Here is a 115,343-nt window from a genome sequence, read left to right as displayed (position 1 = left end):
CACCGAGGACGGCTGCGAGGGCGGGGAAGCGGTACGGGCGGCCAAGCTGGCCCTGTACGGCTGCGACCCGAACGAGGAGAACCTGCCCGCGATCACGGCCGCACTGGCGACGATCGTCCGGCACGACGACCCCGCACAGGCCGCGTTCTGGTGCGAACGCTTCGCCGAAGGAACGGGCGGACGGCACGTCTGCCGCGAGGCACGACTGCGGGTGGTACGCGCCGAGATCGCCCTGCGCGGCGGCGAACCCAAGGAAGCCGCAGCGGAGGTGGAGAAGGCACTTGACCTGTTTCCCGCCCGCCTGTGGGGCATCCGCATGGCGGAACCGCTCGCCTGCTCGGTCCTGGCCCACGTAGCGGCAGGCAACCCCGCATCCGCAGCCGCCCTGCTCCCGCACAAGGTGCCCGACTGCCTCTTCGACACCCGCTACGGCCTCGACTACCTCTACGCCCGGGGCCTCTACCGCCTCGCGGTCGGCGAATCCCTGGCCGGTCTTGCCGACTTCCTCAGATGCGGCGGCCTGATGGCCGACTGGGGAATCGACCGGCACCGCCTCATCCCGTGGCGCCTGGGAGTGGCCGCCGCGTACGTCACGATGAACGAGTACGGGAAGGCCGTCGACCGCATCGACGAAACCTTCGATCTGGCGGGCGCGGCCACTCCCGTGGGCGCGGCAGTGAGCACCGGCGCGGGCGCGGACGGAAATCGGCCCGGTGCCCCCAGGACCCGCGCCAAGTTCCGGGAATCCGTCTTCGAAAAACTCCGGGAAACGGCCGCCACCCCGGACCTCTTCCGCACGCTGGAGGGATTCCGCAAGGGCCACCTGGAGAAGGAACAGCAGCCGGAAATCCGCCGCTACAAAATCTACGACCGGCACTCCACCTACCTGGAAAAGCTGAGCCCTTCCGAGCAGAAGGTCGCCGTCCTCGCGGCACAGGGAAGCAGCAACCAGCAGATCGCCCACGACCTTTCCGTCACGGTCAGCACGGTGGAGCAGCACCTCACCCGCATCTACCGCAAACTCCAGCTCGCCGGACGCAGCGAACTGCGGGCCAGGCTGGGATGACCGAGCCGACGGAAAAAGACGGAAGGGCGGAAAGAGTGGCAGAGGAAGGCGGGCGGATGGCGGCGCAGGAGAACAGCGAATCCCCGGCCCGCGGCCCGGTGGCCCTCGTCACCGGCGGGGCGAGCGGCATCGGCGCCGCGGTCGCAGGGCGTCTCGTGGCCCGCGGATACCGCGTCGTCATAGCGGACATCGACGCACCGCGAGGCGAAGCGGTCGCCGCGCGGACGGGCGCTGTGTTCGTGCGGACCGACGTGGCCGGCCTCCAGGACAACGAGGCGGCGGTCGCGACGGCGGTGGCCACGTACGGGCGCCTCGACGTCGTCCACCTCAACGCGGGCATCACCGGCGGGACTTCCCTCGGGCCCGGCTTCGACCCCGACGGCTACCGGAAGATCGTCGGCATCAACCTCGATTCCGTGGTCTTCGGCATTCAGGCAGCCCTGCCGCAGGTGCGCCGCAACGGCGGGCACATCGTCGTCACGGCCAGCGCGGCGGCACTGCGCCCCTCGATCGAGGTCGTGTACTCCGCGACCAAGAGCGCGGTGGTCGCCCTCGTCCGCTCCCTCGCCCCCGTGCTGCGACCCGACGGAGTCTCGCTCAACGCGCTCTGCCCCGGCCTGGTGGACACCCCGCTGATCGCCGGACGCCGGCCGGCCATCGCCGAAGCGGGGCTCCCGGTGGCGAGCGCGGAGCACGTGGCCGACGCATTCGAGACGGTGCTCGCCGACGGGCGGACCGGACAGGCATGGCTTGTCATGGCGGACCGGCCGGTGGCACCATTCCCGTTTCCCGACCTTCCCGTACCCGGCGCCGAAAAATTGATCACCGATGCCGTTCACGGCGGTGACATGGGTACTTCATGAAACCGCACGGAGCTTAGGGGTTGTTTAGGGGGTTGGTCGGAACCACCCCTTGTTAGCCTGAATCGCGAATTTGCATGATGCAGAGGATTCACTGGAATCCGCTTCTTGCTGACGGGGTCGGGCTATGAATAACACGGCTGTTGTGGGGCACAGTGATTCCTCGCGGGCCGAGGAAGCGATAGCGATTGTCGGCGTATCCTGCCGATTCCCGCACGCTTCATCGGCCCGGCAGTTCTGGGATCTGCTGCGCGGTGGCCGCCATTCGGTCACCGAGGTCCCCGAAGAGCGCTGGAACGCCGAGGAGTTCTACGACCCCGACGCATCCGCCCCCGGCCGTATGAACTCCACATTCGGTTCGTTCCTGGACGGCGTCGACCTGTTCGACGCCGACTTCTTCCGCCTCTCACCCCGCGAGGCCACCTTCATGGACCCCCAGCAGCGGATCATGCTGGAACTCGGGTGGGAGGCGCTGGAGGACGCCGGCGTCCTGGCGGACACGGTGGCGGGAAGCCGGCTCGGCGTCTTCGTGGGCGCGATCTGGGACGACTACGCACGGCTGGTCAGGGGCGCGGCGACCGCGGACGGACACGGGAACGGTGCCCTGGGCGGCGGCGCCCAGCACGCCATGACCGGCATCCACCGCGGCGTCATCGCCAACCGCCTGTCCTACTTCCTCAGGGCACAAGGCCCCAGCCTGACGGTCGACACCGGCCAGTCGTCCTCCCTCGTCGCCGTCCACCTCGCCTGCGAGAGCCTGCGCAAGGGAGAGTCCGACCAGGCCATCGCCGGCGGCATCAACCTCACCCTCCTCGCCGAGAGTTCCGTCATCTCCGCCAAATGGGGCGGCCTCTCGCCCCACGGCCGCTGCTTCACCTTCGACGCCCGCGCCGACGGCTACGTCAGGGGCGAAGGCGGCGGAGCCGTGCTCCTCAAGCCGCTGTCACGCGCGCTGGCCGACGGCGACCGCATCTACTGCGTGATCCGTGGCAGCGCCGTCAACAACGGCGCGGGCAGCAGCATGACCACACCCAGCCCGCAGGCCCAGGAATCCGTGCTGCGCGCCGCCTACGAATATGCCGGCGTGGCACCGTCGGCCGTCCAGTACGTGGAACTGCACGGCACCGGCACCAAGGTGGGCGACCCCGTGGAGGCCGAGGCCCTGGGAGCGGCACTCGGCGCCGTTCCGGGGCGGCGCGACCCGCTGCGGGTCGGCTCGGTGAAGACCAACCTGGGCCACCTGGAAGGCGCCGCGGGAATCACCGGCCTGCTCAAGACCGTACTCAGCCTGACCCACCGCGAACTACCGGCCAGCCTCAACTACGAGACCCCGAACCCGCGCATCCCGCTCGACGAGCTGAACCTGACCGTGCAACGGGAGTCAGGACCTTGGCCGCACGGCGACGAGCCCCTGATCGCCGGTGTCAGCTCATTCGGCATGGGCGGCACCAACTGCCACGTCGTTCTGGCGGAGGCGCCTGCGGCGGGGCGCACCGTCGCAGGGGAAAGGGGCGGGGAGTCCAGCGGTGAGGTTGTCGCTCCGGTGGTGACGCCGTGGGTGGTGTCGGGCCGGTCGGCCGATGCCTTGCGGGGGCAGGCGGCGCGGCTCCGGGAGTTCGTCGCCGACGGTGACGTGAACGCTGGTGAGGTGAGCGCCATCGACGTGGGGTGGTCGTTGGCGTCGTCGCGGTCGGCGTTCGAGCATCGGGCGGTGGTGGTTGCGGAGGGGCGCGGCCAACTGCTCGACGGGCTGGATGTTCTGGCTTCGGGTGGCGTCGCCGTGGGGCCTGGTGTGCCAGGCGCTTCTGGTGGTCCTGGTGTGGTGTCGGGGGCGGTGGTGCCTGGCCGGCTGGGTGTCGTCTTCACCGGTCAGGGTGCGCAGCGGGCGGGGATGGGCCGGGAGTTGTACGGGTCCTTCCCGGTGTTCGCATCGGCTTTCGATGAGGTGTGTGCGCATGTCGACCCGTTGTTGGGCGGGTCGTTGCGTGAGGTGGTGTGGTCGGGTGAGGGGCTGGATGGGACGGGGCTGACGCAGCCGGCCTTGTTCGCGCTGGAGGTGGCGCTGTTCCGGTTGGTGGAGTCGTGGGGTGTCCGGCCGAGTGTGGTGGGCGGGCATTCGGTGGGGGAGATCGCTGCCGCGCATGTGGCGGGGGTGTTCTCGCTCGCGGATGTTGCACAACTGGTGGTGGCTCGGGGTCGGTTGATGCAGGCGTTGCCGTCGGGTGGCGCGATGTTGTCGGTGCTGGCTGCTGAGGATGAGGTAGTGCCGCTGTTGTCCGGTCGTGAGGACCGGGTGAGTGTGGCCGCGGTGAACGGGCCGCGTTCCGTGGTGATTTCGGGTGCGGGTGAGGCCGTCGCGGAGATCGGTGCGCTGCTCCGGGAACAGGGCCGTAAGGTCAAGAAGCTGTCCGTCAGCCATGCGTTCCACTCGCCGCTGATGGATCCGATGCTCGACGAATTCCGTGCCGTGGCGTCCGGAATCACCTTTGCGACGCCGACGATCCCCATGGTTTCCGAACGGGTCACTTCGCCGGAATTCTGGGTCGAACATGTACGGCGGCCGGTGCGTTTCGCGGATGCCGTGCGGGCGATGGAACGGGATGGCGTACGCACCTTCCTGGAAGTCGGCCCGGACGCCGTGCTCTCGGCGATGATTCCGGACTGCTTGAGCGACGCGGGCGAAGCCGCCGCGATACCGCTGCTGCGCCGGGACCGCGCCGAGCCGCTGTCCGCGGTCACCGCGCTGGCTCAGGCATATGTGCGGGGTGCGGATGCCGATTGGGGCGCCCTGTACCAGGGGTCGGGCGCCCGTCGCGTCGAATTGCCGACGTATGCCTTCCAGCGTGAGAGCTATTGGCTGACGGGGCCCGGCCACAGCCCTGTTGCGGCCAATCCGTCGAGCGGGGCGGCTGCTGCCGAAGAACCCAGCGCACGAAGGGGATGGGCGGGCCGGCTGACGGGTCTTCCGGCCGACGAGCGGAAACGGATGGTCACCGAAGAGGTCTCCTCACACATCTCCGCGGTACTCGGATACCCCGACACAAAGACAGTCGAGCTGCGGACGCCGTTCACCGACCTCGGATTCGACTCCATGGCCGCTGTCGAATTCCGGAACGCGCTGTCCGTGGCCACCGAACTCCGGCTGCCGAGTGGCTTGCTCTTCGACTACCCGACCCCACGGGAACTCGTCGAATACCTGCACGATGAAGTACTCGGCGAAGCGACGGAGGCTTCCGTACGGCCTGTTGCGGCTGCCCTCGACGAGCCGGTGGCGATCGTGGGAATGGCGTGCCGTTTCCCTGGCGGGGTGTCATCGCCGGAAGACCTCTGGCGGGTCGTGATACAGGGCGAGGACGTACTGTCGGAGTTCCCGACCGACCGCGGATGGGAACTCGATTCCCTGTACGACCCGGACCCCGATGGCTCCGGCAAGAGCTATGTCACTCGGGGCGGATTCCTTTCCTCAGCGGGCGAATTCGATGCGGGCTTCTTCGGCATCTCACCCCGTGAGGCGCTGGCGATGGACCCGCAGCAGCGGCTGCTGCTGGAGACGGCATGGGAGGCGTACGAGCGGGCCGGCCTCGATCCCGTAGACCACAGGGGCACGGAAACCGGTGTCTTCATCGGCGCCACCGCCCAGGACTACGGCCCGCGCATGCACCAGGCCCCGGACAGCGTCGGAGGGCACGTACTGACAGGCGGAACCGCCAGCATCATGTCCGGGCGGATCGCCTATCAGCTCGGGCTGACCGGCCCCGCGATGACGGTCGACACGGCCTGCTCGTCCTCGCTGGTCGCGCTGCACATGGCCACGCAGGCGCTGAGGTCGGGCGAGTGCTCGATGGCGCTCGCCGGTGGCGCCACGGTGATGTCCCACCCCGGCATGTTCGTGGAGTTCAGCCGGCAGCGCGGGCTGGCGCCTGACGGCCGGTGCAAGGCGTTTTCGGCCGACGCCGACGGGACCGGGTGGTCAGAGGGTGTGGGGATGCTGCTGGTGGAGCGGCTGTCGGACGCCCGGCGGAATGGGCACCGGGTGCTGGCGGTGGTGCGGGGTTCGGCGGTGAATCAGGACGGGGCGAGCAATGGTCTGACGGCGCCGAATGGTCCGTCGCAGCAGCGGGTGATTCGTCAGGCGTTGGCGAATGCGGGTGTGCCGGGTGCCGGTGTGGATGTGGTGGAGGCGCACGGTACGGGGACCAGGCTGGGCGATCCGATCGAGGCTGAGGCGCTGTTGGCGACGTACGGCCAGGATCGGGACGCCAACAGCCCTTTGTGGCTGGGGTCGTTGAAGTCGAACATCGGTCATGCGCAGGCGGCGGCCGGTGTGGGGGGCGTCATCAAGATGGTGATGGCGATGCGGGAGGGTGTGCTGCCGCGCACGGTGCACGCCGATGAGCCCTCGCCGTACATCGACTGGTCATCCGGCGCGATGAAGCTGCTTCGGGAAGAGCACGAGTGGCCCGGGAACGAACCTCGCCCCCGGCGTGCGGCCGTGTCGTCCTTCGGCATCAGTGGGACGAATGCGCATGTGGTGTTGGAGCAGGCGCTGGTGGCGGTGGAGCCGGATGAGGCCGGTGGTGACGCCGTTGTCCCGGTGGTGACGCCGTGGGTGGTGTCGGGCCGGTCGGCCGATGCCTTGCGGGGGCAGGCGGCGCGGCTTCGGGAGTTCGTCGCCGACGGTGACGCGTCGGCCGTGGACGTCGGGTGGTCGTTGGCGTCGTCGCGTTCGGTGTTCGAGCATCGGGCGGTGGTGGTCGGGGAGGGGCGCGGGCAACTCCTCGACGGACTGGGCGCGTTGCTGACCCAGGATGACGACGGCCCTGGTGTGGTGAGAGGGACGGAGGCACCCGGTCGGCTGGGCCTGCTCTTCACCGGTCAGGGTGCGCAGCGCGCGGGGATGGGCCGGGAGTCGTACGCGGCGTTCCCGGTGTTCGCCTCCGCCTTTGATGAGGTGTGTGCGCATATTGACCCGTTGTTGGGTGGGTCGTTGCGTGAGGTGGTGTGGTCGGGTGAGGGGCTGGATGGGACGGGGCTGACGCAGCCGGCCCTGTTCGCGGTCGAGGTGGCGCTTTACCGCTTGCTGGAGTCGTGGGGTGTGCGGCCTGATGTGCTGGCCGGGCATTCGGTGGGGGAGATCGCTGCTGCGCATGTGGCGGGGGTGTTCTCGCTCGCGGATGCCGCTCAACTGGTGGTGGCGCGTGGCAAGTTGATGCAGGCGCTGCCGTCCGGCGGGGCGATGTTGTCGGTACTGGCTGCCGAGGACGAAGTGCTTCCGCTGTTGTCCGGTCGTGAGGACCGGGTGAGTGTGGCCGCGGTGAACGGGCCTCGCTCGGTGGTGATTTCGGGTGCGGGTGAGGCCGTCGCGGAGATCGGTGCGTCGCTCCGTGAGCAGGGCCGTAAGGTCAAGAAGCTGTCCGTGAGCCATGCGTTCCACTCGCCGTTGATGGATCCGATGCTGGACGATTTCCGCTCGGCGATCAGCGGTCTGGAGTTCGCCGCCCCGGGCGTGGCGATGGTGTCCGCGGTGACTGGCGAGTCCGTCACCGACGAGATCGCTTCGGCGGACTATTGGGTCGCGCACGTACGCCGCCCGGTGCGGTTCGCCGATGCCGTACGCGAGATGGAGGGCGAGGGCGTACGGACGTTCCTCGAAGTCGGGCCGGACGGTGTCCTCTCGGCCCTTGTTCCCGACTGTGTCGGTGACTCTTCGGGTTCGGTGGCCTTCCCTGTTCTGCGTCGGGATCGCGCCGAGCCGCAGTCGGCGGTGATGGCTCTGGCTCAGGCTTGGGTGCGGGGCGCAGAGGCCGACTGGGGTGCCCTGTACGAGGGTTCGGGTGCCCGTCGCGTCGATCTTCCGACGTATGCCTTCCAGCGCGAGCGGTACTGGCTGTCGGCGTCGGAGGGCGGGGCGTCGGTGGATGTGGCGTCGGCGGGGCTGAGCGCGGCCGGGCATCCCTTGCTGGGTGCGGCTGTTGAGCTTGCGGACGGCGACGGTGTGATTCTCACGGGTCGTCTGTCGTTGCAGAGTCACCCGTGGCTCGCGGATCACGCCATCCTCGGCACGGTTCTGCTGCCCGGCACCGCCTTCGTCGAACTCGCCCTCCGTGCCGGTGATCAGGTCGGCTGTGACCGCATCGACGAGCTGACGCTCACCGCGCCGCTGATCCTGCCGGACCAGGGCGCCGTCCAGCTCCAGATCGCCGTCTCGGAGGCGGACGAAGAAGGGCGGCGGGAGCTGGGCATTCACTCGCGGCCCGCGAGCAGGGCGCCGGCGGCGGACGGGGGCTCGGACCCGTCCTGGGTTCGGCATGCGCACGGCACGCTGGTGGCGTCACGGACCGATCAGCTCGACAGCGGTGCGGCGGATCTGTCCGTGTGGCCTCCGGTGGACGCGGTGGAGGTGGACACCGACGGGGTGTACGACCGGCTCGCGGCGGACGGTTACGACTACGGTCCGGCGTTCCGGGGGTTGCAGCGGGTGTGGCGGCGCGGTGAGGAGCTGTTCGCCGAGGTCGTTCTGGCTGATGAGCAGCGGTCCGATGCCGGTGAGTACGTGCTCCATCCCGCGCTCCTCGATGCCGCGCTGCACCCGTTGCTGCCCGGCCCGCGCACCGTCGACGCGCACCGTACGACGGAAGAGGACGGTGCGCGGCCCGCCTCCCGGTCGCTGAGCCTGCCGTTCTCCTGGGCCGGGGTGAGCGTGTCCGCGGTCCTCGGCCCGGCCCTGCGCGTGCGGATCGCCCCCGTCGGCCAGGAGACCGTTGCGCTGACCGTTGCCGACGGCGCGGGCACGCAGGTCGCGGCCGTGGAGTCGTTGCTGTGGCGCGAGGTGCCCGCCGACGCGTTGCGTGACGCGGCTCGTGCAGAGGACGACACCTCGCTGTTCCGGGTGGAGTGGAGGAAGACCGCGCCGCAGGCGAGCGCGGCGCAGGGTACGCGGTACTTCCCGGACGTCGATTCCCTGACCGGCGCCATGCGCGGCGGTGGCGGAGAGTCCTGGCCCGAGACCGTCGCCGTGCAGCTTGCCGGGTCCTCCGTCGACGGCGGCGGGCACGATGCCGGTGTGGCGGCGCTCGCGTTGACGCGGCGGACTCTCGGACTGGTCCAGTCATGGCTGTCCGACGAGCGGTTCGCCGCCTCGCGGCTGGTGCTGCTCACGCGAGGCGCCGTTGACGTCGAGAGTGTCCAGAACGCCGAGGGCGCGGGGGCGAGCGGCACCGCCGTCGACCCCGCTCTGGCCGGTGTGTGGGGGCTGCTGCGGACGGCACAGACCGAGCACCCCGACCGGTTCGTACTGGTCGACGCGGACGCACCCGCGAGCGAGGCGCTGCCCGCCGCCCTGGCCGCGGGCGAGCCGCAGGTCGCGGTGCGCGGCGGCGATGTACACGTACCCCGCCTGGTCAGACTGCCGGCTGCCGCATCGGGCTCCGGGCCCGCTTTCGACCCCGACGGCACGGTGCTGATCACGGGCGCGTCGGGACGGCTGGGGGGACTGCTCGCCCACCACCTCGTCCGCGCGCACGGCGTACGTCATCTGCTGCTGCTCAGCCGCCGCGGGCCGGACGCGCCCGGAGCACGTGGCCTGCGCGAGGAGCTGACCGCCATCGGATGCCAGGTCACGCTGGCCGCGTGCGACGCCGCCGACCGTGACCAACTGGCCGCGACCCTGGCCGAGTTGCCCGCCGAGCACCCGCTGACCGCCGTCGTGCACGCAGCCGGGGTACTGGACGACGGGATCATCGGCGCCCTGATGCCGGAACGCCTCGAAAAGGTACTGCGGCCCAAGATCACAGCTGCCTGGAATCTGCACGAGCTGACCCGGCGCACGCGGCTCTCCGCCTTCGTCCTCTACTCGTCGATCTCCGGTCTCATAGGCGCCGCGGGCCAGGGCAACTACGCGGCTGCCAACGCCTTCCTCGACGCACTGGCCGCCCACCGCCGGGCCCAGGACCTGCCGGCGCTGTCCCTGGCCTGGGGGCTGTGGGAACAGAGCGGCGGAATGGCCGAAGGTCTCGGGCGCCAGGACATGGCGCGCATGGCCCGCACGGGCGTGGCGCCGCTCTCCGAACAGGACGGCATGGCACTGTTCGACGCCGCCATCGGCGCACGGACCGGCGAACGGGACACCGCCCTGCTGGTGCCCATGCGCCTCGACACCGAGGCCCTGCGGGCGCGGGCGGATGCGGATGACGTCCCGCCGTTCCTCCGGAGCCTCGCGCCCGGCACCCGACCTCGACGTACCCGGCGTGACCAGCGGAAACGCGAGGCTGCCGGCTCGTCCCTCGTCGAGCGCCTGGCAGCACTGACGGAACCGGAGCAGCGGCGCGCGCTGCGCGAACTGGTCCGCAACCAGGCGGTCGCCGTACTGGGACTCGGCGGAACGGCCGCGCTCCCCGCCGACCGCGCCTTCAAGGACGCCGGTTTCGACTCCCTCACGTCGGTCGAGCTGCGCAACCGGCTCAACTCCGCGACGGGACTGACCCTCCCGACGACGCTCCTCTTCGACTACCCGACCCCCGATGCCATCGTCGGTCTGCTCATGGACCAGTACGTGGACACGCGTGCCCAGGACACCCCGGCCACGACCGCCGCACCGGCATCCGCGAGCCGTGCCACGGCCGACGAGCCCCTCGCGATCGTCGGCATGGCCTGCCGCTACCCGGGCGGAGTGGCCTCCCCGGAAGACCTGTGGCGGCTGGTGGCGGACGGCACCGACGCGATCTCGGCCTTCCCGACCGGCCGCGGCTGGGCCGATGACCTCTACGATCCGGACCCCGACCGTCCGGGCAAGAGCTACGTACGGGAGGGCGGCTTCCTCCACGAGGCGGGCGCGTTCGACCCCGCCTTCTTCGGCATCTCGCCGCGCGAGGCACTGGCGATGGACCCCCAGCAGCGCCTGCTGCTGGAAACCGTCTGGGAGACCTTCGAGCAGGCCGGTATCGACCCGGCAACGGCCCAGGGCACCCGGACCGGAGTGTTCGCCGGCCTGATGTACCACGACTACGCCCCGCCCGTGCACCAGATGCCGGAGGAGCTGGAGGGCATTCTCCTCACGGGCAATACCGGAAGCGTCCTCTCCGGCCGCCTGGCGTACACCTTCGGCCTGGTGGGTCCTGCGGTGACGGTGGACACGGCCTGCTCGTCTTCGCTGGTCGCGCTGCATCTGGCGGCGCAGGCGCTGCGGTCGGGGGAGTGCTCGATGGCGCTCGCGGGCGGCGCGACGGTGATGTCCACGCCCGGCACGTTCGTGGAGTTCAGCCGGCAGCGCGGGCTGTCACCCGACGGCCGCTGCAAGTCCTTCTCCGCCGACGCCGACGGCACCGGCTGGGGCGAGGGTGTGGGCATGCTGCTCCTGGAGCGGCTGTCGGACGCCCGGCGGAACGGGCACCGGGTGCTGGCGCTGGTACGTGGCTCGGCGGTGAATCAGGACGGGGCGAGCAATGGTCTGACGGCGCCGAATGGTCCGTCGCAGCAGCGGGTGATTCGTCAGGCGTTGGCGAATGCGGGTGTGCCGGGTGCCGGTGTGGATGTGGTGGAGGCGCACGGTACGGGGACCAGGCTCGGTGACCCGATCGAGGCCGAGGCGCTGTTGGCGACCTACGGGCAGGAGCGGGACGTCGACAGTCCGCTGTGGCTGGGGTCGTTGAAGTCGAACATCGGTCACACGCAGGCGGCGGCCGGTGTGGGGGGCGTCATCAAGATGGTGATGGCGATGCGGGAGGGGATTCTGCCGCGGACGTTGCATGCGGATGAGCCGTCGCCGCATGTGGATTGGTCGTCGGGTGCGGTGGAGTTGTTGCGGGAGGCGCGTGGGTGGCCGGAGGTGGGGGATCGTCCGCGTCGGGCTGGTGTCTCGTCCTTCGGTATCAGTGGGACGAACGCGCATGTGGTGTTGGAGCAGGCCGCGCCGGAAGAGGCGGAGGCCGGCGACGTTGCTCCGACTCCGGCCGCGGCCGTGACGCCGTGGGTGGTGTCGGGCCGTTCGGCGGAGGCCCTGCGGGGGCAGGCGGCGCGGCTTCGGGCGTACGTGGAGGAGAACGGTTCGCTCTCGGCCGCCGATGTGGGCTGGTCGTTGGCGTCGTCGCGGTCGGTGTTCGAGCATCGTGCGGTGGTGCTGGGGGCGGGCCGCGACGAGCTGCTGTCGGGCCTGGAGGCGCTTGCCTCGGGTGCGGAGCAGGTGCCCGATGCGGTGGGCGGTGTGCGCTCCGGGGTGGTGTTCGTCTTCCCGGGGCAGGGGACGCAGTGGGTGGGCATGGCTGCCGAACTGCTGGCCGAGTCCTCGGTGTTCGCGGAGTGGATGGGCCGGTGTGAGGCGGCGCTGGCGCCGTATGTGGACTGGTCGTTGACGTCGGTCCTGCGGGAGGGTGCCGGGCTGGACCGGGTGGATGTGGTGCAGCCGGTCTCGTGGGCGGTGATGGTCTCGCTCGCGGAGTTGTGGCGTTCGTTGGGCGTGGTCGCGTCCGGTGTGGTGGGACATTCGCAGGGGGAGATCGCTGCGGCTGTGGTGGCGGGTGCGTTGTCGCTGGCGGACGGGGCGCGTGTGGTCGCGTTGCGTTCGCAGGTGATCGGGCGCGTGCTGGCGGGTCCGGGCGGTATGGCGTCCATCGCGTTGCCCGAGGCTCGGGTGCGTGAACGGATCGGCGCGGACGGTCAGGTCGGCGTCGCCGCCGTCAACGGACCGAATTCCACGGTGGTGTCGGGCGATGCGGATGCCATCACCTCCCTCGTCGCCGCCTATGAGGCCGAGGGTGTCAGGGCTCGTCTGATCCCCGTCGACTACGCCTCCCACTCCTTCCAAGTGGAGGGGATCGAGGGCGCGTTGATGGCTTCGCTGGAGTCGTTTGAGCCTCGTGCGTCCGATGTTCCCTTCCACTCGACGGTTGAGGGCCGTGCGATCGATACGTCCTCGATGGATGCGGGGTACTGGTTCCGTAATCTGCGGCAGGAGGTCAGGTTCGGCGAGGTGGTCGAGTCGCTCATCGGGCAGGGGCATGACGCGTTCATCGAGGTCAGTGCGCACCCGGTGCTGACGTACGGCATCGAGGAGACGGCCGAGGCGCTTGGCGCCGATGTGGTCGCGGTGCGGTCCCTGCGCCGGGGTCAAGGGGGCGCGGAGCAGTTCCTGTCGTCGGTGGCCGAGGCGTGGGTACGTGGTGTCGAGGTGGACTGGCAGCAGGTGTTCGCCGGGACCGGGGCCCGGCCGGTGGACCTGCCGACCTATGCCTTTCAGCGCGAGAACTTCTGGCTCGCCAGGGTCGCCGCCGCAGGCGATGTCAGCGCGGCCGGACTGCGCGCCGCTGACCACCCGTTGCTGGGCGCCGCGGTGGAGTTGGCCGACGGGTCCGGAGTGGTGCTGACGGGCCGGCTGTCGGTGGGCGCGTATCCGTGGCTGGCGGACCACGCGGTGCTGGGCAGTGTGGTGGTGCCGGGCACCGCGTTGGTCGAGTTGGCGGTGCGTGGCGGGGATCAGGTGGGCTGCGCGGTGCTGGAGGAGCTGACGCTGGCCGCGCCGCTGGTTCTGCCCGAGCGGGAAAGCGTCCGGTTGCAGGTCGTTGTCGGTGACGAGGACGCGTCCGGGCGTCGTGCGGTGAACATCCACTCCCGCCCCGACGCCGACTCCGGCACCGAGGGCGAACCTTCCTGGACGTGCCACGCCACCGGACTGCTCGCGGTGGACGACGCCCCTCAGCCGCCCGCCCCCTCGGCTGCCTGGCCGCCGCCCGGTGCCGAGGAGGTCGTGCTCGACGGCGCGTACGACCGGCTCGCCCGGCAGGGCTACGACTACGGCCCTGCCTTCCGGGGGCTGCGTCGCGTGTGGCGGAGCGCGGACGAGATCTTCGCCGAGGTCGAACTGCCGACGGAACTACGTTCTGACGCCAAGGCGTTCACCCTGCATCCCGCCCTCCTGGACGCCGCCCTGCACACGCTGCTGCCCGGCTTTTCCGACGAGGGCGAGCCGTCACGTACGGTCCTGCCCTTCGCCTGGGCCGGTGTGCGCCTGCATGCCTCCGGTGCGGCGTCGCTGCGGGTGCGGCTGTCCGTGTCCGCACCGGACAGCGGCGGTGGGGGTGCGGACGCTGCCGCCACCACCTCGGTGTCCCTCGTGGCCATGGACCAGGCGGGGGCGCTGGTGGCGACGGCGGATGAGCTGACCCTGCGGCCGATGGCGCAGGAGGGACGGCTCGCCGCGCGCACCGATGTCACGCACGACGCGCTGTACCACCTCGACTGGACGCCGCTTACCGGCGACGAGGCCGCTGATGGGGGCGCGGGGGATGAACCCTGGTCCGTACTGGGCGCCGACCCGCTGCACCTCGCCGAAGCGCTGACCCCGGCCGAGCCGCTCCCCGTTCACACGGACCTTGCCGCCTTGGCCCAGTCGATCGATTCCGGCGGCAGCTCTGTACCCGGCACGGTCCTGCTGACCGTCGTCACGACGCCCGCCGATGCCGACGCAGGCGCCGATTCCGGCCCTGACGTCCACCTCGCGCAAGGCACGCACGAGGTGGCCCAACAAGTCCTCGACACCGTCCAGTCCTGGCTTGCGGACGAGCGGTTCGGCTCCTCGCGGCTGGTCGTGGTGACGCGGAACGCCGTCGCCACATCGGCCGGTGGCGGCGCCGACGGCCCGGTCGACCTGCCGGCTTCCGCGGTCTGGGGTCTGGTGCGTACGGCGCAGACCGAGAACCCGGAGCGTTTCGCGCTCATCGACACCGACGGGCGGCCCGTCTCGACGGCAGCGCTGTCCGCGGCGATGACGACGGACGAGCAGCAGATCGCGATCCGGAACGGACAGCTCCTGATACCCAGGCTGTCACGGGGCGCGGCCGGACAGGTCCTCGTGCCGCCCCCAGGAGCCGCGCAGTGGCGGCTGGTCCTGGAAGGGAAGGGGACGCTGGAGAACCTCGAAGCCGTCCCCTGCCCGGAAGTGACGGAGCCGCTCGGCCCGGGGCAGGTACGCATCGCCGTCCGCGCCGCGGGCCTGAACTTCCGGGACGTGCTGATCGCCCTGGGCATGGTGCCCGAGCAGCACGCCCTGATGGGCGCGGAGGGCGCCGGCGTCGTGCTGGCGACCGGCCCCGGTGTCACAGGACTGGCGCCGGGGGACAAGGTCATGGGCTACTTCGACGGCGCCTTCGGGCCGGTGGCGGTGGCCGACCGCAGACTGCTCGCCAAGATCCCCGAGGGCTGGTCGTTCGCCCAGGCCGCCTCGGTGCCTGTGGTCTTCCTCACCGCCTACTACGGCCTCGTCGACCTGGGCAACGTACGCCCCGGCGACTCCGTACTCGTCCACGCGGCGGCCGGTGGCGTGGGCATCGCGGCGGTCCAACTGGCCCGCCATCTCGGGGCCGAGGTGTACGGGACGGCCAGCCCGGCCAAGTGGGACACGCTGCGCTCGCTCGGTCTCGACGACGACCACATCGCCCATTCCCGGACCCTGGACTTCCACGACGAGTTCCTGGCCGCCACCGGCGGCGAGGGCGTGGACGTGGTGCTCAACTCCCTGGCGGACGAGCACATCGACGCGTCCCTGCGACTGCTGTCCCCGGGCGGTCGCTTCCTGGAAATGGGCAAGACCGACATCCGCGATGCGGCGGAGGTCGAGGCGGCACACCCGGGGGTGAGCTACCAGGTCTACGACCTGACGGCGCTCGCCCGTACCGAACCGGACAGTGCGGGCGCGGTCCCCGAACGCCTCCAGGAAATCCTGACCGAGGTGCTCGGCCTGTTCGAGCGCGGGGTGCTGCAAGCGCTGCCCGTGACCACTTGGGATGTGCGCCGGGCACCCGAGGCGTTCCGTCACCTGTCCCAGGCCAAGGCCGTCGGGAAGCTCGTCCTGACCGTTCCCGCTCCCCTCGACCCCGAGGGCACGGTGCTCATCACCGGCGCGATGGGCGCCCTGGGAGCCCTCACCGCCCGGCATCTGGTGACGGAACACAAGGCGCGCAACCTCCTGCTCGTCAGCCGCAGCGGGCCCAAGGCCCCCGGCGCCGCCGCACTTGAGGCCGAGCTGCGGGACCTCGGTGCCCGGGTCACCGTCGCCGCCTGCGACGTCGCCGACCGCGACGCCCTGGCCGCCCTGCTGGCCGCCGTACCAGCCGAGCACCCGCTCACCGCGGTCGTCCACACCGCTGGCGTACTCGACGACGGCGTGGTGGCCGCCCTGACCCCGAAGCAGCTGGACACGGTCCTGCGGCCCAAGGTGGACGCCGCCTGGAACCTCCACGAACTGACCCGGGACCTCGACCTGTCGGCCTTCGTCCTCTACTCCTCCTTCGCCGGACTCCTCGGCACGCCGGGCCAGGCCAACTACGCCGCTGCCAATGCCTTCCTGGACGCCCTTGCCGCCCACCGCAGGGCACAGGGCCTGGCTGCCACCTCCCTCGCCTGGGGGCTGTGGGCCCAGGCCAGCGGCATGACGGGACACCTCACCGACGCCGACCACCAGCGGATGGCCAGGAGCGGACTGCTGGCACTGTCCTCGCAGGACGGCATGGCGCTCTACGACGCCGCACAGCGCACCGGCGCAGCCGTCGTCGCCCCCACCCGGCTCGACACCGCGGCACTGCGGGCCCAGGGCGACACCGCCCCCGCCCTGCTCCGCGGCCTGGTCCGCGGCACGGGCGGCGGCGGGGACCGCAGGACCCGGAGGGCGGCAGCCGCGGACACGAACGGGACCGGCGCTGCGCCGTCCCTCCAGCAGCGGCTACAGGGACTGCCGGAACGGGAACGGACACCGTTCCTCACGGACCTGGTCCTCGCCCAGGTGGCCACGGTCCTGGGGCACAGCGGCGCCGACAGCGTGGCAGGGGACCGCGCGTTCAAGGAACTCGGCTTCGACTCGCTCACCGCCGTCGAACTGCGCAACCGACTGGGCGCCGCCACCGGACTCCGGCTGCCGACCGCAGTCGTCTTCGACCATCCGACGGCCGGCGGACTGGCGCAGTACCTGCGCGAGCAGTTCGTACTCGACGAGGTGTCCGCGGCGGAGCCCGTGCTGGCCGACATCGAACGCCTGAAGAGCACGCTGCGCGCGGCGGTCGCCGAAGGCGACAGCGACGGCGACCGCGAACGGATGATCAACGGACTGCGGGAACTGCTGGCCATCTGCGGCACCACCCACGGCGCCCGCAGCACCGGAACGACGGGAATCGGCGCCAACTCCGGCGCCGCGCACTCCACTTCCCGTTCCGGCACCGACGCACCCGACATCGATTCCGCCAGCGACGACGAGCTGTTCGCGCTGATCGACGAACTCGGCTGACCGCAACAGGCAACGTCAACTGGCAACACAGGGGGAAGCACGTGGCTGACGAGGCGAAACTCCGCGACTATCTCAAACGAGCCGTCGCCGACGCGCACGAAGCACGCAGATTGCTGCGCGAAGCGGAGAACAAGGCATACGAGCCGATCGCGATTGTCGGGATGGCCTGCCGCTTTCCGGGCGGGGTGCGCTCGCCGGAGGGGCTCTGGCGGCTGGTGTCCGACGGCGTCGACGCGGTGTCGGGATTTCCGGCGGACCGCGGCTGGGACGTCGACGGCCTGTATGACCCGGATCCGGCGAGTTCGGGGACGTCGTATGCGCGTGAGGGCGGATTCCTTTACGAGGCGGGGGAGTTCGATGCCGGTTTCTTCGGTATTTCGCCGCGTGAGGCGCTGGCGATGGATCCGCAGCAGCGGCTGCTGCTGGAGACGTCCTGGGAGACCTTCGAACACGCGGGCATCGATCCGACGACCCTGCGGACCACCCCCACCGGCGTCTTCGTCGGAGCCACCGGCCAGGACTACGGCCCCCGCATGCACCACGCGCCGAAGAACGTCGAAGGGCTGATGCTCACCGGCGGCACCGCCAGCGTCATGTCCGGGCGGATCGCTTACCACATCGGACTGGCAGGCCCGGCCGTCACGCTCGACACGGCGTGCTCGTCGTCGCTGGTGGCCCTGCACCTCGCCGCGCAGTCCCTGCGGTCCGGCGACTGCACCATGGCGCTCGTCGGCGGAGTGATGGTGATGTCAACCCCCGGCACCTTCGTGGAGTTCAGCCGGCAGCGCGGCCTGTCCGCCGACGGCCGGTGCAGCTCTTTCGGCGCGGCAGCGGACGGCACCGGGTGGGGCGAAGGCATCGGCATGCTGCTCGTCGAGCGGCTGTCGGACGCCCACAGGAACGGGCACCGCGTACTGGCCGTGGTCCGGGGCTCCGCCGTGAACCAGGACGGCGCCAGCAACGGCCTGACCGCGCCGAACGGCCCCGCCCAGCAGCGGGTCATCCGCCAGGCCCTGGCGAACGCCGGGCTGACGGCCGCCGACGTGGACGCGGTCGAGGGACACGGCACGGGGACCAGGCTCGGCGACCCGATCGAGGCCGAGGCGCTGTTGGCGACGTATGGCCAAGGCCGGGACGCGGACCGGCCGTTGTGGCTGGGCTCGGTGAAGTCGAACCTGGCCCATACGCAGCACGCCGCCGGCATGGCGGGTGTGATCAAGATGGTGTTGGCGATGCGGGAGGGTGTGCTGCCGCGGACGTTGCACGCCGATGAGCCCTCGCCGCATGTGGACTGGTCGTCGGGCGCGGTCGAGTTGCTGCGGGAGGCGCGCGAGTGGCCGGAGGCGGCGGATCGTCCGCGTCGGGCCGGTGTCTCGTCCTTCGGCGTCAGCGGGACGAATGCGCATGTGGTGCTGGAGCAGGCGCCGGTGGCGGCGGAGCCGGATGAGGCCGATGGTGACGCCGTTGCTCCGGTGGTGGTGCCGTGGGTGGTGTCGGGGCGTTCGGCGGCGGCGTTGCGAGGGCAGGCGGCGCGGCTTCGGGAGTCCGTCGCCGGCGGTGACGCGTCGGCGTGCGACGTCGGGTGGTCGTTGGCGTCGTCACGGTCGGTGTTCGAGCACCGGGCGGTGCTGATCGGGAACTCGCGCGAGCAACTCATCAACGGTCTGGGCGCGTTGACGTCAGGCGACGGCGCCGCCCGTCCTGGTGTGGTGTCGGGGGCGGTGGTGCCCGGCCGGCTGGGTGTCGTCTTCACCGGTCAGGGTGCGCAGCGGGCGGGGATGGGCCGGGAGTTGTACGGGTCCTTCCCGGTGTTCGCGTCCGCCTTCGATGAGGTGTGTGGTCATCTCGACCCGTTGTTGGGCGGGTCGTTGCGTGAGGTGGTCTGGGCGGGAGAGGGGCTTGATGAGACCGGCCTGACGCAGCCCGCCCTGTTCGCGGTGGAAGTGGCGCTGTTCCGGTTGGTGGAGTCGTGGGGTGTCCGGCCGAGTGTGGTGGGCGGGCATTCGGTGGGGGAGATCGCTGCCGCGCATGTGGCGGGGGTGTTCTCACTCGCGGACGCCGCCCAACTGGTGGTGGCACGCGGCAAGTTGATGCAAGAGCTACCGTCCGGCGGGGCGATGCTGTCGGCGCTGGCTGCCGAGGACGAAATCCTGCCGCTGCTGTCCGGCCGTGAGAACCGGGTGAGCGTGGCCGCGGTGAATGGCCCTCGATCCGTCGTCGTCTCGGGTGACGGAGCGGCCGTCGGAGAGATCGAGTCCCTGCTCCAGGCGCAGGGGCACAAGACGAAGCGGCTCACGGTCAGTCATGCGTTCCATTCGCCGCTGATGGACCCGATGCTGGACGACTTCCGCGCGGCGATCAGCGGCCTGGAGTTCGCCGCCCCGGGCATGGCGATCGTGTCCGCGGTGACCGGCGAGTCCGTCACCGACGAGATCGCTTCGCCGGACTACTGGGTCGCGCACGTACGCCGCCCGGTGCGGTTCGCCGATGCCGTGCGGGCGATGGAGAGCAAGGGCGTACGGACGTTCCTCGAAGTCGGGCCCGACGGCGTCCTCTCGGCCCTCGTTCCTGAGTGCGTCGGCGAACCGGGCCTGTCCGCAGCCGTCCCCGTCCTGCGCCGGGACCGCCCCGAGCCGCAGTCCGCCGTAACCGCTCTGGCCCAGGTGTTCGTGCGCGGTGCGGACGCCGACTGGTCGTCGTTCTACGCCGGCTCCCGGGCCCGTCGCGTGGATCTTCCGACGTACGCCTTCCAGCGCGAGCGGTACTGGCTGCTGCCGTCCACAGCGGACGAACCGACCGCAGAGCCTTGGCAGTACCAGGTGGTGTGGAAGCCACTGGGCGGCAGCGGGGCAATCGCCGCGGCGAAAGCGAAGGCAACGTGGGTGGTGTGCGTTCCCGAAGGGGCCGAGGAGGGGGACGCGGCCTCCGGGATCGTCGAGGCTCTGGACGCGCACGGGGTCCGTGGTGTCGTTGTGGGCTTCGACGGCGGCCGTCTCGATGCGGATGCGCTCACCCGGCGCGTCCGGCAACTCGGGAGCCGGGCGGCGGCGGACGGCGAGCCACTCGGTGGTGTGCTGTCCCTGCTGCCCCTGCTCTCGCAGGAGACCGGCCCGTCCGGCCCGTCCGGCCCGATCGGCTCGATCGGCTCGTCCGGCGCGACCGCCGCTTTGACGCTCGTCGAGGCGGTTGAACGGGCCGAAGCGGCAGTCCCCGTGTGGTGCGTCACCACTGGAGCCGTACCGGCCCAGCCGGAGGACCCGGCGGACCGGCCCGCGCAGGCCGCCCTCTGGGGGCTGGCACGCGTGCTCGCCTGGGAACGGTCACGGAGCTGGGGCGGCGTCGTGGACATGCCCGCCGTACCGCGACCGGACGACTGGGCGCGACTGGCCGCCGTGGTCACGGCCCCGGACGGCGGAGACGACCAGGTGGCGGTGCGGCCGACCGGCACCTACGTACGCCGGCTGGCCCCGGTGAACCGTGCGCTGCCGCACGGCCGCGAGGACACCACCGCGAAGGGCTGGGACGTCCGGGGAACGGTCCTCGTCACCGGCGGCACCGGCACGACGGGGCAGGCGGTGGCACGGTGGCTGGCCGCCCAGGGCGCCCAGCACCTGCTCCTGACCGGCCGCGACGCCACCTCGGCGCCAGGCGTGTCGGAGCTGGTGAACGACCTCGGGGGCATCGGGGTCGGCGTCACGGTGGCGCCGTGCGAAGAGGCCGACCGGGAAGGACTCGCCGACGCCCTCGCCTCGGTGCCCGCGGCGCACCCGCTGACCGCCGTCGTCCACGCCGCAGGTCTTGACGACGGCGACGACGGGCACCGTGACCTCGCCCCCCTGGCGGCGCAGCAGTGCGGTCCGCTGCTCGATTCCCGCACGGCAGCGCTGTGGAACCTCCACGAACTCACCCGGAACACGGACCTCTCCGCCTTCGTCCTCTTCTCACCGGCAGAAACCCTGGTCGGAAGCCCGGGGCGGAGCGGCGCCGCGGCCGGACAGGCATGCGCCGACGCGCTGGCCCGGCACCGGCGAGCACAAGGGCTGGCGGCCACATCGGTCGCCTGGGGCCCATGGACGACCACCGACCGCACCGCCTCCACCGAGGCCCAGGATCCCGTCGGCAGAAGCGACGGCCCGCACTCCTGGCCGCAGAGCCTTGCGCCCATCCCCGCCGACGCGGCCCTGTCCCTGCTGAGCGACCTGGTACGGCAACACCGCGCCTGCGTCACCGTCGCGCGAGTCGACTGGGAACGGGTACTCGCCTCGGGCCTCCCCCCGCGCGTCCGGCGAACCGTGGAAGACCTTCCCGAATTCCGTGCGGCACTCGACGCCGACCGCCCGGACGACGAGCAACCGGCCGACCACGACGGCTCCGCCGCGCTGCGCGCCCACATCGAGGGCCTGAGCGCCGCCGAGCAGGAACGCCACCTGCGGGACCTCGTACGCACCGAAGTCGCCGCCGTACTCGGATACGCCGACCGGGAAGCGATCGACGGCCGGCAGGTCTTCAACGACCTGGGGCTCACCTCGCTCACCGCCGTCGAGGTACGCAATCGGCTCCACACGGCCACCGGGCTGCGCCTCCCGACATCCGCCGTCTTCGACTACCCGACCCCCGACGCCGTCGCCCGCCACCTGCGGGACGTACTCCTGAGCACGGAATCGTCGGTGGCCGCCACCGCAGGCGCGATCACCGACCCATCGGAACCGCTGGCGATCGTCGGTATGGCGTGCCGCTTCCCGGGCGGGGTGCGCTCGCCGGAGGGACTGTGGCGACTGGCCGTCGAAGGGGTCGACGCCGTGTCGGAGTTCCCGTCCGACCGCGGCTGGGACGTCGACGGTCTGTACGACCCGGATCCGGCGAGTTCGGGGACGTCGTATGCGCGTGAGGGCGGATTTCTTTACGAGGCGGGGGAGTTCGATGCCGGATTCTTCGGGATCTCGCCGCGTGAGGCGCTGGCGATGGATCCGCAGCAGCGGCTGCTGCTGGAGACCTCCTGGGAGACCTTCGAGCACGCCGGGATCGATCCGGAGACGGTACGCGGCACCCAGGTCGGCGTCTTCGCCGGAGGCAACGGCCAGGACTACGCCACGATGATGACCAGGGCGCCGAAGGACATCGACGGCTACCTCATGACCGGCAACGCCGCGAGCGTCGTCGCAGGCCGCATCGCCTACACCCTCGGCCTCGTCGGCCCCGCGATGACGGTGGACACGGCGTGCTCGTCTTCGCTGGTCGCGCTGCATCTGGCGGGGCAGTCGCTGCGCTCGGGCGAGTGCTCCATGGCCCTGGTCGGCGGAGTGACGGTGATGTCAACTCCCGGCACCTTCATCGAGTTCAGCCGCCAGCGCGGGCTGTCCCCTGACGGCCGGTGCAAGGCGTTTTCGGCCGACGCCGACGGGACCGGGTGGTCAGAGGGTGTGGGGATGCTGCTGGTGGAGCGGCTGTCGGACGCCCGGCGGAATGGGCACCGGGTGCTGGCGGTGGTGCGGGGTTCGGCGGTGAATCAGGACGGGGCGAGCAATGGTCTGACGGCGCCGAATGGCCCTTCGCAGCAGCGGGTCATCCGTCAGGCTCTGTCGGTTGCCGGGCTCTCCACCGCCGATGTGGACGTGGTGGAGGCGCACGGCACGGGCACCAGGCTCGGCGACCCGATCGAGGCCGAGGCGCTGCTGGCGACGTACGGCCAGGGCCGGGACGCGGACCGGCCGTTGTGGCTGGGCTCATTGAAGTCGAACATCGGACACACACAGGCGGCGGCCGGTGTCGCAGGCGTGATCAAGATGGTGATGGCGATGCGGGAGGGTGTCCTGCCGCGGACGTTGCATGCCGATGAGCCCTCGCCGTACATCGACTGGTCCGCCGGCGCGGTGGAGCTGTTGCGCGAGGCACGCGACTGGCCGCAGACGGAACGGATGCGCCGCGCAGCGGTGTCCTCCTTCGGTGCGAGCGGCACGAATGCGCATGTGGTGTTGGAGCAGGCGCCGGTGGCGGTGGAGCCGGATGAGGCCGGTGGTGACGCCGTTGTCCCGGTGGTGGTGCCGTGGGTGGTGTCGGGACGTTCGGCGGCGGCGTTGCGCGGGCAGGCGGCACGGCTTCGGGACTTCGCCGCCGACGGTGACGCGTCGGCCGTGGACGTCGGGTGGTCGTTGGCGTCGTCGCGTTCGGCGTTCGAGCACCGGGCGGTGGTGGTCGGGGAGACGGACGGCCAACTCCTGGATGGTTTGCGGGCGTTGGCGTCAGGCCATGGCGCCGGCGGCCCTGGTGTGGTGTCCGGGGCGGTGGCGCAGGGTCGGCTGGGTGTCGTCTTCACCGGTCAGGGTGCGCAGCGGACGGGGATGGGCCGGGAGCTGTACGAGTCCTTCCCGGTGTTCGCGTCGGCTTTCGACGAGGTGTGTGGTCATCTCGACCCATTGCTGGGCGGGCCGTTGCGCGAGGCGGTCTGGTCGGGCGAGGGGCTCGACGAGACGGGCCTGACGCAGCCGGCCCTGTTCGCGGTCGAGGTGGCGCTCTACCGCCTGCTGGAGTCGTGGGGTGTCCGGCCTGATGTGCTGGCTGGACATTCGGTGGGAGAGATCGCTGCCGCGCATGTGGCGGGGGTGTTCTCACTCGCCGGTGCCGCCCAACTAGTGGTGGCGCGCGGCAGGTTGATGCAGGCGCTGCCGTCCGGCGGGGCGATGGTGTCCGTCGAGGCGACCGAGGACGAAGTCCTTCCCCTGCTGTCCGGTAGCGAGGACCGGGTGAGCATCGCCGCGATCAACGGCCCCCGGTCCGTCGTCATCTCCGGGCAGGAGGCCACGGTCCTCGAACTCGCGCAGACCTTTGAGGCCAAGGGACGCAAGTCCAAGCGGCTCACGGTCAGCCATGCGTTCCACTCGCCGCTGATGGATCCGATGCTGGACGACTTCCGCTCGGCGATCAGCGACGTAACGTTCGCCGCTCCGAGCGTGGCGATGGTGTCCGCGGTGTCCGGCGAGTCCGTCACCGACGAGATCGCGTCCCTCGACTACTGGGTGGAGCATGTGCGGCGGCCCGTGCGGTTCGCCGATGCCGTACGGAAGATGGAGGGCGAGGGCGTACGGACGTTCCTCGAAGTCGGGCCGGACGGTGTCCTCTCGGCCCTTGTTCCCGACTGCGTCAGCGAGGCGGTCACGACAGCCGCCTTCCCCGTTCTGCGCCGGGATCGTCCCGAGCCGCAGTCGGCGGTGGCGGCTCTGGCTCAGGCTTGGGTGCGGGGCGCAGAGGCCGACTGGGGTGCCCTGTACGAGGGTTCGGGTGCCCGTCGCGTCGATCTTCCGACGTATGCCTTCCAGCGCGAGCGGTACTGGCTGTCGGCGTCGGAAGGCGGGGCGTCGGTGGATGTGGCGTCGGCGGGGCTGAGCGCGGCCGGTCACCCGCTGCTGGGCGCGGCTGTTGAGTTCGCGGACGGCGACGGCGTCATCCTCACCGGTCGTCTGTCCTTGCAGAGTCACCCGTGGCTGGCCGATCACGCCATCCTCGGCACGGTTCTGCTGCCCGGCACCGCCTTCGTCGAACTCGCCCTTCGCGCCGGTGATCAGGTCGGCTGTGACCGCATCGACGAGCTGACGCTCACCGCGCCGCTCATCCTGCCGGACCAGGGCGCCGTCCAGCTCCAAGTCACCGTCTCGGAGGCGGACGAGGAAGGACGGCGGGAGTTCGGTGTCCATGCGCGGTCGGACGGCGGGGACGATGCAGGATCCCCGTGGACCCGGCACGCCACGGGCACGCTCGTGAACGGTCCCCTTGCCGCCGGTCCGCAGAGCGTTCCGGTGTCCGAGTGGCCGCCTCCCGGCGCCGTCGAAACGGATCAGGGAACCACCGGCGTCTACGCATCGCTCGCCGAGCAGGGATACGCGTACGGCCCGGCGTTCCAGGGCCTGCGCCGGGTCTGGCGCCTCGGCGACGACGTCTTCGCCGAGGTGGTCCTGCCCGACGAGGGGAACGGCCGCTGGATGGGACGGACCGGCGAGGACGCGGGGTACGCCCTGCACCCGGCCCTTCTGGACGCGACCCTGCACGCTCCCATGCTGACCGCGCTGGAGGACGCCGCGGCTCCCGCCCTGCCGTTCTCCTGGAGCGGCGTACGGCTCCACGCGACGGGCGCCACCGCGCTCCGCGTCCGGTTCCACCGCACGGGGGCGGACACCGTGTCGGTGACGGCCTTCGACAGCGCGGGCGCGCCGGTGTTCACGGCGGATTCGCTGCGGTGGCGCGAGGTGTCGGCCGACGCCCTGCGCAGTGTACGCACCACGTATCACGACGCGCTGTTCCAGGTCGACTGGACGGCGTCGGCTCAACTGCCGGACAGCGCCGACGCCGCCGCCCTCACGGACGACCCGCAGGCGTGGGCTCTCCTGGGATCCGACGAACCGGGACCGGCCGAACGGTTCGGTGGCACGCCGTACTCGTACGCGGACGTCGGCGCGCTGCTGGCGGCGGTGGATGCCGGTGCACCGATGCCGGCCGTTGTTCTCGCACCGCTGCCCGCGGCTTCCGGAACGCCTGGGACGGGGCGGCGGGTGGTCGACGAGGTGCGTGCCCTGAGCCACCGCGCGTTGCGGCTCGCGCAGGAATGGCTCGCCGACGAGCGGCTCGACGCGACCCGCCTGGTCGTCATCACCCATGGCGGCGTCGGGCTCGGCGCCACCGACCCCGCCGACCTCGCCCTCTCATCCGCCCTGGCGCTCTTGCGGTCGGCCCAGACCGAGCACCCGGGCCGGATCGTCCTGGTGGACCTGGACGAGGAGGACGCGTCGTGGCAGGCGCTGCCCGCCGCGATGAGCGCGGGCGAGCCACAAGTGGCGCTGCGCGCAGGGGAGTTCCTTGTTCCCCGGCTGGCCCGTGTGGCGGTGGACGACGAGGCTCCGGCAGCCGCATTCCTGCCCGCACCCGCCTCCGAAGCCGCATCCCTGCCTGTTCACGCCGCAGGCACGGTTCTGATCACCGGTGCCACAGGCGTACTCGGCGGACTGCTGGCCCGGCATCTGGTGACGGCGCACGGCGTGCGGCGCCTGCTGCTCGTCAGCCGCCGGGGACCGAAGGCGACCGGAGCGGAGGAACTGCGGGCGGAGCTGACCGCGCTCGGCGCCGAGGTCGTGGTCGCCGCCTGCGACATCGGCGACCGTACGGCCGTCGCGGAGCTGCTGGCCTGCATCCCACCGCAGCATCCGCTGACCGCGGTCGTCCATGCCGCGGGGGTGGCCGATGACGGCGTCGTCGGCTCGCTGACACCGGAGCGGATCGACGGCGTACTGGGGCCCAAAGCGGCCGGCGCCTGGCATCTGCACGAGCTGACCCGGGACCACGACCTGTCGGCGTTCGTGCTGTTCTCCTCGGCCGCCGCCGTGTTCGGCGCCCCCGGCCAGGCGAACTACGCCGCCGCCAACGCCTTCCTGGACGAACTGGCCCACCACCGCCACGCTCAGGGGCTGCCGGTGACCACCCTCTCGTGGGGGCTCTGGGCGCAGAGCAGCGGCATCACAGGGCACCTCGCCCAGGCGGACCTCCAGCGCATGGCGCGCGCCGGTCTGGTGCCGCTGACCACGGGGGAAGGACTGTCGCTGTTCGACACCGCACTCGCGGCGGGGCGGCCCTGGACCCTGCCCGTACGCCTCGACCTCAAGGCGCTGCGCACACAGGGCGATGCGCTCCCGCCGGTACTGCGCGGCCTGGTGCGGACCACGGCCCGGCGTGGCGCCGCCTCAGGACCGACCGCGGATCCCGGCTCACTGACGCAACAGCTGACCGGGCTCACGGCGGAAGGACAGGAACGCGTCCTCACGGAGCTGGTGTGCGGCCAGGCGGCGACGGTACTCGGACACAGCGACCAGGGAGCCGTCGACCGCGACCGGGCCTTCAAGGAACTCGGCTTCGATTCGCTCACCGCCGTCGACTTCCGCAACCGCCTCACGACGGTCACCGGAATGCGGCTCCCGGCCAGCCTGATCTTCGACTATCCGACGCCGCAGGCACTCGCCGAGTACCTGAAGGAAGAACTCGTCGATTCGGGCGTATCACCGGAGAAATACGTCCTCGACCACATCGAGCAGCTGGAATCCGCACTGGCGGCGGTCCAGTTGGACGACATCGCCCGCGCGCAGACAAAGGTGCGTCTGAACGGCCTCCTGTCGCGGTGGGACGAGAAGAGCCAGGAAGCGGTGACGACACAGGTAGTGGACGTCACCGAAGGACTTCAGTCCGCATCGGCCGAGGAAATCTACGACTTTCTCGGCAAGGAATTCGGCATCGCCCTCGACTGACCGAGCGGCGGGTGGAACGCGGGCCTGCGGAATGACGAAGAGTAGGGGAAGCTGCGAGATGGCCAACGACGAAAAGCTGCTCGGATACCTCCAGCGGGTGACGGCGGATCTCTACGAGACCCGCCACCGCCTCCAGGAGTTGCAGGACCGCGACCAGGAGCCGATCGCGATCGTCGGCATGGCGTGCCGCTACCCCGGCGGGGTGACATCCCCCGAGGACCTCTGGCGCCTGGTGTCCGACGGCACCGACGCGATCACCCCGTTCCCGACCCGGCGCGGCTGGGACGAGGACCTGTACGACCCCGACCCGGAAACTCAGGGCCGTAGCTACACCCGCGAAGGCGGATTCCTGCACGACGCCGACGCATTTGACCCGGCGTTCTTCGACATGAGCCCGCGCGAGGCCCTGGGCACCGACGCACAGCAGCGACTGCTTCTCGAAATCGCCTGGGAAACGTTCGAACGCGCGGGAATCGACCCCGCCGTGGTCAAGGAAACCCCGGTCGGAGTCTTCACCGGCGTCATGTACGGCGACTACGGAATTCGGCTGCACAACATTCCCGACGGATTCGAGGGCTATCTGCTGACGGGCAGCGCGGGCAGCGTCGCCTCGGGGCGCGTCGCCTACAACCTGGGCCTGGTGGGCCCTGCGGTGACGGTGGACACGGCCTGCTCGTCTTCGCTGGTCGCGCTGCACCTGGCGGCGCAGGCGCTGCGCTCGGGCGAGTGCTCGATGGCGCTCGCCGGCGGAGTGACGGTGATGTCGACGCCGGGGACGTTCGTGGAGTTCAGCCGCCAGCGCGGGCTGTCACCCGACGGCCGGTGCAAATCCTTCTCCGCCGGGGCCGACGGGGTCGGCTGGGGCGAGGGCGTGGGGATGCTGCTGGTGGAGCGGCTGTCGGACGCCCGGCGCAAGGGACATCGGGTGCTCGCGGTGATGCGTGGCTCGGCCGTGAACCAGGACGGGGCGTCGAATGGCCTGACGGCGCCGAACGGTCCTTCGCAGCGGCGAGTGATCCGTCAGGCACTGGTGGCCGCCGGGCTCTCCACCGCCGATGTGGACGTGGTGGAGGCGCACGGCACGGGCACCAGGCTCGGCGACCCGATCGAAGCCGAGGCGCTGTTGGCGACGTACGGCCAGGAACGGGACGTCAACAGTCCGCTGTGGCTGGGCTCGGTGAAATCCAACATCGGTCACACACAGGCCGCCGCCGGCGTGGCGGGTGTGATCAAGATGGTGATGGCGATGCGGGAGGGTGTGCTGCCGCGGACGCTGCACGCGGACGAGCCCTCGCCGCACGTGGATTGGTCGTCGGGCGCGGTGGAGTTGTTGCGGGAGGCGCGTGCGTGGCCGGAGCCGGCGGATCATCCGCGCAGGGCCGGTGTCTCGTCGTTCGGTATCAGTGGGACGAACGCGCATGTGGTGTTGGAGCAGGCGCCGGTGGGGGAAGCGGATGAGGCCGCTGACGCCAGTGTTCCGGTGGTGACGCCGTGGGTGGTGTCGGGCCGGTCGGCGGCGGCGTTGCAAGGCCAGGCGGCGCGGCTTCGGGCGTATGCGGAGGAGAACGGTCCGCTCTCGGCCGCCGATGTGGGCTGGTCATTGGTGTCATCGCGGTCGGCCTTCGAGCACCGGGCGGTGGTACTGAGCGAGGGCGGCCGGAAGGGGCTGCTCGCCGGCCTCGATGCGTTGGCGCCGGACGGTGCCGGTGGTGCCGGTGTGGTGACGGGGTCGGTGGTACCGGGGCGGCTGGGTGTCGTCTTTTCCGGTCAGGGTGCTCAACGGGTGGGCATGGGGCGGGAGTTGTACGACACGTTCCCGGTGTTCGCCACCGCCTTTGATGAGGTGTGTGGTCATCTCGACCCGTTGCTGGGCGGGTCGTTGCGTGAGGCTGTGCGGTCGGGCGACGGGCTCGATGAGACGGGAGTGACACAGCCGGCTTTGTTCGCAGTGGAAGTGGCGCTCTACCGCCTGCTGGAGTCGTGGGGCGTCCGGCCGGAGGTCCTGGCCGGGCATTCGGTCGGTGAGATCGCTGCCGCGCATGTGGCGGGGGTCTTCTCGCTCGCGGACGCCGCCCAACTGGTGGCTGCACGCGGCAGGTTGATGCAGGCACTGCCGTCCGGCGGCGCGATGGTGTCCGTTCAGGCGACCGAGGACGAAGTGCTGCCGCTGCTGTCCGGTTGCGAGGACCGGGTGAGTATCGCCGCAATCAACGGCCCCCGGTCCGTCGTCGTCTCGGGTGACGGAGCGGCCGTCGGGGAGATCGAGTCCCTGCTCCAGGCACAGGGACACAAGACGAAGCGGCTCACGGTCAGTCATGCGTTCCACTCGCCGCTGATGGACCCGATGCTCGACGACTTCCGCTCGGCGATCAGCGGCCTGGAGTTCACCGCCCCGAGCACGACGATCGTGTCCGCGGTCACCGGCGAGTCCGTCACCGACGAGATCGCCTCCGCCGACTACTGGGTCGCGCACGTACGCCGCCCGGTGCGATTCGCCGATGCGGTCCGCGAGATGGCGGGTGCGGGCGTACGGACGTTCCTCGAAGTCGGGCCGGGCGGAGTGCTCTCAGCTTTCGTTCCCGACTGCGTCAGTGAGGACGCCAGGGCAGCGGCTTTCCCCCTTCTGCGCCGGGATCGTCCCGAGGCGCAGTCGGCGGTGGCGGCTCTGGCCCAGGCTTGGGTGCGGGGCGTCGGCGTCGCGTGGGAGACGTTCTACGAGGGTTCGGGCGCCCGTCGCGTCGACCTGCCGACGTACGCCTTCCAGCATGAGCGGTACTGGTTGTCGGCACCGGAAGGCGGCGGCGCGGCGGACGTGGCATCGGCGGGGCTGAGCGCCGCCGGCCATCCGCTGCTGGGGGCGGCCATCGAGCTTGCGGACGGCGACGGTGTGATCCTCACCGGGCGCCTGTCCCTGCAGAGCCACCCGTGGCTCGCCGATCACGCCATCCTCGACACCGTCCTGCTGCCCGGCACCGCCTTCGTCGAACTCGCCCTGCGCGCCGGCGATCACGTCGGCTGCGACCGCATCGACGAACTCACGCTGGCCGCGCCGTTGATCCTGCCGGACCAGGGCGCCGTGCGGCTGCAACTCTCCGTCGGCGCCGCCGACGACTCCGGACGCCGCGAGTTCGGCATCCACACACGGCCCGATGGTGACGACGGAGTGGAGCGCTCCTGGACCGAGCACGCCACCGGCGTCCTGGCCACCGGCAGCCGAACGGCGCCTTCGGAGACGCCGACGGCGAGCTGGCCGCCCGCCGACGCGGCGGAAGTCGCGCTCGACGGCGTCTACGACCGGCTCGCCGAACAGGGCCACGGCTACGGGCCCTCGTTCCGGGCGCTGCGGCGGGCCTGGCGGCGCGGCGACGAGATCTTCGCCGAGGTCGTCCTGCCCGATGAACAGCGCGCGGACGCCGGTAAGTACGTGCTCCATCCCGCCCTGCTCGACGCCGCCCTGCACCCGCTGCTGCGCGGAGTCGTGGACGAGGCACGGCAAGGCGGCCTGCCGTTCTCCTGGGCCGGGGTCAGCGCCTACTCGTCGGGCGCGACGATGCTGCGCGTACGGCTGGTCGTCAGCGGCCAGGACACCGTGTCCCTGACGGCCGTCGACAGCACCGGCGCGCCCGTGGTGAGCGTCGATTCCCTGCTGTCACGCGCGGTATCCCCCGACGCACTGCGCAGCGCGGGCACGACGTACCACGAATCCCTCTTCCGGCTCGGCTTCCAGCCAGTCCCGGCCGTCGGCGCGACGAACGCCGACCCGTCCACGTGGGCCAGGCTGGGCAGGGGCGGCCTGCCGGGCGGGCTCACCGGCACGCGCGCCTACGAGGACATCGCCGCACTGCGCCGGGATCTCGACGCGGGCAGCCCCGCTCCTGAGGTTGCCGTCTGGTCACCCGCAGACGGCACTGCGGCCGGCGGCGAAGTCGTGCCCGCAGCTCACGAACTGGCCGGCGCAACCCTCGACATGGTGCGCTCCTGGCTCGCGGACGACCGTCTCGCCGCCGCACAGCTCGTCGTCGTCACCCGCGGCGCCCTGGCCACCGGCACGGATGGGGACTCCGGCGGGGAAGCGGCCACTCCGCGACCGCCGGACCTCGCCGCCGCGACCGCCCTCGGTCTCCTGCGCAGCGCACAGACCGAGAACCCAGGCCGCTTCGTACTGGTGGACATGGACCACGGCACGGATGCGGGCGTGGGTGTGGCGACGGGCGCGGGCGCGGGCGCGAACGCCGAAGCTGACGATCCGGCAGCCGACGATCCCATCCGGCGGCTGCTGGTCACGGCCCTGGCCACCGGCGAACCCCAACTCGCCGTCCGCGACGGCGAGATCACCGCCCCCAGACTGGCCAGGACCCCGGACCGGAACACCCCATCGGACCGGAACCGCGATCTCCACGCCACCGAAGGCACCGTCCTCATCACCGGCGCCACCGGATCGCTCGGTGCGATGCTCGCCAGGCACCTCGTGGTCGAGTACGGCGCCCGGAACCTGTTGCTGACCAGCAGGCGCGGCCCGGCCGCCCCCGGCGCCGAGGAACTCACGGCGGAACTGGCCGAACTCGGCGCGCGGGCCCGGACCGTGGCGTGCGATGCGGCGGACCGGGACGCGCTCGCCGCGCTGCTGGCCTCGATTCCCGCGCAGCACCCGCTGACCGCCGTGATCCACACCGCAGGCGTCCTCGACGACGCGATCGCGGCGGCCCTCACCCATGAGCAGCTGGACCGGGTGCTCAGGCCGAAGGTCGACGCCGCCTGGAACCTGCACGAGCTGACCAAGGACCTGGACCTCTCCGCCTTCGTGCTCTACTCCTCGTCCGCCGGTACCTTCGGTGGCCCTGGTCAGGCCAACTACGCCGCCGCCAACGCCTTCCTCGACGCGCTGGCCGCTCACCGCCGCGCCTCGGGCCTTCCCGCCCTGTCGCTCGCCTGGGGCCTGTGGGCCGAATCGCAGGAAGCGGGCGGCATCACCGAAGGGCTGAGCGAGAACGACAGGACCCGCATCGCCCGCGCCGGCATGTTCCCGTTGCGGCGGGACGAGGGCCTTGCGCTGTTCGACGCGGCGCTCACGCAGGACGCGCCCTACGTGCTGCCCATGCGACTTGACCTCGCCACCCTGCGGACCCGCACGGACACACTCCCCGCCCTCCTGCGCGGACTCGTACGCCGGGCCCCTCGGCGCGGCGTGGCGGCCGGAACGGACAACGGTCCTTCACTGGCCGGGCGCCTGGCGGGACTGCCCGAGGCGGAGCAACTGCGCGAACTGGACCAGCTCGTGCGCTCACAGGTCGCCGCCGTCCTGGGATACGGCGACCGCAGCGCCATCGGTGCCGACCGGGCCTTCCAAGAGCTGGGCTTCGACTCGCTCACCGCCGTCGAGCTGCGCAACCAGCTCGGCACCGCCACCGGCCTCCGGCTGCCCGCGGCGCTGATCTTCGACCACCCGACCCCGGCGGACGTCACGGCCTATCTCCGCGCCGAACTCATCGACGCCGGGGAAACCCGGGAAGCCGCCGCCCTCGCCCTGCCGCCTTCGCCGGCGACAACCGCCGCCGACGACGACCCCATCGCCATCGTCGCCATGGCCTGCCGGCTCCCCGGAGGCGCCAACTCCCCTGAAGAACTATGGAAGTTGGTGGCCGACGGCACGGACGCCATCACCACGTTCCCCTCGGACCGGGGCTGGGACCTCGACGGACTGTACGACCCCGACCCCGACAGCCCCGGCAAGTCCTACACACGGGAAGGAGGGTTCGTGGACGGCGTCGACCGGTTCGACGCGGCGTTCTTCGGGATCTCCCCGCGTGAGGCGCTGGCCATGGACCCGCAGCAGCGGATGCTGCTCGAAACCGTATGGGAGACCGTGGAGCGCGCCGGGATCGACCCGCACACCCTGCGCGGGAGCCAGACGGGTGTCTTCGTCGGCGCCAGCGGGCAGGACCACGGCGGAATCCTCGCCCGTACCCCCGGATTCGACGGCTACCTGCTGACCGGCAGCGCGGGCAGCGTCGCGTCCGGCCGCATCGCCTACACCATGGGGCTCGTCGGCCCGGCCATGACGGTCGACACGGCCTGCTCGTCGTCGTTGGTGACGCTCCACCTCGCCGCGCAGGCCGTGCGGTCGGGCGAGTGCTCCATGGCACTCGCCGGCGGCGCGATCCTGTTGTCCACACCCACCCTGTTCGTCGAATTCAGCAGACAGCGCGCCGGAGCCCCGGACGGACGCTCCAAGGCGTTCTCGGCCTCGGCCGACGGCGCAGGCTGGTCCGAGGGCGTCGCCATGCTCCTCGTCGAGCGGCTGTCGGACGCCCGGAAGAACGGGCATCCGGTACTCGCGCTCCTCCGGGGCTCCGCGGTGAACCAGGACGGGGCGAGCAACGGCCTGACAGCGCCGAACGGCCCGTCGCAGCAGCGGGTGATCCGGCAGGCGCTGGCGTCGGCCCGCCTGTCGCCGACCGAGGTCGACGCCGTGGAAGCCCACGGCACCGGCACAAAACTCGGCGACCCCATCGAAGCCGAGGCATTGCTGGCCACCTACGCCCGCGACCGCTCGCCCGAGCAGCCCCTTTGGCTCGGCTCGGTGAAGTCCAACATCGGCCACACCCAGCACGCCGCGGGAGCCGCCGGTGTGATCAAGATGGTGATGGCGATGCGGGAGGGCGTTCTTCCGCCGACCCTGCACGCCGATGAGCCTTCGCCGTTCATCGACTGGTCGTCGGGTGCCGTGGAGTTGTTGCGCGAGGGGCGTGTGTGGCCGGAGGCGGGTCGGCCTCGGCGTGCGGCGGTGTCGTCGTTCGGCATCAGCGGGACGAACGCGCATGTGGTGTTGGAGCAGGCGCCGGTGGAGGTGGAGGCCGTTGACGCTGCTCCGGTTCCGGTTCTGGTTCCGGCAGTGGTGCCGTGGGTGGTGTCGGGTCGGTCTGCCGATGCGTTGCGTGGGCAGGCGGCGAGGCTGCGGGAGTTCGTCGCTGGTGACGACGTGAGTGCTGTTGATGTGGGCTGGTCGTTGGCGTCGTCGCGTTCGGTGTTCGAGCATCGTGCGGTGGTGTTGGGGTCGGGGCGTGACGAGTTGCTGTCGGGTCTGGGCTCGCTCGCGGCTGGTGCAGATCCGGCGCCCGGCGCGGTGGGGGGCGCGCGTGGGGAGGTGGTGTTCGTCTTCCCGGGGCAGGGGACGCAGTGGACGGGCATGGCTGCTGAACTGCTCGCTGAATCTCCGGTGTTCGCGGAGTGGATGGCCCGGTGTGAGGCGGCGCTGGCGCCGTACGTCGACTGGTCGCTGACATCAGTCCTGCGAGACGCCACCGCGCTGGACCGTGTGGATGTGGTGCAGCCGGTCTCGTGGGCGGTGATGGTGTCGCTCGCGGAGTTGTGGCGTTCGCTGGGCGTGGTCCCGTCCGGTGTGGTGGGCCACTCGCAGGGCGAGATCGCTGCCGCCGTAGTAGCGGGAGCGCTGTCACTGGAGGACGGTGCCCGTGTCGTCGCCTTGCGCTCGCAGATCATCGGGCGTGAGCTGGCCGGTCACGGCGGTATGGCGTCCATCGCGCTGCCGGAGGACCAGGTACGCGAAAGGATCGACGCGGACGACCAGGTGGGTATCGCCGCCGTCAACGGCCCCAGCTCCACGGTGATTTCAGGTGACGCGGAGGCGGTCGCCGCCCTCGTCGCCGCCTATGAGGCCGAGGGTGTCAGGGCTCGTCTGATCCCCGTCGACTACGCCTCCCACTCCTTCCAAGTGGAGCGGATCGAGGGCGCGTTGATGGCTTCGCTGGAGTCGCTTGAGCCTCGTGCGTCCGATGTTCCCTTCCACTCGACGGTTGAGGGCCGTGCGATCGATACGTCCTCGATGGATGCGGGGTACTGGTTCCGTAATCTGCGGCAGGAGGTCAGGTTCGGCGAGGTGGTCGAGTCGCTCATCGGGCAGGGGCATGACGCGTTCATCGAGGTCAGTGCGCACCCGGTGCTGACGTACGGCATCGAGGAGACGGCCGAGGCCCTCGGTGCTGATGCGGTGGTCGTGGGGTCGTTGCGCCGGGAGCAGGGCGGTCTGCACCGGTTCCTGGAGTCGGCGGCCGAGGCGTGGGTGCGTGGCGTCGGTGTGGACTGGAAGCGGGTGTTCGCGGAGTGCGGTGCGCGCCGGGTGGAGCTGCCGACGTACGCGTTCCAGCACGAGCGGTACTGGCTGGCGGCGCCCGATGACGGCGGCGATGTGACGGCGGTCGGCCTGCGCGCCGCCGGGCATCCGCTGCTGGGTGCCGCGGTGGAGCTGGCCGACGGCGCCGGTGCGGTACTGACCGGCCGGCTGTCCCTGCGCGCGTATCCGTGGCTCGCCGATCACGCGGTGATGGACACGGTGCTGCTGCCGGGCACGGCATTCGTGGAGCTGGCCGTGCGGGCGGGCGAGCAGGTCGGCTGTCACCACCTGGAAGACCTGACGCTGGCGGCGCCGCTCGTCCTGCCGGAGCACGGGGCCGTCCAGCTCCAGGTCGTCGTCGGTGGGGAGGACGAAGCGGGGCGGCGTCAGGTCGGCGTCCACTCGCGCCCCGACACCGGGAACGGGACCGACGCCGACAGCGGCAGCGAACCGGTGTGGACGCGCCATGCCACCGGGGTCCTGTCCACCGAGTCGGCGCCCGCCCCAGGCGGACTCACCGCCTGGCCGCCTGCGGGCGCAGCGGAGCTGGACACCGACACGCTGTACGAGATGCTCGCCGGGCAGGGGTACGGCTACGGTCCCGTCTTCCAGGGCCTGAAGCGGGCCTGGCACCGGGGGGACGAGATCTTCGCCGAGGTGGAGCTGCCGGAGGAACTGCGTCCTGACGCCGAGGCGTTCGCCCTGCACCCGGCCCTCCTGGACGCCGCCCTGCACTCCGCCGTGCTGAAGGCGCTCGACGAGGGCGCCGATCCCGGCCTGCCCTTCTCCTGGTCCGGGGTGCGGATCCACGCTCCCGGGGCTTCGGCCCTGCGGGTCAGGCTGTCGACGGACCTGGCATCCGACTCCGCGTCGCTCCTGATAGCCGACGGGACCGGTGCGCCCGTGGCCACCGTGGACTCGCTCGTGTGGCGCACGGTGTCGCGGGAAGCGCTGCGTGCCGCCGCTGCCGCCTCGCAGGGCACGATCGACGACCTCTACGAAATCGCGTGGCCCACCCGGCCCGCTCCCGCCGCCGCCCCCGCTTCCGCATCCCGGTCCGCCTGGGCCCTGCTGGGCGAGGACGCCGCCGCCTTCGCCGGTGCCCTCGCGGACGCCGCCGACGGTCACGAACTGCCCGTACTGTCCGGCCCGCCCGCGATCCACGCGGACCTGGCCGCCCTGACCCAGGCCCTGGACGAGGGCGCCACCCCGCCCGGGACCGTCCTGTACGTGCCGGGCCCTGCCGGTGGCGGGGGCGCTCCGGACGCGGCGACTCTGCCGTCGGCGGTACGGGCGACCACCCGCGCGATGCTGGACATCGTGCAGAGCTGGTCGGCCCACGAGGCCCTGGACGGCTCGCGGCTGGTCGTGCTGACGCGAGGGGCCGTCGCCACGTCCGCGCCGGAGACCGGCGAGGCGGCGGACCTCGGGCAGGCGGGGCTGTGGGGGCTGGTGCGCACGGCGCAGACCGAGAACCCGGGCCGCTTCGTGCTCGTCGACACGGACGGGCAGCCGGCCTCGCTCCGTGCCCTTCCCGCGGCACTGGCGGGAGCGGAACCGCAGTGCGCGATCCGTGACGGCGAGGTACGCGTACCGCGCCTGGCCAAGGCCGATGCGAAGGCGGACACCAACGCCGTTGCCATGTACGGCAGTTCGGTCGCCGCGCCCTGGATGCCGCAGGGCACCGTGCTGATCAGCGGCGCGACCGGCGCCCTCGGTGTCCTCGCCGCCCGGCACCTGGTCACCGAACACGGCGTCCGGCACCTGCTCCTCGTCAGCCGGCGGGGCGATCGGGCACCCGGGGCCGCCGAGCTGACGCGCGAACTCGGCGCACTCGGGGCGACGGTCACCATGGCGGCCTGCGACGTCGCCGACCGCACCGCCCTCGCCGGACTGCTCGCTTCCGTACCGCCTGCGCACCCGCTCACCGCGGTGGTGCACACGGCCGGTGTGCTGGACGACGGTGTGCTCGCCGCCATGACACACGAACAGCTCGACCGGGTGCTCCGCCCGAAGGTCGACGCCGCGTGGAACCTGCACGAGGCGACCAAGGACCTCGGCCTGTCGGCCTTCGTGCTCTACTCCTCCGTCTCCGGGCTGATCGGCCCGCCCGGACAGGGCAACTACGCCGCAGGCAACACCTTCCTCGACGCGCTCGCCCACCACAGGCGCGCGGCAGGACTGCCCGCGGTGTCCCTGGCCTGGGGGCTGTGGGGCGAGGCCGGAGGCATGACCGCCCACCTCGACGAGGCCGACCGGCGTCGGATGGCGCGCGGCGGCGTCGTCCCGCTGCCGTCCCAGGACGGCATGCGGCTGTTCGACACCGGCGTCGGGCTCGGCCCTGCCCTGCTGGCGCCGGTGCGGCTGAACACCGCGGCGCTGCGCGCGCAGGGCGACCGGATGCCCGCCGTGCTGCGCGGCGTCGTACCCGCCGTCAACCGGCGTCCGGCCGCCGCCGCCGCCGCTGCCGGCGGCGGCGGTCTCGTCCAGCGGCTGGCGACGATGAACGCGGCGGAACGGGACCGGGCCCTGCTGGAGCTGGTGCGCGCCGAGGTGGCCACCGTGCTGGGGCACTCAGGGCCCGAAGCCGTCGACCGTGGCCGCGCGTTCAAGGAGCTGGGCTTTGACTCGCTGGCCGCCGTCGAACTGCGCAACCGGCTGGGCGCCGTCACCGGCCTCAGGCTGCCCGCCACCCTCGTCTTCGACCACCCCACCCCCACGGCGCTGGCCGGGCACCTGGCCGCGGAACTCCCGCTCGGCGCAGCCGCGTCCGCGGACGGTTCCGTGCTGGAGACGCTGGAGCGGCTCGAAGCGGGCGTGCGTTCCGGGGCCATGGCCGGCGCGGATCACGCGGCGGTCGCGGACCGGCTGGAAAGCCTCTTGTCGAAGCTCCGCGCGACGGGAAGCGCGGTGCACGCGGACGGCGGCTCACTGGACGACGACGTCCACTCGGCTCCGGTGGACGAACTGCTGAGCATCATCGAAGGGGAGCTGGACGTGAGCTGATTCCGGCGGAATGCGGCGGGGCGTCCGTGCCTGCGGGCCCCGGGAAATAGGGGGTTGATAGGGGTGGCAGGCAGGTGTGAGCCAGTAATGATTTGGCTGAAAACCGAGAACCGGGGCCCGTACCGGCGGGAAGGCGCGGCAGCGAGCCGCTGACCACCACCGCGGCCCCGGGCAGGGTACACAGCAACGGGGGAGAACACATCATGGCCGATGGCTGGATGCTTGCTGATCTGGCGCTCATCGCTCCGGATCTGGCCTCGGACGCGGCACTCTCGGCCGCAGCCGCGCCCAGCTTCATGGAGACGCCTCACCGGGAGTCCGTCTCCATCACACCGAACGATCCCCGGTACCAGGACCTGCTCCTGCGGGGCTACAACCGCCGCTTCACCGGAAACCCGGACAACATCCGCGTCGTCACCAGCACCGAGCAGGTCATCGACGCCGTCAACGACGCGGTGCGCACGGGCAGGCAACTGGGCGTGCGCAGCGGCGGCCACAACCTCGACGGACTCGTGGACGATCCCCGGGTACGCAGCGTCATCGACCTGACCGGCATGCGCTCGGTGTCCTACGACCCCAGGATGCGGGCCTTCGCCATCGAGGCCGGCGCGACCCTGGGCGAGGTCTACCGCGCCCTCTACTACGGCTGGGGCGTCACGCTTCCCGGCGGCGCCTGCCCGCCCGTCGGCGTCGGCGGCCACATCACGGGAGGCGGCTACGGTGCCCTGTCGCGGCAGTACGGACTGGTCGCCGACCACCTGTATGCCGTCGAGGTCGTCGTGGTGCCCTCCCGGGGCAGCGCGCGGGCCGTGGTGGCCACCCGCGAGCCGAAGGACCCCAACCGCGACCTGTGGTGGGCCCACTGCGGTGGCGGCGGCGGCAACTTCGGCGTGGTCACCCGCTTCTGGCTGCGCTCTCCCGACGCGCGGACGAACGACGCGGGACGGATGCTGCCGAAGGCGCCCGGCGGGACGCTGATGTCACGCGCCGTGTGGAAGTGGGACGAACTGGACCGCAGCTCCTTCGTCCGGATCGCCCGCAACGTCGGTGCCTGGCACGAGCGGTACAGCGCACCGGGCATGCGGGAGAACGCCCTGTTCGGAGGGTTCATCGCGCCCCGCGTCGAATTCGGCTCGGTGACCGTCGCCGGACAGGTCGACCCCACCGTCGAAGGCAACGAGCGCATCCTCCACGACTTCATCACCGCCGCCTGCGAGAACGTGAACGTCAAACCGACGATCACCACATCCGCGCGACTGCCGTGGCTGACCACCGTGCTGTCCTACGTCGACACCGGCGTCGGCCTCGGAGCCAAGCCGCCCCTCCGGTCCAAGACCAAGGGCGCCTACCTCAAGAAGCGCTACACCGACGACCAGTTGGAGACCGTCCACCAGTACCTGACGGGCCCCGACTACCGCCACGCACCGGCGGCCTTCGCGCTCTCCTCGTACGGCGGGCAGATCAACGCCCCGGCCATGGACGCCACCGCCACATCCCACCGCCAGGCCGTCCTGCTGGCGTCCATCTACAACTACTGGGACAAGGCGGAGGACGACAACCACCACCTGACCTGGTCCAGGAACTTCTACCGCGACCTCCACCAGGACACCGGGGGAGCGCCCGTCCCCGGCGACCACTACGACGGCTGCTACATCGGCTGGCCCGACGTCGACCTCGCCGACCCGACGCTGAACACCTCGAAGACGCCGTGGCAGACCCTGTTCTACCGGGACAACTACCCCCGGCTGAAGCGCATCAAGGAGGCATGGGATCCGCGCAACGTCTTCCGCCACGGACTGTCCATCTGACCGTCCGAAGGGCCGGACGACCGGCGCTTCCCGTCTCCCGGGCCCCGGGCGCCCCCTCGCGGCAGCGCCCGGGAGCCCGTGACCCGTACCTCGACACGAGCGACGAAGACCGACGGGAGACCTACGTGCGAACCACCTCAGCGGCAGTCGTCCACGACAAGGGCGGCCCCTTCCGCATTCAGGAAGTGACGGTGGCAGAGCCCCGGCCGAACGAAGTGCTGGTGCGGCTCACCGCCACCGGCATCTGCCACACCGACCTCCTGGCGCGCGACGGGATACTGCCGCCGGCCGCGCCCGCCGTCCTCGGCCACGAGGGCAGCGGAGTGGTGGAGGCCACCGGCTCGGCCGTCACGTCCGTCACCGTCGGCGACAGGGTGGTGCTCGCCCCGGTGAACTGCGGCGGGTGCCGCCCGTGCCGCACCGGCCACCCCATGCACTGCGCGGTGTTCCTGCCGCTGAACTTCCGGGGCCGCCGGGCCGACGGCTCCACCGCTTACCACGGCGCCGACGGCACGGAACTGAACGCCCACTTCTTCGGCCAGTCCGCGTTCAGCCGCCACGTCGTGACCGACGCACGATCCGCCGTCGTGGTGGACGACCGCGCACCCCTGGAACTCCTCGGCCCCCTCGGCTGCGGATTCCAGACCGGCGCGGGCGCGGTCCTCAACGTGCTCAGGCCCGAACCCGGCAGCTCCATCGCCGTGTTCGGCGCCGGAGCCGTCGGACTGGCCGCGATCATGGCGGCGCGCATCGCCGGCTGCGACCGGATCATCGCCGTCGACCTCCACCCCCACCGCCTCCGAACCGCCCGCGAACTGGGCGCCACACACGCCTACGACGCGGCCGGGGGAGACGAAGTGGTCCGTCGCATCGTCGACCTCACCCACGGCGGAGCGGACGCCACGGTCGACGCGGTCGGCCACCCGCAGACCGTACGCAACGCCGTGGCCGCACTCGCCGTCGGCGGCACCGCTGCGGTGCTCGGCTCGGGCAGCGGCCCGGGGCAGGAGATCTCCCTCGGCCTCGGCCAGCTCTTCGGACGCACCGTGAAGGGCGTACTGGAAGGGGACAGCGTGCCCGCCCTGCTGATTCCGCGGCTGGCCGATTTCTTTGTCAACGGCCGATTCCCGATCGACAGAATCGTTCGCACCTATCCATTCGAAGAGATCAACAAGGCAGCCGAAGACGCCGCGGCCGGACGGACGATCAAACCCGTCCTCGTCCACTGACCGAACCCATTCCCTAGGGGGAACTTAGGGGGTGCCGGGTTACGGACGCTGGGTAGCATTGCGCATCAGTCGCGCACACCCGCCCTGCATATCAACCCACACGCCAACTCACGCATCAATCCTGCACATTACCCATTCGTTTACTGCGACAGGCTACCCGACGGGGGAAGTGGCACCGGTGCCGGAAGATGAGAAGGAAAAGCTCGTCGACTATCTGCGGCGGATGACCATCGATCTGCGCCGGGCCCGCCGACGAGTCCAGGAACTCGAATCCAAAGCCGAAGAACCCCTCGCCGTCATCGGCATGGCCTGCCGCTTTCCTGGCGGGGTGACATCTCCCGAGAGCCTCTGGAAATTGGTGAAGGACGAGGTCGACGCGGTAGGCGCCTTTCCGTCCGACCGCGGCTGGGAAGACAATCTCTACGACCCCGACCCGGACCGTTCGGGAAAGACCTATGCGCGAGAAGGCGGATTTCTGCACGAGGCGGGCGACTTCGACGCCGCGTTCTTCGGGATTTCCCCGCGCGAGGCCATGGCAATGGACCCGCAGCAGCGGCTGCTGCTCGAAACGGCATGGGAAACATTCGAGCGCGCCGGCATCGACCCCACCGGACTGCACGGCAGCAGGACCGGCGTCTTCGCGGGGCTCATGTACCAGAGCTATGTGCCGGACCACGCACAGACCCCCGGCGACCTGGAAGGCTACGTCGTCAGCGGAAACTCGGGCAGCATCGCCTCGGGGCGCATCGCCTACTCGCTGGGCCTGGTGGGCCCGGCGGTAACGGTGGACACCGCCTGTTCCTCGTCGCTGGTGGCCCTCCACCTGGCGGCACAGGCGCTCCGCTCCGGGGAGTGCTCACTCGCGCTGGCGGGCGGCGTGACCGTCATGAACACCCCCACCCTGTTCGTGGAGTTCAGCCGCCAGCGCGGGCTGTCACCCGACGGCCGCTGCAAGTCCTTCTCCGCCGACGCCGACGGAGCCGGGTGGGGCGAGGGTGTGGGGATGCTCCTTGTGGAGCGACTGTCGGACGCCCGGCGGAACGGGCACCGGGTGCTGGCGGTGGTACGCGGCTCGGCGGTCAATCAGGACGGGGCGAGCAACGGTCTGACGGCGCCGAACGGGCCTTCGCAGCAGCGGGTGATCCGTCAGGCTCTGGCGGCTGCCGGGCTCTCCACCGCCGATGTGGACGTGGTGGAGGCGCACGGCACGGGGACGCGTCTCGGCGATCCGATCGAGGCCGAGGCGCTGCTGGCGACGTACGGCCAGGGCCGGGACGCGGACCGGCCGTTGTGGCTGGGCTCGTTGAAGTCGAACATCGGACACACACAGGCCGCCGCCGGTGTCGCAGGCGTGATCAAGATGATCAAGGCTATGCAGGAAGGCGAGCTGCCGCGCACGCTCCACGTCGATCAGCCATCGGAAGCCGTGGACTGGTCGTCGGGCGCGGTGGAGTTGTTGCGTGAGGCGCGTGCGTGGCCGGAGGTGGGGGACCGTCCGCGTCGGGCCGGTGTCTCGTCCTTCGGCATCAGCGGGACCAATGCGCATGTGGTGTTGGAGCAGGCGCCGGTGGGGGAGGCGGATGAGGCCGCTGACGCCAGTGTTCCGGTGGTGACGCCGTGGGTGGTGTCGGGCCGGTCGGCGGATGCGTTGCGGGGGCAGGCGGCGCGGCTGCGGGAGTTCGTCGCCGATGGTGATGCGTCGGCGTGCGATGTGGGCTGGTCGTTGGCGTCGTCGCGTTCGGTGTTCGAGCATCGTGCGGTGGTGTTGGGGTCGGGCCGCGACGAACTGCTGTCGGGCCTGGGGACGCTCGCGGCGGGTGCAGATCCGGCATCCGGCGTGGTGGGTGGTGTGCGTTCGGAGGTGGTGTTCGTCTTCCCGGGGCAGGGGACGCAGTGGACGGGCATGGCTGCCGAACTGCTCGCTGAATCTCCGGTGTTCGCGGAGTGGATGGGCCGGTGTGAGGCGGCGCTGGCGCCGTATGTGGACTGGTCGTTGACGTCGGTCCTGCGGGAGGGTGCCGGGCTGGACCGGGTGGATGTGGTGCAGCCGGTGTCGTGGGCGGTGATGGTGTCGCTCGCGGAGTTGTGGCGTTCGTTGAACGTGGTCCCGTCCGGTGTGGTGGGGCATTCGCAGGGTGAGATCGCTGCGGCTGTAGTAGCGGGCGCGTTGTCGCTGGAGGACGGCGCCCGCGTTGTCGCTCTGCGCTCGCAGATCATCGGGCGTGAGCTGGCCGGTCACGGCGGTATGGCGTCCATCGCGCTGCCGGAGGACCAGGTACGCGAAAGGATCGACGCGGACGACCAGGTGGGTATCGCCGCCGTCAACGGCCCCAGCTCCACGGTGATTTCAGGTGACGCGGAGGCGGTCGCCGCCCTCGTCACCGCCTACGAGGCCGACGAGGTCCGGGCCCGCCTGATCCCCGTCGACTACGCCTCCCACTCCATCCAAGTGGAGCGGATCCAGGCCGAGTTGCGCGACGTTCTTGCCGCCGTGCGCCCTCGTCCATCCCGCATCCCGCTGTACTCCACCGTCGACGGCACGGCCATCGACACCACCGCCATGGACGCGGACTACTGGTTCCGCAACCTCCGGCGGACCGTGCGGTTCGAGGAGACCGTTGGGGCGCTCCTGCGCGACAGGCACGACGCGTTCATCGAGGTGAGCGCGCACCCGGTGCTGACGTACGGCATCGAGGAGGCCGCCGAAGCCGTTGGCGCTGATGCGGTGGTCGTGGGGTCGTTGCGCAGGGAGCAGGGCGGTCTGCGCCGGTTCCTGGAGTCGGCGGCCGAGGCATGGGTGCGTGGCGTCGACGTGGACTGGAAGCGGGTGTTCGCGGAGTGCGGGGCCCGGAGCGTGGAGCTGCCGACGTACGCGTTCCAGCACGAGCGGTACTGGCTCCAGGTGCAGCCGGAGCGGGGTGACGTGACCGCGGCCGGGCTGCGTGCCGCGGACCATCCGCTGCTGGGCGCCGCGGTGGAGCTGGCCGACGGGTCAGGGGTGGTGCTGACGGGCCGGCTGTCGGCGGGCGCGCATCCGTGGCTGGCGGATCACGCCGTGCTGGACAGGCTCCTGGTTCCCGGCGCGACCTGGGTGGAGTTGGCGGTACGCGCCGGGGATCAGGTGGGCTGCGCGGTGCTGGAGCGGCTGACGGCGACCGCGCCGCTCGTCCTGCCCGAGCACGCAAGCGTCCCGTTGCAGGTCGTCGTCGGAGGCGAGGACGAGTCCGGCCGCCGCGCGGTGACCATCTACTCCCGCCCCGACGCCGAGGGCGACCTTCCCTGGACGTGCCACGCCACCGGACTGCTCGCGCGGGCCGCCGCCCCTGCCCCTGCCCAGACCGCTGCCCCGGTCCCCGCCCCGCCGTGGGAATGGCCACCCCCGGCCGACGCCAGGGAGATCGAGGTCGACGGCGTCTACAAGTCCCTGTCCGCCGCAGGGTTCGGCTACGGCCCCGCGTTCCAGGGCCTGCGTCGCGTATGGCGGCGTGCGGACGAGATCTACGCCGAGGTCGAACTGCCGGAGGAACACCGCTCCGACGCCGAGTCCTTCACCCTCCACCCGGCGCTGCTCGACGCCGCCTCCCAGGCGATGCTGCCCGATGCCGCGGACGGCCATGACGGCCATGACGGCGGTGTCGTGCTGCCGTCCTCCTGGTCGGGTGTCCGTGTCCATGCCACCGGAGCCACCGCACTGCGCGTCCGGCTGTCGGGGATCGGCTCCGGCACGGTGTCGTTGACGGCCGCCGACGAAGCCGGACAGGCAGTGGTCTCCGCTGAATCGGTGACGGCGGTGGCGGTGCCTGCCGATCAGCTGCGCGGGCCTGAGCAGGGCGAACCGTACGCCTCGCTGTTCCGGGTCGAGTGGAAGAGCGTGCCGCTCGCCTCGGGTGCCGACGAGCCGGTCCCGGATTCCTGGGCGGTTCTCGGCGCCGACCGAGCCGCTGGTGCACGCACCTACGACGACCTCGGTGCCCTCGTCCGCGCCCTGGACGAAGGCGCGGATGTGCCCTCGGTCGTCGTGGCGTCCCTCGCCTCCGCACCGGACGCGGAGGACGAGGTCGTCGAGCATGCGCACGCCGCCACCGCTCGGGCGTTGGAACTCGTCAAGTCCTGGCTGTCCGACGAGCGTTTCGCCGCCTCCCGGCTTCTCGTCCTCACGCACCGGGCCGTCTGCCGCGCCGACGAGGAGGTACGCGACCTGGCGCACTCCGGAGTCTGGGGCCTGCTGCGCAGCGCCCAGACGGAGAACCCAGGCCGCTTCGTGCTCGCCGACACCGACGGGGGAGAAGTGGACTCCGGGCAGCTGGCCGCCGCGCTCGCCACCGGGGAGCCACAACTGCTCCTGCGCGGCCCCGCGGCCTTCGTGCCGCGCCTCGCCAAGGCCCCCGCAGTGGCCGTGAACCCCGCAGTCGCGGTCCCCTCCCCACTGGGCTCCGATGGCACAGTGCTGCTTACGGGCGCCACCGGTGCGCTGGGCGCCCGCCTCGCCCGCCACCTGGTGACCGGGCACGGCGTGCGGAATCTGCTGCTGGTGAGCCGCCGCGGCCAACAGGCCGAAGGAGCAACGGAGTTGGCGGCCGAGCTGCGGGCATCGGGCGCGCGGGTCACCGTCGCCGCCTGCGATGTCGCCGACCGGGCACAGCTGGCGAGGCTCATCGCCGGTATACCGAAGGAGAGCCCGCTCACCGCCGTCGTGCACGCGGCCGGGGCACTGGCGGACGGCATCGTCTCCGCCATGACGTCGGAGCAATTGGCCACGGTGCTGCGCCCCAAGGTGGACGCGGCATGGAACCTCCACGCGGAGACCAAGCACCTCGGCCTGTCCGCCTTTGTGCTCTACTCCTCCGCCGCCGGCCTGCTCGGCGGAGCCGGCCAGGCGAACTACGCCGCCGCGAACACCTTCATCGACGCGCTCGCCCACCACTGCCGAGGCCAGGGAATCCCTGCCGTCTCGCTGGCCTGGGGGCTGTGGGGGGAGGCCGGCGGCATGACGGACCACCTCGGTGCCGACGACCGCCGCCGCCTGGCACGCGGCGGCCTGGCGCCCCTGAGCGACGCGGAGGCTCTGACGCTTTTCGATGTCGCCCTCCGCCTCGACCAGGCCCTTCTCGCCCCGGTCCGCTGGGACACGGCGATGCTCCGCGAGCAGGGCGAGAACCTGCCGGTCCTCCTGCGGGACCTGGTCAGGGTGACCGTCCGGCGTGCCGTGGCGCACGGGACCGGAGCGGGCGGCGGCAGCGGGGACGGCGGTCCGTCCGGCCTCGTACGGCGGCTGGACGCACTGAGCGGAACGGAACGCCACCGGGCGCTGGTCGACCTGGTGCGAGGCGAGACCGCGGCGGTGCTCGGCCACCCGGACCAGCGGGGCATCGGGCAGGACCGGGCGTTCAAGGAACTGGGCTTCGACTCGCTCACCGCCGTCGAACTGCGCAACCGGCTCGGCGCCGCCACCGGCCTGCGCCTGCCCGCCGCCCTCGTCTTCGACCACCCGACCGCGGCGGCCGTCGCCGGATACCTGCGCTCGGCCCTCTTCCCAGAGGAGAGCGGGGCGGTGCCGGGCGGGACCGACGGCGAAGAAGCCGAAATCCGCCGCATTCTGACCACGATTCCGCTGAGCCGACTCCGGCAGGCCGGAGTCCTGGAAACGCTGCTGAACCTTGCCGCGGCCGACCACGAGGAGAAGACGGAACCGGTGGACGCGATCGACACGATGGATGCCGAGAGCCTGCTGCGGCTGGCCGCCGGAAACCTGTCCGACTGACCGACCGACGATCTGGCGGGGGTGAATATTGTGGCTCATTCCACGGAACAGCTGGTCGAGGCCCTGCGGTCCTCCCTGAAAGACAACGAGCGGCTACGTCAGCACCACCGCAAATTCGTCGCATCGGCGTCGGAACCCCTCGCGATCGTCGGTATGGCGTGCCGCTTCCCGGGCGGGGTGCGGACGCCGGAGGATTTGTGGCGGCTGGTTTCCGACGGCGTCGACGCCGTCTCGGAACTTCCGTCCGACCGCGGCTGGAACCTCGACGGTCTGTACGACCCGGATCCGGCGAGTTCGGGGACGTCGTATGCGCGTGAGGGCGGATTCCTTTACGACGCGGGGGAGTTCGACGCCGGATTCTTCGGGATCTCGCCGCGTGAGGCGCTGGCGATGGATCCGCAGCAGCGGCTGCTGCTGGAGACGTCCTGGGAGACCTTCGAGCACGCGGGCATCGATCCGGAGACGGTACGCGGCACCCAGGTCGGCGTCTTCACCGGAGGCAACGGCCAGGACTACCCGCTCCTGCTGATGCGGGCACCGCAGGAAACGGAGGGCTTCCTGCTGACGGGCAACGCCGCCAGCGTCGCCTCAGGGCGCATCGCCTACCAACTGGGGCTCGCGGGACCTGCGGTGTCCCTCGATACGGCCTGCTCGTCGTCCTTGGTGGCACTGCACATCGCCGGGCAGGCGCTGCGGTCGGGCGAGTGCTCGATGGCGCTCGCGGGCGGCATTTCGGTGATGTGCACCCCGACGAGCTTCGTGGAATTCAGCCGCCAGCGCGGACTCGCACCCGACGGCCGGTGCAAGCCCTTCGCCGCTGGAGCCGACGGGGTCGGCTGGGGCGAGGGTGTGGGCATGCTGCTGGTCGAGCGGCTGTCGGAGGCCCGGCGCAACGGTCATCGGGTGCTGGCGGTGGTGCGCGGCTCGGCCGTGAACCAGGACGGCGCGTCGAACGGCCTGACCGCACCCAACGGACCTGCCCAACAGCGGGTGATCCGGCAGGCGTTGGCGAACGCCGGGACCTCGGCCGCCGATGTGGACGCCGTGGAAGGGCACGGCACGGGAACCAGGCTGGGCGACCCGATCGAGGCGGACGCGCTGCTCGCCACGTACGGGCAGGAGCGCGCGGCCGGCCGTCCGCTGTGGCTGGGCTCGGTGAAGTCCAACATCGGTCACACACAGGCCGCGGCCGGTGTCGCCGGTGTGATCAAGATGGTGATGGCGATGCGGGACGGCGTGCTGCCGCGCACGCTGCACGCGGACGAGCCGTCACCGATCATCGACTGGACATCCGGCGCGGTGGAACTGCTGCGCGAAGCCCGGGAATGGCCGGAGACCGGACGCCCGCGCCGGAGCGCCGTCTCGTCCTTCGGGATCAGCGGGACCAATGCCCACGTGGTGCTCGAACAGGCACCGGACGACGACACCCGCGAAGAAGCCGACGCACGCGAAGGTGACGCTCCGCTCCCGGCCTTCACACCGTGGCTGGTGTCGGCCCGCTCGGAACCGGCCCTGCGGGCACAGGCCGAGCGGCTGCACACGTACGCCCGGACGCACGATGACGCGTCGGCCGCCGACATCGGCTGGTCGCTGGCCACCTCGCGTTCGGCCTTCGAGCACCGGGCAGTGGTGATCGGGGAAGACCGCCAACAACTCCTGGACGGCCTGGGCACGTTGGCGTCGGGCGACGGCGCGGGACCTGACGTGGTGACGGGGCCGGTGGCACCCGGCCGGCTGGCCGTCGTCTTCACCGGCCAAGGCGCACAGCGGGCGGGGATGGGCCGCGCACTGTACGGGACCTTTCCGGCGTTCGCGGCGGCGCTCGACGAGGCGTGCGCGCAGCTCGACCCGCTGCTGGGCAGGTCGTTGCGCGAGGCGATGTGGTCGGGTGACGGACTCGACGAGACGGGGCTGACGCAGCCGGCCCTGTTCGCGGTGGAAGTGGCGCTCTACCGCCTTATGGAGTCGTGGGGCGTGCGGCCTGATGTGCTGGCCGGGCATTCGGTCGGTGAGATCGCGGCTGCGCATGTGGCGGGGGTCTTCTCGCTCGCGGACGCCGCCCAACTGGTCGCGACGCGAGGGAAGTTGATGCAGGCGCTGCCGTCCGGCGGGGCGATGGTGTCCGTCGAGGCGACCGAGGACGAAGTCCTTCCCCTGCTGTCCGGTTGCGAGGACCGGGTGAGCATCGCCGCGATCAACGGCCCCCGGTCCGTCGTCATCGCCGGTGACGAGCCCACGGTGCAGCGCGTGCGGGAGCGGTTCGCGGGGCAGGGCCGCAAAACCAAGAAGCTGAAGGTGAGCCACGCATTCCACTCACCGCTGATGCACCCCGTTCTCGACGCCTTCCGCGCCGCCATCCGCACGCTCACCTATTCCGCCCCCGCCATCCCCCTCGTGTCCGCGACGACCGGCAAGCCGGTGACCGGCGAGATCGCCTCCGCGGACCACTGGGTCGACCATGTGACCAGGCCGGTGCGGTTCCTCGACGTCGTGCGCACCATGGAGGACGACGGCGTGCGGACGTTCATCGAACTCGGCCCGGACGGCGTCCTGTCGGCGCTCATTCCCGACTGCGCCGCCGATCCGTCGGCCGTGGCCGCCGTACCCGTGCTGCGCCGCGACCGGCCGGAGCCGCGGTCCGCCGTGACGGCGCTGGCCAGGGCCCAGGTCCGCGGCGCCCGGGTCGACTGGTCGTCGTTCTACGCCGGCACCGGAGCCCGCCGCGTCGACCTGCCGTCCTACGCCTTCCAGCGGAAGCGCTACTGGCCGGCCACGGCCTGGTCGCGCCCCGCCGGCGAACCGGCCGCGAGCCCACCGGACGACACCACGGCCGGGCGCGAACCCCTCGCCTCCTTGCCGGACCGGGACCGGGAGTCCGCGCTGCTCGCACTCGTCCGCGCCCGCACCGCCCGGACCCTCGGGTACCCCCTGGAAGAGATACCGCCCACACACTCCTTCACGGAGCTGGGCATCACGTCCCTGACCGCGGTGGAACTGCGCAACGAACTCGCCTCCGCCACCGGCATGCCGCTGGAGCCTTCGACGGTCTTCGACCACCCGACACCAGCGGCCCTCGCCGCCCACCTGGCCACCGGCCTCACCACCGCGAACGAGACCGCCCCCGCCGATCCGCCGCACGACACCTCGCTCGCCGCGCTCTTCCAACAGGCGTGCGCCCACGGCCGGACCGCCGATGGACTCGACCTGCTGGCCACGGCTTCACAAGCACTCGGCCTCGACCGCCCCACCGCCCGGGAACGGGCCGCGCACAAGGCCGTGCGGTTCGCGAAGGGGCCGGCCACGCCGACGCTGATCTGCCTGCCCAGCTTCGCCGCCCCGGCCAGCGAGTACCAGTACGCCCGATTCGCCGCCGCCTTCCGGGACGTACGCGACGTAGCGGTGATCGCCCCGCCCGGCTACCGGCACGACGAAGCGCTGCCCACGACCCTGGACCAGCTCATCGCCCGCCAGGCCACGGCGGTCGGGCAGTGCGCCGGAGGCGCTCCGTACGTACTGGTCGGCTACTCGTCCGGCGGGTGGCTCGCGCAGGCCCTGGCCGAGCGGCTGGCAGCCGGAGGCGAGGCCGCAGCGCCGTCCGGTGTCGTCCTGCTCGACTCCTCGCCTCCCGGAAGCTCTGAACTGGCCGCTCTCCAGGGCGATGTGTTCGGACGGCTCGCGGCGCGTGAGCTGGTCGCCGATCTCGTCGACGACAGGAAACTCATGGCGATGGGGTGGTACCTCAAGTTGTTCCGTCCGTGGTCACCCGGGGTGATCCGCTGCCCGGTCCTGCACGTCAGGGCCACCGACTCGCTGTCCGGGACCGAGGGTCCGCAGTGCGCCGTGTGGCCCGCGCCGCACACCCCGGTGGACGTCCCCGGCGACCACCTCAGCGTGATCGACACCTGTGCCGAAGGGACGGCCGAAGCCGTGGAGGACTGGCTGACCACGCAGACGCAGGAACGGAACGACCGACCGCAGGGACCTGACGAAGGAAAGATGCCGTGCTAGAGCAGCCGCCGCCTGGCCACCGGTCACTCCTGGCCCCCGAGTTCTTCCAGGACCCGCACGCCGTCTATCAGGAACTGCGGGGACAAGGCACCGTACACAGGCGCGTGGTCAAGACGTTCGCCGCAGAGATGGACGCCTGGGTGGTCACCGGCTACGAAGAAGCCAGGGCACTGCTCGCCGACCCCCGGCTGTCCAAGGACGCGCGGAGCCTGCCGCAGGTCATCGCCGCGAACTTCGTGCCCGACGAGACGGCGCCGGCCACGCAGCCCGGAGCCGCGCCGCCCGCCGCGCCGCCGAATCCGCGCAACATGCTCTTCAGCGACCCTCCCGACCACACCCGGTTGCGCCGGCTGATCGGCAAGGCATTCACCATGCGCCGGGTCGAGAAGATGCGGCCGTGGATCGAGAACGCCACCGACGAACTGCTGGACACCATCGTCGTCGGCCGCGCATTCGACCTGGTGGAAGAGGTGGCGCTGGCCCTGCCGATCTACGTCATCGGCAATCTCCTCGGGGTGGCGGATGACCGGTTCGCCGACATCAGGCGCTGGAACGCCGTCCTCACCAACGTCGACGGCAGCGCCGACGAGAAGCAGGCCGCCCTCGCGCAGATGTACGCCTACATGGGCGGACTCATCAAGAGCAAGCGCTCCCAGCCGGGCGATGACATGGTGACCGCCCTGCTCGAAGCCCAGGACGACGGGAGCGGGCTCGACGAGGGCGAACTGCTGTCAACGATCTTCCTGGTCATGAACGCGGGCTACGAGACCACGGCGAACATGATCAGCAGCGGTGTCCTGGCGCTGCTGCGCCACCCCGAGGTGCAAGAACGCCTGCGGCAGGCGCCCGAGTTGATCCCCGGGGCGATCGAGGAGTTCCTGCGCTTCGATGGGCCGCTGAATCTGGCGACGATCCGGTTCACGAAGGACCCGGTCCAGGTCGGCGACGTCCAGATCCCGCGGAACGCGATCGTCTTCGTGTCACTGCTCTCCGCGAACCGGGACGCCGGCAGATTCCCCGGTCCCGAGCGCTTCGACATCGACCGCCCGGCATCCGGCCACGTCGCCTTCGGACACGGCATCCATCACTGTCTCGGCGCGCCGCTCGCCCGGCTGGAAGGGGAGGTGGTCTTCCGCAAGTTGCTCGAACGCTTCGCCTCCTGGCAGCTCGCGGTGCCGGACGCGAGCCTGCGCTGGAGGTACAGCATGCAGTTCCGGGGCCTCGACAGGCTCCCGCTGCGGCTGAGTTGAGCCGCGACGGCTGTCACGAGGGCTGACGCGATCACGGAATCGACGCATCGACGCATCGACGAGAGTCGGGAAGAAGGGAGTCGGAACATGGCCGACAACGCAGTGAGCAGGTTCTTCGCGGCGGGCGAAGGGGACGATGTACCGGGGGCCGTCGCGTGCTTCACCGACGACGGCGTCTGGATCTCCTGGGACGGACCCGAGCCCGGCACCACCTACCGGCGGGACGAGATTCCCGCGCTGCTCTCCGGAATGATCGAGAAGCGCAAGGAGATGGAGAGCCAGGGAGTGCGGATCGTCTACGGGGAGCAGGTGGAGGCCGCGGACAAGGTGATCCTGGAGTACGCGGTGGAAGCCCCGAACGGCACCGTGGTCGATCGGGGAGTGGACATCTTCACGCTGCGCGACGGAAAAATCGCGGTGAAGGATGTCTTCCGCAAGGCGTGAGACGGCCTCAGCGCCAGACCACCGACTCGCCCAGGGCCGCCATCGCCTCGCGCACCGCGGCGGCGGCCATGGGCGGCTCCGGCAGGGGATGCGCCCGGTCGGCACGGAAGCCGTCGAGCGTCAGGGCGAGGTGACGGCGCCAGGCGTGGGGCGCCGAGGTGCGGGTCGCCTCGATGACGCGGGTGTGGGACCAGACCACCAGGACGAGGTCCTCGGCCGTGACGTCCGTCCGCAGCCTGCCGTCCTCGTGCGCCCGCGCGACGACCTTGGCGAACAGCGCCCGGATGCGTTCGTGGGCGTCGATCGTCCAGTCGCAGCTGAAGGTCATGGACAGCAGGTCGTTGAGGCCCCGGTCCTGGGCCTGGAGCTCGCAGAGCCGCTCCAGGAAGCCGGTGAACGCCTCCCAGGCGTCGGGCACGGTCAGCGCCCGCTCGCCCGCCTCGACGCAGCTTTCGAGCTTGCCGTCGAAGATCGCCTGCATCAGGTCGAGGCGGCGCGGGAAGTGCCGGTAGAGCGTGCCGATGGCGACGCCGGCCTGGCGGGCGATGCCCTCCAGGGACGTGTTGATGCCCTGCTCGGCGAAGGCGGTGCGGGCCACCGCGAGGATCGCGTCCCGATTGCGCTGGGCGTCGCGGCGCAAGGGGCGCCCGGTCTCCGTGGTCGCGGTCCGTTCGGCGGTCATGACGCCACTGTAGTCGACCATCGCCTATGTCGAGGGCCCCCTCGACTTGTGTTAGTGTCGGCATACATGAGGGGTGCCTCGACTTTCGCCAGGGTGCTTCACGCACCCGCCGCACGTCACGCGCACCACCTCGGAGGCACCGCACCAGGCGCCCTCGCCGGCGCCGTATCCACGTCAACGACAAGGAACCGCTATGCCCACCATCGCGATCGTCGGCGCCGGCCCGATCCTCGGTCTGTCCGCCGCGAAGATCTTCGGCAGCAAGGGCTTCAAGGTCGCTCTTGTCTCCCGCACCCAGGAGAACGTCGACAAGCTGGCCGCCGACCTCGCCGAACTGGGCGTCGAGGCCGCCGGCTTCGCCGGTGACGTCACCGACTCGGCGTCCCTCGCAGCCGCCTTCGCCCGCGTCCGCGCACGCTTCGGGGCCGTGGACGTCGTCTCGTTCGCCCCCGTGACCAAGACGCCCAACGTCGGCGTCGACATCGTCGGGCCCGAGGCCATGACGGTCGAGAACACCCAGGCGCAGCTGGACGTGCAACTGCACGGCGCGATCAGGACGGTCCGCGAGGTCCTGCCGGAGATGGTCGAGCGCGGCAGCGGCACCGTGCTGTTCACCACGGCGTATGCGGCGGTCGAACCCCTCGCCTTCGTGGCCAACTTCGGGATCGCAGGATCCACCGTGCGCTACTACGCGCGGACGCTGAACAGCGCCCTGGCGGAGAAGGGCGTGCACGTGGCCCACATCTCGGTCAACGCCTACATCAACACCGAGCCCGGCACCGAGGCCGACACCATCGCGGAGCTGTACTGGGACGCGTACACCAAGCGGGACCAGGCGGAGCTGATCTTCCAGGCAGCCTGACCCGGCGGTACCGGCGGGCACCTCGGGGGCCGGGAGACCGAAGACCTCTCCCGGCCCCGGGGTCCGCGCGGGACGAGCCGTCGCCGACCGGCAGACACAGAGGACGGTGCACCAAACCGATGTCGATCGACCGCAGAACCACCCTGCGCCTGGGAGCCGGAGCGGCGCTGGGCGCCACCCTGCTCACCACGACCGGAGCGGCCTCGGGAAGCAGCGGGCCGCCCTGGGAGACGCTGCGCCGCCACCTGAAGGGCACCCTCGTCCTCCCCGCCGACCAGGCGTACGGGCAGGCACGGCAGACGTACTTCAGCCAGTTCGACGCCACCGGCCCGCAGGGGATCGCCTACTGCGCATCGGTGCAGGACGTACGCACCTGCCTGCGATTCGCGCAGGACCACGACGTCCCGGCCCTCCCCCGCGGGGGAGGGCACAGCCAGGCCGGCTACTCCACGACTCCGGGTCTCGTCATCGACATGTCCCGGCTGCGGGCCGTCGACGTCCGGGCGGACACGGTCGCCGTGGGAGCAGGCGCCCAGCAGATCGACGTGCTCGCCGCGCTCTCCCCGCACGGCCTCGCCCTGGTGGGCGGCACCTGCCCCACCGTCGGCGTCGCCGGCTATCTGCTCGGCGGCGGCTACGGACTGCTGACCCGCAGCGAGGGCATGGCCTGCGACCACCTGGTGTCGGCCGAGATCGTGCTCGCCGACGGCCGCATCGTGACCTGCTCCCGCGACCACGAACCCGACCTGTTCTGGGCGCTGCGCGGCGGCGGAGGCGGCAACTTCGGCATCGTCACCCGCCTGGAGAGCGTCCCCGTGAAGATCTCACGGCTGGTCAACTTCACCCTCTCCTGGCCGTGGGAGCGTGCCGCCGGGGTCCTGGCGGGCTGGCAGGACTGGGTCACCGAAGGGCCCGCCGAGCTGGGCACCGTCCTGGGCATCGCACTGCCCGACGCGGCCCCGGGTAAGGTCCCCGTCGTCACCGTCACCGGCGCGTGGACGGGCTCGGCGCAGGCCCTGGAGCGGGCCATCGACGGCCTCGCCGCCCGCGTCGGCGCGCCCCCGGCCGGCCGGACGGTGGACACGCTGCCGTATCAGGAATCGATGATGCGCTGGTACGGCTGCGCCGACAAGAGCGTCGAACAGTGCCACCGCATCGGCTACACCCCCGAGGCGCTGCTGCGCCGGGGCGACTTCATCCGGCTGCGGAACCGCATGTTCAGCCGGCCGCTGCCGAGTGCGGGGAACGAAGCGCTGCTGACCGCCTTCGACGCCGCCCGCAGGGCGGGCCACGGCCGGTCCATCACCGGCGTCGCCCTCGGCGGCCGGGCCAACGACCCCGCACGGACCGACACCGCCTACGTCCACCGCGACACGAACTTCGCGCTCATCTTCGCCGACACCATGGCCGACGGCACCCCGGCGGAGGACGAGCGAGCCGCCGCCCAGACCTGGGTCACGGCACAGTTCCAGGCCGTCGACAACTACTCGAACGGCGAGACCTACCAGAACATGCCGGACCCCGCCCTGACCGACTGGCGGCAGGCGTACTACGGCGAGAACCACCGGAGGCTGACCGAGGTGCGCAAGCGCTACGACCCCGGCCGGTTCTTCCGCTTCCCACAGGCGATCAGCACAGCGGGGGTATGACGGATGACGATCGACCGCATCGCCGAGAACAAGGACGGAACGTCGAACGGCCTCCCCGAGTTCCCGCTGACAAGGGAATGCCCCTTCCAACAGCCCTCCGGATACGCCGAGTTGCGGGACCGGGGGCCGGTCACCGAGGTACGGCTGGCCGGCGGGCGCACCGCCTGGGCGGTGACCGGCCACGCCGAGGCCAGGAAACTGCTCGCCGACCCCGCCATGTCGTCCGACCACCACCGGCCGAACTTCCCCCTGGCCGAACCCGCCATGGCCGCCCTCAAGAACAAGGACATCGGCCTCCTGGTGGGCGCCCTCGTCAGGACCGACCCGCCCGAGCACACCGCCCAACGGCGCATGCTCATCCCCAGCTTCACCGTCCGCCGCTGCGCCGCGCTGCGCCCGAACATCCAGCGCATCGTCGACGCACGCCTGGCGGCGATGCTCGCCCAGGGCCCCCCGGCCGACCTCGTCTCCGCCTTCGCCCTCCCGGTGGCCTCCGGCACGATCTGCGAACTGCTCGGCGTGCCCTACGAAGACCACGACTTCTTCGAGGAACAGGCCCGGCGCAGGTTCGCCCCCGGGCAGGTCGTCGACGCCTTCACCGCCCTCGCCGACTACCTGGAGCGGCTGATCCAGGGCAAGGAGAAGTCCCCGGGCGACGGCCTGCTCGACGAACTGGTCGTCGAACAGGTCCTGCCCGGACGGCTGGCGAGGGCAGAACTGGTCCGCTACGCCATGTCGTTGCTCCTCGCGGGACACGACACCTCAGCGAACATGATCGCGCTGAGCGTCCTGGCCCTCCTGGAACACCCGGAACAACTCGCGGCGCTCCGCGAAGACCCCGCGCTGCTCCCCGGCGCGATCGAGGAGTTGCTGCGCTACCTGTCCATCATCGGCAGCCTCGCCCGGGTCGCCACCAAGGACATCGAGGTCGGCGGCCGACGCATCCGAGCGGGCGACGGCGTGCTCATCGCAGGCGGAGCCGTCAACCACGACCCCTCGCAGTTCCACCGCCCACAGGAGCTGAACGTCCACCGTTCGGCACGCAACCACGTCGCGTTCGGCTACGGCGTCCACCAATGCATAGGCCAGAACCTCGCACGCGTGGAGATGGAAACCGCCCTGCGCACGCTGTTCGCACGCATCCCCACGCTGCGACTGGCCGTCCCCGCGGACGAGGTGCCGATGAACCAGGGCCTCTTCTTCGGCATCGGGGAGCTTCGGGTGACCTGGTGACCAGACGAACCGGCAGGCGGGCGGGCCGGGGGAGAGGCGCGTTGGTCACCCTGGCGCGCCCCCGGCCCGGCCGTTCAACGGTTCCGCATGGCCCGCACCAGTCCGGCAACGAGACGCGCCCGCTCGGCCATGGCACCGACCAGCAGGAACTCGTGGTCGGCGTGGGCGCCGCCCCCGACCGCCCCGAGCCCGTCGAGCGTCGGCACCCCCAGCGCCGCCGTGAAGTTGCCGTCGCTCCCGCCGCCCACCGCCTTGCCTTCGAGGCCGGGAAGCAACCGCTGCGCCAGGGCGAACAGCTCGGCCGACGCCGACTCGGGCATCGGCGGCCGTCCGACGGATCCCTCAACGGCGATCTCCGCCTCGTCGAGATGCGGGGCCAGCGCCGCGAAGGCGGCTTCGACGCGGTCCTTCTCCTCGGCCGACTCGACCCGGACGTCAACGATCACGGTCGCCTCCGCCGGAACGACGTTGTCCAGGGTGCCGGCGGACGCGACGGTCGGGGTCACGGTCGTGCCGATCTCAGGACGGCCGAGCGCGGCGATGTCCAGTACCTGATGTGACGCTTCGACCAGGGCATTGACCCCGGCCGCCGGCTCAAGGCCGGCATGCGACGCCCGCCCGGCGACGGAGACCTGGAACGTGCCGCAGCCCTTACGGCCGGTCTTCAGGGCCCCGCCGTCAGCGGCACCCTCGAACACCAGCACCGCACCGCAGGCCAGGGCCCGTTCCTCGATGAGAGCACGGGAGGAACGGGAGCCGACCTCCTCGTCCGCGGTCACCAGGATCTCGACACCGGACCGGTCATCGAGCGCCGCCAGACCATGAATGGCCTGCACCAGACCGCCGAGCATGTCGAAGACCCCGGGGCCTGTCGCCTTTCCGTCTGCCACCAGGAACGGGCGGCGCTCCAGGGTGCCCAGCGGAAACACCGTGTCGTGGTGGCCGAGAACCAGCACCGCGGGATCGCCGCCGGCCGACCAGTGCACATGCGGCCCGGCTTCGCTCTCGATGAGGACGGCACGGCCGCCCAGACGGTCCTCGATGACCGCCGCGACAGCTTCGGCCGATGCCCGCAACGCGTCGACGTCGCGCGACGGAGACTCGATCTCGACGAGTGTCCTGAGGTCATCGAGCATCGCGTCAACACTCACATCGACGGTCTTGTGCATCGTCATGCCGCAAGGGTACGTGGCACGCCGGGACGGAACCGGGTGACCTGCGCCGTCGCGCTCGCCCACGCCATCGCCCCTCCGCACCGGCGCACCGGCCCCGTCAGTCGAGGACGGCGAGGTCGAGTTCCCGGAGGCGCGCAGGGTCGGCGATCACGTCGGTGGTGGTGATCAGCACACGGGGCGGCGCCTATGGTCCTGGCACCCCACGGGAGGCATGGGACTTCCAAACGCCCTACCTGCGCGCGTACTTCGGCAGGCAGGGAGTGGCGGACGAGGACATACGTGTCGTCTGCGCCGAGATGACCCTGGCCAAACTCGTCCCGCACCTGGCCCGCTTCCGCCCGCCGGCCGCCGACTCGCTGGCCGCGGCGCGAGCCGAGGTGACCGCGCTGGCCTGCGCCCCTGCCCGGCGGGCGGACCGGGCGGCCCCGCAGGGCCGGTGACGGCGGGCTCACCCGCGGGCCGGGACGCGTCACACGGCGTCGCTCAGGCCGCGGGCCCGATGCCCGTGCCGATGTCGAGGGCCAGCAGCCCGGCTTCCGAGCCGACGAACAGGCGGCGGCCGAGGGAACACAGCGCGTGCACGGGGTGATGGACGGGAATGACCGATAGACAGACGCCTGTCGCGCAGTCCCAGACGCGCACCGCCCGGTCGGTCCCGCCGGTGGCCAGCAGGGCCCGACCGGCGCCCCCGGTGACCGTGCACATCGCCTTGACGCTGCCGGCGGGGACATCGAGTTCCCGCTCCGCGGCTCCGGTGCCCGGATCCCAGATGCGGACCGTTCTGCGGCCGACGGCGAGCAGGGTGCGTCCGTCCTCTCCGGTGAGCGCGCAGAGGTGCCGTACGTCGTGGTGATCGTGCGGGTCGACCAGCCTGCGTTCACAGTGGCCGCTCTCCGCGTCCGTGACGAAGACGGTGTCGCTGGGGCCTCCGCGGACCACCTTCGGTGCGTGATCGTCTCCGTTGAATACGCACATGACCCAGGTGGCAGGGCCCGTACGGGTCTTCCGTCGGCAGCGGCCGGTTGCGGGATCCCAGACGCGCACCCGCCCCAGGATCAGGCCCTGGACGGTGGCCAGCCGCTGGGTGCCATCGGCGGCGGTGAACGCGACCACGTCGTTGAGCCATCGGGCACGGCGGGTCAACTCCCGCTCCAGCGCGCCGGTTTCGGGATCCCAGATGCGTACCGCGCGGTCCCGCCCACCGGTGGCCAGCCGCGGCCGGCCGCCCGTGTCGGTGAACCCGGTCAGCGCCTCCACCGGCCTTTCGTGCGCGGTCAGTTCACGAACCGGCTCGCCGCTCTCCGGGTCCAGGATCTGCACCACACCGTCGTCCGCGCAGGTGGCCAGCCAGGCGCGGCCGTCGGCACCGGCGCAGACGGCGGCCATCCGCACGACGGCCGGCCGCCGCTGGGGCCGGCTCCGGCGCGCGATGAGGGGATCCCAGACGCGTACGGTCCCGTCGGAGCACGCCGCGGCCAGCCGGGCGCGCCCGTCGGGCCCGTCGTACGCGCAGAGCGAGCGGATCCCGGCCGCGTGGATCCTCCGGTCCGGCGGGCCGCCGCCCGCGCCGGGAGCGCAGAGGAACAGCCAGCCGTCGGACCCACCGGCGGCGAGCTGCGCCCGCCCGTCGGAACCGGGGAACGCGCACAGCGCGTCGATGCCGCCCACACCGGCCGGCAGGCCCCATTCCCGGACGCCGGTGCGGAGGTTCCAGAGGTACATCCGGCCGTCGGAATCGCCGGACGCCAGACGCACACCGCCGTCGGATTCTTCGACCGCGCACAGCGCGGTGACGCTGCCGGTGTGGCCCGCCAGTCGGTGCTCCGGCGTGCCGTCGGCCGGATTCCAGACGTACACCGTTCCGCCACCGGTGCCGGCGGCCACCCGTGCCCGCCCGTCCGGGCCGGTTACCGCACACAACACCTCGACGTTGCCGTCGTATCCGTTCATCGAACCCACCCGGCGGCCGGAGGCCAGGTCCCACAGGCGCACCTCGCGGTTGGGCATGTCAACGGTGGCCAGCAGGGGCGCACCGTCGGCACCGGCGAAGGCGCACAGGGCGTGCGTCCGGCCGGCGGCGGTCAGCACCCACTCCTGCTCACCGGTCGCCGGATCCCAGATGACCGGCGGTCCCAGGGCCCTGCTGACGTCCGCCGCGATCGTCACGAGCCGTACCTGGCCGTCCCTCCGGGTGAACGCTTCGACGGCTTGCAACCCGCTCGACACCGACAACAGGGAGTGCTCCAGACCGGCGGTGGCGGCGTGCCACACGTGCAGCCGTCCGTGCCAGTACTCCCGCCGGCCGATTCCCGCCGCAGGCACGGTCCATCACCCCATTCCCTGGCTGATGGTGTACCCCGCACCGGCCAGCCGCGGCCTGCCGTCGTCCCCCTCGAAGACACACACCGCCGTCGCACGGTCGGCCTCCCCGTCGAGTGTGGTGACCTCCGTACGGGGACGCGTACGGGCCCACGCCACCCGGTAGGGGACCGCTGCCCGGCCGACGGGGGCCGGGGCGTCGGCGATGTCCTCCATGGCGGCGGTCACGGCGAACAGGGCGGCCCGTTCGGCGGGACCGGCGTCGGCCGCGGCGGGGGTGAGCGACAGCAGCAGCGCGCGGTTCCGGCCGCGCTCGGTCACCGCCCGGTCGGCGAAGGCCAACAACTGCACCAGGTCGCCGTGGAGAAGGAAGCCGTCCTCCCCGAGCACGTCATCGATCATCCCCGCGCGCGCCGCATGCTCGGGCAGCGAGCGCAGCACGTACTCGGGGGCCGCGGCCCAGTCGCGTTCCTCACCAACTGGTGAGGAACGCTCGGGTGAGGGCGCGTTCATCAGTGGCACGCTCCTTCCAGTCCGCACGCTGCGCGAGCAGGGAGTCCACCAGCGCCTGGTGGAACAGCCGGAACGTCCGGCCGTCGGGATCGGAACCGGACTCGATGAGAAAGTTCGCCGCGGCGGACCGCGCGAACCGGGCCAGCGCCTGCGGATCGACGGACGCGTCGTGCAGGGCACCGATGGCCGTCGACCACAACGGGGCGGTGAAGCCTGGCATATGGGCGAAGGCGAGGGCGGTGAGGGCACCGGCAGCGGAGACCGCGCCGCCCGCCACGGGCGGCACCAGCCGTTCCAGGTACGCGTGCAGGACCTCGTCCACATCCGGCGAGAACGTCAGCGCATCGGGGTCGACCGGCTCCGTGTCGTAAAGGCCGTGGCTGCGCGCGACCAGTCCGGCGACGAGGAAGTTGCGCGCGGACCTTTCGGCGATCCGGCGGGCGACCGGCCGGGCGACCGCACCGTCGGCATACGGGTTCCCCGCCCGCTCGTTGCCCGACAGCCGGAGGGTGGCCAGCGCGTACGCCTCCAGGTCGGCCGGCGCGAAGTACGCGGGGCTGTCCAGATCGATGGTGACCCGCCCCGCCCTGAAGGCGCCCAGCAGATCACCCAGGTCATCGCGGTGCCTGGCACCCACCACGACCCGTGCGCAGGGGACGGTCTCGGCCAGCGGCCGGGCGACCATCCGGATGATCAGACGCGCCTGCTCCGGTGACGCGGCCTCGTCCAGCGCGTCGATGACCACGTTGAAGGGGGTGCCCGCGGTGAGCGCGCGGGCCATGAAGGCGGGGAAGTCCTGGAGCTGCTCGGGCACGTGGGCCGACGCGGCCCGCGCGATCTCGGACGCCACCTCCAGCGCGGTCCTGCCCCTGGCGAACACCGCGCAGCCGATCGAGCCCTCGTCGGCGCGTACCGCGTCGTCGTCGGCGGGCAGGAGGGCGCCGACGGCCGGGTCCGCGGTGGTGACGATCCGCGCCAGCACCGCCGATTTGCCGACGCCCGGCGAGCCGGTCACCATCAGGACCTGCCGGTGGTCCTCCCGCTGCCGGAACCACTCGACGATGCGGTGCAGCGCCGCCGTACGCCCCCGGAACCGCCAGCCGCCCTCGCTGTCGACGGCCACCCCGCGCGCGCGTGGCCGCCAGTGCCTGGCCGCCTGCGTATCGCCGTCCAGCGTCCAGCCGGGACCGGCGTCCGGCGGGCGGCAGGTGGCAAGACCGTGGAGGTCCCCGGCCTCGAACAGGGTGACCGCCCGGCCGTTGCCGCCGCCCGCCTGAGCGACGACCCCCACGAGGGCGCCGTACGGAGCACACCACAGACCCGCTCCGCTGAAGCCGCGCTCGATGCGGTGGGAGGGAGCCGTGTCCAGCCGCACCCACCCGTGCCCCAGGGCCGATCCGATCTCTCCCCTGGCGCTGTCGCCGAGCGGGTCGCCACCGGGGAAGCCGAACGCCCACCACGACCCGCCCTCCAGGTCTTCGGGCCGCGGACAGCGCAGGGCAGGCGGGCGCACACCCGGCGGCATCCCTGCGTCCGCATCGACACGGAGCACGGCCAGATCCTGCTCGGCGGTGCCACGGGCGACCACCAGGGCCCGGCGCACCGGCTGCCCGGGGACCATGGGGAAACGCACCCGTACGGTCTCGGATCCGCAGATGTGCGAGCAGGTGAGGATCCGTTCGTCGTCGATGACGAATCCCGCACCGACCGGCGTCGCATCGTCATCGGAGAGGACCGCGACCACCCACGAACGGTCCTGCGGAAGGCGCCACCCGGCGCGCGGGGTCGAAGCGGCGCTCATGAGCGAGCAGCCGGCTCCTCGGACTTCCAGGTCAGCGTGATCTCGAAGGCGACCTCGCTGTTCGCCGCGGCGATGAGCCAGGTGCTTCCGCCGCTCACCTTGACGCCGAACTTCACCTGGACCTCCTCAGGGCGGCCGGTCGCCCGCACCTGCGACAGCACTTCCTGCGCGGCTCGTACGGCAGGCGCGACGGCCGCCCGCACCTCGCCGGCCCGCTCGCCCAGCCGGCCGGCCGGCTGGAACCCGGGAGGCGGCTCGATCTCGAACCCCACCTGCGTGCCATCGTCCAGCGCGTACGCGACGACCTGCCTGTCCACCCGGTCCCCCTCAACTCCACGGATTCCGGCCATCCTTGCACCGAAGGACCGCCGGTGTGGGGGGTTCCGGCGGCGAGAACCCTCCCGTACTGCGGGGGAGCGGGGGCGAGTTGACATCTCGCGGTACGGGACGGGCCGGGGCCCGCCCGCCGTCCCGCACATGTTTGTCACGGGCACGTATGAGAGACCGTCGGAGCGGAACTGCACCTGCGCCGGTCGAGTCTCAGTGCTCGGTAAGGTCCACCTGTGCCGGGTGGGCGGTTCAGCCCTGAAGGAGAAACGATGCGCGCCCACAAGCTCCCCGTCCTCGCCGTGGCCCTCGCGGCCGGCCTCTCGCTCACCGCCTGCCAGGGCGGCGACAAGGCCGATGCGGGGACGAGCAGTTCCTCCTCTTCACCCTCCAGGGCTTCCCCGGCGCCGACCTCAAGGGCAAGGACGGCACCACCAGCGCCGACCGCAGCAAGCTCACCCCGAAGAAGGTCAGCGTCAAGCCCGGCGAAGAGACCCGCTTCACCCTCCACGTCCCGCCGAACAACTCCGGCGGCAGCGGCGTGACCTTCACCAGCCTCGTCGTCACCCCGCCCAACGAGACCCACTCCCACACCCTGCCCCTCAGCATCAACATCGCCGTATCCGACGGTAGTTCGCCCGCCGCGATCACGGTTGACCCCGTCGGCGCGGGCAAGTAGGCACATCCGCCGACACGAGGACGTCAACCGGGGCGGCGCATCGCTGCCTCGCGCCCGTCCGCGAGAGCCCGGACCCGTACGGCCCGGCGCCAGGAAAAGACTCCGGCGCCGGGCCGTTCGCGTGCGCAGGGGAGGCGACCGGGGCGGGCGGGAGGCCGGTACCCGGACGGCCACCGGCACTGTGTCATCATGTGAAGACATCGGTTGATGACAAGTTGGGGTGGCCATGCGGCACATACGCACTTCGTCCTCGGGCGAGCACCGGGCACTGGTCCCGGTGCTGGTCTGTCTGGGCATGCTGGTCGCGATCGTCAGCAGCCTCGGCGCCCCGCTGATCCCGACGATCGCCGACGTCGACCACGTCTCGGTGACCACCGCGCAGTGGTCGCTCACCGTGACGATGCTGATGGGCGCCGTCGCCACCCCGGCGATGGGGCGCCTCGGTGACGGTCCGCACCGACGGAAGGTGATCATCGGCGGGCTGGCCACGGTGCTGGTGGGCAGCCTGCTGGCGGCACTGCCGCTGGGCTTCGGCTTCCTGCTCACGGGACGGGCGCTCCAAGGCGTCGGAATGGGGCTCGTGCCCCTCGCCATCGCCACCGCCCGCGATGCCCTGCCGCCCGATCGGGCGCGGTCGGCGCTGGCGACGCTGTCGCTCACGACCGTGGCCGGAGTCGGACTCGGCTACCCCCTCACCGGGCTGCTCGCGCAGTACTTCGGGATGTACGCCGGATTCTGGTTCGCGGTGATCGCCGCCGCCGCGGCGCTGATCGCCGCCGCCCTCGTGCTGCCCGAGCCCCCACGGCGTCCGGCACACCCGATGGACGTGCCGGGCGCGGTGCTGCTCACTGTCGGGATGACGGCGCTGCTGTTCGCCCTCACCGAGGGCGAGCGCTGGGGCTGGACGTCGGTCCGGCTGCTCGCCCTGGCCGCGGTGGCGGTTCTGCTGCTGATCGGGTGGGTGATCCACGAACTGCGCGCGCCGCACCCTCTGGTCGATGTGCGGCTGGTCCGCGACCGTACGGTCCTCATGGCCGACTTCACCACCATGATCGGCGGCATCGGGACGTATCTGCTGATCTCGCTGGTGACCCGCTACCTGCAGACGCCGCGGAGCGCAGGCTACGGCTTCGGGTCGAGCGTGGTCGTCACCGGGCTGGTCCTGGTGCCGTTCTCGGTGGCCAGCCTGGTGTCCGGACGGCTGGTGCGGCTCCTGGCGCGCAGGAATCCGCTGACCCGGCTGCTGCCGCTGGGCTGCCTGCTCTCCCTCGCGGCCATGCTGTGCTTCGTGTTCGCCCGCGGGAGCATGTGGGGGGTGTGCGTGACCATGGCCGTGGCCGGGCTCGGCGTCGGCTTCAACTTCGCCGTGACACCCGCCCTCATCGTGGGCGCGGTGCCCGCGCACGAGACCGGCAGCGCGATGAGCTTCAATCAAGTCGTGAAGTACATCGGTTACTCGGCAGGAAGCGCGCTCAGCGCCGTGATCCTCCAGGCCCACACCGCCCCCGGGCAGACCCTGCCGTCGAACGACGGCTACCGCACCGCCGGCCTGCTCGGCTGCGCCGTGTGGCTGCTCACGGCGCTGGTGAGCGTCGCGCTGATCCGGCAAGGCACCCGTCGCCCGCGGTCCGCGGGCCCCCACGAGCCGGCCGGCGACCCCGCGCCGGGCCACGACGAGAGCACGCCGCGGAGCACCGGGGCGCAGCGGTGAGCGGGGGTACGCAACGCCGCCGCCACGACTCGGCACGCAGCCGCGAACTGCTGCTGACGGCGGCCAGCGAACTCTTCGCCGAGCGCGGCTTCGACCGTACGACGATCCGCGACATCGGCGAACGCGCCGGAGTGGACCCGGCGTTGATCGCCCGCTACTTCGGCAGCAAGACCCTGCTGTACGTCGCCGCCCTGGAGGCCGAGCAGGGCGCCGCGCCCCCGGCCGACCTGCTCGAACCCGAGCGGCTGCGCGAGATCTTCGCACGGGCCGACCGCCGCGGCCCCGTCCCGCTGGCCCAGGTCGCCGTGCAGCGGCTGACCGACCCCGCCGCACAGGACGCCGCACGCGCTGCGCTGCACGCCCGGCTGGTGGATCCGCTGCGCGACCGCTTCGTCAGGGAAGGTCTCGACCGGCCGCAGCTACGGGCCGAGATCATGGTGGCGGCCGTCATCGGAGTCATGCTCGGACGCCACTCGGGCGCCTTCGACGAACTGACCCGAGCCGACCCCGACGACCTCGTCCCGCTGCTGCGGAGCGCGCTCACCGAGGAGGACTGACCTCGGCGGGCGGCGGGCCGCCCCTGGCACCGCCCGCCGCACAGCGAAAGGACACCCACCGCCGGCCGCCTCAGTCGCGCACCACCCGCGCCGAGGTCAGCGAGAGCCCGACGAGCAGTTGCCCGGCGGCGAGCACCAGCAGCACGGCCAGCGGCATCGTCCAGGCGCCGGTCGCGGAGTGCACAAGACCGATGCCGAAGGGGCCGGCCGAGGCCAGGAGATAGCCGGTGCTCTGGGAGAACGTCGACAGCGCCGCGGTCTCCTGCGGGCTGCGACCACTGGTACCGATGATGGCCAGGACCAGAGGGAAGGCCCCCAGCCCGAGGCCGGTCAGCACGGCCCAGAGCGCGGGCAGGGCCAGCGGCGCGCACAGCAGACCCACGTAACCGGCCATCAACGAGACCCCGACGATGCAGAAGGCGAGCCGCAGTCGCCCCGCGGTCCGGGTGAGCGGCATCAGGGCGAACGTGGACGGAACTCCGACGAGCAGGGCCAGGCCCAGCATGACCCCGGCCCGGTCGGGGCTCATGCCGTGGTCCGTCAGGACGGTCGGGAGCCAGCCGATGACCGCGTAGCTGCTGAGGGACTGCAGGGCGAAGAACGCGGTCACGAGCAGGCCGAACCGGGTACGTCCGGCGGTCAGGGCCGAGACCGCACCGCTGCCGGCGCGGTGCGTCGCGGCCTTCCAGGAACCCGGCCGCAGTGCCCACACCAGGAGGGCCGGCAGGGCGGGCAGTGCCCAGGCGGCCAGCCCCAGGGACGGCCGGCCCGCCGCGTCCGCGACGGGCACCGCAACCGCCGCGGCGAGGGCCGATCCGAGAGCCATCGTGGTCGTGTACACCCCGGTCAGCAGCGCGACCCGGTCCGGGAAGTGCGTCTTGACCACGGCCGGCAGCAGGACGTTGCACAGCGCCAGCCCGGCCGAGCCCAGCAGCGTGCCGGCCAGCAGTGCCCACGTCTGGGGCACCGCGCGGACCGCGAGCCCGCCGCCCAGCGCGGTCAGCGCCATGAGGACGGCGGGCTCGGTCCCCACACGGCGGGCCAGCATCGCGCCGGTTGCGCCCACGGCCGCGAAGCACAGGGTCGGCAGGGCCGGTATCAGGGAGGCGACGAGCGGGTCGAAGCCCAGCTGGGACCTGAGCTGTTCCAGCAGCGCGGAGCAACTGCTGATGGCCAGCCGGAGATTGAAGGCGATCAGCACGATTCCGGCGGCGGTCAGCCAGGCGGCCCGCGAGCGGGAGGTGACGGGCCGGGCGGGGACGGCGGGCGAAGGAGTCGGAGGGCGGTGCGTCAACGGCATGCGAGTAAACATAAAACGTCTGACCTTTAACGTCCAATCTTTACGGCTAGAATGGCCGTGAGCCCTCTTACCCGGTCAGGAAGGACCTCCGTGACTCTCGCCTCCGCACGCCGCTCGGTACTGGTCGACGACGTCATCCAGCGGCTGCGTGCCGAGATCACCTCGGGACGGTGGCCGGTAGGAGGCCGCATCCCGACCGAGACGGCACTCATCGAACAGCTCGGCATCGCCCGCGGCACCCTGCGCGAGGCAACCCGCGCCCTGATCCACGCCGGCCTCCTCCAGGCGCGACAGGGCGACGGCACCTACGTGCGTGCCACCAGCGAACTGTCCGGCGCCATCCAGCGCCTCGACAGCGAACTGAGCGACGTACTCGAAGTCCGCGAGGCCCTCGACGCCCAGGCCGCCCGCCTGGCCGCCACCCGCATCACTCCCGGGGAACTCACCCGCCTCGGCGACCTGCTCACCCAGCGCGCCACCGCCTGGCAGCACCGCGACCGCGACGCATGGATCCAGGCCGACCACGCCTTCCACCAGGGCGTCGCCACCAGCAGCGGCAACGCTCTGCTCGACAACCTCTACACCGCTCTCGGACCGCCGCTGCGCCGCTCGATGACTGCCCACTGGGACGAGCACGGATTCAACGGCGCGGACCACCGGGGCCACGAAGAACTCCTCGACGCCCTGCGCGCGGGCGACGCCGCCCACGCCGCCCGCAGCGCCACCGCCAACATCGACGCCACCGACGCATGGCGCGGCACCACGCCGGCTCCGCCGTCCGGCAAGAGCTGAACAGAGATGTGGGCCCCTTTCCTTGAGGAAAGGGGCCCACGTTCCAGTGCGGACTATGTCACCGGAGTAGTGCGTCAGGCACGGCGTTGCCGTTCCCGATCAGCATCTTCGCCGTTTTCTCCCGGGTCTTTTCCCGCATGAAGGGGATGGCCCTCTGGAGGAACATTTCCTCTTCCAGGAGTGCCTCCAGGACCTGGAAGTAGACGGGTCCGGTGAGGGCGTGGGTCGAGCTGCGTACCAGGAGGTCTGCGAACTCGAAGCACCTGCCCATGAGTTCCGCGTCGGGTGACGTCCTTGCGAGTTCCGGCAGCACGACCGGCTCCATGAACGCCTCCTGAAGGAGTGCGAAGGTGTCGTACTGGGCGGCTTCGCTGGTGACGGCCTTGTCCGCGGGCATCTCGTACAGCTCGGCGATGTGTTCCGCGGTTTCCGGCACCATGCGTAGCAGCAGTGCGGGAACCTCCAGTGGGTCGAGGTCGCTCATTGTGTTTCCCATCAGGCGCAGTTTCCGGACGAGGGGTCGCAGATGGATCCGCCGCCTCCGCCGCCGTTGTCCTCAGGGTAATAGGGGTCCTGGCCCTTGGAGACGCCGAGCGGGTCGAATGCGTCCTTGAACAGTTCCCAGCTACCTCGTTTCCACCCGTAATCCCTGATGTAGCCGGGTGCCTGGGCGGCCGATGCCACGCCGCCCGCGATGCCGAACGACTTGGCGAATCCGCGCAGGCGGGTGGGCTCGCCGACCGGCTGGGGGCCCTTGTGCTGGGTCGGCTCGAACTTCTGGCCCGTGAGGTCCTTGACCGCCGACGTCTTGATGACGTCGTCGACGTTCTTCTTGATCGCGTCCTTCATGCCCGCATCCTGCTTCACCGTCCTCGCCACCTTTCCGGTGATATCGCGGGAGTTGAGCGCGTTCCAGAGTTCCTTCGCCTCGGACTTGGCGACCGCGAGGTCGTGATCATTGAGAAGGTTGTCCATTCCCTTGCCCGTCTCCCGGGCCTTTCGGTCCTTCTCCAGGATCGACGACATGTTCTTCAGAGCGCCCCACCCCTTCTGAATGTGCCACTCGTCCTTGTTGTCGAGGCGCTTCCCGTTGTTGAACTCGTAGATGATGGCGGTCGCGGCCTTTCCGTCGCCCATGACCGTCTTCGCCTGGGGCTTGGCGTAGATGTTCTTCAGGCCCTTGGCCAGGTTCCGGTTGCTGACCGTCGGGATCGACGCCCTCGACCGTGAGGCGCCGGGGTTCGCGTTCGGGGTCTTGTACGCCTTCTTGATCGCGCCGATCGAGTCCATGACGCTGTTCATGAACTGGTTGAAGAACCACCCGAAGAACTTCCCGCTCGGGTCCGCATACACCAGCGGGTTGTTGTTCCCGTAGGTGTAGCCGTGCATCTGCTGGGCGTCCGAGGTGTCCATCACCGGGTCGACGGAGATGAACCGGCCCGTGTCCGGGTCGTATTCGCGGGCGCCGAGGTGGGTGAGTCCTGTGCCCTTCGTCTCGTCGGTGCCGCCGACGAAGCCCTTGGTGCCGGGCCAGGACTTCGGCGCCTGCCCGCGGGTGCCGCCGAAGGGCAGCACCCGGCGCTGGCTGAGGGTCAAGTCGCGTGCCGCGACGGCCAGCAGGCCGGTGCCGTGGTGGTCGCCGATGGTGAAGGAGAAGGAGCCGTCGTCCGAGCGCACGGCCTGGTGGCCGCTGCCCAGGTCGAAGTAGCGGGTGGCCTTCGTCTTGGCCGCGCCCTTGTCCAGGGTGACCTCGGTGTGGCCGAGGTGCAGCGTGGTCCGCTCACCCGTGCGGGAGAGCAGGCGCTGGCCGTCGGCGTCGTACAGGTACTCGGTGACCTTGTCGGGCTTGCCCGCGACCGGCTCGGTCACCTTGCTGAGGTTGCCCTCCGCGTCCCAGGCCAGCTTCTGGTCGCCGCGCCCGGTGGTGTTGCCGGTCTTGTCGTAGGTGTAGCCGGTCTTCTGCGTGCCGGCCGGGCCGTCCGTGGTGACCGAGGTCAGCGTGTGGGCCTGCGGGGTGCCGGGCTCGGGGTAGGTGTAGGCGCGCTTGACGTCCTTCTTGCTGTCGCCGCCCGTGTCGTGGCGGGTCTCCGAGAGGCGGTTGCCGACCTTGTCGTAGCTGTACGAGTGCCAGTACGGTGCCGGGCCGCCGACGGCGCCGGCGGACGGGGACTCTCCGCAGGTCTTGTCGCCCTGCGTCCACGCCTCGGTCAGCCGCCGCAGGTGGTCGTAGCGGAAGCACTGGTTGTCGGTGCCGGTGCGCGAGGCGTCCTTGACCGACAGGACGTTGCCCGCCTCGTCGTACGCGTAGTCGGCCTGCTGGTCGACGCCCTGCTGCTCCTCGCGGTCCACGCGGGTGGTGGCCAGGCGCTGGGTGCCCCACTCGTAGGTGTTGGTGACCCAGGTCTTCTTGCCGCCGTCCGTCAGGCCCAGTTCGTGCTGGAGCGGCTTGCCGGTGTGGCTGAACTTGGTGGACGCCGTCATGCCCTGCCCGTAGACGGACGTCGGGCGCAGCGTGTCCGCCTCGTAGCCGTAGTTGACCGAGCCGCCGGGCAGCGAGCCCGCCGCCGAGTAGCTGACCGAGGCGACCTTGCCCGACGGCCGGTATGCGGTGCCGGTCTGGTAGGTGCCGGCGAGCGCGCCATCGGACTTCGGGATCACGACCGCGGTCCGCGCGGGACGGTAGAGACGGTCGTAGCCCGCGACCTTGGTCGTGTACTTCGCGTCGCCCACGTAGCGGGTGGACTCGGCGAGCTGCCCCTTCGCGCCGGGGATGGTGTCGTACGTCCAGCTCAGGCGCACCTTGCCGGTGTCCGAGCCCTCGCGGACCTCGGTCTTGCGTCCGCTGTCGTCGTAGACGTTGACCAGGGTGACGCCGCGGGCGTCGGTGCTGGAGACCAGCTGGTTGTGGTCGTCGTACGTGCTGGTCGTGGTGCCCTTGTCCGGGTCGCGCGACTCGACCGTGCGGCCCATCTGGTCGTAGCCGGTGGTCCAGCTGTTGCCCGCCGGGTCCGTCACCTTCGACGGCAGGCCCGATGGCGTGTAGGTGTACCTGGTGCTGTCGTACGGAGCGTCGGCCTTCCGCTCGTGGTGCCTGCGCAGCTCCACCGTGTTGCCGCGGACGTCCGTGAGCGTGGTGGTGGCGGTGTCGCCGGCCGGCGGGACGACCGTGGTCCGGTCGCCGTGGTAACTGGTCGTGGTGGTGTTCAGGACCTTGCCGCCGTCACCGTTCCCGGCGATCATCTGCACCTGCACCGGGCGGCCCCGGCCGTCGTGCGTGGTGCGGGTCTGCGACTCAACGGACAGCGCGTCGGCCGGCTTGAACAGCTCGGTGACGGGCTTGCCGTCCACGTAGTAGTCCGCGAACGTCTTGGCGACCAGGCCGCGTTCGTCGTAGAAGACGTCGGAGACGAGACGGCCGCCGTCCGGGCCGGGGGCCTGGGACTGCCGCTCCCTCAGGAAGCCGTCGTAGAGCTTGTACGAGGTGACCTGACCGCCGTTGTTGTCGAGCAGCTTGGTGGCGACGGCCACCGGCTTGCCCTCGGTGACGGTGTAGGCGAACTCGTACGTCGGCGTGCCGGACGCCTTGCGGTCGGCGAGCCACACCTTGGTGGAGCGGCCGAGCGCGTCGTAGGCGAACTGCGTCTCCTTGCCGTTGGTGTCCGTCTCCTTGAGCACGTTTCCGCGCAGCGGGTCCAGCTGCGACGTGGTCGTCTGCACGGTCTTGGCGTCGCCGCGCTTGGCCGGCGGCGAGGTGGTCCTGGACTGCGTGGGCAGACCCGCGGCCGGGGTGTAGGCGGTGGTGGTGGTGCGTCCGTCGGCGCGCTTGGTGCGCACCGGGGCACTGTCGCCGGTGGCGGTGACGTCGGCCGTGAGGTCGGTCGTCGTCAGCTCGCGGCCGTAGTCGTCGAAGGTCGTACCGGCCTCCAGGTAGGTGGCCTTGGCGCCGTCGTGGCTCTTGAGCGTCGCGGACGCGGTGGCGTCGCCCTTCGTCGGCTCGGCACCGTAGGCGCCGCCGTCGTAGGCCGTGCGGACGTCGCTGATGACGTCCTTCTTACGGTCAGCCGTGCCGCCGCAGGACGTGGCGACCGTCTCCACGCGCGAGGGCAGCTGGAGGATGTTCTTGTCGGTGTTGGTGGCGTACGTGGTGCGGGTGCACCTGTCGTCCGCGTCGTCCGTGGCGTCGCCGCGGTCGTCGACGGATGTGACGCGCCCGGCCACCTTGTCGTACGTCGTGAAGGTGGACGCCGTGCGCCACTTGGCGCCCGCGCCGTCGTCGAGTGACGTCCACGCCTGGGTCGCCGATGTGCCGGTGAAGTTCGCGGTGACGGTGCCCCAGTCGCGTACCTTTTTGGCGGTCTCGTGGTGCCAGGGGCGGTTGACCGTCTTGCCGACGACCTTGCCGCCCGCCTTGTCGAACTGGACGCTCTTGTACGGGAAGCCCGCCGCCGCCGCGTCGTCGGTGATCGCGGAGCCCTCACCGTCGCCGAGGGACACGCTCACGCTCTTGGTGCCGCCCGATGTGTCCTTGCGGTCGCCGTTCATGCCGCGCAGGAAGTAGGTGTCCTCCTGCGACTTCAGGGCCGAGGCGCCGCCCTGGCCACCGGTCCTGACCCGGACGTGGCCGTAGCCGCGCCACTGCGACCAGGTCCTGTGCTTCTCCTTGGTCAGGCCGTCGTCGTCGTTGTAGTGCCAGGCCGCGCCGTCCAGGTAGTCGTAGCCGGTGACCTGGTCGGGGGAGCCGCCGGTGCGGTCGGTCGCCACCACGGAGGTGACGACGTACTTGTTGAACCACTGCCGCACCGGGTCGTTCTTCGCGTCGCCGCCGATGTACTGCGGGAAGCAGCGCGTGGTGTTCGACTGCGGCGACGGCAGCTTCGCCGCGTCGCAGGCGGGCGCCGAGTAGGTGGCGTCGATCTGGCCGCCGGACTCGTCGGCGACCGTGGACAGGCGGGACTTGATGAACGGCGCGAAGCCGTCACCGGTCTTGTCCATGCGGTTGGCGAGCTGCGTGTACGCGAAGGTGGTCTTCGGCAGCGTGATCGCCGGGCTCTCGGTGTGCCCCGTGTGCTGGACGCTGTCGAGCAGCAGCTGGTAGTCCGTGTCGGCCATGCCCCAGCGGTGGCCGAGCTTCCAGGAGTCGACCTTGCCGTAGGTGCCGTCGGTCTTGAGCGCCTCGGTGGTGACGTCGGTCAGGCGCTTACGGGTCCAGAAGGACGGCGCCAGACGGGCGGAGTCGCACTTGGAGCCCGCCTTGCAGTTGAGGTCCCAGGGCGTGTCGTACCAGTGGAAGGACTGCTTGTCGATGGTGTCAGCCGCGCAGGTGACGCCGTCCTTCGGCAGGCACCGCTCGGCGTTGCCGAAGATGACGCGCCCCTGCGGCTTGGTGCCGTACATGGACGAGGACTTCAGGCCGTAGTCGATCCGCTTGAGGTAGCCGCCGCGGGTGTACGGGGTGTCGTCCTCGGCCTTGAGGTTGCGGCCGTAGTGGTTGGTCTCCTTGCCGTAGTGGTAGGAGATCGCGTTGCCGTGGGTGTCGACGACGTAGTCGAGGTTCCACCGCCATGCCTGCTGGCACCAGGACTTGGCGTAGCTGTCGGCGTGGCAGGGCTCACCGGAGTTGTTGCCGAAGACCGGCACGGTCCAGGTGGAGTCCGTGGTCTCCTTGCCGTCCTGCCAGCCCGGCAGGCGGTGGTAGCCGAAGTAGTAGCGGGTGCCGTCCGGGTCGGTCACCCGCCAGTACTCGCCGTCGTTGTCGCCGTTGCCGCGGTTGGCGGACTTCAGCCGCTTGACCTTGGTGCCGTCGTCCTGCTGGAGCTTGAACTCGTCGTCGCCGGTGGGAACCAGCTCGCCGCCCTTGCCGTTGAACGACACGAAGGCGTTGTCGTACTTCCAGCAGAGGTCGCCCGGCTTGCTGCCGTCGGCGTTCTTCTGCCCGTCCTCGGCACACGACTTGTAGCGGCGCTCGATGAAACCGGGGGAGAGGTCGAAGCCGTCGCCGACCCAGGACGCCTGGTTGTTGGTCTCGCCGGTGCGCCCGTCGATGGCGCCGGAGTTGTAGCTCAGGCCGACGTCGGGGGTGAGGCCGCCGGGGACCTCGGGCACGGGCATGTCGTAGGACCAGGTGAAGTCACCGGTGTTGAGGTTGGTCTGCCAGGCGGCCGACGGCGACAGCGGCGTGGCCTTGTAGTCGCCCTTCTCGCCCTTGGCGTCGGCCGCGGCGGCGAGGACGGTGGCCCGGCCCGCGCGCAGCGAGACCGCCTTCGCGGTCAGGGTCTGCCGGTCGGTGTCGTTCGTCGCGGCGACCGGGGTGCCGGTGCGGCACTCGGTCTTGCCGGGACTGGTGAGGACGCAGTCCGGCAGCTCGATCAGCTGGAGGCGCGAGGCGAAGTCGCCGCCGAACGCGCCCGCGAAGTCCGCGTAGTCGACGGTGACGGAGACGTCGCCGGCCGGGGCCGCGGACCTGGCACCGGGCCCGGCGCCTGAACCGGTCCTGGACTCGCCCTTGTCATCCTTGGACTCGGTCCCCGGCTCGTCGGCGGTCGTGAGCGCGCTGCGTACGGCGGCGCTGCGGGCCGCGGTCTTCGGCTTGCCCTTGCCGTCCTTACCGCCCTCGTCGCCCTTGTGGCTCTCGTCGCCCGCGTCGCTCTTCGGCGCGAGCGTGAACAACAGGCCGTCCACACCGGCACGTTCGGAGTGGCCGCGGTCCAGGACCTTGGCCTCCACCGTGCCGTCGAGCGCGTCCTTGCTCTTGGCGGCGGGGGCGAGCCCGACGGGCAGGTCACCGGCGGAATCGGAGCGCTTGGCGGACTTCCCGGACAGGTCGACCGTGGCCGATTCCGGCTCGGGCCAGTCGGCCTTCGGGGCCTTCGCGGGGGTGAGCGGGCCCGAACTGAGCTTGCGGGGCCGGACGTTGACGCCGTCCTGACCCGGCACGGGCTTGTCCGTGTGCGGCAGGCCCGGCCGGTCGTTGCCCGCAGCGGCGGCCGGGAGGGCTGACACGCCCTGGATCAGGCCGCCGACCATGAGGAACGACAAGGCCAGCGCGACACGTTTATGTACCGCTTTATGTACTGAGCCTGCACCGCGAGGCGGTGCGGATATGGGATGCATGGGACTTTCCGTCCATCGCTGAGAGGCACCACGCCAGGACGGTGTGGTGCGAGGGGTGGATGGGGTGATGTCGGCGAGGCCGACGGACACCGGTGCGGTACGCCCGAGAGGTCAGACGCACCGCACCGGAACACGGCCGGTCGTGGGATCCGGAGGTCCAGGCCGTGTCGCCGAAGTCCCGCCGGGGTCGCCTCCAGGCAACGGCGGGACTTCGACGAGACGGCCTAGGAGCCGGACCCGGCCGGCACCTCGGTCGGCACGTCGAACCACGAGCCGGCGAGTTCCTCGATCTGGCTGTCGTTCAGGGCGCCCTGGAAGACCCAGACGTCGTCGACGGAGCCGCCGAAGTACTCGCTCCAGGCGCCGTCCTTCCGCACCCGTCCGACCTGCAGGGCGTCGTTCGCCTTGAAGCTGATGACGTTCTCGCCCGTGGAGGCCCGGTCCTCGCAGGAACCGTCACCGTCCGCGCAGGAGACCTCCTGCAGAATCCCGTTGACGTACAGCCGCGCCTGCTTGGCGAAGCCGTCGTAGACCACGGCCAGGTGGTTCCACTCGCGCACGTCGTAGAACTCGGTGTTCGTCACCCGCTCGTACGCCGCCGGCGAACCGTCCTTGTCCGGCATCGCCAGCTCCCAACGCCCGGTCGCCTCGGGGTCCTTGGGGTCGGGCACGAAGCGCACCGTGAACGCGCTCTGCTTCGATCCCGCCGCGCTCACCACGGACACCCCGCTCTCCGGCATCGAGGCGGCCTGCGCCCACGCGGTCGCCGTGAAGCTGGTGCCGGTGTCGACGGGCACCCCGGAGGTGGCGGCGTAGCCGCTGGAGCCGTTGAGCACCAGGCCGTTGTCGCCCATGTACGCGCCCTCGGCACCCACGTCGGCGCCGCCGCCCAGGGTCATCCGGTGACCCCACTCGGAGTCGTCGGGCGTGGTGGCCGCGGCGCCCGTGTCCGCCGCGTCGAACTTCCAGCGGCCCTTGACCAGCGGTCGCTGCTGGAACAGCTGCCTGGCCTCCTCGGCCGAGACGGGCCGGTCGTAGAGACGGACCTCGTCGATCTCACCGGGGAAGAAGGACCCGGGCTTGCCGCTGTAGTTGCCCGCACCGATGTACATCGACTGGTCGGCGTAGAACGCCCCGCCGAGCTTGGCCGAGCCGGCCGCCTGCCCGTTGATGTACAGGGTCAGGGTCTCGGCGACGGTGTCGTGCACGCCGGTCAGGTGGACCCACTCGCCGACCGTCGCCGTGCCGCCCTTCGGGCCCATCGCACGGATGATGCCCGCTCCCGCCTTGTCCTGCGCGTACTGGTTGAACACCCAGCGGTCGAGGTCCTTGGAGTAGTACAGCTCGAAGCCCGGCCGCTCCTTGCCCGCCTGCGCGGCGATGACCGCCGCGCCGCCCGGCTTCTTGTCGAGCTTGGCCCAGGCGGAGACCGTGAAGCTGCGTGAGGTGTTCACGTGCGGGCCGCTGGTCCGGCCGATCTGCGCGTAGCCGTCGGTGCCGTTGAACGCGGCGGCGTTGCCCGTCACGCCCTTGCGGCCCGGGGTGACGCCCCCGTGGAACGTCGCGGGCAGCACGTCACCGTGGCCCTCGACCGCGGTCGCCGGCTCCGGCTCGTCGAGCGGGAAGACCGCGATCGCCGGGCGCCCGGGGTCACCGATCTGCTGGAGATCGTGCAGCTTGGCGACCTCGTTCGCGGAGATCCGCTTGTCGAAGATCTGGACGTCGTCGATGGCGCCGGGGAAGAACGCGCCGGGCTTGCCGTCGTACGAGCCCGCGCCGAACTGGAGGCCGCGCCGGGCGTTCCAGGGCTTGGGCAGGTCGGCCCCGCCCGCAGGCTTGCCGTCGACATACAGATCGAGGCGCTTGGCGACGCCGTCGAATGAGCCGACCAGATGCGTCCACTCACCGACCTGCACGCCGCCCGGCTTGTCCGCCATGGCCCGCACGATCTTCGCGTCGGGGCTGTCGGACGTGTACTGGTTGAACACCCAGCGGTCGAGGTCCTTGGAGTAGTAGATCTCGAACCCCGGGCGGTGGTTGCCCGGCTGCGTCACGGCGATGGCCGCGCCGTCCGGCTTCCTGTCCAGCTTCACCCACGTCGAGACGGTGAAACCGCGGTCGGTGTCCACCACCGGGATGTCGGTGTCGGCATAGCCGCTGGCGCCGTCGAAGTGCAGCGCGGTGCCCTTCTTGCCGGGTGCGCCGGCCTGCGCCCCGCCGTGCAGAGCGGCCGTGCGCGCCGGAGTCGAGCCCTTCGCCTCGGTGGCGCCTGCGCCCTCGTCCAGCTGCCAGGTGGCGCGCTCGGGCTGTCCTGCCTTCACGCGGTACTGGTAGGTGCGGATCTCCGAGGCGTTGCCCGCCTTGTCGAGGGCCTGCGCGGTGACGAAGTTCAGGCCCGGCTTACCGGGCAGCACCTTCGCGGTCCTGGCCTCCCCGCCGGACGTGGACAGCTCGTTCTTGGCGCTCGGGTCCGCGTTGACGCCGTACCGGTAGCGGGTGACGTCCGTGGACGACGACTTCAGCCCGAAGCTGCCGTACTGGCCCACGCCGTCGAACCACGGGTCGTCCGGGTTCTCCGGATCGGATGCCGGATACTCGCCCGACGAGACCGTCGGCGCCTTCGGCACGCTCGTGTCGTACACGAAGTAGCAGCCGGTCGGATCGCCCGCGGTCGACCACGGCGAGTACTGCGCGCCGTCATAGGACCGCACCAGCCAGTGGACCTGCTTGTTCGCCGGGACCGACTGCGGCAGGCCGATGGAGAAGTTCGATCCGGACTTCTTCGCCGCGGTGCGGGCCGGATTCCAGCGCGGGATCAGGCCCTTGCCGTCGCCCGCGTCCCACTTGGCCTGGAACTGCACCGACACGCTGTCCTTGTCGGGGTCGGTGACGTTGTTGGCGTAGATCTTGCCGAGCGTGCGCACCCGCGGCGCGGACGCGGGCTTCTTGCAAACGCCGCCGTACTCCATCGTCAGCTGGGACATCTTGATCTGCGAGGGCGGACGGTTGTACTTGACGCGCAGGAACGCCTTGTCGGAGAACCGCTTCCAGCCGTACTTGTCGCCCTCGGACGTGGCCTTCATACCGAAGGTCATGTTCGGCCACTTCTTGTCGGCGGCCTCCTGCACCGCGGACTTGACGTTGAACTCCGCGTCCCTGGCCCCGCAGCCGGAGTAGCCGTAGGCGAACGACTCCGTCGCCAGCTTCTTGATCCAGTACCCGGAGGCGTTCTGCGAGTTCCAGGTGGTCTTGTTGTTGATCCCCTTGGTCCGCCACAACTGCACCTCGCGCTTCGAGCACGACGGCGCGTGCACATTGCGTACCACGAACTCCGCGGACAGGATCGACTTGCCCGCGAACTTCGAGGTCGGTATCTGGTAGAAGAGCCGCTTCGTGTCGTACGGAGCGCAGTAGCTCCAGCCGCAGTAGCCCATGCCCGCGTCGTGCTTGCCGTTGAACTTCCACTGCGGGGAGCCGGCCCAGTACTTGGAGGCCATGGTCCAGGTCGACGCGCGCGGCGAGTACCACTGCGGGTCGATGAAGACCGGGTAGTGCGTGTCCTTGCCCTTGAGCACGTCCTGGTCCGGCTTGAGGACCATGGAGTCGCCCTGGGAGGGGAGGTCCACGTCGACGGGGGCGAGCTTGCCGGATTCGCCCGCGCCGGGCTCGTGGCCGCCGGTGCCGTCTTCCGCGGTGACGGCCGAAGCGGTGACGGCGGCGCGCTTCTGCCGTGCACCGGCGGGTGCCTCGCCTGAGCCGTCGCCTTCACCGGACACATCGGAGCCGGCCGCCGCACCGCCGGAGCTGGAGTCCCACATCATCGGCTTGGGCGCCTCGAAGACGACGCCCTTGGCGCCCTTGTCGCTGGCCTCCAGGCCGCCGTCCGCCGTCTCGCGGGTGTCCAGACCCTCGGTACGCAGCTTCAGCTTCAGCTCGGCCAGCTCCGAACTCGCCGCCGCCTTCGCGGACTTGACCACGAGGAGCTGCGAGAAGCCGTCCTCCTGGGCGCCCATCCGCAGGTCGACCCCGTCGAGCACGTCGCGGTACGTGGCCGTGGCGCCGTTCAGCTCGGGCGCGGGGAGCTTCCCCGGCCAGGACAGCGCGAGCGCACGCCCCGCCTTCGTCATGCGCACCAGCGGACGGTCGTCCCCGCCGCCGGAGAACGCGATCCCCGTCGTCGTTACCTTCGGCGCGACCGTGCCGTCGGAGGTCTTCGCCAGGTCCGTGTCGACCGGCTTCCATTCGCCGCCCACCCGCGCCCGCACCGGACGCAGATACTCGCGGGCCTCCAAGTCCCCCTCGGGTGTGGCGAATACGTCGCTGCTCTCACTGCGCAGCGACGCGATCTCCACGCTCTCGCCGGTCCGCTTGGCCTTGGCACGCGCCTCCTCCTCGGACAGCGGCGCGTGCGATGAACCGGTCCGCGTCTCCTGATCCGCCGTCATGGCCGTTGTGGCCGCTGCTTCTGCCGCAGGCAACGACCCCAAAGCCAGCACACCGCTCAACGTGAGAACGACAGCTCCTCCGGCAACGCCCCTGACGCGACGCACGCGCGTTCGCGCCCCCATCGCCACACCCCACTCCAAAGATGAAAATTTCCTGAAAACAACAGCCAGAACGTAATCGCCGATCTTGGGTACATGTCAAACCGACTTAAGGCATAAAAACGCCCATGTGGTGTCAAGTATGGGTGAGGAACCTCATAGCCCCATATGGTTGTGCGGGCGACTGAACCAATCCCATAACTGATCAGTCACATGGGCATCTCCGGGCCTCCGGATTCCGGCGGGTGACGGGGTGTGGGCTCGCCGGGAGGGCCGGCTCGCGGCAGACCGAAAGCCTTACGGCCCCGAATCCACCGCCGCGCCGGAAGAACCCGCCACGCATGACACGGACTCAATGACGTGGATCTGCACGGGTGTTGAAATGCCGAGCCGGACGATTTTCCTGCTGGAGGCATCGCTTGAACCCGGAATCCGACGACCGGGTTTCTCCCGACCGCCCGCAACACCTTGTGTCGCTCGGGATTCCATCCGGTGATACGTTCTTGCACGCACTTACCGGGTATTGCCCCGAGATGTGAGGCCGGGCCGCTGTCGCCGCATCCGCCTCCACCAGGGCATTCGCCGAGGAACCCCACAGCCCGTGACCGGCGTTCACCGCTGGAGAGACGCGGATGCGCCGTCACCGAACGGAGACGCGCGCCGCGTCGGATTCAGTGCCGTCCGAACCCGGCTGACGTGCCGTCCGCCCCTCATACGCACCAGAAAGGAAACCGCGCCGCACCAGCAGGCCCGTAGCGTGGACAACGGGAACCCCAGGTGAATTCCGAACCTCGCCCCGCGCCATCGTCTTTCCCCCGCACTTTCCCAGCTCTCTCGCCTCTCCTTGACTCAAGGATCACCTTCGTGAAGCCGCTGCTCACCCTGTCGTCCTCCTTTTCCACACTGCTCGCCCGCCGCGTGCGCCAGAGCCTGTGCGCCTGCGCGCTGGCCGCCGGCCTCACCGCCGCCTCCGCGATCAGCCCGGTTCGGGTCACCGGCCCGACGAGCGCCGACGCCAACGGCGCCCGGCCCGGCGCCGGCGCGCAGCAGGCCCGGCCCCGCGGCGTCCCCGACCTCGAACTGCCGGGGCCCACGGGCGAGAGCCGGGACGGCGCCAAGGAAAAGCCGCAGGAGGAGGGGAAGCCCGAGGGGGTCTCCGAGGGGAGCACCGGCATACCCGCCACCGCCCTGGACGCCTACAAGAAGGCCGAGCGGACGCTGAGCGGCGCCCGGCCGTCCTGCCACCTGCCCTGGCAACTCGTCGCCGGAATAGGCCGCGTCGAGTCCGTGCACGCCTCCGGCTACGGCCTGCGCACCGATGGCTCCACCGCCGATCCGATCCGCGGCCCGCGCCTGGACGGGAAGCAATTCGCGCTCATACGTGACACCGACCACGGCCGCTGGGACGGGGACGCCGAGTTCGACCGGGCCATCGGCCCGCTGCAGTTCATCCCCTCCACCTGGGCCACCTGGGGAGCCGACGGCAACGGCGACGGCGTGACCGACCCCAACAACCTCTACGACGCCGCCCTCGCCACCGGCCACTACCTGTGTGCCGGCGGGCGCGACCTCAATCGTCCGGCCGACCTCGACAAGGCCGTCCTCAGCTACAACAACTCCCGCGCCTACGTGAACACCGTGCGGGAGTGGATGCGCACCTACCAGGGCAAGGTCACCACGACGCCGGACGACGCACCCGTCGCCCCGCACCACCCCGACCCGCGGGAAGACCGCACCCCGTCCACCGGCCATCCGCCGCGCCCCGCCCGCCACCAGCCCGCCGCACACACCGCGGCCGAGCGGGCCCGTACGCCGGGCGCTACGGCAACACGACGCCCCACCAAGCCCGTTACCCCGTCCAAGCCGACGGGCAAGCCCGCCGAGAAGCCCGCGACGGAGCCCGACCCTGCACCGGACCGCCCCGCCGGCGGCACCGACCACCGCTCGGTCACCCGGCTGGTACGCATCGGAGACGCGGACCTCGGCCACCGGACGGACGGCGAACGGTTCGCACGACGGCCGCAGGTGCGTGCCATCGACGCACACGGGCACACCGTGCCGCACGCCAAGGTGACCTACCGCATCACCGGAACCGCCGCGGCGTACTTCCCCGGCCGCACCACGACCGTGGCCCTCACGACGGACCGGCGCGGCATCGCCACGGCGCCCACCATCCAGGCGGGCGACCGGCCGGGCCACGTCACCGTCACCGCCTCGACCCCCGGGAAGCCCGGCCCCCGATCCACCACCTTCACCGCGACCGTCCGGCAGGCGCCCGCGCCCGTCCCCGACCGCCTGGAACTCCTCACCACGGAGCCCTTGCACGCCCTCACCGACAGCCGGTTCCCCGAACCCCTGCGGATCCGCGCGACGGATCACGGCACGCCCACCCCCGGCGTACGCCTCACCGCAACGGTGCTCCACCGCACGGAAGACGCCGACGAGCGCACCGAGCAGCCCCCGCAGGCGAGCACCTACGGCCCCTACTTCAAGGACGAGCACGGCGAGCACGACGAGCACGGCGACCCCGTCCGCACCCGCACCCGCCTCCTCGACGCCACCGACACCGCCGGCCGCCTCACCCTCCCGCAGCTCTTCACCGACAACCGCCCCGGCACGTACACGCTCCGCCTGACCACGCCGCAGGGAGCCACCCTGGACATCCCGCTCACCGTCGACGCAACAGCCGCGCGCTCCTGAACGCGCCCGCCCAGGCCCACGCACCGCTCGAAAGGGACGCTGTACGCATGGACGATCCCGATCGTCACCCTGTGCGTCCTGGCCGGGCTCTGCTGGCTGTCGGCCTGGCCACTGCTCAGGAATCGCTTCTTCGCCGGCGGATGGGTCCAAATCCTCTTCGGCGCGGGCCTGCTGCTGGTGTGGGCAGCGGCGGGAATGCTTCCCTGAGCGCGGACGCGGGCGTGGGGGAGGGCCGCTTTCCCCCGGGAAGCGGGGGCGGCTTCGCCCCGGGAAGCGCGAGACGTGGACCTGAAGACCCTCCGCAGTTGCATGAGCATGCATTCGCGCGCATACTCTTCCTATGTCTAAGGTTCTTACCTCCCTCCCCACCGGCGAGCGCGTCGGCATTGCCTTCTCCGGTGGCCTCGACACCTCCGTCGCGGTCGCGTGGATGCGCGACAAGGGTGCCGTCCCGTGCACCTACACCGCCGACATCGGCCAGTACGACGAGCCCGACATCGCGTCGGTGCCCGGCCGTGCGACGGCGTACGGCGCCGAGATCGCGCGGCTGGTCGACTGCCGCGCCGCGCTGGTCGAGGAGGGCCTTGCCGCGCTCACGTGCGGCGCGTTCCACATCCGCTCGGGCGGGCGCTCCTACTTCAACACGACGCCGCTCGGCCGTGCCGTCACCGGCACCCTGCTGGTCCGGGCGATGCTTGAGGACGACGTACAGATCTGGGGCGACGGCTCGACGTTCAAGGGCAACGACATCGAGCGGTTCTACCGCTACGGTCTGCTTGCCAACCCGCACCTGCGCATCTACAAGCCGTGGCTCGACGCGGACTTCGTCTCCGAGCTGGGTGGCCGCAAGGAGATGTCGGAGTGGCTGCTCGCCCACGACCTCCCCTACCGCGACAGCACCGAGAAGGCGTACTCCACCGACGCCAACATCTGGGGTGCCACCCACGAGGCCAAGACCCTGGAGCACCTCGACACCGGCGTCGAGACCGTCGAGCCGATCATGGGCGTGCGGTTCTGGGACTCCGACGTCGAGATCGCCGCGGAGGACGTGACGGTCGGCTTCGACCAGGGCCGTCCGGTGACGATCAACGGCAAGGAGTTCGCCTCCCCGGTCGACCTGGTGATGGAGGCCAACGCCATCGGCGGCCGGCACGGCATGGGGATGTCCGACCAGATCGAGAACCGGGTGATCGAGGCCAAGAGCCGCGGCATCTACGAGGCCCCGGGCATGGCGCTGCTGCACGCCGTGTACGAGCGCCTGGTCAACGCGATCCACAACGAGGACACCCTCGCCCAGTACCACAACGAGGGCCGGCGGCTGGGCCGCCTCATGTACGAGGGCCGCTGGCTCGACCCGCAGGCGCTGATGATCCGCGAGTCCCTTCAGCGCTGGGTCAGCACGGCGGTCACCGGCGAGGTGACGCTGCGGCTGCGGCGCGGCGAGGACTACTCGATCATGAACACCACGGGTCCGATGTTCAGCTACCACCCGGACAAGCTGTCCATGGAGCGCACCGAGGACTCCGCGTTCGGCCCGGTGGACCGGATCGGTCAGCTCACCATGCGCAACCTCGACATCGCCGACTCCCGCGCCCGGCTGGAGCAGTACGCCGGTCTCGGCATCGTCGGCAACACCCACGAGACGCTCATCGGTGCCGCCCAGGCCGCATCGACCGGGCTGATCGGCGCGATGCCGCAGGGCGGCGCCGAGGTCATCGCCTCCCGCGGCAGTGCCGAGGGCGACGACGACCAGATGCTCGACCGCGCCGCGATGGAGTTCGGCACCGACTGACGCGGTGGTGCGGCGCTGACGATGCCCCGGGGGGCGGTCGTCAGCGCCGCTTTTTTGATTCCCGACGCCCTGAGCACGGCCCCCGAGCCGCAGGGCATGCGCGGTGGCACGGTGCCGTACCGGCCGCCCGCGGCGCGGGAGTTCAGCTCAGCGGCGCAGCAGCGAGCGCTTCCGGGTGCGGCTGTCGGGCTGCCGGTCGGTGGCGGCCTCCGGCGCCTGACTGTCCGTCGACGCGGCGGCGGCCGGTCGGCCGGTGCCCTTCCGTGCGGCCTGCTGGACCGCGGAGAACCGCACGGGCAGCTCCTCCAGACGCTGGGAGACCCACGCGGACTGCCAGCGCAACTCGCCCTGGGTGACGGTGAGTTCCAGCTCTTCCAGGCGCGTCAGCAGGGTCTCGATGCCGATTTCCGCGATAGCCATGCCGATGTCGCGTCCTGGGCACTCGTGAGGACCGGCGCCGAACGCCAGGTGTGCCTCGCTGTGCGGGACGGGCGTACCGGGCTCGCGGGCCGTGGGGTCCGCGTTGGCTGCTTCGATCCCGAGGACGATCATCTCGCCGGACGGAATCCGCTGCTCGCCCACGACCATGTCGCCGGCCGCCCAGCGGGTCGGCAGCAGGCCGATCGGCGGGTCGTCCCACAGCACCCGGTTCAGCGCTTCGGGCAGCGTCATCTGACCGCTGGTCAGGTTCCGGCTGAACTGACGCTGGGTCAGTATCTGCACCACGGTGTTGGCGATGAGCGCCACCGTCGGCGTGTAGCCGGCGACGAAGACCAGTCGCAGGTGCTCCACCACCTCGTCGTCGGTGAGGTGTGACTCGTGGGCGAGCAGCCGGCTGACGAAGTCGCGGCCACCGAACGTGGTCGAGACCGTCTGACCCGACTTCCTGCGCCGCAGCAACTCCTGCATGGTGCGGGTCACGAACGCGTTGCCTTCGGCGGCCCGTTCGCTGCCGCTGGTCAGGTCGCGCACCGCGTCCACGAGGGCCGGGCTCTCCTCCTCGGGCAGGCCGTACATCCAGGCCAGCACCAGGGCCGGGAGCTGCGCGGCGTACTCCGTCACCAGGTCGGCGGTGCGCCGGGAGGCGAAGTCGTCGATGAGGCGGTCGGCGTACCGGGTGATATAGCGGCGCAGGCTGTGGCGGTTGAAGTCCAGGCCGTCGATGACGGCGCTGCGCAGTCGCGCGAGCGGCTCGCCGTCCACGAAGGGGGCCAGCGGCTTGTACTCGGTCATCGGCCGCAGGGGCGAGTCCTCCGGAACCAGGCCCTGTTGGTAGACGCGGCCGTGTCGAGAGTCACAGACCGCCCGCGAGCTGCTCACGCTCACGTCCCGCACCGCGTTGTAGCCCAGGACCAGCCACGCCGGGATGTCGCCCGGCACCAGCACCGGCGCCACCTCGCCGTATTCCGCCCGCAGCCGTTCGAGCAAGGGGCCCAGGGGCTCGGCTTCGGGGCCGTAGATCCGTTGGCGGCCGTCGGCTGTGCCATGGGCGTGGGCGGGGCAGCCGGGAGGCGGCAGCGGGCCGGACGGGGAGGGGGAGTTGGGGTGATCGGTCATAAGGCGGCTCCGGACGGCGGTCGATTGTTCTTGCTGCGTCAGCCACCGCGGCCTCGGGCTCCGGCGTGGTCTGAGCCGTCGCCCGTGGAGTGGACCCGGGGGCTGGGACGCGTCACGCACTGCACGGGGCACAGGGCGTGACGATCAGCAGTGATCAGCAGCCTACCCCTCAACTCCGCGCCCGCTCGGCGGAGTCAGGAGGGGCAGGGCTGCCGTCCGGGGCGTCCCGCACGCGCGGCGTCGGCGCGTGGTGGCGGTCCGTCGGGCGTGGTCAGCGGCGGTGGACCGTCATGGGAATGCGGTCGGGCCTGGCGACGGCCGAAATCACCTGCTGGGGCGTGTGACCTTCGGCGGGCGTCAGCTGCCAGACCCGCAGGATCTCGGCCGCCGCGATCGTCGCCTCGGCGAGGGCGAACTGGTCGCCGATGCACTTGCGGTTGCCGCCGCCGAACGGCGTGAATTTACGCGAGTCCACCTCCGGGTCGAGCCAGCGGTCCGGGTTGAACCGGTGGGCGTCCGGGCCGAACAGGCGCGGGTCGCGGTGGATGGCGTACAGGCTGAAGGCGACCTCGGTGCCCGGGGGGAGCGTGGTGTCGCCGAGGGTCACGGGGTCGGTGTTGCGGCGCATGAGGAGGGTGACGCCGTGCAGGCGGATCACCTCGTCCAGGACCCGCCGCAGGACGGTCAGCCGGGGGACGTCCGCGATCGTCACCGGCCGGTCATCGCCGACGACCTCCCGCACCTGGGCCACCACCTGCTCGCCGAACACGGGGTGCTGGGCCAGGTAGTGCCATGCCCAGGCGAGCGTGGAGGCGGTGGTCTCCGCGCCGGCGAACAGCAGGGTGGCCACCTCGTCGCGGACCTGCACGTCGTCCAGGTCCTCCTCGCGCAGCAGTTGGGCGAGGAGATCGTCGTGGTCGTCCATGTGGCCGGTGGCGCGTGCGGTGGTGATGACCTCGTCGATGACGCCGCTCAGGTGCTGGGAGGCGCGGTCGAAGATCCGGTTGTAGCGGACCGGCAGCCGGTCCAGCATCTTCGGGGACGCCGCGCGCTTGAGGAGCATGTCCAGCAGGACCGGCAGTTCCGTGCGGATCGTCTCCACCGCGGGACGCCCGATCTCGGAGCCGAACAAGCTCATGGCGATGCTGTCGATCGCGTAGGAAGCCGCCGCCTCGTAGATGTCCACCTGCTGTCCTGGCTGCCAGGAATCCGACAGGGCACGCGCGTTGCGGCTCATGATCTCGGAGTAGCCCGCGATGCGTTCCTTGCTGAACATGGGCTGGATCAGCCGGCGGTTGCGGCGGTGCAGTTCCCCGTCAGCGGTGGAAAGCCCCTCGCCGGCCAAGCCCTTCAACCGCTGGAAGAATCTGCCCTTTTCGAACTTCCGGCCTTCCCGGACCAGTACCTCGTGCAGCCGCTCGTGCGTGGTCACCACGTAGACGGGCATCCAGCCCAGCCGGATACGGACCAGACCACGGTCATCGGCGTGGTCACGCAGCGACAGGAGGAAAGCGAACGGGTCGCGGTAGAGGGCCAGCGCATGACCGAGAAGCGGCATCGCGCCGGGCGCCTGGGGTATCGGAGGCGAACCGGCTGACTGGGCGGCGACGACGGACACAGGAATTCCTTTGCTGTAGTGCGGTGCGCCGCACCACATGGTGGGCGGACAAGATCAAGCCTGCCCACCACGCACCGAAAAGACGCGAACGGAAGCGCCGTTGTCCTTCCTGCCGTCGGCAAGACCCTGGCGCCCGACGGCACAGGGCACTCTCGCACACCCCCAAGCGGCACATCACCGCAGGTGGGGGCCGTTTTTTGGGCTTTCGCCGCAAGCGGTCCCGGCGCCCACCGCAAGGTGATCGTGCCCGCCATGGCGGTCGCCGCGCCGTCTTCGGCGGCCAGGCGGCGGGGATGGCCGCACCGCCCCTGCTGGGGGCGGTGCGGCCGACGCCGCCTCCTTCGAAGTCGCCTTCGGCGTCCTGGCGCTCGGCCCGGTGCTCACCATCGTGATGGCCCTCGCCACTCCGCAGGACACGGAGTCCTTCCTCGCGGCCACCCGGAAGCGCAAGCCCCGGGCCGATGCCCCCGTCCCCACGGAAAGGGAACTCTCGTGACAGTCCCGGGCCGTGGCAGCCCCGCTGGCGGCGTCGACGGGCACGCGGTCCGGCAGGCGCGGACCGGTGGGCCCGTCGGCGCCGCGGTCGACGGGGTGCGGCGGCCGGTCAGGGTGTCGCGGCGGTCATGAGCTCCTCCGCCCGGACGAAGCCGTAGCCGCGTTCGAGCAGGCCCTCGATCATCGCGGGCAGCGCCTCCGCGGTCTGTGAACGGTCCCCGCCGCCGTCGTGCAGCAGGATCACGGAGCCCGGCGCGGTCCGTTCCAGGACGAGGCGGGTGATGGTCGGGGCGCCGGGCAGCGCCCAGTCCAGCGGTTCGACGTCCCAGAGCGCCACCGGGTTGTCGCCCTCGGCGAGCCAGGACAGGACCTCCGGTGTGCGGGAGCCGTACGGCGGCCGGAACATCCGGGGGCCGTCGGTGCCCAGAGCGTTCCCAATGGCCTCGTCGGTGCGCTCAAGCTGTGCTCGCAGCTCGCCCCGGGTGAGGTCGGGCAGGAAGGGGTGGGACCAGGTGTGGTTGGCGACCTGGTGGCCGGCGTCGGCCATCCGGGCCAGTTCCTCGTGGTGGGCGAGGGCGTGCAGGCCGACGCAGAAGAAGGTCGCGGGCACGCCGTAGCGGTCCAGGACATCCAGGATCCGGCCGGTGTACGGGGGGTTGGGGCCGTCGTCGAAGGTCAGCGCGACCACCGGTCGCTCGCGTGAGCCGTGGCTCAGGCAGCGGCCGGCCCGGCTCAGGGCCTCGGTGGCGTCGGCGCTCTCGGCGATGCCTGCGTCGAGTTGCTCGGTACGCCCCGTCAGGGTGCCGGTCTCGATGTGCAGGCGGGCCAGGGCGGCCAGGTCGCGGACCGCGGCCAGGGCCAGTTGGCCGGCCGGCACCGAGCCGAACGCGGGCCGGCCGGGCAGGACCCAGGGATCGGCCCGGTACATCCGCAGGCCCGCGCTCATCAGTCCGCCGTCGAGCATTCCGTTGGTGCTCTCGATGACGTTCACGAGGTGTTCGCCCACTGCCGTGTAGGCGCGCTGACGGTCCAGCAGGTACGCGGTGACCTCTGCCACCTGGCCTGCGGGGAAGTGAGCGGCCGGTTCGGCCTCGACGCCGTCCTGGTCGAGGATCGAGACATCGAAGCCGGTGGCGGTCCAGGAGATTCCGGAGTAGCGCATGCAGTCCTTCCCCGTCGGGTGCGGCCGGAAGTGACCCCTTCCATTCAGGAAGGTTTCCTAATAGAAAGCAGAGTCTCTCCGTCGGTGCCCCGACTGTCAACCGACTTCCACCCAGGGGGGATTGGCGGCTCGCCGGCCTCTGGCGCGCCCGGCGGGATCGACGGCGAGGTCAGCAGGCCAGCCGTCGCCGCATGGGTTCCAGCAGGGGCAACTCGACCGGCCGTGCGACCCACGGCCGGTGGAGCCGGTCTCCCTCCGCGCGGGGCACCAGGTGAACGTGCAGGTGGAACACGTCCTGCCAGCCGGACGGCCGATTGGCCTGAAACAGTGTGAGCCCGGCCGGATCGAGCACCTCGCGGATGCGCGCCGCCATCATGTGGACGGTGCGCATCACGGCCACGGCGTCGTCCTCGTCGATCTCCCACAGGTCCGCGGCGTGCCGTTTGGGGATCACCAGCGTGTGGCCATCGGTGACCGCGGTGATGTCGAGAAACGCCATGGTCCTGGCGTCCTCGTAGACGACCGCCGCCGCGAGCCGGCCGGCGAGGATATCGCAGAACACGCAGGCCACGGCGGTGTCTGCGGTCCGGGGGGCGCCGGCCGGGCGGTGGCCGTCGGCGGCGGATCCGGTCATCGGGGCTCCTTCGGATGGCGAGGGCGCTGGCGGCCCAACGGGCTTGTTGCTCCGGAGATGTGACGCAGCGTCAGGTTGACTGCAGTGCACACATGGTTTCTGCGAGACCAACTGTCCCTCGCGTCATACGGGTTCACTCCCACCCCACGGGAGTCCCTTGACACAACGGCGCGGCATCACAGAACCTACCGTCAGTTAGTAACGTTTACTAACTGGCGAGGGGTGCAGCAGATGCCCAGTGGACCTTCCTTGCGCACGACGGATGGCCTTCACCCGGAGCAACGGCACCGGGAGGCGAAGCGGGCGAGGATCGCCACTCTCGGCGTCTTCGCGCTCTGCGGGGTCGCACGGTCGCTCTGGAGCGCCTCCCTGCCGGGGGTCGACGAACGTCTCCAGCTCAGTGCCCACCAACTGGGCCTGGTGCTGCTGGTGGTCGGCATCGGCTCGATCGTCGCGATGCCGGCGGCCGGGCGCCTGTCCGACCGCTGGACCAGCCGGCGCCTGCTGCGCATCAGCGGACCGCTCGCGGCCCTGACCGTCGTCGGTCCTGCGCTCGCCCCCGGATTCGGGCTGCTGCTGGTGACCGCGTTCCTGCTCGGCGCCGGTCTCGGCGTCCTGGACGTGGCCATGAACGCGCAGGCCATCGAGGTCGAACAGCGCTTCGGCCGGCCGATCCTGTCCTCCTTCCACGGATTGTGGAGCCTGGGCGGCGTGGCCGGCAGCGGCGTGATCGCCCTCGGCCTGCACCTGCACGGCAGCGGTCAGGCCCTGGTGGCCTGCGGCGCGCTGGTGGTCGCTGCACTGTCCCTGCTGCCCGGCCGGGCGCTGCTGCGACCGGAGCGTACGGCCGCCGAGCAGCCGGCCGGGGGCCCATCGGCAGCTGGCGAGGCCGGGGGGACAGCCGAGGCGGCCGAGCCCGTGCCGCTGCGCGCCGGACTGATCCTGCTGCTCGGGCTCACCGCCATGGCCGCCTTCCTCAGCGAGGGGGCCGGCTACGACTGGGCGGCCCTGCACGCCCGTCAGGAACTGGGGGCCGACGCGGCCACCGCCCCGCTGGCGTACACGGCCTTCGCCGCCGCGCTCACCGTCACCCGACTGACCAGCGACGGGCTCCGCCGGCGCCTCGGTCCCGTGCGCGGCATCGCGTGGGCGGGAGCCATCTCCGTACTCGGCTACGCGCTGGTACTGCTGGCGCCCCACCTGTCCACCGGCCGGCTGGGCTTCGCGTTCGTCGGCTGGGCGGTCGCGGGCGCGGGCCTGGCCACCGTGGTACCCGCGGTCTTCAGCAGCCTCGCCGCCAACGAGGGCTCGGTCGGTCGCGGCCTGGCCTGGGTCTCGACCCTCGCCTACGGGGGCAACCTCGCCGGACCTGCCGTCATCGGCCTGATCGCCGGGGCCACATCGCTCGGCTCCGCGATGCTGCTGCCGATGGCGATGGCCCTCACCGTCGCCCTGCTGGGACCGATCGCCCTTCGCGCGACCCTCGCACCCCCGCCTGCCCGTCGCCTCCAGCCCGTCAACCCCACGCTTCCCACCCGCTGACAGACCGATACGTCCGCGTCCGAACGAGAGGCAACCGATGACTACGCACGCCCCGTTTACCGACACCCCGGACACCACTCCCGAGACTCTCGACTCCGAGCTGCTGGCCAAGCCGAGCGTCGGGCGCAGCACCCTGCGCCGGCTGGCCGACGCCTGGCCGCGCCGGGCGACGATCCGTACCGACATGGCGGCGGTCGCCGACCCGGGCGGCTACGACCCCGAACTGCTCGACTACCCGCTCGAACTGCTCCCGTTTGCCGAACACCCGCTTTTTCTGGCCGCGTCCGATGAACAGCGCCGGCAGGTGAACACGATGGCGTGGATCTCGTACAACGAACGGGTCATCGCCGCCGAGGAGTTCGTCGCCAACCCGACCTTCACGAAGCTCGCCCACGGGGTGTTCCCCGGAGTCGACCGTTACGAGGTCAAGGAGGTCGTGCAGCAGTCCCATGTGGACGAGGTCTGGCACACCTATATGCACATGGCCGCCATGCAGCGCACCCGGGAGGCCCGCCGGCTCGCCGCCGAGCCCGACTACGGCCAGCCGGTCACCAACCGGCGCCTGTACGCGCTGACGGACGAGTACGGCGAGCGGTGGCAGAAGGACCTGCTCTACCTGCTGTGGACGGCGGTCGGCGAGATCAGCATCAACGGCTTCCTCGACCTGCTCGCCCGCGGCAAGGGGATCCAGCCCATGCACACCCTGATCGCCCGGCTCCACGCGCGCGACGAGGCCGCGCACGGGCCGGTGCTCGCGGAACTGATGCGCGAGATCTTCCCGAAGCTCAACGCGGAACAGCGCGACTTCTGGGTCCGGATGATGCCCGACGCGATCACCGCGTTCGGCGCGGAGGACTGGGAACTGTGGCCGAGGCTCCTGGAGTTCAGCGGGATCCGGCACGCCGAGGAGATCATCGAGGACACCCGCAAACTCCCCGGCAACGAGCTGATGATGAACGACTTCTCCACCGTGCACCGGATGGTGAGGGAGTTGGGGATCGAGCACCAGGTCGACTACGACTTCGCCGCGGTCCGGGCACAGGGCTGACCTCGACCGCACCGACGAACACGGGATACGCACCCATGATTCTGACAGGACCGGAGATCACCGAGGCGGTGGCCGACGGCCGGATCGGCATCTCGCCGTTCAGTGCCGACCAGGTGAACCCGAACAGCTACAACGTCCGCTTGGGCGAGACGCTGCTCTGCTACACCGACCAGACCATCGACACCTACCAGGCCAACCCGACCCGTTCCCTCCTGATTCCACCGGAGGGCTTCGTCCTCCAGCCCGGCCAGCTCTACCTGGGCCACACCGTGGAGCAGGTCGGCTCGGACAGCTACGTACCGCTGCTCTTCGGACGCTCCTCGGTCGGCCGGCTCGGCCTCTTCGTGGAGATCACCGCACCGATCGGCGACATCGGCTTCCACGGGCAGTGGACACTGATGCTGTCGCCGGTCCGGCCGCTGCGGGTCTACGCCGAGATGAAGATCGGCCAGATCATGTTCTTCGCCGCTCTGGGCGAGGTCGAGCTCTACGCGGGCAAGTACCAGAAGGCGGCAGGTCCGCAGGAGTCACGGTACTGGCGCGACCGGGTGGGGGCGCCGTGATCCTGACCCGCGAGGCCATCACCGCCGCCGTCGCCTGCGGGGACATCGTGATCGAGCCCTTCGACCCGGAGCGGGTATCCCCCAACGCCTACGACTGGTGCCTCGGCGACCGGATCCGCCGGTGCGTGGGGGAACTGGACGCCGCCCGGCCCACCGCGTACGAGGAGCTGACCATCCCCGCGTCGGGGATGGTGCTGGAACCGGGCGAGCTGTACCTGGGGGTCACCCGGGAACGGACCGGATCCGAACGCTATGCCCAGTTCATCAACGGCGATCACACCGTCGGCGCGCTCGGTATCTGGGTGCATGTCTCCGCGCCGCTGGGCCACCAGGGACACGCGATTGCCTGGACGCTGGAGATCCAGGTCGTCCGGCCGGTCCGGGTCTACCCCGGCATGACCTTCGGAAAGATCGTCTTCCTGAGCGCACTCGGATCGAGCCTGAGCTACCAGCGCCAGGGGCGTAAATACACCCGGACCCAGGGGATCGACATCTCCCGGCTGTACCAGGAATTCTCATGACGACGCTCACCGGACTCGACCTCCCCATCGGCAGCCCCGGCGGCAGCGTCGAGCTGCTCTGGGACCTCTACCTCGGACCCGAACCACTCGTCCCCGCCGACACCTTCATGCTCACCGCGGACCCCCGGAAACCGGGCCCGGTCGTGCCCCGCGCCCCCGGACACGGACCGCAGCTGCTCGACGTGCCGGGCAAGCAGCTGAGCGGGCCGGCGTTCTGGACGTACGTGGACGATCTGACCGCGGCCATCCGCGAGCGGTTCGGCGGCGGCGACCACGAGGTGGTGCACCTCCAGCACCTCGCGTTCGGCGCCACCCCCGCCCTGCTGCGCGCCTTCCCCAAGCTGCCGCAGCTCGCCCTGGTGCACGGCACCGACCTGCTGTTCGCCGCCGACCACCCCATCCAGCGGGCGGTGCTGCGGGACGCGGCGGCGACCGCAGGCCGGATCGTCGTCCCGACCGGGGCGATGGCCGACCGGCTCCGTACCCTGACCCCCGTCAAGTCGAACCGCATCACCCGGATCCCCTGGGGCATCCCCGATCACCTCCTGACCGAGCCGCCGCAGCGCGTGCCACGGGCGACCGGACAGTTCCGGGTGCTCTACGCCGGGCGCCTCACCAGTGAGAAGGCCGCCGCGGAGCTGCTGGCACGGCTGGCCGCGATCGAGGGCGCGAGCCTCAGCGTGGCCGCGCCACCGGCCGAGTTCCACGCATTGGCCCGGACCGCCGACCTGTCCGCGGTCCGCTACCTCGGCTGGCTCGACCGGCCCCACCTGTGGCAGAGCTTCGCCGAGCACGATCTGCTGGTCGTCCCCTCCAGCCGGCTGGAGGCCTTCGGCCTGGTCGCCGTCGAGGCGCAGGCCTGCGGCCTCCCGGTGCTCTACCAGCCGGTCCCCGGGCTTGCCGAGGTGCTGAAGGGATCGGCACAGGCCGCCGAAGGCGACGGCTCGGCACGCGCCTTCGCGTCCTGTGTGGCCCAGTTGGCCCGTACGCCCGAAGCCCTCGACGAGGTGCAAGCGGCCGGCTACCGCAACGCAGCCCGCTTCCCGCTCTCCCGAACGGCCCGCGAACTGCGGGAACTGTCCGATGAACTCCGCGCAGGCTGAGCCCGAACGCCGCCCGGCCACGCCGTCCCCGGACCCCGACAACCTCATCGCCTGACCAGAGCCTGACCCTCGCTGACAGGAGAGAACACACCACATGAGCTCTGCTTCACCCCTGCTGGTCGCCACCGACCTCGACGGCACCATCGTCCGCAGCGACCGGACCATCTCGGCCCGTACGATCGCCGCCTTCGAGCGGATCGAGAAGGCCGGCGCGCAGTTCGTCCTCGTCACGGGGCGGCCACCGCGGCTGATGGGTCCGATCGCCGAGGCATTCGGCCACCGCGGCACGGCGATCTGCTCCAACGGAGCCCTGAGCTACGACATGCACACGGAGGAGGTCGTCGCCGAACACGGCATCGCGGTGCCGACGTTGACCGAGGTGGCCGCCCTGCTGCGGGCGGCCGTCCCCGGTATCGGCCTCGCGGTGGAGTACGCCAAGGAGTTGGCGGGCGACGCCCGGTACGAGGCGGGCGACTGGGACTCCGACACCACGGTCATCCGCCCCGACGACGCCGTCCTGTTCGGCAGGCCCGCGCCGAAGCTGGTCGGCCGGCACCCCGAGCTGACCGCCGACGAGCTGGTGGAGCTCGCGCACCCCGCCGTGGGGCATCTGGTCACCGTCTACCACTCCAACGGCGAGCGGCTGGTGGAGGCGGTGGCGCAGGGCGTCAGCAAGGCCTTCGCGCTCGCGGAGCTGGCCGCCAGGCACGGGGTGGCGGCCTCGGAGACGGTGGCCTTCGGCGACATGCCCAACGACCTTCCCATGATGGCCTGGGCCGGCACCTCGTACGGCATGTCCAACGCCCACCCCGCGGTGCTGGCCGACGTCGACCACATCATCGGCGGTCACGACGAGGACGGGGTGGCCGCGGTCATCGAAGAGCTCTTCCCACAGGACTGACCCGCCCTACTCCATCGCACCGACCGCTTCGACAAGGGACACGACAGCCATGAGTGAACTCGACCGTCTGGTCAACACCTGCCTGCTCCCGGGGGTCACCGCCGGCACCGCGCCCGACTGGGCGCACACCGGTCTGGACGCAGGTCTGCCGGGCTTCGTACTGTTCCCCGGCGCGCCGGACGGCGACGCCGGGGCCGGCAGCGCCGACGCGGTCCTGCACAGCGCCCGCGCCCTGCGCGCGACCGCCCCCGACGCCCTGATCGGCGTCGACGAGGAGGGCGGCGACGTCACCCGGCTGGAGTCCGACCACGGCAGCTCCTACCCGGGCAACCTGGCGCTGGGCATCGCGGACGACCTCGGCACCACCACGCGGGTCGCCGCCGCGCTGGCGGCCGACCTGCGCGCGGCCGGCGTCAACCTCAACCTCGCGCCCTCCGTCGACGTCAACAGCGACCCGGACAACCCCGTCATCGGGGTCCGCTCCTTCGGCCAGGACCCCCGGCTGGTGGGCGCCCACAGCGCCGCCTTCATCGGAGCCGTCCAGGCGGCGGGGGTGGCGGCCTGCGCCAAGCACTTCCCCGGGCACGGCGCGACGGTGGTCGACTCGCACCACGCCCTGGCCGTCGTCGACTGCGACCTGGCCACCTTCCGCAGCCGCGAGCTGCCCCCGTTCGTCTCTGCCATCGAGGCCGGGGTCCGCTCGGTGATGGCCGCCAACGTCCTGTTCCCCGCCCTGGACGCGGAGCACCCGGCCAACCTGAGCCGCGCCCTGCTGCACGGCCTCCTGCGGGAGGAACTCGGCTACGAGGGCGTGGTGATCGGCACGGCCATCGCCATCGCCGGTCCGCTGCCCGCGGCCGAACTGGGCCGCACAGCCGTCGACTCGCTCCGGGCCGGGGCCGATCTGCTGCTGCTCGGGCCGGGCGAGGGCGAGCGCGTCTGGCACGACGTACGGGACGCCGTGGTGGCGGCGGTACGGGCGGGCGAGCTCGACGCCACACTCCTGGAGGCGGCGGCCCAGCGGGTGGCGGACCTGCGCCGCTGGGCCGCCCCTGCGGACCGTTCGGCCGGCCTGGAGGCGGCACGGCGTGCGGTCCGGGCCGAGGGCGCGGTCGCACTGCCCGGCCCGGCCACCGTGGTCGAGCTGGTCGCCGCGGGCAACGTCGTGGCGGACGACGCCCACTGGGAGCTGGCCGGCCCGCTCGCCGAACTCGGCCTGCTCGCCCGGACGATCCGTACCTCCGCGGCCGAGGCATCCGCCAAGGCGATCCTGGCGGCGGCGGATGGCACGCCGCTGGTCCTGGCGGTCCGGGACGCGCACCGCGCCGAGGAGGCCGCGGCGCTGGTCGCCGAGTTGCTGGCGGGGCGCCCCGACGCCGTCCTGGTCGCGGTCGGGATGCCCGATGACACCGCCCTGACGACCGGCGCCGCCATCCGTACCTACGGTGCGGGCGCGGTGAACACCAGGGCCGCGGCGGAACTGCTGGCCGGGCGGGGCTCAGCGGACGCGGTTCGCGACTGAGCGGCCGGCCCTCAGGGGCGAGGCGAAGGCGACCGCCACCCACCTCGGCGGGCGGCCCACCTGGTCCTGCCCCCGGGCCCGGCCGGTGTCGGGCCCGGGGGGGGTACCAGGACCCGTCAGGCACCGACGTACGCCGCCAGGTGCTCGCCGGTGAGGGTGGAGCGGGCGGCGACGAGTTCGGCGGGGGTGCCCTCGAAGACGATGCGACCGCCGTCGTGGCCTGCGCCGGGACCGAGGTCGATGATCCAGTCGGCGTGCGCCATCACCGCCTGGTGGTGCTCGACGACGATGACCGACTTGCCGGAGTCCACGAGCCGGTCGAGCAGACCGAGCAACTGCTCGACGTCGGCGAGGTGAAGGCCGCAGGTCGGCTCGTCGAGGACGTAGACGCCGCCCTCGTCGGCCATGTGGGTCGCCAGCTTGAGGCGCTGCCGCTCGCCGCCTGACAGCGTGGTGAGCGGCTGGCCGAGGGTGAGGTAGCCGAGCCCGACGTCGGCGAGCCGGCCGAGTATGCGGTGCGCGGCCGGTGTGCGTGCCTCGCCCGCGCCGAAGAACTCCCCGGCCTCGGCCACCGACATCGCGAGCACCTCGCTGATGTCGCGCCCGCCGAGGTGATGGTCGAGCACCGACGCCTCGAACCGCTTCCCCTCGCACTCCTCGCAGGTGGTGGCGACGCCGGCCATCATCGCCAGGTCGGTGAAGATGACACCGGCGCCGTTACAACTGGGGCAGGCGCCATCGGAGTTGGCGCTGAACAGCGCCGGCTTCACGCCGTTGGCCTTCGCGAACGCCTTGCGGATCGGGTCGAGCAGCCCGGTGTACGTCGCCGGGTTGCTCCGCCGCGAGCCGCGGATGGGCGCCTGGTCGACCGACACCGGACCGTCCGAAGCGGGCACGGAGCCGTGGATCAGCGAACTCTTGCCTGACCCGGCGACACCGGTGACGACACACAGCACCCCGAGCGGGACATCGACGTCCACGTCCCGCAGGTTGTGGGCGCTCGCGCCGCGGATCTCCAGCGTGCCGGTGGGCTTGCGCACCGTCTCCTTGACGACGGCACGGTCGTCGAAATGACGGCCGGTGAGGGTGCCGCCGGCCCGCAGCCCTTCGACGGTGCCCTCGAAGCAGATGGTGCCGCCCGCCGTACCGGCGCCGGGACCGAGGTCGACGACGTGGTCGGCGATCGTGATCGTCTCCGGCTTGTGCTCCACGACGAGCACCGTGTTGCCCTTGTCCCGCAGCCGCAGCAGCAGGCCGTTCATCCGCTGGATGTCATGCGGGTGCAGCCCCGTGGTGGGCTCGTCGAAGACGTACGTGACGTCGGTGAGCGAGGAGCCGAGGTGCCGGATCATCTTGACGCGCTGCGCCTCGCCGCCCGACAGCGTGCCCGACGGCCGGTCGAGCGCGAGGTAGCCGAGGCCGATCTCGACGAACGAGTCGAGGGTCTGCCGGAGCGCGGTGAGCAGCGGCGCCACCATGGAGTACGTCGTGCCCGACGAGCCGGCGGAGCCCTCGCCGAGGCCGCGGACCCACTCGGCCAGGTCGCTGATCTGCATCGCGCAGGCATCGGCGATGGTGATCCCGGCGATCCGCGACGACCTGGCCGCCTCGCTGAGCCGGGTTCCCTCGCACTCGGGGCAGGCGGTGAAGGTGACCGCCCGGTCCACGAACGCCCGGATGTGCGGCTGCATCGCCTCCTTGTCCTTGGCGAGCATCGACTTCTGGACCCGGGGGATCAGCCCCTCGTAGGTCATGTTGATGCCCTCGATCTTCATCCTGGTCGGCTCGCGGTGGAGGAAGTCGTGCAGCTCCTGCTTCGTGTACTTGCGGATCGGCTTGTCCGGGTCGAAGAAGCCCGACGCGCTGTAGAGCCGGTAGTTCCAGCCGCCCGCCTTGTAGCCGGGGACGGTGATCGCGCCATCGGCGAGCGACTTGTTTCCGTCGAAGAGCTGGGTGAGGTCGATGTCGTTGACCGTGCCCCGGCCTTCGCAGCGCGGACACATGCCGCCGGTGCGGTGGAACGTCACCTTCTCGGTCTTCTTGGCGCCGCGCTCGACGGTGATCGCACCGCTCGCCCGGACCGAGGGGACGTTGAAGGAGAACGCGTTGGGCGAGCCGATGTGCGGCTGCCCGAGCCGGCTGAAGAGGATCCGCAGCATCGCGTTGGCGTCGGTCGCGGTGCCGACCGTGGAGCGGGGGTCGGCCCCCATCCGCTGCTGGTCGACGATGATCGCGGTGGTCAGCCCTTCCAGCACGTCGACCTCGGGCCGCGCCAGCGTCGGCATGAAGCCCTGGAGGAAGGCGCTGTACGTCTCGTTGATCAGCCGCTGCGACTCCGCGGCGATCGTGTCGAACACCAGCGAGCTCTTGCCCGAGCCGGAGACGCCGGTGATCACCGTCAGCCGGCGCTTGGGGATCTCGATGCTGACGTCCTTGAGGTTGTTCACCCGCGCGCCGTGCACGCGGATCACGTCATGGCTGTCGGCACCGCGCGGCGCAGACGACTGCGCTTCCGTCCTCTTGGCCGTGCTCATCGTGTCTTCGTCTCCTCTTCGCGGGCCGCGTGCGCGGTCTCCGTCGGCGCCGGCCGGCTGGATCCGGCCGGCCTCGAACGGTAAGGCTGGCCCTCCATTGTCGGCGCACCCGCGGCAACGCTCCGCTGCCCCCTGGCCACCCCGCGCCGAGCCCGGATGCGGCGCGGGGAGACGCGGCACTCACCGGTCCTGGAGCAGCCCGATGACGTTGCCGTCGGGGTCGGTGACGGTGGCCACCAGGCGACCGCCGCCGACGTCGTGCGCGGGCTCCTGCACGGTGGCACCCGCGGCGGTCACCTCGGCCAGCTTCGCCTCGATGTCAGGCACGTGCCAATACGCCACCGGCGAGGTCATGCCCTGCGGCCCACCGCCGGGCACCAGCCCGATGTGCTGGCCCGCGGTCTCGAAGCCGACGTAGGAGGACTCGTCGATCTGCGGCGGCAGACCGAGCAGGGCGGTGTACACCTCCTTGGCCGTCGCCAGGTCGGAGACGGGATGCAGGACGGTCTTGATTCCCTGGGTGGCAGAACCGGTCATGATCACTCCTGACGTCGTGGGCCCGGCCGGTACCGGCCGCCACCACGTACGGACGGACGCCTCTCACGCTACGGGCGAGCCGCGTGCTCCGCTTCTCCGTCCCTGGCCGGTGCCGCGGGCCCGGTGGAACGCCGGGACGCAGGGGCCTACGCGGTCGAGGGCGGCGCGCTCGTCGCGGCGTCGGAGAAGCGGCGGGCCAGGTGGGCGAAGGCGTCCTTGAGTGCGGCGGGGGAGACGACCTCGATGTCGGCGTCGAACCTGCCGAGGGTGGCGGCGAGGGCGGGCCAGGACCACGAGCCGAGGGTGAGCCGGCAGCGGTCGGGGCCGAGTTCCTCGACGAGCCCGTCGTCGGCGTAGGGGGACACATCGGCGGCGGGCAGGTGGAGGATCACCTCGCCGCGGCAGGGCCAGCCGCCGCTGCCGTCGGAACCCCGGAACGTGCGGGTGATGTAGGCGGCCACGCTGCCTCCCGGCAGTTCGCGTGGGGTGAAGCGGGGCCCCGTGGGGATGCGCGGGGTGATCCGGTCGGCGCGGAAGGTGCGCCAGTCCTCGCGGTCGAGGTCCCAGGCGACGAGGTACCAGCGTCCGTCCCAGGTGATGAGGTGGTGGGGTTGCACCCGGCGCGGCGGGGGACCGGCGCCGTCGGGTCCTGGTGGGGATGCGGGGAGGTAGTCGAAGCGCAGCACTTCGCCGGCGTGGACGGCGGCGCTGAGCGCCATGAGCACGCCGCTGTCGGCCTGTTGGGACGGCTGGGGCGCGGACCGCTGCACGGCGGTGATCCGGACGGTGTCGACGCGGTGGCGCAGCCGGGCCGGCATGACCTGCCGGACGGTGTGCAGCGCGCGTGCCGCGGCGTCCTCGATGCCGGCACCCGTGGTGGTAGCCATCCGCAGCGCGATGGCCAGGGCGACGGCCTGCTCGTCGTCGAAGAGCAGCGGGGGCAGCTCCGCGCCGGCGTCGAGCCGGTACCCGCCGTCGGGGCCCTTGGTGGCGACGACGGGGTAGCCAAGCTCGCGCAGCCGGTCGACGTCGCGGCGCACGGTGCGCGGGCTGATGTCCAGCCGCTCGGCCAGGAGCGCCCCGGGCCAGTCCCGGCGCGCCTGGAGCAGCGAGAGCAGGGACAGCAGTCGCGCTGAGGTCTTCGGCATGCGTCCCATGGTGCCCGGAGAAGCGGACACACCCTGGCCGCTTCCCCTGTGACTGTTGTTCCGTGCCGTACGACGAGAACCACCGGAAGGGCCCGAACACCGTGACCACCACGACCACAACCTCCTCAGCCACCGACGCCGAGCGGACCGACCTGCTCGCCGCTCTCGCGAGCGCGCGAGCGGCCCTGACCGACACGGTGCGCGGCATCGGCGACGAGCAGGCGGGCGCGCGTCCGACGGCCGGCGCGCTGTGCCTGGGCGGACTGATCAAGCACGTCGCGTCCATCGAGGAAGGGTGGCTGCGCTTCGTGACCGACGGCCCGTCGGCGATGCGCTACGACCTGCCCGACGGCGTCACCTGGGCCGACCTCGCGGCCGGTACCGCACGCGAATTCCCGCAGTGGGCGATCGACCACCGCAACGCCTTCCGGATGCTGCCGGGCGAGACGTCGGCCGGGATCCTCGCGCGCTACGCACAGGTCGCCGCCCGCAGCGAGGAGATCATCGCGTCCGTGCCCGACCTGTCGGCGACGCACCCGTTGCCGGAGGCGCCCTGGCACGAGCCGGGAGCGGTGCGCAGCGTACGGCGGGTACTGATGCACGTCATCGCCGAGACCGCCCAGCACGCCGGACACGCGGACATCCTGCGCGAGACGCTCGACGGGCGGACCGCCACCTGACCGGTGCCGGGCGGCGGCGCCTGCCGACCGCCCGGCACCGACCTGACCCGAAGGCTCACAGAATCCGAGAAGAAGAAGGGAACGGCGTGACCGTGACAGCACGAGACGGGGCGGACGGGAGTCCGGACGGGCCGTGTCGCTCCGCACCGGATCCAGCACCCCGGTCCCGCCCCCGCCCCGCGGGCCGCCGCACGACCTCGACGACCGTTCTCGGCACCCGGGCCCTCAACCGCGCCACGCTCGCCCGGCAGTTGCTGCTCGAACGCGCCGACGTGCCGGCCATCGACGTCGTCGCGCATCTCGGCGGTCTCCAGGCACAGGAACCCCAGGAACCGTTCGTCGGGCTCTGGTCGCGGCTGCGCGCATTCGACCCGGCGGCGCTGTCGGACCTGCTGACCGGGCGGCACGTGGTGCGCACCCACCTCATGCGCCGCACCGTCCACCTCGTCACCGCCGACGACGCGCTGGCCTGGCGGGCCCGCCACGGCGCCATGCTGCGCCAACGGGTACTGGGCACCTACCGCCGCGAGCTCGAAGGGGTGGACCTCGGCGAACTCGCCGCGGCGGGCCGGGCGGTGCTCGCCGACGACGAACCCCGCTCGATGACGGAGCTGGCCCGTGCGCTGGCCGTGCGCTGGCCCGCGCCGGGGCCGCGGGCGCTGGGGGAGATGCTGGTCGCCGCCCTCGTCCCGGTGGCGCAGCTGCCACCGCGCGGGCTGTGGCGGACGAAGGCGGGGGTGCGCAACGTCCTGCTCTCCTCCTGGCTCGGCCGCGAGATCGACCCGCTGTCCCCGGACCGTTCCGATCCGGTGGGCCAGGCGCTGGTACGGCGCTACCTGGCCGCGTTCGGGCCTGCCGCATCGGCCGACCTGCGCGCCTGGTGCGGGCTCGCCGGGCTGCCCGCCGCGGTTGCCGCGCTGCGCGAGGAACTGGTCTCCTTCCGCGACGAGCGCGGCCGGGAACTGCTGGACCTCCCCGACGCCCCGCGCCCCGACCCCGACACCCCCGCCCCGGTGCGGTTCCTCCCGGCGTTCGACAACGCGGTCCTCGGCTACCACGACCGCGGCCGGATCATCGACGACACCCACCGCGGCCTGTCGGTCACCGGTGCCCGCGTCGTTCTGGTCGACGGCCGGGTCGCCGCGACCTGGTGCGTCAGGGCCGGCACCGTGCGGGTCACCCCGCTGGGCCGGCTGTCCCCTGCCGACCGCACCGCCGTCGCCGAGCAGGGACGGGCGCTGGCGTCGTTCCTCTCCGACGACGACAGCAGGCGCGTACAGCTCGTCGAGCCCACCTGATGAGCGGCGCACCCGTGCGGCTTCCGCCGACCACGACGGGGGCGGGGCGCGGGTCCGGCTCCGGTCCGACCCGCGCTTCCCGCCGCCCGCGCTACCCGTCTCCCTTGGACCGCCACAACAGCCACCCGAAGTACGGGGCACCGATCACCGCGGTGACGACTCCGACGGGGACCTGGGCGGGCGCGATGACCGTCCGGCCGACCGCGTCGGCGACCACCACCAGGAGGGAGCCCAGCAGCGCGGCCACCGGGACCACCCGGGCATGACGCCGGCCCACCAGGGCGCGCGCCGCATGCGGTGCCACCAGTCCGACGAAGCCGATGACGCCGACCGCGGCGACCGCGGCGGCGGTGAGGACGACGGCGACGCCGAGCAGCGCCAGCCGCATGGTGCCCAGCCGGATCCCGAGCAGCCGGGGCGTGTCGCCGTCCAGGCCGATGAGGTCGAGGTCGCGGCGCAGCACGGCGAGGACCGGCAGGGACACGGCGAGCGCGGCGAGCACCGGCAGGATCTCGGGGAACGTACGCCCGTAGGTCGAGCCGGACAGCCACACGAGAGCCTTCGTCCCGTTGTGCGGATCCGTCAGCACGATCAGCAGGCTGACCAGCGCCGTCGCGCCCGCGGAGACACCGATGCCGATCAGCACCAGCCGGTTCTGCTCCAGCCCGTGCCGTGCCGCGAGCCCGAAGACCAGGGTGGCGCCGACCGCGGCACCGGCGAGCGCGGACCCGCCGATCAGCCAGAAGCTCGCGAGCGGAACGACCGTCAGGGTGAGGACGGCGCCGACGCCCGCGCCGCCGACCACGCCGAGGATGCCGGGTTCGGCGAGCGGGTTGCGGGAGACCGCCTGCACCACCGCGCCCGCCGTCGCGAGCGCGGCACCGGCGAGCAGCGCCGCGGCGACCCGGGGTACCCAGGTGTCGAGCACGAAGGTGACGAGCTGCCCCGACCGGCCGGTGAGCCAGTTCCCCACGTCGCCGAGCAGCAGGGGCGCATCGCCGAGCAGGACCGCCCCGACGACCGCCGCGATCAGCGCGGTGGTCACCACCGACAGGGTGAGGACGAAGGCACGACGGCTGCGCAGCCTGGCGAAGGCCGCGTCCGGTCCTGTGGATCCCCTGTCCCTGGACCGGTGAGCGAGGACGACGAGCACCACGGCGCCGAAGAAGCTGGTCACGATGCCGGTCGGGACGGCCGTGCCCGCCTGCGCCCCGAAGAGGGCACGCAGCAGGACGTCAGCGCCGAGCACGACGAGGACGCCGGCCAGCGCCGAGACGGGGATGAACGCGCGGTGGCGCAGCAGCGCGGGGACGCGGGCACCGGCCAGCCGGACGATCGCCGGCGCGCACAGCCCGACGAAGCCGATGGGCCCGGCGACGGTGACGGATACGGCGGAGAGAACCACGGCGAGCACCACGGCGACGGCCCGGGTGAGGCGGGGACTGACCCGATCAACCGGGCCTCGTCGTCACCGAGTCCGAGTATGTCGAGCCGCCTGCCGAGCACGACCAGCGCGATCAGCGCCACGAGCGCGACCGGCGCGAGCCGGTCGATGGTCTCCATGCCGATCTGCGCGAGGGAGCCGTTGCCCCACGCGTAGAGACCGGTGGTCTGCTGGGGGCGCAGCAGGAGGAGCAGCTGGCTCAGTCCGCTGAGCCCGAGGGTGAGCGCGGAGCCCGCCAGCACCAGCCGGGTGGGGCCCGCACCGGCACGGGCGAGGCCCAGCACGACGCCGGCCGCGAGCAGCCCGCCGATCAGGGCCGTGCCACCGGCAGGGAGGGCGGGCAGGGTGACGCCGAACGCGGCGACGGCGACGACCGCGAGGTAGGCGCCGGCGTTCACCGCGAGCGTGTCGGGCGAGGCCAGGACGTTACGGGACACCGACTGCAGGACGGCTCCGGCCGCGCCCAGCGCGCAGCCGACGACGAGTCCGGCGGCGAGCCGCGGCAGCCGCGAGGCCACGAGCACGGCGTCCGCCTGGCCCGAACCGTCGCCCCCGGTCCACAAAGTGGTGACGGCACGCCAGAGCGTGTGCGGCCCGATGGCCGCCGTGCCCTGGCCGATGTGGACGACCGCGAGGGCGAGCAACGCGAGGAGCGCCCCGAACGTGAGAAGCGCGAGCGAGCCGCGGCGCGCCGGCCGGACGGCCCCGGCGGATGGCGCTTGCTCCGCCGGGCCGGTCGACGGCGCGTGTGCGGTCTCCGTCGTGTGGGTGCGCACGTTCACTTGGCCAGTGCGTCCACAAGCGCGTCAGCTTGGCGCCGGAGGCGGCGTCCTTCTTGGGCGCCTCGGAAGTGCCGCAGCCGACGAGGGAGATCGCGGCGGTTCCGACGATCACGGGCCATGCCCAGTGCTTGGTCGTCATGAGGTGGTTCAGGGCCTTTCGAGCCGGAGGTGGTGGCTGCCCACCGCGCGGGTGCGGGGGGTGCCAATTCCGGAGGAGCTTCTGCTGCTCGCTTTGGCTGCCCACCGCGCGGGTGCGGGGGGTGCCCGTGGCGGGGTCGGGTTCGACCTCGATACGGATGCCGTAGGTGTCGGTCAGCAACTGGGGGTCGTACACCTGGGCCGGAGTCCCGGCGGCGGCGACGCGCCCCGAGGACAGCAGGACGACCTGGTCCGCCACCGCGGCGGCCTGGTCGAGGTCGTGCAGGACGACGCCGATGGTCACGCCGTGCGTGTCGGCGAGATCCCGGACGAGGTCGAGGACCTCCACCTGGTAGCGCAGGTCGAGGTAGGTCGTGGGTTCGTCGAGGAGCAGCACTTCGGTGTCCTGCGCCAGGCAGCAGGCGAACCAGACGCGTTGGAGCTGGCCGCCGGAGAGGCTTTCGACGCCGCGGTCGGCGAGTGCGGTGATGTTCGTGACGGCCAGGGCGTGTTCGACGAGCCGCGCGCCGTCCGGGTCGCTTCCCCTCAGCCGGCCGCGGTACGGGTGCCGTCCGAAACCGACCACTTCGCGGACGCTGAGGCCGGCCGGGGTCGTGCGGCTCTGGGCGAGCAGCGTGACGCGCCGGGCGAAATCCGTACGGGAGAGGGCGAGCGCGTCGACCGGGTCCGTGCCGTCGGCGCCGACGGTCACCTGGCCGGCGCGGGCCCGGTGCAGGCGCGCGACGGCCCGCAACAGGGTGGATTTTCCGCTGCCGTTCGGGCCGATGAGTGCGGTGACCCGCCCGCGCGGAAGACGGAGATCCGCTTCGTGCACGACGTCGACGCCGTCGTAGGCGACGGTGATGCCCGTGGCGGCGAGGCCGGACGGGAGGTCGGTGTCCTGGGCGGATGTGCCGGGGCCGTCGCCCGTGGTGCGGCGAGGCCGTGGGGTGTCTTCTTCTCGGTCGGGCGCAGTCACGATCACCCAACAGAAGTTAGCCTAACCTAAGTAATGGTCGATCATCGGCCTCGAACTCGGGACCGGTGGCCGGAAAGAGACCTTGGACGGCATCCGTTTCTCAACTGGACGTCCTTGCCTGGCTCGGGACGGCGGCGCGGGGTGCCGCCGAGTCCAGGGCGTCGGTGTGCGTTTCGCGCAGGCGCCACACGGTCAGCGCGGTGATCGCCCCACCGGCGCACAGCAACAGCGACACCGGCGTGCTGCTCCCGTCGTACGCGGCGAGGAGGCTGCTGGCGAGCATGGGCGAGAAGCCCGCGCCGACGAGGGTTGCCGCCTGATAGCCGAGCGAGGCACCGGTGTAGCGGACGCGGGTGCCGAACATCTCGGTGAGCAGCGCGCCGAGCGGCCCGTACATCGTGGACTGGGCGACGCCGAGCCCGAGACAGAGGGCGAGGATCAGCAGGCCGGGCGAACCGGAGTTCACCAGGGCGAGGACAGGGAAGGCGAGCACGACCGAGAGGACGGCGCCCGCGAGGACCACCGGGCGGCGGCCGACCCGGTCCGACAGCGCGGAGGCGACGGGCAGTACGAGGAGCGCCGCGCAGGAGGCGACCGTGACGGCGGTGAGCACCTGCGGCCTGCTGTAGCCGTGGCCCACCGCGTACGAGATCATGAAGCCGGTCAGCAACGACTGGGACGTGAACGCGCCGATACCGACGCAGGCGGCGAGCAGCACGGGCTTCGGCCGGCGCAGCACCTCCACGATCGGTGTCCGGTCCAGCGGCTCCCGCTTGGCCTGGGTGAACAGCGGGCTCTCCGCGACCCGGAGGCGCACGAACAGTCCGACGGCCAGCAGCACCACGCTCAGCAGGAACGGCACCCGCCAGCCCCAGGTACGGAATTGGCCGTCCGGCAGCGCGGAGAGCAGCGTGACCACTCCGGCAGAGATCACCGAGCCGAGCGGGCCGCCGAGTTGGGTGAAGCTCGACCACAGCCCGCGGCGGGAACTCCGGCTGTGTTCGGCGTGCTCGACGATCATCAGGGTCGCGCCGCCCCACTCGCCGCCGATCGCGATGCCCTGCACGACGCGCAGGGCGACCAGCAGCACCGGCGCCCAGACGCCGATCGTGCCGTACGTCGGCAGCACGCCGATGAGGAAGCTGCCGCTGCCCATCAGGGTCATGGTCAGCAGCATCATCGACTTACGGCCGAGCCGGTCGCCGAAGTGACCGAAGATGATGCCGCCCAGCGGGCGGGCCACATAGCCGGCGGCGAAGGTGCCGAAGGCCGCTATCGTGCCGACCGCGGGGTCGGCACCGGGGAAGAACAGGTCGCCGAAGACGAGCGCGGCGATGGTGCCGTACACGAGGAAGTCGTAGAACTCGACGGCCGTGCCGAGCAGTCCGGACAGTGCGACACGGCGCAACTGCCGGACATCGGATGACGGTTGGGCAATGGCGGGTTCGCCGGCGGATAAGTTGCCTGCGGACGGGCGGGACGGCTGCACGACGAGCTCCCGGATGCGGTGGTGGTGCCGCCGGCGGGGGACCGCACCGGCGCCCCGGTGAAGCTAGGCATAGATCATTCCGTCGTCAACGATCTGCGGAACATTGGCCGGTCCCCACCAGGTGAGCCCGGCCGCCGCGCCCCACGAAGCCCCTCGGTCACCGCAGCCCGGACGCCTTGAGGACGGCTCGTGCCTCCCGCCCGTCGAGCCGGTCCGTCAACTTCCCCACCACGTCCGCCCCGTGGCGCAGCGTGCCGCGCTCGGCGGAGCGGCGGGCACCGGCGTCGAGCAGATGCCGGATCAGCGGATTGGCGTCCAGGACGCGCAGATCCAGCTCCAGCCACTGCCCGTGCGCATCGCGCAGGACGAGGCAGACGGCGGTGCTGCCGCAGCGCCGCACCGCGACCAGCGCATCGGTACGCACCCGGCGCTCGCGCACCAGACCCCGTACCGCCAGCCATCCGTCGCCCGCGGTCACGCGCGACGGCAGCAGGACCGCAAGGACCAAGCCCCCGAGCCCGGCCCAGAGCCCGGCGCGCGGCAGCGTGAGGCCGCCCGCACCCCAATCGAGCAGCATGATCAGGCCGATGAACGCCAAGGAGCACCGAAGGGCGTGCCGGGCATCCGCACGCCAGTGGCGGTCGACGACGTGGCCCCGCCGTCCGGCGGATGCCGGTGCGGCGTGAGCGGTTCGCGTTCCCATACCGCCGACGCTAAGCAGGAGACGCGAGGCCACCGGGTCCGCTGGCGCCCTCTTGATGCGGTGTTGCCCGTCTTTATCGCGTTGTTGATGCCGAGGGGGCCTGTGGGAAAGCAGAGGATGCCGCGCTGCCCGGCCCGTCATGCCGCCGCGGGAACAGGCCCGGCCCGGAGCGTGTCCGCGGGCCGCGATATCCGGGGCGCTCAGGGCCGCTCGGTACCTGGTTCCCTGGCCGGCAGGCCCCGGAGGAGGGTGTCGAGGAACAGCTCGAAGCGAGGGGCGTCGTGACCGAGGTCGAGCGGGCTCTCCTGGACGGCGAGCCAGCTGACGACGGAAGTGATGAAGATGTACCAGCTCTGCTCGGCCAGTTCGGGCCGGACTCCGGCGTTCGTGAACGCGGTGACGACCTCCTCCCTGAGCCGCCCGAAGGAGGGGGAGTGGCGGTGCGGCCGTGAGGTCCTGGTGGCATAGCCGGGTACGGCGAGGAACTGGTCGTGCATGGCCCAGGCGACGCGCGCGAGCCAGGGTCGCCAGTGACCGCCGCGCGGGCCGTCGGGGGGAAGGATGCGCTCGACCATGACCTCGTTGATGAGGTCGAAGAGCCGGTCGCGGTTGGTGACCCAGCGGTAGAGAGCGCCGTGGGTGACCCCCAGGCGGCCGGCGAGTTCCCGCATGGTCAACGTGTCGAGGTTCCCGGCCGAGAGGGCGGCGTCGACGATCCGCTCGCGGCTGATCTGCGCGGGGCGTCCCGGGCGTTGTCGGGTGGTCGCGGAATCAGCCATGGCCACGACTATACGAACTCACCGTCGGCGGGCGTCGGTGGGCAGCGGTGGGCCTGGGCGGGTGCGGGCCGGTATCGACGGCGAAGACTCCCAACGGGTCGGGGAAGGACCGCCCTTCCCATTTCTGACCACTGGTTACTAATCTATGAGGCGCACGGTGTGTCCGGCGCGGCCGGACACCACGCGACGGCGCCGGGAGGAAGCGATGGCGGAGGACAACGCAGTACAGGGCACCGTGGCCGACGGGTTCGAGCCGGTACGGGACGAGTTCGCCGCGACAGCGGCCGATGAAGGCGGCGCCATCGCCGCGCAACTGGTGGCGTACCATCGCGGGGAACGGGTCGTGGACCTGTGGACCGGCCCGGAGATCACCGGCGATTCGCTGCTCGGCGCGTACTCCGCGAGCAAGGGCGCCGCGCACCTGGTCGTCGCCCTGCTCGTCCAGGAAGGCGTGCTGGACCTGGACCGGAAGGTCAGCCACTACTGGCCGGAATTCGCCGTGGAAGGCAAGCAGGACATCACCCTTCGCGAGGTGCTGTCGCACCGGGCCGGCCTGGTCGGCGCGGACACCGGGTTCACGCTCGAAGAACTCGCCGATGACCGGATCGTCGCCGAACGCCTCGGCAGGCAGCGCCCGTACTGGCGGCCGGGCAGCACGTTCGGCTACCACGCGATGGTCGTGGCGGCATTGAGCGGCGAGGTGGTGCGCCGCGCCACCGGGCGGACCATCCAGGAACACTTCGCCGCACGCGTGCGGGATCCGTACCGGGTGGACGTCCACCTCGGCCTTCCGGACGACCAGGAACCCCGATTCCTGAGCGCACAGCCGATGGTGGCGACCCCCGAGCGGCTGGCAGGACTGGCGGCGCGCGCGACCGGCGCGAACAGCCTGTCCGGCATCGCGTTCAACCGGCATCACCCGCAGAACCCGGAACTGTGGAAGCTGCCGAACTTCCGGACGATCCGGGCCCAAGGGCCTGCCTCCTCGGGCGGCGTGGCCTCGGCGCGCGGCCTGGCCCGGATGTACGCGGCCACGATCGGCCCCCTGGACGGCATGCCGCCGCTGCTGACACCGGGCACCGCCGCCGCGTTCGCCCAGATCCACTCCATCGGCTACGACCTGGTCACCCGCGAGCACAAGGCGTTCGCGGTCGGCTTCCACGCCACGTCCGAGGTGTACCCGGTGCTCGGCCAGGGCGCGTTCGGCCACAGCGGCGCAGGCGGCCAACAGGCATTCGCCGACCCACGCAACGCCCTGGCCTACGGCTACAGCCGCCGCCGACTCCCCTTCCCTTACGGCCCGGCTCCGGAAAACGACCGTCTGATCCGTGTGTTGCTTGGGGCGGTTGGGGGCTTGGCTAGGGGATGAGCGGTGGGCGGGGGGCCTGCGGTGTCCGGTGCTCGGGATCTGTCGGTATGCAGGGCTCGACGCCGGTGCACCGATCGTGTCGTGCGTGAGGACGGGTGGCTCATACGCAGCAGCTACTCGTCCTGTGCCGCAGGGTCAACGGCGGCTGCCATCAGTGTTTACCGGGCGATGGGGTTGCCGCAGAGCCTGCCCTGTGGCGGGTCCGGCGGTTCGGTGGGGCTGGAGCAGTGGATGTTGGAGTGTGCGGCTCGCGTGACGAGGTCGATGGTTTGGACGATGTCGTTGTCGGTGGTGGTGCGGCCGAGGCTGAGTCGGAGGGTCGCGCGGGCCTGGGCGCGAGTGAGGCCGATCGCGGTGAGGACGTGGGAGGGTTCGCCGCTTCCGGTGTTGCAAGCGGAGCCGGTGGATGCGGCGATGTCGGGGACGCGGTCGAGCAGCTCGACGGCCTCGATGCCGGGGAGGGTAAGACTCAGGTTTCCCGGTAGCCGCCGGTGTGGGTGCCCGTTGACGCTTGTGCCGGGAATGGCGGCCAGGAGGCCGTTTTGGAGCCGGTCGCGCAGGAACCGGAGGCGGCGTGGAGGAGGGACGGCGTCGCTGGTGATGAGGCGGGCGGCGGCGCCGAAGCCGACGATCGCCGGGACATTGGGGGTGCCGGCCCGCAGTCCGCGTTCTTGTCCGCCGCCCGTCTGCTGGGCGGTGATGCCGATGCCGCCGCGGAGATAGAGGGCGCCGATGCCTTTGGGGCCGTGGAGTTTGTGGGCGGACAAAGAGGCGAGGTCGACGCCGAGTCCGGCGACGTCCAGCAGGCCGTACCCGGCGCTCTGGGCAGCATCGGTGTGCAGCAGGATGCCGCGTGGGGCCGTGATCTCGGCGATGGCCGCCAGCCGTTGGAGAGTACCGATCTCGTTGTTGGCGTGCATCACCGAGACCAGCACGGTGTTCGGTGCGAGGGCCGCGGCGATATCGGCGGGGTGAACGCGGCCGTGCCGGTCGACACCGACGCGGGTCAGTGTGTAGCCGTGGTGCTCGACGAGCCGCCGGCACGCGGCGAGGACGGCCTTGTGCTCGATGGCGGTGGTGATGATGTGTCCGCCGGACGGGCGGGCGGCCAGGGCAGCGCCGACGATCGCGAGATGGTTGGCCTCGGTGGCGCCCGAGGTGAAGACGATCTCCAGCTCGTTCTTCGCGCCGACCAGATCGACGACGTGGCGGCGGGCGGTGCGCACGGCCCGTGCGGCGACGCGTCCGTAGGCATGCGGACTGGAGGGGTTGCCGTACTGGCTGGTGAGGTACGGCAGCATCGCTTCCAGGACACGCTCGTCCAAGGGCGTGGTGGCCTGGTGGTCGAGGTAGATCGGTTTGGTGATCATGCGGCTCGCTCCTTGGTTCGGGCGGCGGCCGGTGCCGTCGTGGCGTACTTGCGTTCGCCGTCGACCAAGTCCCAGTAGTTGGTGCCGGCGTTGTGGAACACGGAGAATGCGGTGGCCAGGCAGTGCCAGTTCCGGTTCGGTTGGGCCAGGGCGAGGAAGAAGGCGTCATCGAACAGCCGACGGGCACGTTTGGCCAGGGCCTCACGGGTCGCCTGCGGCCCGAAGAGGTGCAGGAAGCCGTGCTCTCGCAGCCATGCCTCGGCGTGTTCGGCGCCGACCGTGCCGTCCAGATGGCCGCCGTCGGTGAGGGTCTGGGTGGCCAGTCGCTCAAGTCGGCGTTGCCGACGGGCGTTTTCGCCGCCGGGACAGCGGTCGCCGGTGATCTGCCACTCGTGCCAGCGGGGCGGCTGGTAGCGGTTCCAGTCGACGTCGTCGAGGTGGGCGGTGACCTGCGGTGGGATCTGGCCCCGGGTCAGGTCGGCCACGTCGTATCCCGGCCCGAGGGCTTCCAGGGTGAAGGAACCCGGGCGGCCTGGGCCGAGCCGGTCCATGCGGACCAGGACGGTGAGTTTGTTGGTGAAGCGGTTGGTCGGCTCCGCGAGGATCACGGCCCGCCCGTCGGCCAGCAACCTGCCGGCCCTCGGCGGGATCTCCTCGACGGGAAAGACGTTGCCGCCACGGTAGTACTGCTTCTTCTCCGCACCGCCGTCGGAGCGGATCATCAGCCGCTCGGCATCGGTGGCGGTCGCCAACGCGTGGGCGGCGGTTCGCACCGCCTCCGCGTCGTGACCAGGAGGAATGAGACAGGCGTTGAGCACGGGCAGCTTCAGCGAGTGCAGCAGGGCCATGGTTTGCCATTTCGGCCAGCGCCTGTCCATGGCCGCCGCGGTCAGCTCGGCGTTGGGAAGCGCGTGTAACGGGCGGGATATCGCCATCTCGCCGTCCCCCTTCCTTCGTCAGGCGGCGTTCGGGAGGCGTATGTCGGCGGACAACTCGATGAACGTGCGCTCCCGGTGGGCTATGAAGGGGTGATCGCGCCAGTCGAAGAGGTGGCCGATGCCGAGCTGGTCCGCGCAGACGCGGCGCACGAACTGTCGGGCGAAGCCGGCCGATGGCCAGTAGTGGTGCTCGCCAGGCCTGGGGGAGAGATAGAGGTAGGACCCGCCCGCGGCCTCCGGAAGGTCCGCCATGGAGGAGAGCCGCCGGCCGGGGCCGCCGGTCTGCTCGTAGGCGGCGGTGATGGCGTCCGGGTCGGGGACGGGAATCAGGTGCAGGTGGCAGTGGCTGCAGCAAGAGGCGCCCAGTTCGCAGTCGCGCGGTCCGTGCTCGGCCAGGATCACCGGACCGTAGCGGGCCTGGATCAGCGCGCGCATCTCCTCCGTCTCCGACGCGACCCGCTTCAGGCGGGCGGGGGTGATGTCGGCGGCGGCGTCCAGGTGCTCGACGGGCATGAACAGGCAATAGCCCGGGGTCAGAGCTCCGACGGTGGGCAGCAGAATCCAGCCGCCAGCGGTCTCGGTGATGATCCGGGTCGTGCTCTCACGTGCGGTGAACTCGGTGCAGAACTGGCAGTCCATGGCTGTTACCTCTGGATCGGGCCGACGCGGAATTCGTCGGCGTATCGGCTCTTCAGGTCGGGCCCGCTGCCGTAGAACGGGCGGGACATGGCGCCGCCGCTGCGGGCCTCGTCCAGGGCACAGGCGAGCAGGCGGGCCGGCGGCATGCCGTGGTGCAGCCGCAGTGCGGTGGAGTCGAGCTGCAGCGGATCGGCGAGGTCGATCACCGCGTGCTCCGTGCCGCGAGCGGCTGCCGTGGCGCCCCCGGGCGTCAACGGCAGTCCCTCACTGTGGAGTTGGGCGGACCATTCCAGAGAACGCTGATTGATCAGGCGAGTGATCGACTCGGCTGAGAGCATGACTCACCTCCGGATTCGGGCAGTCCGGGAATCGCCTTTCGGAGCGAAGGCGGCTGCCGAAATGTTCCCCGGGGTAGTCCGTGATATCCATATGTCCGGTTGGACATTTAAAGGTTTTCTCGGGGTGAAATGCGGAGAAGTTCAGTTCTGTTGGCCGTGCGAACAGCAAACTGATTGAGGTCACATCAGGGAGGGGGAGCAATGGTGCCGTCGTTACCGTCCGGACCACTGAAGGTGCCAGGACCGGAGGGCTTCCGCGTTGATCTTCTTTCGTGTTCACCGGATTTGCTGGATCTCACCTGGGATCAGCTCAGAACACTGATCATCGTCCGCGAGTCCGGAACCGCACTGGCTGCGGCGAAGGTGCTCGGGCGCGAGCAGTCAAGCGTGCAAAAGCAACTGGACATTCTCAATCGCAACTTTCAGGAACTGACGGGCGAGTTGCTGGTCGTGAAGCAGGGGAGGGGCAAGAACTTCCTGTTCACCCCTACCGGGCTGGATGTCGTCGAGCGTGCTCGAGCGACCTTCGCCGACTGGCTGCAGGGCATCGCCGACTCCCGCCGCCGGCTCGGTTCAACGCTGACAGTGGGAACGACCGAATTCACCCTCGGTTTCTTGGGCCGGGTGTGGGAGCGTGTCGCCCCGCGACTGATGGAGC

At 71.3% G+C, this 115,343-nt stretch carries 55 protein-coding genes and 4 pseudogenes (2 of these 59 only partly in view); 33 read left to right on the top strand and 26 right to left on the bottom strand.

Annotated elements, in window-relative coordinates:
• From ACGFNI_RS18020 to ACGFNI_RS17965, 12 genes and pseudogenes are all read left to right on the top strand, one after another.
• Nucleotides 1-1,066, top strand: partial view of an AAA family ATPase gene (locus ACGFNI_RS18020; protein WP_393684836.1) — the 3' end only. It extends 1,553 nt beyond the left edge of the window; 1,066 of the gene's 2,619 nt are visible here — the last part of the coding sequence; the start codon falls outside the window, past its left edge; the stop codon is at nt 1,064-1,066.
• A 35-nt stretch (nt 1,067-1,101) separates the two neighbouring features.
• Nucleotides 1,102-1,929, top strand: a complete 828-nt coding sequence (locus ACGFNI_RS18015) for an SDR family NAD(P)-dependent oxidoreductase (RefSeq protein ID WP_393684835.1) — start codon at nt 1,102-1,104, stop codon at nt 1,927-1,929.
• A 142-nt stretch (nt 1,930-2,071) separates the two neighbouring features.
• Nucleotides 2,072-17,191 (top strand): SDR family NAD(P)-dependent oxidoreductase, encoded by a 15,120-nt coding sequence (locus tag ACGFNI_RS18010; RefSeq protein ID WP_393684834.1) that lies wholly within the window; start codon nt 2,072-2,074, stop codon nt 17,189-17,191.
• A gap of 62 nt (nt 17,192-17,253) precedes the next feature.
• A pseudogene (locus ACGFNI_RS18005) lies at nt 17,254-19,968 on the top strand (type I polyketide synthase); the annotation flags it as partial.
• A 570-nt stretch (nt 19,969-20,538) separates the two neighbouring features.
• Complete coding sequence (locus ACGFNI_RS18000) at nt 20,539-27,471, top strand: SDR family NAD(P)-dependent oxidoreductase (protein WP_393685228.1); 6,933 nt, start codon at nt 20,539-20,541, stop codon at nt 27,469-27,471.
• A gap of 58 nt (nt 27,472-27,529) precedes the next feature.
• Nucleotides 27,530-38,608 carry a type I polyketide synthase gene (locus ACGFNI_RS17995; RefSeq protein WP_393684832.1) on the top strand — a complete coding sequence of 3,693 codons (11,079 nt, stop codon included), beginning with the start codon at nt 27,530-27,532 and terminating at the stop codon, nt 38,606-38,608.
• A 203-nt stretch (nt 38,609-38,811) separates the two neighbouring features.
• Complete coding sequence (locus tag ACGFNI_RS17990) at nt 38,812-40,416, top strand: FAD-binding oxidoreductase (protein WP_393684830.1); 1,605 nt, start codon at nt 38,812-38,814, stop codon at nt 40,414-40,416.
• Between the two features lie 125 nt (nt 40,417-40,541).
• The gene (locus ACGFNI_RS17985) at nt 40,542-41,645 is read left to right on the top strand and encodes an NAD(P)-dependent alcohol dehydrogenase (RefSeq protein ID WP_393684828.1); all 1,104 of its coding nucleotides are present in this window, start codon (nt 40,542-40,544) and stop codon (nt 41,643-41,645) included.
• Between the two features lie 178 nt (nt 41,646-41,823).
• Nucleotides 41,824-47,406: a type I polyketide synthase gene (locus ACGFNI_RS17980; RefSeq protein WP_393684827.1), complete on the top strand. Its 5,583-nt coding sequence runs from the start codon at nt 41,824-41,826 to the stop codon at nt 47,404-47,406.
• A 54-nt stretch (nt 47,407-47,460) separates the two neighbouring features.
• Nucleotides 47,461-51,414: pseudogene (locus ACGFNI_RS17975) on the top strand (type I polyketide synthase); the annotation flags it as partial.
• The gene (locus ACGFNI_RS17970; protein WP_393684825.1) at nt 51,408-52,664 is read left to right on the top strand and encodes a cytochrome P450; all 1,257 of its coding nucleotides are present in this window, start codon (nt 51,408-51,410) and stop codon (nt 52,662-52,664) included. The pseudogene ACGFNI_RS17975 and the gene ACGFNI_RS17970, both read left to right, overlap by 7 nt.
• A gap of 87 nt (nt 52,665-52,751) precedes the next feature.
• On the top strand, nt 52,752-53,108 hold the full coding sequence (locus tag ACGFNI_RS17965) for a nuclear transport factor 2 family protein (protein WP_393684823.1): 357 nt from the start codon (nt 52,752-52,754) through the stop codon (nt 53,106-53,108).
• Nucleotides 53,109-53,115: 7 nt separating this feature from the next.
• Here the strand turns inward: ACGFNI_RS17965 and ACGFNI_RS17960 are convergent, their stop codons facing one another.
• Nucleotides 53,116-53,790, bottom strand: a complete 675-nt coding sequence (locus tag ACGFNI_RS17960; RefSeq protein WP_393684821.1) for a TetR/AcrR family transcriptional regulator — start codon at nt 53,788-53,790, stop codon at nt 53,116-53,118.
• Nucleotides 53,791-53,983: 193 nt separating this feature from the next.
• Between ACGFNI_RS17960 and ACGFNI_RS17955 the strand changes: the two genes are divergently transcribed.
• From ACGFNI_RS17955 to ACGFNI_RS17945, 3 genes are all read left to right on the top strand, one after another.
• The gene (locus tag ACGFNI_RS17955) at nt 53,984-54,652 is read left to right on the top strand and encodes an SDR family NAD(P)-dependent oxidoreductase (RefSeq protein WP_393684819.1); all 669 of its coding nucleotides are present in this window, start codon (nt 53,984-53,986) and stop codon (nt 54,650-54,652) included.
• A 119-nt stretch (nt 54,653-54,771) separates the two neighbouring features.
• The gene (locus ACGFNI_RS17950; RefSeq protein WP_393684817.1) at nt 54,772-56,301 is read left to right on the top strand and encodes an FAD-dependent oxidoreductase; all 1,530 of its coding nucleotides are present in this window, start codon (nt 54,772-54,774) and stop codon (nt 56,299-56,301) included.
• Between the two features lie 3 nt (nt 56,302-56,304).
• Complete coding sequence (locus ACGFNI_RS17945; protein WP_393684815.1) at nt 56,305-57,534, top strand: cytochrome P450; 1,230 nt, start codon at nt 56,305-56,307, stop codon at nt 57,532-57,534.
• A gap of 74 nt (nt 57,535-57,608) precedes the next feature.
• On the opposite strand, the gene ACGFNI_RS17940 is transcribed toward ACGFNI_RS17945, so the two are convergent.
• Complete coding sequence (locus ACGFNI_RS17940; RefSeq protein ID WP_393684813.1) at nt 57,609-58,709, bottom strand: M20 family metallopeptidase; 1,101 nt, start codon at nt 58,707-58,709, stop codon at nt 57,609-57,611.
• Between the two features lie 158 nt (nt 58,710-58,867).
• Here ACGFNI_RS17940 and ACGFNI_RS17935 point away from each other — a divergent pair, with 158 nt between their 5' ends.
• Nucleotides 58,868-59,149 carry a hypothetical protein gene (locus ACGFNI_RS17935; RefSeq protein WP_393684812.1) on the top strand — a complete coding sequence of 94 codons (282 nt, stop codon included), beginning with the start codon at nt 58,868-58,870 and terminating at the stop codon, nt 59,147-59,149.
• Nucleotides 59,150-59,192: 43 nt separating this feature from the next.
• On the opposite strand, the gene ACGFNI_RS17930 is transcribed toward ACGFNI_RS17935, so the two are convergent.
• The 4 genes from ACGFNI_RS17930 to ACGFNI_RS17915 are packed head-to-tail and all read right to left on the bottom strand — an operon-like array spanning nt 59,193 to nt 63,659.
• Nucleotides 59,193-61,031, bottom strand: coding sequence for a WD40 repeat domain-containing protein (locus ACGFNI_RS17930; protein ID WP_393684810.1), 1,839 nt, complete (start codon nt 61,029-61,031; stop codon nt 59,193-59,195).
• Between the two features lie 6 nt (nt 61,032-61,037).
• Entirely contained in the window at nt 61,038-61,541 is a 504-nt protein-coding gene (locus ACGFNI_RS17925) for a hypothetical protein (RefSeq protein WP_393684808.1), read from the bottom strand.
• Nucleotides 61,501-63,342, bottom strand: a complete 1,842-nt coding sequence (locus tag ACGFNI_RS17920) for an AAA family ATPase (protein ID WP_393684806.1) — start codon at nt 63,340-63,342, stop codon at nt 61,501-61,503. Before ACGFNI_RS17920 ends, ACGFNI_RS17925 begins: the two co-directional genes overlap by 41 nt.
• Entirely contained in the window at nt 63,339-63,659 is a 321-nt protein-coding gene (locus ACGFNI_RS17915; protein ID WP_393684804.1) for a CU044_2847 family protein, read from the bottom strand. The genes ACGFNI_RS17920 and ACGFNI_RS17915 overlap by 4 nt, the downstream gene beginning before the upstream one ends.
• Nucleotides 63,660-64,003: 344 nt before the next feature.
• Here ACGFNI_RS17915 and ACGFNI_RS17910 point away from each other — a divergent pair, with 344 nt between their 5' ends.
• From ACGFNI_RS17910 to ACGFNI_RS17900, 3 genes are all read left to right on the top strand, one after another.
• Nucleotides 64,004-64,348, top strand: a complete 345-nt coding sequence (locus ACGFNI_RS17910) for a DUF4232 domain-containing protein (RefSeq protein ID WP_393685227.1) — start codon at nt 64,004-64,006, stop codon at nt 64,346-64,348.
• A gap of 226 nt (nt 64,349-64,574) precedes the next feature.
• Nucleotides 64,575-66,059: an MFS transporter gene (locus ACGFNI_RS17905; RefSeq protein WP_393684802.1), complete on the top strand. Its 1,485-nt coding sequence runs from the start codon at nt 64,575-64,577 to the stop codon at nt 66,057-66,059.
• A complete protein-coding gene (locus ACGFNI_RS17900; RefSeq protein WP_393684800.1) occupies nt 66,056-66,616 on the top strand; it encodes a TetR family transcriptional regulator in 561 nt (186 codons plus the stop codon). Before ACGFNI_RS17905 ends, ACGFNI_RS17900 begins: the two co-directional genes overlap by 4 nt.
• Before the next feature lie 70 nt (nt 66,617-66,686).
• On the opposite strand, the gene ACGFNI_RS17895 is transcribed toward ACGFNI_RS17900, so the two are convergent.
• Nucleotides 66,687-67,916 carry an MFS transporter gene (locus ACGFNI_RS17895; RefSeq protein ID WP_393684798.1) on the bottom strand — a complete coding sequence of 410 codons (1,230 nt, stop codon included), beginning with the start codon at nt 67,914-67,916 and terminating at the stop codon, nt 66,687-66,689.
• Nucleotides 67,917-68,006: 90 nt separating this feature from the next.
• Here ACGFNI_RS17895 and ACGFNI_RS17890 point away from each other — a divergent pair, with 90 nt between their 5' ends.
• Nucleotides 68,007-68,708 carry a FadR/GntR family transcriptional regulator gene (locus tag ACGFNI_RS17890; protein ID WP_393684797.1) on the top strand — a complete coding sequence of 234 codons (702 nt, stop codon included), beginning with the start codon at nt 68,007-68,009 and terminating at the stop codon, nt 68,706-68,708.
• A 58-nt stretch (nt 68,709-68,766) separates the two neighbouring features.
• On the opposite strand, the gene ACGFNI_RS17885 is transcribed toward ACGFNI_RS17890, so the two are convergent.
• The 3 genes from ACGFNI_RS17885 to ACGFNI_RS17875 form a co-directional block, all read right to left on the bottom strand.
• On the bottom strand, nt 68,767-69,204 hold the full coding sequence (locus ACGFNI_RS17885) for a hypothetical protein (RefSeq protein WP_393684796.1): 438 nt from the start codon (nt 69,202-69,204) through the stop codon (nt 68,767-68,769).
• Entirely contained in the window at nt 69,204-75,731 is a 6,528-nt protein-coding gene (locus ACGFNI_RS17880; protein ID WP_393685225.1) for an RHS repeat-associated core domain-containing protein, read from the bottom strand. The genes ACGFNI_RS17885 and ACGFNI_RS17880 overlap by 1 nt, the downstream gene beginning before the upstream one ends.
• Nucleotides 75,732-76,042: 311 nt before the next feature.
• Nucleotides 76,043-80,263 (bottom strand): LamG-like jellyroll fold domain-containing protein, encoded by a 4,221-nt coding sequence (locus tag ACGFNI_RS17875; protein ID WP_393684794.1) that lies wholly within the window; start codon nt 80,261-80,263, stop codon nt 76,043-76,045.
• A gap of 963 nt (nt 80,264-81,226) precedes the next feature.
• Here ACGFNI_RS17875 and ACGFNI_RS17870 point away from each other — a divergent pair.
• The gene (locus ACGFNI_RS17870; RefSeq protein WP_393684793.1) at nt 81,227-83,062 is read left to right on the top strand and encodes a lytic murein transglycosylase; all 1,836 of its coding nucleotides are present in this window, start codon (nt 81,227-81,229) and stop codon (nt 83,060-83,062) included.
• Nucleotides 83,063-83,402: 340 nt separating this feature from the next.
• On the top strand, nt 83,403-84,854 hold the full coding sequence (argG, locus tag ACGFNI_RS17865; protein ID WP_393684792.1) for an argininosuccinate synthase: 1,452 nt from the start codon (nt 83,403-83,405) through the stop codon (nt 84,852-84,854).
• A gap of 147 nt (nt 84,855-85,001) precedes the next feature.
• On the opposite strand, the gene ACGFNI_RS17860 is transcribed toward argG, so the two are convergent.
• From ACGFNI_RS17860 to ACGFNI_RS17845, 4 genes are all read right to left on the bottom strand, one after another.
• Nucleotides 85,002-86,411, bottom strand: a complete 1,410-nt coding sequence (locus ACGFNI_RS17860; protein WP_393684790.1) for a cytochrome P450 — start codon at nt 86,409-86,411, stop codon at nt 85,002-85,004.
• A gap of 271 nt (nt 86,412-86,682) precedes the next feature.
• Nucleotides 86,683-88,029 (bottom strand): cytochrome P450, encoded by a 1,347-nt coding sequence (locus ACGFNI_RS17855; protein WP_393684788.1) that lies wholly within the window; start codon nt 88,027-88,029, stop codon nt 86,683-86,685.
• A 604-nt stretch (nt 88,030-88,633) separates the two neighbouring features.
• Nucleotides 88,634-89,686: a polysaccharide deacetylase family protein gene (locus tag ACGFNI_RS17850; RefSeq protein WP_393684786.1), complete on the bottom strand. Its 1,053-nt coding sequence runs from the start codon at nt 89,684-89,686 to the stop codon at nt 88,634-88,636.
• Nucleotides 89,687-89,855: 169 nt separating this feature from the next.
• Nucleotides 89,856-90,320 (bottom strand): HIT family protein, encoded by a 465-nt coding sequence (locus tag ACGFNI_RS17845; RefSeq protein ID WP_393684784.1) that lies wholly within the window; start codon nt 90,318-90,320, stop codon nt 89,856-89,858.
• A gap of 231 nt (nt 90,321-90,551) precedes the next feature.
• Here ACGFNI_RS17845 and ACGFNI_RS17840 point away from each other — a divergent pair, with 231 nt between their 5' ends.
• The 7 genes from ACGFNI_RS17840 (at nt 90,552) to ACGFNI_RS17810 (ending at nt 97,520) form a co-directional block, all read left to right on the top strand.
• Nucleotides 90,552-91,862 carry an MFS transporter gene (locus ACGFNI_RS17840; protein WP_393684783.1) on the top strand — a complete coding sequence of 437 codons (1,311 nt, stop codon included), beginning with the start codon at nt 90,552-90,554 and terminating at the stop codon, nt 91,860-91,862.
• A 37-nt stretch (nt 91,863-91,899) separates the two neighbouring features.
• The gene (locus tag ACGFNI_RS17835; protein ID WP_393684781.1) at nt 91,900-92,910 is read left to right on the top strand and encodes a diiron oxygenase; all 1,011 of its coding nucleotides are present in this window, start codon (nt 91,900-91,902) and stop codon (nt 92,908-92,910) included.
• Between the two features lie 35 nt (nt 92,911-92,945).
• Entirely contained in the window at nt 92,946-93,473 is a 528-nt protein-coding gene (gene dcd / locus ACGFNI_RS17830) for a dCTP deaminase (protein WP_393684780.1), read from the top strand.
• Nucleotides 93,470-93,994 carry a deoxycytidine triphosphate deaminase gene (locus ACGFNI_RS17825; protein ID WP_393684779.1) on the top strand — a complete coding sequence of 175 codons (525 nt, stop codon included), beginning with the start codon at nt 93,470-93,472 and terminating at the stop codon, nt 93,992-93,994. Before dcd ends, ACGFNI_RS17825 begins: the two co-directional genes overlap by 4 nt.
• Nucleotides 93,991-95,097 carry a glycosyltransferase family 4 protein gene (locus ACGFNI_RS17820; protein ID WP_393684777.1) on the top strand — a complete coding sequence of 369 codons (1,107 nt, stop codon included), beginning with the start codon at nt 93,991-93,993 and terminating at the stop codon, nt 95,095-95,097. The genes ACGFNI_RS17825 and ACGFNI_RS17820 overlap by 4 nt, the downstream gene beginning before the upstream one ends.
• A 94-nt stretch (nt 95,098-95,191) precedes the next feature.
• Entirely contained in the window at nt 95,192-95,998 is an 807-nt protein-coding gene (locus ACGFNI_RS17815) for an HAD family hydrolase (protein ID WP_393684775.1), read from the top strand.
• Nucleotides 95,999-96,047: 49 nt separating this feature from the next.
• On the top strand, nt 96,048-97,520 hold the full coding sequence (locus ACGFNI_RS17810; protein ID WP_393684774.1) for a glycoside hydrolase family 3 N-terminal domain-containing protein: 1,473 nt from the start codon (nt 96,048-96,050) through the stop codon (nt 97,518-97,520).
• 116 nt (nt 97,521-97,636) lie between these two features.
• On the opposite strand, the gene ACGFNI_RS17805 is transcribed toward ACGFNI_RS17810, so the two are convergent.
• From ACGFNI_RS17805 to ACGFNI_RS17795, 3 genes are all read right to left on the bottom strand, one after another.
• Nucleotides 97,637-100,054: an ATP-binding cassette domain-containing protein gene (locus tag ACGFNI_RS17805; RefSeq protein WP_393684773.1), complete on the bottom strand. Its 2,418-nt coding sequence runs from the start codon at nt 100,052-100,054 to the stop codon at nt 97,637-97,639.
• Between the two features lie 180 nt (nt 100,055-100,234).
• Nucleotides 100,235-100,591, bottom strand: coding sequence for a VOC family protein (locus ACGFNI_RS17800; RefSeq protein ID WP_393684771.1), 357 nt, complete (start codon nt 100,589-100,591; stop codon nt 100,235-100,237).
• Between the two features lie 146 nt (nt 100,592-100,737).
• Nucleotides 100,738-101,739 (bottom strand): helix-turn-helix transcriptional regulator, encoded by a 1,002-nt coding sequence (locus ACGFNI_RS17795; RefSeq protein ID WP_393684769.1) that lies wholly within the window; start codon nt 101,737-101,739, stop codon nt 100,738-100,740.
• A 101-nt stretch (nt 101,740-101,840) separates the two neighbouring features.
• On the opposite strand from ACGFNI_RS17795, the gene ACGFNI_RS17790 reads away from it, so the two are divergent.
• Both ACGFNI_RS17790 and ACGFNI_RS17785 read left to right on the top strand, forming a co-directional pair.
• Complete coding sequence (locus tag ACGFNI_RS17790; protein ID WP_393685224.1) at nt 101,841-102,419, top strand: DinB family protein; 579 nt, start codon at nt 101,841-101,843, stop codon at nt 102,417-102,419.
• A gap of 251 nt (nt 102,420-102,670) precedes the next feature.
• The gene (locus ACGFNI_RS17785; protein WP_393685222.1) at nt 102,671-103,717 is read left to right on the top strand and encodes a winged helix DNA-binding domain-containing protein; all 1,047 of its coding nucleotides are present in this window, start codon (nt 102,671-102,673) and stop codon (nt 103,715-103,717) included.
• A 91-nt stretch (nt 103,718-103,808) separates the two neighbouring features.
• Here the strand turns inward: ACGFNI_RS17785 and ACGFNI_RS17780 are convergent.
• From ACGFNI_RS17780 to ACGFNI_RS17760, 5 genes and pseudogenes are all read right to left on the bottom strand, one after another.
• A pseudogene (locus ACGFNI_RS17780) lies at nt 103,809-105,937 on the bottom strand (iron ABC transporter permease).
• Between the two features lie 244 nt (nt 105,938-106,181).
• Nucleotides 106,182-106,946: pseudogene (locus ACGFNI_RS17775) on the bottom strand (ABC transporter ATP-binding protein); the annotation flags it as partial.
• 214 nt (nt 106,947-107,160) lie between these two features.
• Nucleotides 107,161-108,468 (bottom strand): MFS transporter, encoded by a 1,308-nt coding sequence (locus tag ACGFNI_RS17770; RefSeq protein WP_393684767.1) that lies wholly within the window; start codon nt 108,466-108,468, stop codon nt 107,161-107,163.
• Nucleotides 108,469-108,706: 238 nt separating this feature from the next.
• Complete coding sequence (locus ACGFNI_RS17765; RefSeq protein ID WP_393684765.1) at nt 108,707-109,252, bottom strand: hypothetical protein; 546 nt, start codon at nt 109,250-109,252, stop codon at nt 108,707-108,709.
• A 200-nt stretch (nt 109,253-109,452) separates the two neighbouring features.
• Nucleotides 109,453-110,031, bottom strand: coding sequence for a TetR/AcrR family transcriptional regulator (locus ACGFNI_RS17760; RefSeq protein ID WP_393684763.1), 579 nt, complete (start codon nt 110,029-110,031; stop codon nt 109,453-109,455).
• Between the two features lie 205 nt (nt 110,032-110,236).
• Here ACGFNI_RS17760 and ACGFNI_RS17755 point away from each other — a divergent pair, with 205 nt between their 5' ends.
• On the top strand, nt 110,237-111,400 hold the full coding sequence (locus ACGFNI_RS17755) for a serine hydrolase domain-containing protein (RefSeq protein WP_393684761.1): 1,164 nt from the start codon (nt 110,237-110,239) through the stop codon (nt 111,398-111,400).
• A 158-nt stretch (nt 111,401-111,558) separates the two neighbouring features.
• On the opposite strand, the gene ACGFNI_RS17750 is transcribed toward ACGFNI_RS17755, so the two are convergent.
• Genes ACGFNI_RS17750 through ACGFNI_RS17735 form a run of 4 tightly spaced genes read right to left on the bottom strand, consistent with a single transcriptional unit; the run spans nt 111,559 to nt 114,685 of the window.
• The gene (locus ACGFNI_RS17750; protein WP_393684759.1) at nt 111,559-112,770 is read right to left on the bottom strand and encodes a cysteine desulfurase family protein; all 1,212 of its coding nucleotides are present in this window, start codon (nt 112,768-112,770) and stop codon (nt 111,559-111,561) included.
• The gene (locus ACGFNI_RS17745) at nt 112,767-113,705 is read right to left on the bottom strand and encodes a hypothetical protein (protein WP_393684757.1); all 939 of its coding nucleotides are present in this window, start codon (nt 113,703-113,705) and stop codon (nt 112,767-112,769) included. The genes ACGFNI_RS17750 and ACGFNI_RS17745 overlap by 4 nt, the downstream gene beginning before the upstream one ends.
• A gap of 21 nt (nt 113,706-113,726) precedes the next feature.
• A complete protein-coding gene (locus ACGFNI_RS17740; protein ID WP_393684755.1) occupies nt 113,727-114,347 on the bottom strand; it encodes a hypothetical protein in 621 nt (206 codons plus the stop codon).
• A gap of 5 nt (nt 114,348-114,352) precedes the next feature.
• Nucleotides 114,353-114,685: a hypothetical protein gene (locus tag ACGFNI_RS17735; RefSeq protein ID WP_393684754.1), complete on the bottom strand. Its 333-nt coding sequence runs from the start codon at nt 114,683-114,685 to the stop codon at nt 114,353-114,355.
• A gap of 201 nt (nt 114,686-114,886) precedes the next feature.
• Between ACGFNI_RS17735 and ACGFNI_RS17730 the strand changes: the two genes are divergently transcribed.
• Nucleotides 114,887-115,343: the 5' portion of a LysR family transcriptional regulator gene (locus ACGFNI_RS17730; RefSeq protein WP_393684752.1), read on the top strand. 614 nt of this gene lie beyond the right edge of the window; the window shows 457 of its 1,071 coding nt (coding positions 1-457); its start codon is at nt 114,887-114,889; its stop codon lies off the right edge, out of view.

It is taken from the genome of Streptomyces sp. NPDC048644 (assembly GCF_043199105.1).
In the GTDB taxonomy this organism is placed as follows: Bacteria; Actinomycetota; Actinomycetes; order Streptomycetales; family Streptomycetaceae; genus Streptomyces.
Note: the sequence above shows the minus strand (reverse complement) of the source record. Positions and strands in the feature narration are given on the sequence as shown.

Excerpts from the sequence above, each read along its gene's own strand:
- ACGFNI_RS17905 (WP_393684802.1), top strand. The coding sequence starts at position 64,575 with ATGCGGCACATACGCACTTCGTCCTCGGGCGAGCACCGGGCACTGGTC.
- argG (WP_393684792.1), top strand. The coding sequence starts at position 83,403 with ATGTCTAAGGTTCTTACCTCCCTCCCCACCGGCGAGCGCGTCGGCATT.
- ACGFNI_RS17920 (WP_393684806.1), bottom strand. The coding sequence starts at position 63,342 with ATGAGCGCCGCTTCGACCCCGCGCGCCGGGTGGCGCCTTCCGCAGGAC.
- ACGFNI_RS17765 (WP_393684765.1), bottom strand. The coding sequence starts at position 109,252 with ATGGGAACGCGAACCGCTCACGCCGCACCGGCATCCGCCGGACGGCGG.
- ACGFNI_RS18000 (WP_393685228.1), top strand. The coding sequence starts at position 20,539 with ATGCCCGCCGTACCGCGACCGGACGACTGGGCGCGACTGGCCGCCGTG.
- ACGFNI_RS17795 (WP_393684769.1), bottom strand. The coding sequence starts at position 101,739 with ATGCCGAAGACCTCAGCGCGACTGCTGTCCCTGCTCTCGCTGCTCCAG.
- ACGFNI_RS17895 (WP_393684798.1), bottom strand. The coding sequence starts at position 67,916 with ATGCCGTTGACGCACCGCCCTCCGACTCCTTCGCCCGCCGTCCCCGCC.
- ACGFNI_RS17885 (WP_393684796.1), bottom strand. The coding sequence starts at position 69,204 with ATGGGAAACACAATGAGCGACCTCGACCCACTGGAGGTTCCCGCACTG.
- ACGFNI_RS17965 (WP_393684823.1), top strand. The coding sequence starts at position 52,752 with ATGGCCGACAACGCAGTGAGCAGGTTCTTCGCGGCGGGCGAAGGGGAC.
- ACGFNI_RS17740 (WP_393684755.1), bottom strand. The coding sequence starts at position 114,347 with ATGGACTGCCAGTTCTGCACCGAGTTCACCGCACGTGAGAGCACGACC.
- ACGFNI_RS17845 (WP_393684784.1), bottom strand. The coding sequence starts at position 90,320 with ATGACCGGATCCGCCGCCGACGGCCACCGCCCGGCCGGCGCCCCCCGG.
- ACGFNI_RS17755 (WP_393684761.1), top strand. The coding sequence starts at position 110,237 with ATGGCGGAGGACAACGCAGTACAGGGCACCGTGGCCGACGGGTTCGAG.
- ACGFNI_RS17850 (WP_393684786.1), bottom strand. The coding sequence starts at position 89,686 with ATGCGCTACTCCGGAATCTCCTGGACCGCCACCGGCTTCGATGTCTCG.
- ACGFNI_RS17835 (WP_393684781.1), top strand. The coding sequence starts at position 91,900 with ATGACTACGCACGCCCCGTTTACCGACACCCCGGACACCACTCCCGAG.
- ACGFNI_RS17800 (WP_393684771.1), bottom strand. The coding sequence starts at position 100,591 with ATGACCGGTTCTGCCACCCAGGGAATCAAGACCGTCCTGCATCCCGTC.
- ACGFNI_RS17955 (WP_393684819.1), top strand. The coding sequence starts at position 53,984 with ATGCCCACCATCGCGATCGTCGGCGCCGGCCCGATCCTCGGTCTGTCC.
- ACGFNI_RS17875 (WP_393684794.1), bottom strand. The coding sequence starts at position 80,263 with ATGACGGCGGATCAGGAGACGCGGACCGGTTCATCGCACGCGCCGCTG.
- ACGFNI_RS17750 (WP_393684759.1), bottom strand. The coding sequence starts at position 112,770 with ATGATCACCAAACCGATCTACCTCGACCACCAGGCCACCACGCCCTTG.
- ACGFNI_RS17880 (WP_393685225.1), bottom strand. The coding sequence starts at position 75,731 with ATGGTCGGCGGCCTGATCCAGGGCGTGTCAGCCCTCCCGGCCGCCGCT.
- ACGFNI_RS17950 (WP_393684817.1), top strand. The coding sequence starts at position 54,772 with ATGTCGATCGACCGCAGAACCACCCTGCGCCTGGGAGCCGGAGCGGCG.
- ACGFNI_RS17760 (WP_393684763.1), bottom strand. The coding sequence starts at position 110,031 with ATGGCTGATTCCGCGACCACCCGACAACGCCCGGGACGCCCCGCGCAG.
- ACGFNI_RS17960 (WP_393684821.1), bottom strand. The coding sequence starts at position 53,790 with ATGACCGCCGAACGGACCGCGACCACGGAGACCGGGCGCCCCTTGCGC.
- dcd (WP_393684780.1), top strand. The coding sequence starts at position 92,946 with ATGATTCTGACAGGACCGGAGATCACCGAGGCGGTGGCCGACGGCCGG.
- ACGFNI_RS17735 (WP_393684754.1), bottom strand. The coding sequence starts at position 114,685 with ATGCTCTCAGCCGAGTCGATCACTCGCCTGATCAATCAGCGTTCTCTG.
- ACGFNI_RS17805 (WP_393684773.1), bottom strand. The coding sequence starts at position 100,054 with ATGAGCACGGCCAAGAGGACGGAAGCGCAGTCGTCTGCGCCGCGCGGT.
- ACGFNI_RS17990 (WP_393684830.1), top strand. The coding sequence starts at position 38,812 with ATGGCCGATGGCTGGATGCTTGCTGATCTGGCGCTCATCGCTCCGGAT.
- ACGFNI_RS17745 (WP_393684757.1), bottom strand. The coding sequence starts at position 113,705 with ATGGCGATATCCCGCCCGTTACACGCGCTTCCCAACGCCGAGCTGACC.
- ACGFNI_RS17925 (WP_393684808.1), bottom strand. The coding sequence starts at position 61,541 with ATGAACGCGCCCTCACCCGAGCGTTCCTCACCAGTTGGTGAGGAACGC.
- ACGFNI_RS17810 (WP_393684774.1), top strand. The coding sequence starts at position 96,048 with ATGAGTGAACTCGACCGTCTGGTCAACACCTGCCTGCTCCCGGGGGTC.
- ACGFNI_RS17820 (WP_393684777.1), top strand. The coding sequence starts at position 93,991 with ATGACGACGCTCACCGGACTCGACCTCCCCATCGGCAGCCCCGGCGGC.
- ACGFNI_RS17840 (WP_393684783.1), top strand. The coding sequence starts at position 90,552 with ATGCCCAGTGGACCTTCCTTGCGCACGACGGATGGCCTTCACCCGGAG.
- ACGFNI_RS17815 (WP_393684775.1), top strand. The coding sequence starts at position 95,192 with ATGAGCTCTGCTTCACCCCTGCTGGTCGCCACCGACCTCGACGGCACC.
- ACGFNI_RS17995 (WP_393684832.1), top strand. The coding sequence starts at position 27,530 with ATGGCCAACGACGAAAAGCTGCTCGGATACCTCCAGCGGGTGACGGCG.
- ACGFNI_RS17940 (WP_393684813.1), bottom strand. The coding sequence starts at position 58,709 with ATGACGATGCACAAGACCGTCGATGTGAGTGTTGACGCGATGCTCGAT.
- ACGFNI_RS17860 (WP_393684790.1), bottom strand. The coding sequence starts at position 86,411 with ATGACCGATCACCCCAACTCCCCCTCCCCGTCCGGCCCGCTGCCGCCT.
- ACGFNI_RS17945 (WP_393684815.1), top strand. The coding sequence starts at position 56,305 with ATGACGATCGACCGCATCGCCGAGAACAAGGACGGAACGTCGAACGGC.